Raw genomic sequence first — 112,723 nt, 5'->3', positions numbered from 1 at the left:
GGCAAGCCGGGCGACGGCGACGAGTACCGGCAGTTCATGGACACCGACGCCGCGATGGACGAGATCGGCTACCGGCAGCCGTGGATCGTCGGCGAGGTCTGGTACGACGACCCGGAGGCCGCGGCCGGGATCCGGCGGGCGATGCGGGACGCAGACCGGGAGGTGCTGTTCCTGACGCAGTGGCCGCTGAGCCGGGGCGCGCCCTGCCAGGCGGATGTGGCACCGCCGGAGTCGTTCGCGGCGTATGCGGCGGAGGGCTTCTGAAGAACCGGGGGGTTCCGGAGCCGGGGGTTTCGGGACGGAGACTCCGGGGCCGGGGTCTCCGAGCCGGAGGCGCCCGGCCGGGAGACCCCGAGGTGCGGGGGTGGGTACGGGAAGCCCGCCCCCGCTCAGCCGCACGAGCGCCGGTACTCCTGGTCCGGGAAGTGCTCGGCCCACTCCGCCCGGCCGAAGCCCGGCCCGTCCAGTGCGCAGATACGGCGGACCACGGCCGCCACGTCATGGCTCCAGAACCGGACCGTGCCCTCCGTCCCCGCCGTCACCAGCGTCCGGCCGTCCGGGCTGAACACCGCGCCGGTCACCGGGCCCCCGTGGCCCGGCAGGGCCGTCAGCACCACCGGGCGCCGGACGTCGGCCAGGCTCCACAACTGGGCGGTCCGGTCGTCGCTGGTGGTCACCAGCGTCCCGCCGTCCGGCGAGAACGCCACCTCCCGGGACGCCTCCCGGTGCCCGACGAGCACCGCGACCGGCCGGGTCACCGGCGCCGGAGACCCGGCGCCGAGCCTGGCCAGGTCCCAGAGCCGGACCCGCCGGTCGTCGTTGGTCGTCGCCAGAAACCGTCCGCCGGGCGCCAGCGCGGCCCGGTTGACCTGGTTCGGATGCGGCAGCGTGGCCCGCAGCACCGGCCGCCGCGGATCGCGCAGATCCCACACCCGCGCCTGGTAGTCGCCGCCCGCGGTGACCAGGGTCCGGTCACCGGGGCCGCCCAGCGCCACCCCGTTGATCCGGTCGCTGTGCCGGGTCAGCGACTTCAGCAGGACCGGGCGGCGCGGATCGGAGACGTCCCACACCCGGGCCCGCCGGTCCTCGCCCGCCGTCACCAGCAGCCGCCCGTCCTCGCTGAGCGCCACCGCGTACACCATGTCGCGGTGCCGGTCGATCCGGGCGAGTTCCACCGGGCGGCGCGGGTCGCGCAGATCCCAGAGGCGGGCCGTCCCGTCGTCCCCGCCGGTCGCCAGCAGTCGCCCCGACGCGTCGGTGTCCAGACCGGTGACCGCGCCGGTGTGGCCGCGCAGTACCCCCACCGGGGTTTCGCTGTCCGGCCCCCAGACGCCCGTCCGCCACAGCGGGACGGACCCGTCGCCGCCGGTCGCCGCCAGCAGCCGCCCGCCCGGCAGGGCATGGACCGCGGGCAGCCCGCCCGGCGGCCCGAGGAGCACCGGCGGCGGCAGATGCCAGAGCAGCCTGCGCCCCTCGTCGTCGCCGGTCGCCAGGATCCGTCCGCCGGGTCCGTACGCCACCGAGCGCACCGGGTTCGGCTGCGGCAGCGTCAGGGTGGCCCGGCCCGACGCGACGTCCCACAGCCGGGTCGTCTGGTCGTCCGCGGCGCTGGCGAGCTGCCGGCCGTCGCCGCGGAACGCCACGCTGTTCACCAGGCCCTGATGGCCCTTCAGCTCGCGGCCCCAGCCCGGATCCCCGGGGTCGGAGACCAGGGTGAGCCGTACCGTACGGTCGAAACTGCCGCTGGCCAGCAGTCTTCCATCGGGTGAGAAGGCGACGGTACGGACCTGGGCGCGATGTCCTTCGAGTACGGCGGCCGGGCGGGGCGCTCCGGAGCCGGGTGCCGTACGCCAGAGCTGGACCGTGCAGTCGTCGCTCGCCGAGGCGAGGACGGCACCGTCCGGCCGGTACGCGAGCGCGGTCACGGCCGCCGCGTGGGAGCGGTCCGCCCGTGCGGCCGCGCCGGTCCGGGCGCCGTCGAGCAGCCAGGTCCGTACGGACCCGTCCTTGCCGCCCGCCGCCAGCCGCCGTCCGTCCGGGCTGAACGCGAGGGCGGTCACCGGGGCTCCGGCGGGCAGGGAGACCACGAGGGCCCGCCCCGCCCGCAGATCACGGATCCGGACGGTGGCGTCGTCGCCGCCGCTGGCGAGCAGCCGTCCGTCCGGGGTGACGGCGGAACGGGTACCCGGGTGCGGCTCGCGGACCACGGCGGTCCGCAGCGGACGGGCCGGATCGCGGACGTCGGTCAGATGGACCGTGCCCTCCTCGCCCGAGCTGACGAGCAGCTCGCCGCTGCCCGGCGCCCCGGCCGGGCGATCCGTGAAGGCGAGCCGGTTGACCGACCACTGGTGGCCCCCGGCCGGGGTCGAGAACACGCTGCCGGAGGAGGCGAGCAGCGCGCCGCGGGTGGCCGGGGTGCGCACCAGCCGGTACGCGGCCAGGCTCAGCCGCATCGCCTGCGCCGGGTCGACCTGGCGCATCCGCTCCGCGTGGTCGACCGCCACCTGGGCCGCCGACACATCGCGCTCGGCGAGCGCGGCGGCCCGCTGGAACAGGGCGAACGCGGTGGCCGCGCCGGTGAGGAGGGAGAGCGCGGAGAGCGCGGAGACGAGCTGCCGGAGTCTGCGGGTCCGCCGCCGTACCGCGGCGGCCTCGGCCTCCCGGTGCGCCAGGGAGGCGTCGAGGAAGCGGCGCTCGGGGGTGGTGGGGGCGGACGAGGCGGGAGAGGGGGTGGTGGGGGCGGGCGAGGCGGGAGAGGGGGAGGCGTGGGCGGACGAGGCGCCGGGGGCGGGGGCAGGGTGCTGTCCGGGGCCTTTCGTTGTGCCGGGGCCCGGGGGCGGCACGGGGCTTTCCGCCGTGCCGGGGCCCGGATCCTGCCCGGGGTCCTGCACATGCCCGGACCCCGGATACCCCCCGGGCCCGTCCGGCAGCTCCCCGGGCCGCCGCGCGTCGTCCTCCCACCGGCGGGCGTCCAGCCAGTCCGCGGCCAGCTCCAACTGCGCGCCCCGGTAGAGGAGTGCCGGATCACGGCCCGCCTTCTCCCAGGCCTCCGCCGCCTCCACCAGCCGCTGTCGGCCGCGCAGCCCCGCCCGGTCGGCGTCGATCCACCGCCGCAGCCGCGGCCAGGCGTGCAGCAGCGCCTCATGGGTGATCTCCACCCCCTCGGCGCCCAGCGACAGCAGCCGGGCACCGGCGAAGGCCGCGAGGACTCCGTCGGCACGCTCCGGATCGGGCAGCAGGGCGCGCAGCCGCTCGTGGCCGACCCGGCGGCGGGTGTCGTGGTGCCCGCCGTCGCCGCCCGTCTCCGGCTCCCGGACCGCGTCCCCGACCTGCACCAGACAGAGCAGCAGTTGGCGGGCGGTCGCCCGGCCGGGGGCGTCGAGGTGCCCGTACACCCGCTCCGCACTGGCCGCGACGGCACCCCGGATACCGCCGGTGCGCCGGTAGGCGGCCACGGTCATCCGGTCGTCCTCGCGCTGCTGCCAGGTGGTGAGCAGGGCGTGTGCCATCAGAGGCAGGGCATGGGCGCCGCCGGGCCGGGGGCTGTCGTCGTCGACGCCCGCGTCCCGCAGGAGGACGTCCACCAGACCGGGTTCCAGGGTGAGGGAGGTGCGTTCGGCGGGCCCGGTGATGGCGGTGCGGAGTTCGGCGGGCGTCATCGGCCCCAGGGGCAGCTGGGACCGGCGGAGGGCGGTGACCAGCTCGGGGTGTTCCAGACAGCGGCCGTAGAAGTCGGCGCGGACGCCGAGTACGACGAGGGCGGGGCGGGACAGCGCGCAGAGCGCCGTGATGAAACCGCGGCGTTCGGCGGGGTCCGGGCAGAGGGTGAAGACCTCCTCGAACTGGTCGGCGACGACCAGCATCCCGGTGGGCGCGGCGGCCCGTACCGCCTCGGGGAACGTGCCGTCGAGGAGGGCGAGGAACAGGGCGTCCGGGGTGGGGCCGGGCGGGCGGCCCCGGCCGCCCGGACCGCCCGCGGCGGCACCGGCCGTGACGGCCCGGGCGACGGCGTGGGCGAGCGCCAGGAGGGGGTGGGCGGTGGGGGTGAGGACGGCGACCGGCCACTCCGCGGAGCCCGGTACGGGCAGGGCGCCCCGGGCGAGGGCGGGCAGCAGCCCGGCGTGGAGCAGCGACGACTTCCCGGCACCGGAGGGGCCGACGACCACGAGGGGCCCGTCGTCGGGGCCCGGTGCGGTTCCTGGTCCGGCGCCCGGTCCGGTGCCCGTCGCGGCCCCGGTCTCCCGTGCGATTCCGGTGGGTGTCCCGGTGCCGGTCTCCGGCCGGGTTTCCGGTGCGGGGCCGGGGACGGTCCAGCGGCCGGTGGATACCGCCCCGGCGGGCCCGCGCGCCTTCTCGGCGAGCCGGGCGACCAGTTCGGCGGTGACCGGCTCCCGGCCGAAGAACCAGTCGGCCTCCTCCGTACGGAACGCGGCGAGCCCCGGGTAGGGACAGGGCGCCGGCCCGCCCTTCCCGCCGTTCCCGGGCGCCAGCGCGATCAGCAGCCCGTCCGCCTCCAGGGCGTCGTCGCAGCAGACCGCGAAACCGTAGGTGACGGGCTTCCGTCCGTTCTCGACCTTGCTGATGTACCCGCGGCTGTAGTGCGCCCGGCGGGAGAGTTCGGCGAGGGAGAGCCCGCGCTCGGCCCGCAGACGCCGTAGCCGCGCCCCGAAAACCTCCTCTCCCGCGCGTTGTTGCCGAGGGAGACCTTGCAGGTCGGCCGGTGTTTCCCGGTTGCCTTCGGACAAGGCGACAGTCACCTCCTTCACCACCCGCGCCCCGGGCCGAAACCCTGAGTGGACGCCGCGCTCCGTGCTTCGACGCTACGGAACGGATGCGGCGGACGGGGCGGCTGCGGCCGCGCCCAACCCCAAGGAGTGACGGAGCCCTTGACGGGGGATCCGGGCCGGACGGCGGCGTACGGGAGACGCCCGGGGCCGGCGTGCGACAGGCGCCGGACGACGGCGTGCGACAGACCGCCGGGCGGCGTACGAGAGGCGCCGGACGACGGCGTACGACAGACCGCCGGACGACGGCGTACCAGAGGCGAAGGAGCGGCGCAGTGCCACCCACCACCCCGGACTTCGGTCCCGAGATCGACGAGTACGCGGCCTACGACGGGCAGCGGGAGTGCGACCCGACGGCGAAGCCGGGCGTCGCGGAGTTCAAGGACCTGGTCCTCGCCGCGTATCCCGGCACCACGAACCTGGGCATCGGCCGCGAGTGCGGCAGCGGCGGCCGGAGCGAGCACAAGGAGGGGCGGGCCTGGGACTGGGGCGTCAGCGTGCACGGCCAGGCCCATCTCGCGGACGAGCTGATCGGCTGGCTGCTCGCCACCGACCGGCACGGCAACCTGCATGCGCTGGCCCGGCGCCTGGGGATCATGTACATCGTCTGGAACCGCCGGATCTGGGAGGCGTACCGCGCCGACCGGGGGTGGACCGCCTACACCGGGCCCAACCCCCATACCGACCACGTCCACTTCAGCTTCGGCCGGGCGGGCGCGCGGCGGGAGACGACATGGTGGACCCGGCGGGGAGCGGACCGCCCGGTGCCGCGGGTCGGTTCCGGCCTGCCGACCGTCGTCGACCACGGCTCGGGCATGGTCGTCGTCGCGACCGAGCCCACCGGGGCCGTCACCCACCGCTGGCAGAACGCGCCCGGCGGACCGTGGTTCGCGTGGACCGGGCTGGGCCGTCCGGCACCGGGCGCCTACGGCAGGCCGTATGTCCTGGTCGGCCGGTACGGCAGGCTCGCGGCCTTCGTCCGCGGCGGGGACGGCGCGCTCTGGCACACCTGGCAGTCGGAATCGGGCGCCTGGGCGCCGGAGTGGGTGCCGATGGGCGGCAGGCTGGCGAGCGACCCGGCGGTGGTGCTGAGCCCGAACGGGGCGTTGTCGGTGTTCGCGCGGGATCCGGGCGGGCGGATCACTCATACCTGGCAGGGGGGTTCGGAGCAGGGGTACGTCTGGCACGGGTCGTGGGTGGACATGGAGGGCGCGGTGGTGGGGCGTCCGGTGGCGCTGGTGGGGCGGGACGGGGGGATGGTGCTGTTCGCCCGGGGTACGGACGGGGGACTGCACCACCGCCGGCAGACGGGGACCGGCGGCCCCTGGTCGGGGTGGGGTCCGCTCGGTGGCAGCCCGGCCGGTGACCCTGCGGTCCTCCTGAGCCCGAACGGGGCGTTGTCGGTGTTCGCGCGGGATCCGGGCGGGCGGATCACTCATACCTGGCAGGGGGGTTCGGAGCAGGGGTACGCCTGGCACGGGTCGTGGGTGGACATGGGCGGCGCGGTGGTGGGGCGTCCGGTGGCGCTGGTGGGGCGGGACGGGGGGATGGTGCTGTTCGCCCGGGGTACGGACGGGGCGCTGCACCACCGCTGGCAGATCGGGACGGGCGGCCCCTGGTCGGGCTGGGTGTCGCTCGGCGGCCGGCTGAGCGCCGATCCGTCGGTGGTGCTGAGCCCGGGCGGCGACCTGTCGGTGTTCGGACGCGATCCGGAGGGCCGGGCCACCCACACCTGGCAGACGGGCCCGCGGTACGGCCACGCCTGGCATCCGTCGTGGGTGGACATGGGCGGCGCCCTGGCCCAGGACCCGGACCCGGGCCTCGGGGCGGGCACGGCGGGGCGCCTGCGGGCGGCGTGACGGGGAGCCGGTCCCGGGGGCGGGGTCCGCTCCGGAGCCGTATCCGGAACCCCGCCCGGTAGTTCGCCGCGGCTGCTACGCCCCGGGTCCGCCCGCCGCAGGGGAGCGGGCGGGCCCGGAGCCGGCCGGGCGCCGGGGCCGGGCGGCGCGGGCGCCCGCGCGCAGCAACCGGACGTACGGACTCCATCGCGCGGGCCGCTCGACGGCGCCCGTGCCCGCCCGTTCGGCACGGTCGAGCGCGTCCTCGATGAGAGCGTCGTGGAGGGGGCGGAAGAAGAACGGCCAGGAGATCCGGGCCACCCCCTGCGGGACGAGAAGCAGGGTGTGGCGCAGCAGCGTCGTACCGCCGTCCGCCGGAAGGACGGCCAGTTCGTGGTGGCCGTCGAAACCGCGCGGGCCGGTGAAACGGAACCGCACCAGCCGCCCCGGTTCATGGACGACCACCGTGTACCGGACCGGGCCGTGTCCACCCGCGGCACCGACGGTGAGGGGGCGACTGTCCGGGCCGCCCTCCGGACCGCTGTCCGCGGCGGACTCCGGGCCGGTCACCGAGTCGGTCTCCGGGTCGGTCTCCGGGGCGGGTTCGGGGTCGGTCTCCGGGGCGGTGCTTTCCACCTTGGTGGAGGCTCCGCCCTTCAGCCGCATCCGTGGCCAGTCCGCGACGGGCCAGAGCGGATCGTCGTCCGACGCGAGCCGGTCCAGCAGTGCGCCGATCCGCTCGGGCGCCGCCGCGATACGGCGTTCGTGGACGTTCCGTACGGCCATCGGTCCCGCCCCTCTCCGGGGCCCGGCCGGACCGGGCCCGCTCCGGTGCAGGCTACGCCGCCGGTCGTGCCGTGCCGTGCCATGCCATGGCATGCCATAAGAACTCCGGCACCCCGGACGGGAATCCGGGCCTTCCGGTTGTGCGCCCGGAGGACGAGAAACCGGGGCCTTGTCATCGCCGGGAACGATGCGTCGAATCGGTCTCCAGGTGCCTTCAGTCGTAGCCCCCCACGCGGTTACCGTTCAGTACATCGCGCGATGACCACTCCCCGCGCCGCCGTCCGCCGGGACGTACGCCCGCGGCCGGTACCCGAGCCGGGGAACTCGTACGCACTCGTACGTCACCTTGCGAAAGGCACACCAGTGACCACAGCACGACCGGCCCGCCCGCGCCGAACCGCGCGCCGGGCCGCCACCGTCGCCGTGACCGCCGCGACCGTCACCGCGCTCGCGGCAACCCTCACCGCCTGCACGGATTCGGACGCCACCGCGGAAGGGCGTTCGGGATCCGCCGCCGCCTCCGCTCCCGCTTCCAATCCCGCCTCCGCCTCCGCTTCCACTACCGCCTCCGCGCCCGGGGCCGGCGCGGTGCGCCCCGCGCCCGGCAGCGGCAAGCTGCTCAAGGCGGTCGACCTGCCGGTCGCGGCCCGGCCGCACGGCGGCCCCGGGAAGGTCGTCGAGTACACCTCCACCGGCGCGAACGGCGGCAAGGTCACCGTCTCCGGGCTGCTCTTCGCCCCGGCCGGGAAGCCCCCGAAGGGCGGCTGGCCGATGATCTCCCTCGCCCATGGCACCGTGGGCAACGCGGACCGGTGCGCCCCCAGCCGCGAACCGGTGAACTACCTCGACGATATGGGGGTACGGGGGTGGCTCGACCGGGGAGTCGCCATCGTGGCCACCGACTTCGAGGGCCTCGGCACGCCCGGCCCGCACCCCTATCTCCATGCCCGCAGCGCCGCCTACGGGGCCGTCGACATCGTGCACGCCGCCCGGCAGGCGAAGCTCGGCCTCTCCCGGACCTGGGTGGTGATGGGGCAGTCCCAGGGTGGTCACGCCGCGATCAGTACGGCGGTCTACGCCACCCGCTACGCCCCCGGACTGGACTTCCGCGGTGCCGTGGCCACCGCGCCGCCGACGACGATGTCCCGTCTGGTGTCCGACCGTTCGGACTCCCCGTCGGATGAGCGGGTCGCCCGGACCGCCCTCTACCCCCTGGTCATGGACGGGGTGCTGGCGATCGACCCGAAGCTGGACTTCACCCACCTCTACTCGGACCGGGCGCGGCAGCTGATCCCGACCGCCCGTACCGGTTGCGGTGAGGATCTCTACGTACAGGTCAAGCAGTTGGGTCTGACCGACCGCACGATGTGGAAGAAGCGCCCCGAGACCGAACCGGCGCTGCTGAAGGCCCTCCGCGACCATGTGGACATCCCGGTAGCCGCGTTGGACCGTCCGCTCTTCATCGGCCAGGGCGCCAAGGACGACATCGTGCAGGCGCATGTCGTCTCGGCCTATGCGAAGCAGCTGATACGGAAGCCGGGGGCGGAGGTGACCTACCGGGAGTACCCGGACGCGGACCATATGACGATCGTCGGCCGGGCGGAGGCGGACACCACGGCCTGGATAGTCCGGCAGCTCGGGCTGAAGAAGTCCTGATTCCCGAACAGCGCCGAGCGGTGCCGAGCAGTCCCTGAACAGTTCTTGAACAGTGCTGAGCGGTGCTGAAGCAGCCCTGAGGCCATCCGAGCCGGATGGCCTCAGGCTCCGGTTCACCGGCACCCGTCACTTCACGGCGCCCGTGGACCGGATACCGGGGTACACCCGGGAGAGGCGGGTGCCCGGCCGGCTGTTCAGACGGCGGCCGTGCCCCGCGGCTCGCGCCACATCGCCCACAGCTTCGGCCCGCCGCCCGGCAGTTCGATCTCATGGCGGACGGCGAAGCCGAAGTGCTCGTAGACCGGGAGGTTCTCCGGCTTCGAGGACTCCAGATACGCGGGCAGGCCCGCCGCGTCGGCCTTCGCGAGGCCCGAGCGCATCAGCGCGCCGCCCTGGCCCGTGCCCTGGGCGGCCGGGTCGGCACCGATCAGCGCCAGATACCAGTGCGGCTCCGCGGGGGTGAGCGCGGAGACCGCGCCGACCGCCTCGCCGAACGCCTCGGCGCGGTCGCCCAGCAGCTCCTGGAGCCGGCCGATGGTCTCGCCGTCCGGCACGGCCTTGTCCTTGGCCTCCGGCGGCACCCAGAAGGCGGCCGCGTCGGCGGTCCGCTCGCAGACCGCGTGGGCCGCGTACTGCCGGGTGAAGATGGTGCTGAAGTAGCTGCCGAGCGTCTCGGTGCGGGAGGCGTCGTCGGGGAAGAACCAGCGGATCATCGGATCGGTGTCGAAGGCGCGGGCCAGCGAACCACTGATCGCGGCTGCGTCGTCGGCGGTGGCCGGCTGCGGTATGTGCTTGATAGCCATGATCGCATTCTGCATTCGACGATTTCCGCAGTTCGGACCGGGTTCCGATAAGGCCGGGTGCCCTCAAGAACCCCTGGGGCGGCGGTGGATGGCGGCCTCACACGGGCCCGGTCCGCCCCGGTCTGCCCCGCGCGGCCCGGCACGACCCCGGTCTGCCCCGGGCGGCCGGTCCAGGGCGAGGAGACGCCCGTCACATCCGGCAGATGTCACAGCGCGGCGTACGGCAGCCGTCCTATGGGCACAACGCCGATCCCATGACGGAGGAACAGCAATGAACGCTCGCGTGGACATGGCCGACAGCCCGGTCGCCCGGCAGCTGCGAAAGGCTTTCGGCGGGGTCGACAAGGCGGTCGCGGCCTCGGGAGTGCCGCGCACGGTACAGGAGTTGATGCTGATCCGGGCCAGCCAGATCAACGGCTGCGGATTCTGCGTCGACATGCACACCAAGGACGCGGCCGAGGAGGGGGAGACGGTCCAGCGCCTCCACCTGGTCGCGGTGTGGCGGGAGGCGACGGTCTTCACGGACGCCGAGCGCGCCGCCCTGGAGCTGACCGAGCAGGGCACCCGGATCGCCGACGCCGCGGGCGGCGTCCCGGACGAGGTCTGGGCGAACGCCGCCAAGTACTACGACGAGGAGCAGCTCATCGGCCTGGTCGCCCTGATCGCGATCATCAATGCCGCGAACCGCACCATGGTGATCACCCAGCAGCCCGCGGGCGGCTATGTACCGGGCCAGTTCGGCTGACCCAGGCCCGGGCCGGTTCGGCTGACCCAGGGCCGGGCCGGTTCGGCTGACCGGCGCGGGCCCGGGGCGGTCGGCGCCCCGGCGGGCTACGGCAGCAGCCGGCGTTCCTTCGCCACCGCCACCGCGCCCGCCCGGGTGTCGACGCCCAGCTTGGCGTAGATCCGGCCCAGATGGGTTTTCACCGTCGCCTCGCTGATGAACAGCGCGCGGGCGATGTCCCGGTTGCCCAGGCCCCGGGCCAACTGGCCCAGGATGTCGGTCTCCCGGTCCGTGAGGGCCGGGCGGCCCGTGCCGCGCAGATGGTCCATGACCCGGGTGGCGACCGGCGCGGAGAGTGCCGTACGGCCCTGGGCGGCCGAGTGGATCGCGGTGAACAGCTCCTCCGGGCGCTCCGCCTTCAGCAGATAGCCCGTCGCGCCCGCCTCGATGGCGCGGGTGATGTCGGCGTCCGTGTCGTACGTCGTCAGCACCAGGACGTGCACCTCGGGCGAGGCGATCCGCCGGGTCGCCTCGACCCCGTCGATACCGGGCCCGAGCTGGAGGTCCATCAGGACGACGTCCGGCAGCAGCTTCGCCGCCATCGCGACGGCCTCCTCGCCGCTGCCCGCCTCCCCGACGACCTCGATGTCCGGGGTGCTGCCGAGGAGGGCCAGCAGTCCGGCGCGGACCACGGCGTGGTCGTCGCAGAGCAGGATCCGTACGGGGGTCACTTCCGCTCCAGGGAGGGGTCGGGGGAATGGTCCGCGGGACCGGCCGGGGGACGGGCCCCGCCGCGGTCCTCGTTCTGGTCTCCGCAGTGTTCTCCGGAGTGTTCTCCGCCGTCGTCTTCGCTGCGGTTCACGGGCGGGCCCACCGGCCGGTCCAGGGGGATCGCGGCCGAGACGACCGTGCCCTCGCCGGGCGTGGACTCGACGGTCAGTACGCCACCGAGCCCGCCGACCCGTGCGCGCATCGCGGCGATGCCGTGGCCGCGCATTCCGGGCGCCGTGCCGCTGGAACCGCCGCCCCGCACCGGCTCTGCCGGGCCCGCGGCCGCGGGCAGGTCACCCGCGGCCACCCCCGCAGCGGGCAGCTCACCCGCCGGGAAGCCGCGGCCGTCGTCCGCGACGTCCAGCAGGACCTGGTCGCCGAGATGGGTCAGGGTGATCGTGGCGAGGGATGCGGCCGCGTGCTCGCGGACGTTCGCCAGCGCGCCCTGGGCGATCCGCAGCAGCGCCGACTGGACCCGGACCGGCAGCGGGGCGTCCGGCGCCCCGTCGACCAGCACCCGCACCCGCAGCGCCCCGTCGGACTCGCGCCCGGCCAGCGCCCGCAGGGCCTGTGCGAGCCCGCCGCCCGCCGCCAGGTCCGCCGGGGCCAGGTCGTGGACGAAGCGGCGGGCCTCGGCGAGGCTCCGCTCGGCGATGGACTCGGCGGTACGGACATGGCCGCGCGCGGTCCCCGGATCGCTGTCCCAGGTCCGCTCCGCCGCCTGGAGCAGCATCTGCTGGCTGGACAGGCCCTGGGCGAGGGTGTCGTGGATCTCCATGGAGAGCCGCTGGCGCTCCGCGAGGGTGCCCTCCCGCCGCTCGGTCGCGGCCAGCTCGCGCCGGGTCCTGATCAGATCGTCGACCAGGGCGCGCAGCCGGTCCGCCTGGCGGCGCATATGGAGGAACACCCCGGTCGCCAGCGCCGCCACGGTCGGCGGCAGCAGGAACAGGTTGGGGTCGAGTCCGGTCCGCAGCTGCCACTCGGCGTAGACGACCAGGGCGCTCAGTACGGCGACGAGCGCGAGCGCGGCCCGCTCGGGCAGGGACCGCAGCGCGGTGTAGATCAGCGGTACGGCGCACCAGGCGAAGCTGGGCGCGAGCAGGACGACCACCACCCAGCAGCCGACGGTCAGCCCGAACCGCAGCAGCTCGGCCCGGCGCGGCGGGACCCGGCCGAGCAGGGGGGTGAGCCGGGGGCCGGCGAGCTGGAGGACGGCGAGCGCGGCGCTGAGTCCGATCACCCAGGGCAGCCGGGGGCTGTCGGAGTGGTTGAGCACATAGCGGAGCAGCGCACCGCCGAGAAGGGTGAGGAAGGCGATGTTCATCAGGGCGTCGAGCCACCGGTCGTCCCACCGCGCGCCCCGCTCGGCCCCGGCCCTGCTCCCGGCCGCCGGGTCGCCCGGGGCTGTCGTACCGGCCCTGCTCCCTGCCGTCGGCTCACCCCCCTGCCCGGCCGCACCGGTGGCCGCGGGCCCGCCCGCGCCCCCCTGCGGGGAGCCCGAGGGGGCGTCCGGCCGGGCCGGGTCCCCGGCGGCGTTGCGCTCCATGCTGATCGGCGTTCCTTCGTACGTGCCGGGGTGAACCGGTCTCTTTCCCCGCATCTTCCCCGCATCGTGACCCGCGCGGACCGCCCCCGCATCAGCCGATCGGCCGACCCTCCCGTCCTCCATCATGCACGCGGTGACGAGCCGGTACGCCGACGGTAGCGGGCCGTGACCGGCACCAGGATCGAAGGCAGACGGGTCGACCGACCCGGGAACCGCAGGAACCCACCGCAGCCAGGAGCTACGACCATGAAGAAGATGTCGATCCGCGCCCGTGTCGTCGCCGGTACCGTCGCCGCCGTCGCGATCAGCGCGGGTACGTTCGGCGCGGTGTCCGCGAACGCCTCCGCCCCCGCCGCCGAGTCCCGCGCCGCGGTCAAGGCCGACACCCACAACCGCAACCTCCAGCAGACCACCCATCTGACGATCGACGCCGCGACGAAGGCCGCCCAGGCCACGCTGGACGCCGCCGAGCGCGCCGGGCAGCGGGTCACCGTCGCCGTCGTCGACCGCAACGGCAACACCGTCGTCACGCTCCGCGGCGACGGCGCGGGCCCGCAGTCCTACGAGTCGGCGCAGAAGAAGGCGTTCACCGCCGTCTCCTGGAACGCCCCCACCTCCGAGCTGGTCAAGCGCCTGGAGAGCACTCCCAACCTGAAGGACATCCCCGGCACCCTCTTCCTCGGCGGCGGCGCGCCGGTCCAGGCGAAGGGCGCCCCCATCGCGGGCATCGGCGTCGCGGGCGCCCCGAGCGGCGCCCAGGACGAGGAGTTCGCCAAGGCGGGCGTCGCGGCCCTGGGCCGCTGACCCCGCACCCCGGCTGCGGGGGCGGGCCGGCCTCCGGCCCGCCCCGCAGTGGCCCCCCGCCTCCAATGTTGGTGATGTGTTTTTCTTCGTGCATAGCCAATAAGGGATGCGGGGTGAGCATCATGGCGGTGACCCGGATCGACATCGACGACGAAGTCCTGGCGCGCGTGATGGTCCTGGCGAAGGTCAGGACCAAGAAGGAAGCGGTCAATCTGGCCCTGGCCTTCTACGCCGAGCAGCAGGAGCGCGCGGCCCGTCTCAGCCTGCACTTCGAGCGGGCCGGGGAGTGGGGCGCGGTGGAGGACGCCGAGCGGCTCCACGAGGCGGAGAAGCGCGGCTGGTGATCTACCTTCTCGACACCTCCGGCTTGGTCCGCCTTCTCTGCCGCCCGGCTCCGGACAACTACCGGGAGCAGCTCCTAGGATCGGCCCATGCCCCGGTCACCCCGGTACCCACCCGCCGAACCGGCACCGTCCGCAGTGCCCGTGTCGCCTGCCGAACCGGCCCTTCCCGCCCCGCGTGGCCTGTCACGCTCCCTGGTGGCCTGCGCCCTCGCGGGCGCGCTGCTCCTCAGCGGCTGTACCGGCGGCCGGGACGGTGACGGCGGCGCCGGGGCCGCCGGGGTCGGGGACGCGCTGTTTCCGCGGCTCGGCAACGGCGGCTACGACGTACGGCACTACACCCTCACCCTCGACTACGAGCCCGCCGCCGGGCGGCTCTCCGGGACCGCGGAGATCCTCGCCCGTGCCGGGCAGGACCTGAGCGCCTTCAATCTCGACCTGCACGGGCTCGACGTCGCCGAGGTGACCGTGGACGGGAAGCGGGCCGTGGCCGAGCGGAGCGGGGACGAGCTGACCGTCCGGCCGCCCGCCGGGATCCGCCGGGACGCTCTCTTCCGTACCGCCGTCCGCTACTCCGGCTCACCGCGTACCGTCACCGACGCCGACGGCTCGGAGGAGGGCTGGCTGCGCAACCCCGGCGGGGCGCTCGCCCTGGGGGAACCCGCGGGCTCGGCCGCCTGGTTCCCGGGCAACCACCACCCCTCCGACAAGGCCACCTACGAGCTCGCGATCACCGTCCCCCGGGGGCTGACCGCCGTATCCAACGGCGAGCTCGCCCGGCGGAGCGCCGGCGCCCGCGGCGCCACGACCTTCGTCTGGCGGTCGGCCGAGCCGATGGCCTCCTATCTGGCGACCGTCGCGATCGGGCCGTACGAACTGCGCAGCTCCCGTACCCCCGGCGGGCTGCCCGTCGTCTCCGCCGCCGATCCGGCCGTCGCGGGCGCCACCCGGGGCGTCACCGACCGGATCCCCGAACTCCTGAGCTGGGCGGCGGGCCGGTTCGGCCCGTACCCCTTCTCCTCCGCCGGGGCGATCGCCGTACGGGACGGGGACGCGGGCTACGCCCTGGAGACCCAGAGCCGCCCGGTGGTGCCTGCCGGGATGTACGACGTGCCGACGCTCGTCCATGAGCTGGCCCACCAGTGGTACGGCAACTCGGTCTCCCCGGCGGCCTGGCGGGACATGTGGCTCAACGAGGGCTTCGCCACCTATGCGGAGTGGCTGTGGGCGGAGGACCGGGAGAAGGTCCCGGCGCAGCGGCCCTTCCTGGCGGCGTACGCCGATGACGCCAACTGGGCCTTCCCGCCCGCCGATCCGCCGTCCCCGGCGCGGATCTCGGACCCGCCGGTGTACGGGCGGGGCGCGATGGTGCTCCACAAGGTCCGGCAGGCGGCCGGCGACCGGGCGTTCTTCGCGCTGCTGCGCGGCTGGCCCGAGGCGCACCGGCACGGCAATGCCTCGACCGCCGAATTCACCGCCTACGCGGAGCAGGTGTCGGGCCGGGACCTGAGCGCGGTGTGGGACGTCTGGCTGTACGGAGACGGCCGCCCGGCCCGGCCCTGACGAGGGGCCGGACCGGGCGGCCCGGGTCCGGTCGGGTCAGAGGTTGACGCCGAAGTCGCGGGCGATGCCCTCCAGGCCCGCGGCATAGCCCTGGCCCACCGCGCGGAACTTCCACTCCGCGCCGTTGCGGTACAGCTCGCCGAAGACCATGGCGGTCTCGACGGCGGCGTCCTCGCTCAGGTCGTAGCGGGCTATCTCGGCGCCGCCCGCCTGGTTCACGATCCGGATGTACGCGTTGCGCACCTGGCCGAAGTTCTGGCTGCGGGTGACGGCGTCGTAGATGGAGACCGGGAAGACGATCTTGTCGACGTCGAGGGGCAGGCCCGCGAGGTTGACGTTGATCTGCTCGTCGTCGCCGCCGCCCTCGCCGGTCCGGTTGTCGCCGGTGTGGACGATGGTCTGGTCCGGCGTGGCGCGGTTGTTGAAGAAGACGAAGTGCGCGTCGGACGCGACCTTGCCCGCGGCGTTGACCCCGATCGCGGAGGCGTCGAGGTCGAAGTCCGTGCCGGTGGTCGTACGGACGTCCCAGCCGAGGCCGACGGTGACCGCGGTCAGGCCGGGCGCCTCCTTGGTGAGCGAGACGTTGCCGCCCTTGGTCAGGCTTACTGCCATTGGGACATCCCCTTTGTTTCGCGTCGTTGCCGAGTCTCCGGTCCGGACCACCCGGTCCGGACCGTTATGGACGAGAGCCTCGTGCCCGAAGCTACCCCCAACCCCCATAACGCCGGGAGAGCGGTGACGGGTTCCACAACCGCTTGCCGTGTTTCCTGCGGTGCTCCTGGGGTGTTTCCTGCGGCGCTCTCGCCGGGCAGCGGGCCGGTTCCGTGGACCGGGGCGGAAACCGGGGTGACGGGGACGGCCCGTCCGGGGGACCATGGGGGCATGTCCGGGCCCTATGTCATCCGCGGTTCGGTCTCCCTGCCGGAGGCCGAGCTGATGTGGCGTTTCTCCAGGTCGTCGGGGCCGGGCGGACAACACGTCAACACCAGCGACTCCCAGGTCGAGCTGCGCTTCGACCTGGCGGCCACGGACGCGCTGCCGCAGGTCTGGAAGGACCGGGCGCTGGAGCGGCTGGCGGGGCGGCTGACCGGCGGGGTGATCGCCGTCCGCGCCTCGGAGCACCGCTCGCAGTGGCGCAACCGCGAGACGGCCGCCGTCCGGCTGGCATCGCTGCTGGCGGAGGCGACCGCCCCGCCGCCGAAGGCGCGCCGGGCCACCCGTATTCCGCGGGGCATCAACGAGCGGCGGCTGCGGGAGAAGAAGCAGCGCGCGGAGACCAAGCGCGGCCGCACGGGCCGGGACTGGTCCTGATGCCTGATGCCTGACGTCCGGTATCCGGAGCCCGGCGCCCGGCATCCCGTGCCCCGTGCCCGGCCGGGTGGCACCTCGGCCCGTCAGCCCAGCTGCCGGTAACGGCCCCGGAAGTACAGCAGCGGGCCGCCCTCCGCGCTCGGCAGGCCCGCCTCCAGGACCCGGCCGATCACCAGGGTGTGGTCCCCGGCGACGACCCGCTGCTCGGTCCGGCACTCCAGGGTCGCCAGGGCGCCGCCGACCAGCGGGGCGCCGCTGACCGTGCCGCGGCGGTACGGGATGTCCTCGAAGAGCAGCCGGTCGCTGAGCCGGCCCTTCATGGCGAACCGGCCCGCGATATGGCGCTGGCTCTCGGCGAGCACCGAGACGGCCCAGTGGGGCTGTTCGGCGAGCAGGTCGTCCATCCGGGAGCCGTTGCGCAGGCTCACCATCACCAGCGGCGGGTCCAGTGATACCGACATGAACGCGGTGGCCGTCATTCCGGCGTCCTCGCCGTGCGGCCCGGCGTCCTCGTCGAACGCGGTCACCAGGACCACGCCCGCGGCCAGTTTCGACAGGGCGGCGCGGAACTCGTCGTTGCTCACCCCCTCAGCATGCGGGACACCGGGGTCGTGGACAGGCCCGGCAGCGGACCCGGGGGCGGGAGCCGCGGCAGCCGCGGGATTTGTCTGCAACACACACGGAACGCTAACCGGCCACCGCGGCGGCCGCATCGGGCCCCGGGCGCTGCCTTGGTCCTAGGACCAAGGTCCCGCCGCAGCTCAGGCTCGGATCATGGGCCCCGGGTGTCCCGTGCGGCCCGCTCGCCCCAGCCGTACTCCGGCCTGATCCGGACCCCGTCCAGTCCGGAAGCGCCCCCGGAAGCGACCCCGGGCGCCACCGGCGGCCAGGCCTCCGGACCGGCTCCGCACCGGCTCCGCACCGGCTCCGCACCGCCCGTACGCCCTGGTTCGCGCGCCCCCGCCGCGCCCCCGGGCACGCTCCCGTACCCCCTGATCACCCTCCGTACTGTTGGCTGATTTGCGTTCTGAAAACGCTGGTAAGGGCCAAAAGCACATCCCCGCACAAGCCGGATACTCTCAACCGACAATGTGACTTGAGTCACAGAGGGCGGTATTTGTTGACCCTGTGTACCGAGTGGACAGCTCGCTGTGATTCAGTGGCCGGGAAACCGCGCTCCGGACCGGGCGCGGACGACCGTACGAGGACCGCTGTACGAAGGCCGAAGAGATACCTGGAGTCTGCTGTCGAGGTCTCGGGGAGAGCGAGCATGGAGACCGAGTCGGAGCCCTACGTCCGCCTTGCGACCTTGCGGCAGTTGCACAAGGTGGTGGCCGACCTCAACGGAGCCGGCAGCCTTGCCGACACGCTCCAGAACGTCGCCGACGGCGTCGTGTCCGGCCTCAACTACGAACTCGCCTGCGTCAACCTCGTCCGCTCCGACGGTGACCTCGTCGTCGCCGCCTTCGCGGGCAGCGCGGCCGCCGAGGCCCTCATCACGGGCCGGGTGGGCCCCCGGGCCTCCTGGGAGCGCCGGCTGTCCATGGGGGAGGCCTGGGGCGAGCTGAGGTTCATCCCGCACACCGAGGGCTGGGTGCTCATCGAGGACGACGTGCCGCAGTGGCACACCGAGGGCCCCGAACCGCGCTTCGAGGACGAGTGGCACCCCCGCGACCGCCTCTACGCGCCGATGTACGGCTCCGGCGGCGGGCGCGAACTGCTCGGCGTGATCTCCGTCGACCGCCCCCGCAACGGCCGCCGCCCCGGACCCTGGGGCCAGGAGGCCCTCCAGATGTACGCGTCGCAGGCGGCCATCGCGATCAGCAACGCCCGGCTCCGAGCAAACATGCAAAGGGCGCTGGTGCGGCTGGAGCGCGAACAGCAGGCGCTGCGCTCCAGCGAGGAGTCGTTCCGCCAGGCCTTCGAGTACGCGCCCAGCGGGATGGCCATCGCCGAGATGGGCGGCGACCAGCACGGCCGGCTGCTCCGTACCAACGACGCGCTCTGCCGGCTCCTCGGCCGCCCCGCCTCGGTGCTCCGCCGCTACTCCTTCGCGGACCTGGTCCACCCCGAGGACGTCGGCACGCTGCTGCGCACCTCCGCCGAGGGCGGCCGGGCCGAGATACGCCTGGGGCGGCGCGACGCCTCGTACGTCTGGGTCTCCCTCCGCAACTCCGTCGTCGCCGACACCGCCGACGGCCCGCGCTTCCTCCTCACCCATGTCGAGGACATCGAGGACCGCAAGCGCCATGAGATCGCCCTTGCCCACCGCGCCTCCCACGACGCCCTCACCGGCCTGCCGAACAGCGCCGAGCTGCGCTCCCGGCTGAGCGCCAAGCTCTGCGAGCGGCCGGGGACGGTCCGGGTCCCGTCGGCCGGGCCCGTACCGCAGGGCCCGGGCCCCGGCCCGTACGACTACGAGTTCGACGGCTCCTACGAATACGAGTACGACTACGAAGCCGACACCGAGTCGATCTTCAACCCCGAGGGCTACTCCTTCGGCCACTCCGGCAACCCCTACGACCACCATGTGCACGTCGTGGCCCCGGAGAGCGACGACGACGGCACCAAGGGGCTCGCGGTCCTCTTCTGCGATCTCGACGGCTTCAAGTCGATCAACGACCGGTTCGGACACCAGGCGGGCGACGAGGTGCTCATCGAGGTCGCCCGCCGGCTCACCACCGGTGTCCGCGAAGGGGACACCGTGGCCCGGCTCGGCGGTGACGAATTCGTGGTCCTCGCGGACGGCCTCGGTGTCGCGGACGCCGCCGACCTCGCCGTACGCCTGCGGAACGCGATCGTCCTGCCGATCAGGGCGGGCGGCCGGGCGGTCCGGGTCGGCGCCAGCTTCGGCATCGGCTGGGCAAGCTGCGGAATGACCGTCGACGAGGTGCTGACCTCGGCCGACGAGCGGATGTACGTCGAGAAGCGGTCCCGCTCCAAGGTGCACCGGCGTGCGGGCTGACCTGCGCCGGGACCTCAGCCGGGACCTCAGCCGGGATCAGGATCGGGACCGGGACCGGCGGCGGGCCGGGCGGTGGACCCGGCGGCGGTCCGGCGGCACGGTCCCGCGGCGCGGCGCGGCGCGGTGCGGGGGCGGACAGGGCGGACGGCAGGGGCGCATCCCGTGCTTCCCGTACGCCACTTGTGCCGCACTCTGTATCACTCCTGTGCCCAACCCCTCATTGACCCGGTATCCAACAGCCGTACGCTCTGAGGGAGAAGCGGGGGCAGGGGCGCCCGGCCGGGGCGCAGTCCCATCCGTACGATCACGGTCAACACCGACGGATCGGTTCATTCGAACCGGGTAGGCTCGCCCGCGTCGGCGTACTGCCGGCGACATGGTGAGGAGTGACAGGGATGACGGCCGCGAACAACGGCGGAGGCGCGCCGAACGGCAGCACGCCCGAGGACGACGACCCGTTCGGCTACCTGTACGAGGACGGACAGGCAGCGGGCGCGACCCGGCCCGGCGGTGGCCAGGGGCGCGGCGGCTACGGCTACCCGGGACCGGCTCAGCCGGGTGTCCCGAGAACGTCGTACAACCAGGTGCGCGCGGTCGGGGAGCGTCAGTACGGCCACCACCAGGGCGCCCCGCACCAGGGCCAGCAGCAGTACGCCCAGCCCTACGCCCAGCCGAACCCGCAGTACGCGGCGCCGGAGACCTACCCGGGCGGCGGCGGCCCCGGCTACCACGGCGGCGGCCCCGACACCGTCGCCTCGGGCTCCGGCCGCGGCGGCGGCCGGGGGCGCGGCCCCAACACCCGAGGACTGCTGATCGGCGCCATTGCGGTGGTCGCGGTCGTGGTGGTGGGCATCACCGTCGCCATCATCACCAACGAGAACGACAAAAAGGTCAACACGAACAACGCGCAGAAGGACGGCACCGCGGGCCCGAGCCCCTCGGCGGACCAGCCGGACGACAAGGCGACCGAGCCCAAGGAGGGCGAGGACGACGACGACTCCGGCAAGCTCCCGAAGCAGGACGCCGTCACCCTGAAGCTGGGCGGCGCGGCCGAGTCCGGCACCGGGATCAAGGGCGCGGAGGGCACCGGCGGTGCCTATGTCACCAACTTCAACCAGGTCGGTGCCTCGGTGACCTGGAAGGCGGAGATCAAGAACGCGGGGACGTACAAGCTGTACATCCGCTACACGATCCCCATGAAGAACGCCGAGGCCACCCTCTCGATCAACGGGAAGCCGAACTCCAACGCCATCCGGCTGCACAACTTCCGCAACTCGACGGATCCGGCGCTGGAGAACAACTGGCAGACGACCTGGACGCAGATGAACCTGCAGAAGGGCATGAACGAAATCAAGATCTCCTGCGAGACCGGCAACCTGTGCGATGTGACGCTGGACTGGCTGGAAGTCCGGCAGAGCTGATTTCCGGGCTCGGTTCGCCTCCGGGGCGCTGAAGTCGAGTTCTTCAGGCGATCGTGCTCGATCGCTCGTTCCTCGCGAACTCCGCGCGTTCGCCTTCCAGAACTCGACGCGCCCCTTCGGCTCACTCGCCTCAGGTCCCTCAGGGAGGCCGCCGGAAGGTCACACCCCCGGCAGCAGCCCCAGGAAGTCCGCCACCGTCCCGGCCATCGCATCGCGGGCCGGGGCGAGGTGTTTCCGGGGGTCGACGGTGCCGGGGCGGGCCGCCAGGGACTCCCGTACCGCCGCCGTGAACGCCGTGTTCAGCGCCGTACCGACGTTGATCTTGACCATGCCGGCGGCGATCGCGGCCCGGATCTCGTCGTCCGGGACCCCCGACGAGCCGTGCAGCACCAGCGGCACCGGGACCGCCTCGCGCAGCCGCCGGATCAGCCCGTGGTCCAGCGCCGCGGTGCGCTCGGTCATCGCGTGCGAGGAGCCGACCGCCACCGCCAGCGCGTCCACCCCGGTCTTCGCGACATACGCGGTGGCCTCGTCCGGATCGGTCCGTACGCCGGGGGTGTGGGCGTCCAGCGCGGGCTCGCCGTCCTTGCCGCCGACCCGGCCCAGCTCGGCCTCCACCCAGATCCCGTGCCGGTGCCCGTAGGCGGCCATCTTGGCGGTGACGGCCACGTTCTCGTCGTACGGCAGCACCGACGCGTCGAACATCACCGAGCCGAAGCCCTCGCCGGGCGCGGCCTCCAGCAGCTCCGGGGTGACCACATGGTCGAGATGGAGCCCGAGCGGGGCGGCGGAGGCACGGGCGACGGCGGCGGTCGCGGCGGCGATGGGGGAGAGCCGGCCGCCGTGGAACCGTACGGCGTTCTCGGAGATCTGGAGGATCGCGGGGCGGCCCGCGCGTTCGGCGCCCTCGGCGACGGCCTCGGCGTGCTCCAGCGTGATCACATTGAACGCGGCGACCGCGGTCCCGGCCCCGAAGGCCGCCCCGACGAGTTCCCGCGTATGGACGATCGGCATGAATCCCCCTGAGCTTCTCTGTGCAGGTGGTGCGCTAGTGCTCCGTACGTTCGGTGACGGAGACGTCGGGGAGGATCCGCTCGTACGCGCCCCGGTCGAACTCGCCCGCCGCCGGTGCCAGCACGGTCGCCGCGGACAGGGCGACGGCGCGGGCCAGCCGCTGGGGCCACGACAGGCCCTCGGCCGCCCCCGCGAGCAGCGCGGCGACCACGGAGTCGCCGGCGCCGGTGGGATTGCCGCGGACCGGTACGGGCGGGGCGGCCTGCCAGAGGCCCTCGGGGGTGGCGGCGAGCAGCCCGGCGGGCCCGAAGGAGGCGGCCACCGCACGGGCGCCGCGGCGGCGGGCCCCGAGGACGGCGCGTACCGGGTCGAGGGCGCCCGTCAGCCGGGCGAGTTCGTCGGCGTTGGGTTTGACGAGATCGGGGCGGGCAGCGATACCGCGGCGCAGGGGTTCGCCGTCGCTGTCCAGCAGGACGGGGACGGCGGCGGCCCGGGCCCGGCGGACCAGCTCGGCATAGGCGCCGACATGGATGCCGGGCGGCAGGCTGCCGCAGAGCGCGACCGCGCGGGCGTCCTTGAGCAGGGCGTCGTACGCGTCGAGGAAGCGGGCCCACTCGGCGGGGGAGACGGCCGGTCCGGGCTCGTTGAACTGGGTGGTGTCGCCGGTGGCGGAGTCCACGACGGCGATCGTCCGGCGGGTGGCGCCGTCGACGGGCACCAGGGCGTCGTGCGGTGCGAGCGGGGCGAGCAGCTCGCGCAGGACCGTTCCGGCGGGCCCGCCGGCGAAGCCGGTGACGACGGTCTCGTGTCCGAGGGCGGCCAGTACGCGGGCGACGTTGACGCCCTTGCCGCCGGGGCGCTCACGTACCTCGGAGACGCGGTGCGTGGTGTGCGGGGCGAGGGCGGGGACGCGGTAGGTGATGTCGAGGGCGGCGTTGAGGGTGACGGTCAGCATCACCATCGCGGCACCACCCCTTCGGCCTCGGTCGTCGTCCGGGTACGGTCCTGATCATGCCAAAAGGTGGGCGGTTGGCCCAGCCCCCGGACCAACCGCCTTGCTCTGTTCGGGCCGGAATACTCCCTGTTCGGACCCGGTTCGTACGCCCGGTCCCGCCCTGGTTCCGGCCCGGCCGGGCGTTGCTTCCGGCCCCCGTTCCGGCCGGCCGCCGGTGCGCCTGCGGGTGGCCGGACCTGCCTTCGGCTACTTCGACTGCTTCGACTACTTCGGCTCGATGATCCACTCGCCGTGGCGCATCACGCCCTTGAGCGTGAACTCGGCGTCCAGGACCACCAGGTCCGCGTACTTCCCCGGCTCCAGCGACCCGATCCGGTCGTACAGCCCCAGCAGCTTCGCCGGGTTCGCCGAGATGGCCTGGACGATGTCCTCGACGGGCAGCAGGTCCACGGTCGCGGCCCGCCGGAAGGCGGTGTCCAGGGTGAGGGTCGAACCGGCGATGCTGCCGCCGTCGACGAGCCGGGCGACACCGTCGATGACATCGACCGCGAGGGAGCCGAGCTGGTAGGTGCCGTCACCGAAGCCCGCCGCGTCCATCGCGTCGGTGATGAACGCCACCCGGCCCGCGCCCGCGCGGTGGAAGGCCAGCTCCAGGGCCGCGGGGTGGAGATGCGTACCGTCGTTGATCAGCTCGACGGTGATCCGCTCGTCCTCCAGCAGCGCCGCGATCGGGCCGGGGGCGCGGTGGCCCAGCGGCGGCATGGCGTTGAAGAGGTGGGTGGCCACGGTGGCGCCCGCGTCGATGGCCTCGACTGTCTGCTCGTACGTGGCGTCGGTGTGGCCGATCGCGGCGATCACACCGTGGTCGGCGAGCAGCCGTACGGAGTCCAGGCCGCCGGGCAGTTCGGTGGCGAGGGTCATCATCTTCGCCGTACCGCGGGCGGCGTCGATGAGCTTGCGGACCTCGGCCGGGTCGGGGTCGCGCAGCAGGTCCTCGTTGTGGGCGCCCTTGCGGCAGGGCGAGATGAACGGGCCTTCGAAGTGGACGCCCGCGAGGTCGCCCTGCTCCACGAGATCGGCCAGCTCGGCGGCGCGCCGGGCGAGGAACCCGGTGTCGCCGGTGACGAGGGAGGCGATGACGGTGGTGGTGCCGTGCTCACGGTGGGTGCGGACCCCGGTGAGCACCTCGTCGGCGGTGCCGCCGACGAAGGACGCGCCCCCGCCGCCGTGGTTGTGGATGTCGACGAAGCCGGGGACGATCCAGTGCCCGGTGAGATCGTGGACGGGTACGCCGGCGGGCGCCGGGCCCGCCCCGGCCGAGGTGATCTTCGTGCCCTCGACGGTGACGGTCCCGTTCTGGACGGTCCCCGTCGGCAGGACGACCCGGGCTCCGGTGAGGATCGTGCTGTCGGCGCGAGCGGCGCCCGCTGCGCTGTGGGCGAGTGCGGCGCGTGCGGCCATTAGGCGGTTACCTCCGAGTCGGTGGCGATCAGATCCCAGGCGAGCAGCCCGGCACCCAGGCACGCTGCGGTGTCCCCGAGGGCGGCCGGGACGATGGCGGGCAGCTTCTGGAACGTGACGCGCTCCTCGACGGCCGCCCGCAGCGGTGTGAACAACGTTTCCCCGGCCTCGGCGAGCCCGCCACCGATGATCAGGGTGCGAGGGTCCAGCAGGGTGAGCGCGGTGACGAGACCCGCGGCGAGGGCGTCCACCGCGTCCTGCCAGACGGCGGTCGCCCGCGGGTCGCCGGACTCGACGGCCTTGGCGCAGTCGGCGGCGTCGGCGTACCGGTCGCCGCTGGCCTCCGCCCAGGCACGTGTCACCGCGGAGGCGGAGGCGAGGGTCTCCAGACACCCGCGCTGACCGCATCCGCAGTCGGGTCCGTCGGGGCGGACCACGACATGTCCGATCTCGCCCGCGTAGCCGTGGGCGCCGGCCTCGATGGTGCCGCCGATGCCGATGGCGCCCGCGATGCCGGTGCCGAGCGGGATGAAGAGGAACCGGTCGATGCCGCGCCCGGCACCGATCCGTCCCTCGGCGAACCCGCCGGTGCGGACATCGTGGCCGAGGGCGACCGGGATGCCGCGCAGTCTGCGGCTGAGCAGGTCGCGCATGGGCACGTCACGCCAGCCGAGGTTGGCGGCATAGACCGCCACCCCGCGCGCGGAGTCGACGATTCCGGGTACCGCGACCCCGGCGGACAGGGCGCTCTGGCCGAACTGGGCCACCCCGTAGTCCAGGAGCTCCTCCGCGAAGTCGAGGATCGACTGAACGACGGCATCGGCTCCGCGCTCGCGCCCCGTCGCCCGCCGGTCCTCGTAAAGGAGCGTGCCGTCCACCCCGACGAGGGCGGCTTTCATGCCGGTGCCGCCCACATCGAGGGCGATGACGTGTCTCACGCCCACAGTTTGGCGGGTTACCCGGGGACAGGTCTAGTCCACTACACCTAATTGTTGCGCAGTCATACAAATTAGAGGGGGGTGGTTGGCCGGGATATATACCGCTACGCCGGGGCGATTCGCCTCCCCGCTCTTCGATGAGAGTGCACCCCGCACCCTCCGGATCCGGCCAGTGGCCGAAGAGATCCAGCAAGCGCTTTCCCCCTCCGGGGCGGCGGGCGGGGACGGCTCCCCGGGGCCGGGGGACCCGACCGGGCACGGCATCCCGGGGCCCGGCCCTGACCGGGGCGCGCGGCACCCCGGGGGGTGGGCGGGCCCGCCGGGGCCTCCGGTCCGGGGGCGCCCGGGTACCGGGCAGTGCGGGCCCAGCGCGGGTTGCTCTCGGGTGGCCCGGCGGCCCGGGGCAGGCCCATCCCCACCCACCCCGCCCGGACCGGCCCGGGGCAGGTCCGTCCCCACCCACCCCGCCCGGAACAGGGTGGCCCGCGCTCTCCCCTTCCTGCTTCGATGCGGGTATGCGTCTGAAGCCGAGCCTCCCCAGGGGCTACGAGATATCCGACTCCCCCGACCGCCTGGACCGCGCCCTGGTCCACGAGTGGCTCGCCACGGACAGCTACTGGGCCTCCGCCCGGCCCCGCGAGGTGCACGACGCGGCCGTCGACGGCTCGCTGAACTTCGGGGTGTACGAGGAGGAGACCGGCGCCCAGGTCGCCTATGCCCGCGTGGTGACCGACCGGGCCACCTTCGCCTGGCTGTGCGACGTCTACGTCGACCCGTCCCTGCGCGGCCGGGGCGTGGGCGCCGCGATGATCGCCGCGATCCGCGACGAGGTCGCCGCCCTGGGCGTCTACCGGATCATGCTGGCCACGGCGGACGCGCACGCGTTCTACGCCAAGGCGGGCTTCGGGCCGCTGGAGGACACCGGGAAGTGGATGATCCTGGGGCGGTCGTGAACCGTCACCTCGTGGCGACGGCGAGCAGATGCGATGCCGCGGCCAGCAGCTCGGGATGCGGATCGGCCAGCCGGGCGGCCTCCAGTGCGGCCAGGAACAGGGGGCTGTCGGGCGGCAGCGGGGTGCCGGTGTGCTGCTCGGCGGCCTTCAGGGCCGCCCAGGCCGGGCCCTCCACCCCGTACACGCCGACCGTCCCGAGCCCGGCTGCCGCCAGCTCTTCCGCCAGCCCGGCCGCGGTGTGGAAGTACGCCGAGGTGAAACCCTTCCTGCCGGGCGCGTGGACGCCGGTGGTCAAGATGTCCGCGACCGCGTCCCGTACGCGCTCCCTGGTGCCGAGCCAGGTGGTGGCGGTGTGCTCGAACAGCGACGCGTAACGCCCGATGGCCGCGGCGATCACGAGCCCGCCGGGCCGGACCACTCTCCGGGCCTCGGCCAGCGCCCGTAGCCGTTCGTCCCGCCGGAGCAGGTGGTAGAGCGGGCCCAGGAGGAGTACGACGTCGTAGCTCGCGTCGCCCGCGGTCAGTGCGCGGGCATCACCGAGTTCGGCGGTGGCACCGGTCCTCCGGGCCTGCTCAATGTGGCGGGGCACGGGATCCACCAAATGAACGGTGTACCCGTCGCCCACCAGCCACGCGGCATGAGCGCCTGGCCCACCGCCGACATCGAGCACCCGGGCCGGGGGACCGGGCAGGTGGCCGTGGAGGAGTTCCCGGGTGCGGACCATCTCCAGGACGCCGTCGGCCGTCGCGGTGAGACGTACGGATTCGTCGATGGTCTCGCTGTAGAAGGCGAGGATCTCCGGCGCGATGACCGGTGTGGAGCCAGTCGGTGCGGTCATGAGGGAAGTCTGGCGGCCGGTCGGAGGTGATCGCCGGATCCGGAGCGTCCCATCACCCTTAAGCCTGAACGCCGTCCGGGAAGGTCATACGTGCCCCGCTCCGGGACCTCCGGGACCTCCGGGACCTCCGGGACCTCCGGGACCTCCGGCACCGGAGCCGGTCCCGTGCAGGGCGAGCACCAGTACGTCGTGCGGCGCGGCCCCGTCCCACGGATGTGCTTCGCCCACCTTCCGGTACCCCCATGAGGCGTATGCGGCCTGCGCGGGGGCGGCGTCCGGGCGGGCGTTGAGCAGGGCGCGTTGTTCCGGGGCATCCCGGAGTACGGCTTCGTGCAGTCGCCGCGCGACCCCGAGTCGCCGCCACGGTGCGCGGACGGCCAGCTCGATGAGGCCGAAGGTGCGGCTGCCGTCCTCATACCGGAGGGCGGGCGGGACGGGCGTGGTCAGCCGCCCCCACCAGCCGGTTTCGGGACCGAGGGGGTATCCGTAGGCGATTCCGACGGGTTCCCCGTCCCCGGTCCGGGCGAGGGCTGCCCGGAAGGTGGACTTCCGGACCTGTGAGCGGAACCGGCGGGCATGTGCCTCGACCTCGGCCGCTGTCTTCCGGTACGGGGGCTCCGCGAAAGCCTCCCCGTAGACCAGGGTGAAGGACGCCTCCTCCCGCGCCGCTCCCGTTCCGTCGAGAGGCTCGACCACGATCCCGGTCATGCGGCGGTTGCCTCCTTGATACGGTCGGCGACTTCCCCGGCCGAGTGGTGGCCGGACTTCCGGGCGGCGGTTCCGAAGGACCGGAGCCGCGCCGAAAGCCGGGTGGACGCGACGGAGCCGCAGTTGTCGAGGACCCCGGACACCTCGTGACACGCCTCGTCGACCTCACCGCTGTCCAGCAGTGTCCGGGCCAGCCGGGTGCGATACCAGGCGGTGTTCCGCAGATAGCCCCCTCCGAGACCGGACACGGCGGCCTTGAGGAACGGGATAGCCCGTTGCGGGCTGCCCTCGGCCGCGTAGTAGGAGGCGGTGGCGTAGTCGACCTCGACCGGGCCGGCGAACCGTGCCCAGTGCGGCACATCGTCATCCGCGCCGGCCCGTGCGAGGAACGACACGCTGCGGTGCAGGGCCCGCCGCGCGCCCGCGAGATCTCCGGACGAGGTGGCCGCGCTGGACTCGCGCAGCGAGATCACGAGGTGGACGGTCGGCCCGGCCCCGGCGTGGCGGGCGAGTTCATAGGCGTTCTCCACCGCGGAGACCGCTTCCCAGCTCCGGCCGGTGTCGGCGGCCAGCAGTGCCATGGTGTTCAGCGCCCGGACCTGGAGCAGCGGGTTTCCGACGAGCTGCGCGGCGGCCAGGGCCTCCAGGCAGGCGGTACGTGCCGGAGCGGCCTGCGAAGGGCCCCCGTCGTATCCGAACCAAGCCCGATGGCAGGCCACTTCGCAGAGAAGCGTCTGAAGGTCCCGGCCGACGCGGGCCGTATAGACGTCCTTGTTCAGGATCTCCGTGATGTGCGCTTCCAGTTGTCCGGCCCGGGCCTGGGCGGGAATGCCTCCTGCCGAATGGTCCACGGTGTAAAGCGTCCCCAGACGGCGGCGCAGGGCTGATACCGCCTCGGTCCCGACGCGGGAACCCCGCTGCTCCGGGAGGACCGCGGCAGCCACGACCGCACCGGTACCCGATACGAACGTACGGCGTTTCACTTCTCCATCGTCACCGATGGAGTCGTGAACCGTCGTCCTGCGCGGCGGCACGTCGAAACCCATCTCGGACAGCGGACGCCCGAACAGCACTTCGAGAACCCTTTGCTGGGCAGGGTGCGGGAGCGGCGGCGGCCTGTCCCGCTCCCAGCGCCGCACCTGCCGCACGTTCACAGCCGCCTTGATGCCGAGCCGGGACGCTTCGGCGTGCAGGGCCTCCACCAGGCCTGCCTGGGTGTAGCCCGCGGCCCTGCGCAGTCCGGCGAAGGCGTCGGATTCGCTCTGCTGCATGCCCATTCCCGTCTGACGAGGACCGGTACGAATTCACCGTAGGCGGCAGGTCCGGATGTTCGTGGAAAAGTCCGCCGAAAGGTCCGCCCGGAGGACCCGCCCGCGTGCCGGATCGGCGCTGAACTGTTCCGGTAAGCGAAGCCGAGGGCTGAGGGGAACTCCGTGGCCGAGGCACTTCCGGAGCGGGACACGGTCCCGGACATGCTCGCCATCACCATGGGCCGCTCGACGGATCCCGGTCACCCGCTGGGCATACGGGATCGTCTGAGCGTCCGGTACGCGCGGCGGACGGGCCGGAGAACGGCGCTCGGGTGGGGCCTGGCGGAGGCGTACGGCGACACCCTGGAGCTGTTGATCGGCGAACTCGTCGCCAATGCCTTCGAGCACGGGAGAGGGAACGTCACCCTCCGCTTGCGCCGGGAGGCCCGTCATGTACGGGTCGATGTCACGGACGGCCTCGCCAAGGCCCGGCTCACCACATCCGCGGACGGAGCGCTGGCCGAGAGCGGCCGAGGACTGTTCCTGGTCGATTCGCTGGCGGAGTCGTGGGGCGTCACGCCCGACGGCTTCGGAGTCTGGTGTCTGGTCGCCGTCGCCGGGCCAGGGGACACGCGCCACGATGCCCTTCACATCCGGGAGTTGAACCATGACCGATGAACCCCGTACCGACCCCTGTATCCGCTGCGGACACCCCGTCGAGGCGACCGAAGAGACCGAGGTCTTTGACGGCTTCTCCGCGTCCGGGGCGCGCCCGTCCCTGTACGCGCACCCCGACTGCGGGCCCGCGAAGAGTCCCGCGCCCGTGAAGCGCCGCTGACTCCGGATGACTCCGGAGAGCCTGCTCGCCGACGGGCCGCCCCCGTGTCTGAGCGCCCGGTGCTGTGTCTGCGGCCGGGAGACCACCGCGCCCGTGGAGGTCCGGCATATCCCGCCCGCGACCACGCTCTACGTCTGCCCCCGCCACGCCACCGCGCTCACGCCGGGGCCCGTCGCCGACGAAGAGCGTGCGCTCCGGGCGCTGGGGGCGGGGGTGTGCACCCGGTCGGGGGGTGAGGGCCGGAAAGCGCCCTGACGGGGGCGGCGCCCAGGTCACAGACTGCGGACACGGACGGACAACGGCGAGCGGAAGGCGGCAGGGCATGGGGAAGCACGGAGACGGCAAGGGCGGGGCCGAAGGCGATCAGCAGCAGCCGCCGAGGGAGGCCGACGGGCAGTGGGACCGGCCGATTCCTCCCGCGGACGACGAGGAGTGAGGTGAGCACACCCGGACGACTGGTCGAGATCCTGACCGGCAAGGGAGCGATTCCCCCCGGCTGGGAGGAGACCGTCGCGGCCGTCCGGCGGGAGCTGTTCCTGCCGGACCGCTTCGAGACCGGCGGCCGGACCGTCGACCGCCGGAGTGAGCCGGAGCGCTGGCTGCGCTGCGTCTACGGCGACTTGGCGCTGATCACCCAGGTCGACGACGGGCGTGACGCTCCCGCGGGGGCGTACCGGCTGCCCACCTCTTCCAGCTCGATGCCGTCGGTCATGCTGGAGATGCTCGCGCTGCTCCGGGTGGCGGCAGGGCACCGGGTGCTGGAGGCCGGGGCGGGGACCGGGTACAACGCGGCCTGGCTGGCGCACCGGCTCGGGGGCGGGAGCGTCGTCTCCGTCGATATCGACCCGGTACTGGCCGGGCAGGCCGCCGGGAACGCCGCCGCGGCCGGCACGAGCCCGCGGATCGTCTGCGGCGACGCGGACCTGGGGTGGCCGCCGGACGCCCCGTACGACCGGCTCATCGCCACCTACACCGTGCCCCGGATCCCGTACGCGTGGATCGAGCAGACCCCCGGCGGCCGGATCGTCGCGCCCTGGGGCGGCAGCTTCTTCCATGCGAGCTTCGCCGTGCTGGACGTAGCGGACGGCGTCGGGCGCGGCCGGTTCCACGGCCGCCCGTCGTTCATGCGGACCCGCAACGGCCGTCCGTACCGCGGTCGCCTCCGGGACTTCCTCCACCACACCACCGACGCCGACCCGGCCCGTACGGCCCTGGACCCGCACCGCCTGCTGCGGGACACGGACGCGCTGTTCGCCGTCGGACTGGCGCTGCCGCGCGCCTGGTACCACCTCGTCCGGGCCGACGACGGCAGCGGTGAGACGACCCTCTGGATCCTCGCCGACGACCGCGCTTCCTGGGCATCCGTCGACCATGCGCCCGGCAGGCGGGATTACCCGGTGGAGCAGTACGGCCCCGAGCGGCTCTGGGACACGGCCGAAGCGGCCTTCCGGGAGTGGGAACGGTGGGGCCGCCCGGGGCGCGACCGGTTCGGGATCACCGTCGCGGCGGACGGCGAGCGGGTGTGGCTGGACAGCGAGGAGAGGGTGGTGCGTTGATGCCCGGATCGCCGTTGTGGGCGCCCGCATGTTCGCCACCCTTGTCACCGTCGACGGAGACCACCTGGACTGGCGACAGGACTACGGAAGGGTCTCTTTCGCCCCTGTCGACGTGCCCGCCGGAATCCGGTCCGGTCTGAGCACTCTGATGGCCTCGCTGGGCCTGGTCTTCGGGGCCTTCGACTTCGGGCTCGACCGGGACGGCCGTTGGTGGATGTACGAGTGCAACCCCAACGGGCAGTGGGCCTTCGTCGATACGCCGACCGTTACCGCCATCGCCGCCGCACTCGCCGACCTACTGGAAAAGGGATGCCCATGACGGACTCTTCCCCCGCAGTCTCCGACGGGCTTGCGGGCCTGCTCCGGAAGCGTCTGGCCGACCGGCTGGCGGACGGCGGTGCGCTGCGTTCGGATGCCTGGCGGTCGGCAGTCGCCGAGGTGCCGCGGGAGGTCTTCGTTCCCGCGTTCTTCCGCCGGACCGACGGCCCCCGGGGCACTGTCTGGACCCCCGTCACACCCGCCTCCGAGGGCGCGGACGCGTGGCTGGCGGGGATCTACACGGACGAGACGCTGGTAACCCAGCTCGACGGCGGCGTACACCCCGGCGAGGTGGACGGTCCGCTGGGCGGCGATCCCACGTCCTCGTCCACCCTGCCGAGTCTCGTCGTCCGCATGCTGGAGGACCTGAATCCGCAGGAGGGGCAGCGGGTACTGGAAGTGGGCACCGGGACCGGATACTCCACCGCGCTGATGTGCCACCGCCTCGGCAGCGACCATGTCACCTCGGTGGAGTACGACCCGGCTGTCGCGTCCCGTGCCCGGAGCGCGCTCGCCACGGCCGGGTACGAGCCCCGGTTGATCCATGGCGACGGACTGCTCGGGGACGGACGGCTCGGGCAGCACGGCGCCGGTTCGTACGATCACCTGATCGCCACCTGCTCGGTGCGTACCGTCCCCGGCGCCTGGTTGAACCAGGTCAAGGCCGGAGGCACCATCCTCACTACGGTCTCCGGCCGGCTCCACGGCTCCGGTCTGGTGCGGTTGACCGTCGAGGACGGCCGGCGGGCACACGGCCGCTTTCTGCCCGGAACCGTGTCCTTCATGACCGCCCGCCCGCACGCTGCCCCCGTACTCACCGATGCCGGAGTCCTCCTTCGCCGGCCGGCCCGGGAACGCCGGGCGCGATACGGCCCGGACGTACTGAGCGACTGGATGCCGCAGTTCCTCGCACAGCTCGCCGCGCCCGGTGCCCAGTACCTCGGCACCGGCATCGACGGCGGGCCCGTGCTGGACCATGTCATCGACCCGCGTGACGGATCCTTTGCCACCCTGGTGCCCGACCGGGACGACGGGGCCTTCCGGGTACGCCAAGGCGGCCCCACCCGCCTCTGGGATCGCATCGAAGCCGCCATCAGCACCTGGAGCCGCGCCGGATCCCCGCCCCAGACCGCCTTCACGCTCACCATCACCCCCACCGGACAGCGCGTTCAGCTGGAAACCCCGGACGGCCGCCGATGGTGGTGTCTGCCCGGGTGACGGATCATCCGTCCGCCGGATGACCGACCTCCGGAAGCACCTGGACATCCCCGGGGTACACATCCGGGCATGACGGGACAGAACAACGACGCCGCGAGCCTCGCTCGCTCCCTCCTCGGCTCCGTCGGCGGCGCCGCGAACGTGCGGGACATCGCGCACTGCATGACCCGCCTCCGGCTGCGGCTCGCCGACCGCGGGGCCGTGCGGCACGAGGAAGTGGCCGGGCATCCGGCGGTGCTCGGGGTGGTCGAGGACGGGGACTCGTATCAGATCGTCCTCGGGCCCGGGGTGGTCAACCGGGTTGCCGCGGAGTTCGAGGCGCTGGTGGGGGCGGGCGGGGCGGGCGGGGAGGCGGTGCCGGGACGGGGTGGGGTGAAGGGGGTGCTGCGGCGCGTCGCCAACGTTTTCGTGCCCCTGATTCCCGCCCTCATCGGCTGCGGCGTCGTCGCCGGGTTCGCGGGCCTCCTCGCCAATCTGCGGATCGCCCCCGGGATCACGCCCGCCCTCCTCGCCGTCGCGGGCGGCTTCATGGCCCTGATCGCCGTCTTCGTCGGCTACAACACCGCCCGCGAGTTCGGCGGCACACCCGTCCTCGGGGGCGCCGTCGCCGCCGTTGTCGTGTTTCCCGGGGTGGAGCGGGTCGAGGTCTTCGGCGAGCGGCTCTCACCGGGGCAGGGCGGTGTTCTGGGCGCGCTGGCCGCCGCGCTCGTCGCCGTGTACACCGAGCGGTGGGTACGGGGCCGGCTGCCCGCGGCGCTCGATGTCCTCGTCACCCCCGCCGTCACCGTCCTCGTCGCCGGACTCGTCACCCTGTACGGGCTGATGTACGCCGCCGGGGAGGTCGCCGCCGCCATCGGCACCGCCGTCGGCCATCTGCTGGAGTACGGCGGCGCGGGCGCCGGGTTCCTGCTCGGCGGGCTGTTCCTGCCGCTGGTCATGCTGGGGCTGCACCAGGCCCTCATCCCCATCCACGCCACTCTCATCGAGCAGCAGGGCGCGACCGTACTGCTGCCGATGCTCGCCATGGCGGGCGCGGGCCAGGTCGGCGCGGCGATGGCCGTCTACGCCCGGCTGCCGCGCAATCCGGCGATCCGGACGACCGTGCGCTCCGCACTCCCGGCAGGCCTGCTGGGCGTCGGCGAACCCCTCATCTACGGCGTATCGCTGCCCCTGGGAAGGCCGTTCGTCACCGCCTGCGTCGGGGGCGCGTTCGGCGGCGGCTTCGTCGGGCTCTTCGCCATGCTCGGCGACCGGTTCGGCGCCACCGCCATCGGGCCCTCCGGCTGGGCCCTGTTCCCGCTGCTCCAGGGCGACCGGGGGCTGGGCACCGCCGCCGCCGTCTATGCGGGCGGGCTGCTCACGGGGTACGCGGCCGGGTTCGCCGCCACCTACTGGTTCGGCTTCACCCCGGCCATGCTCGCCGAACACGACTGCGGGGAGGGGGAGAAGAAGGAGGAAGGGAAAGAGGGAGGGGAAGGGGGGAAGGGGGCGGAACCGGGGATGGCGCGGGCCGTCTGAACGGTATCCGCGGAGTGTGGGGGGTGGGGCACGGAATTCACCGGATCCGAGCAGGCCGCCGGGATCACACCCACCCCCCATAGCCGCGAGTCCCTCACGATCTCCGTCCGGCCGTTGAAGCGGACACCAACGTACTGCGGGCCACTGACAACGAGCCCGGCGCGGAGTTTGGTACGACCCCGAGCGGCGCGACAGGAGCGGCGCGGGCCGCCGTTGAGCGCCCGCGCCGCCCGCCGGACACGGCCTACAGGCTGATCACACCCGTCCTCGTATCCGTCATATCCAGAAGCGTCCACTTGCCGCCGATCCGGCCCCAGCCCGTGCCCCGCCCGCCCGCGCCCCCGAACGGCATATTGATGTCCCACCAGTTGTTGGACTCGTTCACCATCACCTGGCCGACCTGGAGCTGCTCCATGAAGCGGAACGCCGACGTCATGCTCCGGGTGAAGACCGCGCCCTGGAGGCCGAGCGCGTCGTCGTTGGCGATCCGCAGCAGGTCGTCCTCGTCGCGCCCGGTGATCACCGGGACCACCGGGCCGAAGGACTCCTCCTTCGCCAGCAGGCTGTCCTCGGGCACCCCGTCCACCACCGTGAACTCGTAGTACAGGTCCGTCGGCATCCCCGGCCGCCGCCGGCCGCCCCGCAGGACCCGGGCGCCCCGCTCCCGCGCGTCCGCGATATGCCGGTCCATCTTGGCCGCCACGCCCTCGTTGTTCACCGGGCCCAGCAGGGTCTTCTCGTCGAAGGGGTCGCCGAGCACCACCCGCTCCGACTCGCGCAGCACGGCCGCCACCAAGGCCTCCCGGACGTCCTCGTGGACCACCACCCGCTCCGTGGCGCAGCAGACCTGGCCCGCGCAGGGGTACGCGCCGTCCACCGCGGCCCGGGCCGCCGCCTCGATGTCCGCGTCGGCCAGGACCACCAGCGGGCCGTTGCCGGAGCACTCCATCAGCGAGCGCTTCAGCCCCGCCGCCGCGGTGATCTTCGCGCCGGTCGCGGAGGAGCCGATGAACCCGACGGCATGGATGCCCCGGTGGCGTACGAGCGCGTCCCCGAACTCCCCGTCCCCGGGCAGCACACTGACGAGCCCCTCGGGCAGCCCGGCCGCCACCAGCGCCTCCATCGCACGCAGCACGGTGAGCGGTGTGTTCTCCGGGGGTTTCACGACCAGGGCGTTACCGGTCGCCAGACCGGGCGCGGCGAACTCCGCGAACATCAGCAGCGGAAAGTTCCAGGGCGTGATGATCCCCCAGGTGCCCACCGGGCGATGAAACGTGAACATCCGCTTGCTGCTGTCGCGGGAGAGCAGCGTCTCCCCGTTGAGTCGTACGGCGTCCTCCGCGTGCAGCCGGAAGAGCTGCGCGGCCTCCGTGACATCGGCGACCGACTCGGCCAGCGGCTTCCCCTGCTCCAGGGTCTGGAGCCGGGCCAGTCCGTCGCGGCGCGCGTCGAGTTCGTCCGCGATCCGGTGGCAGAGCGCCGCGCGCTCCCACACATTGACCTCCGCCCAGTCGCGCTGGGCCGTGTGGGCGGCGGCGACGGCGGTGTCGAGATCGGCGGCGGCCGGCAGCGGGAAGGAGCCGACGGGCTCGCCGGTGGCGGGGGAGACGACCTCCGCCCGGGCGGTGCCGGAGCCGTTCGTGTAGCTCCCGGCGATGAACAACTGCTGCTCTGCGGTGGTCATGAGGGTGCGCTCCTCGGTGTCCGGTCCGTCCCTGGCCGATCGGTCCCGATCATCCAGGGCGGTCCGGCCCCCGTCGAGAGCCCGGACACGCCGTCCGGACCGCGCGTGCCGCCACCGGTGCCGGGGTGCGCCCGCCGGGGCCCGCCCCCCGCGCGGGCCCCGGCGGCCTTCCTCCGGTTCCGGTGTGCCGGGCCGGTCCCGTACCGGAGGCACCGCCGTGGTGAGAGCGGCGTCTCCGGTACGGGGAGCGGTCAGCGGACCGGGCACACCGACGGGACCGCCCGCACCAGCGCCTTCGAGTGCAGCTTGTCGAGCTGCTTCTCCTGGCGCACCTGGACGGCGGTGATGGCCAGCACCCCCCGGCAGGACCAGGTCGAACGGGCCCGGTCCGAGCCCGCGATGGCCCGCACCAGCGCGGCGTTGATGCGGTTGATCTCCTTGCGGACCTCCGCCAGGTCGGGGCGCTCGGCCGGTGCCTTCGACGGGTCCTCGGTCCACAGGGCGTGCAGTCCGCGCTGGACGAGTTTGTTGGCCTCGATCTGGTCGCGGAAGATCGCGACGGTCTGCTCCGGGTCGGCGCCCGCCTCCACCGCCTGCTGCCGCACCGTGTCGAGAACCACCTGCTCGCGCGCCGGATCGTCGATCGGGCTGCCGGTGCCCCACTTCGCCGCCGCGACGAGGTCCGCGGTGGCGAGCCGCTCGGCGGAGAGGGTGGTGACCGGAAGGAGCTGGGAGTACGAGGACGGGACACCGGCCGGGGCCGCCCCGGGCCCGCCGTGCGCACTCGCCGGGGCCGCTCCGGCGGCCAGCACCCCGGTGACGGCGGCGGCGGTCAGCGCCAGCCGCGCGCCCCCGCGGCGGCCGCCCGTGGTCCGGGCGGTACGGGAGGCGGCGGCGGAGCTGTTCTTGGTGGTCTCGCTGGACACGGTTCGTCCCCTTCGGCGGTGGTGTTCACCCGGCAGTGGTCGGCTGCCGGGAGTCCGCGCCCCGGATGTGCCGGATCAGGCGACCGGCGCGCGTTCCGTCCTGCAGGAGGGCTTCCACCAGGGGGCCGGTTCCGTCGTCCTGCCGTACGCCGTCGAGGAGTTCGGCCGCGGGCCGCGGGTCGGCGCCCAGTTCCGGGGCGGTCGCCAGGGCCTTCCGTACGGTCGCGTAGCCGAGGCCCATCGCGGCCAGCCGGTCACCGCCCCGGTAGCGGTTGCCCGCGCCGGAGGCGCCCTCCCGGGCCAGATGCGGGTGGGCGCGGGCCACCTCGTGGGTGGCGAGCACCGCCAGCAGGACGTGCTCGGTGCCGATCCGCCGGTGTCCCAGCACCCGGGCCTGTTCGTATGTCTCCCGGAGCACCCAGGCGGTCGGGGAGGCGGCCCAGTTGACCCCGGAGACCAGCCAGCGCCTCCAGAACACCATCGGATAGCCGCGGCGGCCGAGCAGCAGGTCGCGGGTGGGCCGGAGCAGCGGGTCGAGGCCGTCCGCCGGGGGCTCGGGCGGCTCCTCGCCGTCCAGCCGGGCCAGCACCGCCGCGGCCGTCGTCCCGCAGAGCGCCAGCACCTCGGCGCAGCGGTCGTCACCGTCCCGGAGCAGTCCGCGCAGCAGATGCTCCGGCAGCAGCTTGCCGATGCCGGTGGGCTCCCGGCGGGCGTCGGCCGTCCCCAGCTCCAGGGCGGTTTCGAGGGCCAGCCGCGCCCGCTCGCTGAGCTTCCGCCGCTCCTCGCCGTCCGGGCCGAGGACGTCCCGGCAGGAGACGGGGGCCGCATCGCCGTCACCGGCGGTCCAGGGCACGGCGCCCGGGGTGCCCTGCCGGTCGCGCAGGATCGCCAGTACGGCGGTCCTGGTCACGCCCTCGGCGGCGAGCGCGTCCCGGGCCGGGCCCTTGGAGTCGGTGATTCCGGCCAGCAGGTGTTCGGTCCCGATGATGTCGGTGTCGGTGGCTCCCCATGCGGCGCCGAGGATGCCCGTCACCCGCCAGCCGATGTCGAGCTGTGTGTCCACCATCAGGCCCTCCCGCTTTCCCTGTCGCCCATCGCCCATCGCCCATCGCCCGTCGATGGTCGCCGGTCGTCCATTGCCGGTCGCCGGTCGCCGGTCGCCGGTCGACCGTCGCCCGTCGCCGGTTCGTCGTCCGGGGTACAGACTGCCGGGCGGGGGCGGGGCGCCGCGTCCGCCGTTCGTCGACACCGCGAACGACGAAGGTCGCCGGGCGGCGGGCGCCTCAGGACCCGGGCGCGTCAGGACCCGGGTGGCTCAGGACTCGGGCGCCTCAGGCCGGGAGCGACGCCGTCAGGTCGACCTCGACCAGCTGGCCCGGGTAGCCGAGCTGGGCCACGCCGATCAGGGTGCTGGCGGTGGAGAAGGCGGGCGCGATGACGGATTCGTTGAGCCGGTCCCACGCCGCGGCCAGCACCTTCTCGTCGGAGCTGACCACATGGATCAGGGAGCGGACGACATGCTCGGGTCCGGCGCCCACGGCCCGCAGGGCGGTCAGGGCGTTTGCCGCGACCTGGTCGATCTGGGCGTCGAGATCGCCCTTGCCGACGACCTCGCCGGAGAGGTCCAGGGGGCACTGCCCGGAGAGATAGGCGGTACGGCCCGCCTCGACGACGGTGATGTGGTGGTAGCCGGGGGTGGCGTGGAGCCCTTCGGGGTTGATGCGGTCGATGTGCTGGGGGGTACGGGGGTTCTGAGGGGTGTTGTCCGTCATGTGGCCGAGTCTGCGGCGCACCGGTGAATCACGCACTCCGTTTTCCGGCCGCCGACGGTGTGCCGCGGGCCCGGGGCGGCGCCCGGAGAGGCCCGCTGGGAACGGATCCGGGGAGAACGGAGGAGCGCCCTCCCGCACGGGGTGTGCGGGAGGGCGCTCCGGCCGGGCCCGCACTCAGCGGCGGCGCCCCGGCATCAGGTCCGTACTCAGTCCGTTCTCAGTCCCTGTTCAGGTCCGTACACAGTCCCTGTTCAGCACCGCACTCAGAACCGGTCCGGGATCACCCGCGGCGTACGCTCGCCGCCCTGCGCGTTCTCCGGGCTCCCGGCGCTCGCCTTCGCCGAACCGGCCGGCCGCGGGTCCGCCGCACAGCTCACGTTCTTCGCCGGGAGCTTCCCGGTCACCAGGTAGTCGGTCGCGACCCCGTCGGCACAGGCGCTGATCCCGTACCGGTAGACACCGTGGGCCTCGCCCTCCTCGACCGTCACCATCCGGGAGCCCTTCATCGCCCGGTTCAGGCCCTGCGCGGTGAACAGCGGGGTCTGGGAGTCCCACTCCGCCTGGAGGATCAGCGACGGCACCCGGTTGTTCACGTTCGTCGCGGGCTCCGCGGGCCGGTCCCAGAAGGCGCAGGGGGTGATGTTGGAGGCGTGGTCGCCGAAGATCGGGGACCAGACGGAGTCCATGGCCGCGTCGGACGCGTACTTCTGCGGGTTCCGCGGCCAGTTGCCGGTGTCGCCGCAGGCGACCGCGTTGAACAGGGATATGTCGTTGTCGCCGGGGTACCACCTCGGGAAGTCCGGCACGGGCTTGCCCGCCGCCGCGTCCTTGAACACGCCGAGGATGTAAGCGCCCTCCGCGCGGTAGAAGAACAGCGGGCGCATCACCGAGCGGAGCGCGGCGCCGTCGTAGTGGGTGTCCCCTATTTTGATGGGCTTTCGGTCGGCCTCGCGGACGAGCTTCCAGAAGCCCTCCGCGACCGCCTGCGGGGTGGCGCCGAGGCCGTACTGGCCGTTCCGCTCGGCGGCCCACTCCGCGAACCGCCAGAACGCGGGCTGCGCCGCCGTCGCCCAGGACTGGAGCATGCCGCGCCAGGCCAGCTTCGGGTCGACGGCGCTGTCCAGGATCATCCGGTCGGAGCGCTGCGGGAACATCTGGGTGTAGACCGCGCCCAGATAGGTGCCGTACGACACCCCGATGTAGTTGAACTTCTTCTCGCCGAGGGCGGCCCGGATGCCGTCCATATCGCGGGCGGTGTTCCGGGTGGTGTAGTGCTTCAGGTCCGCGCCGTACTTCTTCCGGCACTTGTCGGCTATGCCCTTGGCCCAGGCCACGTCCGAGGCGAAGGTCTCCGACGTGAACCGACGCAGGATGGCCCGCTCGTCCGGGGCGGTGGTGCCGCACTCGACGGCGTTGCTGCGGGCCACGCCGCGCGGGTCGAAGCCGATCAGGTCGTAGCGGTCCAGTACGGACTGCGGCAGCCGGCCGCCCCAGTCCAGCGGGTCGCCGAGGCCGGGGCCGCCGGGGCCGCCGGGGTTGAAGAGAAGCACCCCGCGCCGCTTCTCCGGGTCGGCCGCCCGGATCCGGGACACCGCGATGTCTATCTTCTTGCCGCCCGGGTTCCGGTAGTCCAGCGGCACCTTCAGGGTGGTGCACTCGTAGGCGGCGGGCTCGGTGGGGCTGCACCGCTGCCACGAAAGGCGCTGCTGCTGCCCGTCAGGATCGGTGGGGGCCGCCGAGGCCGGGGCGGCGACGGAGACGAGCGGCAACAGGGTTGCCAGCGCGCTGACCGCTGCCACGGGGACATAGCGTCGTGCCTGCACTGAACGGGTCCTCTCGGATGATCGTCGGAACGGTCGGTTCGGGGAGGTACGCGGGTCAGCCAACCCCGTGCACCGGCCCGCGCGCCAGAGGTGCGATCAGCGGCGCCTGGCTCCGCTTCTTCTGCTGTTCCGCCGTCACCGGGTCCGGGGTGCAGCGGACATCCTTGCGGGGCAACTCCCCTGTCACCAGGTAGGTGTTGGCCAGCTTGTTGGCGCAGGAGCTGGCGAGCGTGTGGTAGACGCCGTGGCCCTCACCGCCCTCCACCAGGGCGAGCCGGGAGCCCTTCATGGCCTTGCGCAGCCCGATCCCGTCGGGGAGGGGGGTCTGCGAGTCCCACTCGTTGTGGAGGATCAGCGCGCCGACCCTGTTGTCGACGACGGTGGTGGGCTCGGCGATCCGGTCCCAGTAGGCGCACGGGTTGATGTGCGAGGCATGGTCCCCGTAGACCGGATAGCGGACCTTGTCGCTGGCGGCCTGCCGGGCGTAGACCTGCGGATCCTGCGGCCAGTTCTCGTCGCCGCAGGTCACGGCCCACATACTGCTGACGAAGCCCTCGTCGAAGTCGTAGACGGGCAGGGCGGGTACGGGCTTCCCCTCCGCCGCCGCCTTCAGATCGGCGGCGTATCCGCTGGCGAGCGCCGTGGTGAAGAACGCGGGCCGCATCGCGGCGCGGATCCTGGCTCCGTCGAAGAGCTGCTCGCCCATCCGGATCGGCTTCCGGTCGGCCTGGGCGACGATCTTCCAGAAGGTGCGGGAGACGGCCTCCGGGGTGGTGCCGAGGCCGTACTGCGCGTTCCGCGCCGCGGCCCACTCCGCCCACCGGTCGAACGCCTTCTCCGCCTCCGTGGCCCAGAGCCGGAAGTCCTTCCGCCAGACCAGGGCCGGGTCGACCCCGCTGTCCAGCACGAACCGGTCGGAGCGGTGCGGGAAGAGCTGGGTGTAGACCGCGCCGAGGTACGTGCCGTAGGAGATCCCGAAGTAGTTGACCTTCTTCTCGCCGAGGGCGGCCCGGAGGGAGTCGATGTCCCGGGCGGTGTTGCGGGTGTTGAAGTGCTTGATGTCGCTGCCGTACGCGGCCCGGCACTTCTCCGCGAAGGACCGCGACACCGCGGCGTCCCGGGCGAACGTCTCCTTCTTGTAGGGGCGTTCGATGGCGATCTCCGCGGGTGACAGTCCGCACCGCAGGGGCGTGCTCTGTCCGACCCCGCGCGGGTCGAAGCCGACCAGGTCGTAACGGTCCTGGACCTCGGCGGGCAGCAGAGAGCGCAGCATTCCGGGGAGATTGAGTCCGGAGCCGCCGGGGCCGCCGGGATTGATGACGAGAATTCCGCGCCGCTTCTGCGGATCGGCCGCCTGGAGTCGGGAGATCTCCATATCGATTTTCTTGCCGCCCGGATTCCGGTAGTCCAGCGGCACTTTCAGCGTGGCGCACCGCAGTTCCGGCGACTCCGGCGTCGGACAGTCGCGCCATACGGGGCTCTGCACGGCCGAAGCCGTGCCGGTGGGGGAGGCAGCGGCTGCCGGGGCACCGGCGAGCGCGGGGGAGAGGGTCGCCAGCACGCTCAGCGCGAGCAGCGGCACCATACGTCTTCTTCCTGCCTGCACGGGGGTCGTTCCTTCCGTTCGTCGGACACGCCGGTGGTCGGCCGGCGCGGGCGGGGACGGGGGTTCGGCCGGGGTTATCGCCCGGTGATGGGGGTGGGGTTCACCGGCTGGTGTGGTACGGGGAGGAGCGGGGTACGGGGAGGGCGGTACGGGCTACGGGCCGGGGAACTGCTTCCGGACCGGGCCCGGCGGGATCCGGCAGGAACGGCCTACGCGCCCGCCCCGAATGGTCCTCGCGGCGCGGGCGGCGGCGACACCGCGGCCTTCCGTTCCCCCGGAGCGGGCGCCCGGCAGGTCACATCCTTCACCGGCAGCCGTCCGCTCGTCAGGTACTCGGTGGCCACATCGTTCGCACACGCCCCGCCGTACAGGTAGACCCCGTGGCCCTCGCCCTCGTCGACGGTCACCATCCGGGAGCCCTTCAGGGCCCGGTGCATGCCCTGGGCCGTGCTCAGCGGGGTCTGCGAGTCCCACTCGTTCTGAAGGATCAGTGACGGCACCCGGTTGTCCACCTTCGTCGCGGGCTCGGCGGGCCGGTCCCAGAAGGCGCAGGGGGTGATGTTGGAGGCGAAGTCGCCGTAGAGCGGATACCGCTTTCCGTCGCGTACGGAGTCCTTGGCGTACGTCCCCGGGCTGCGCGGCCAGGCCGCGTCCCCGCAGAGGATCGCGAACTGGCTGGACGCCTCGTTGTCGGAGGGCGCGGGCTCCTCCGGCAGGGCGGGCACCGGCTTCCCGGCCGCCGCCTTCTTCAGCATCACGACCGTCTCGGCGGCCCCTTCGACACCGAAGAACAGGCCGCGCATCTCGTCGCGTATCGCATCGCCGCCGACGAGGTCGGCACCGATCCGGATCGGCTTCCGCTCGGCCTGGCGGACGATGCCCCAGAAGGTGCGGGAGACGGCCCGCGGGGTGGCGCCGAGTCCGTACTGCCCGTGCCGGGCGGCCGTCCACCGGGTCCACCGGTCGAACGCGGGGCCCACCTCGGCACCCCAATTGCGGAAGGTCTCCCGCCAGGCCAGCTCCGGGTCGACCGCGCTGTCCAGCACGAACCGGTCGGCGCGGCCCGGGAACATCTGGAGGTACACGGCGCCCAGATAGGTGCCGTACGAGTAGCCCAGATAGGAGATCTTCCGCTCGCCGAGGGCGGCCCGGACGGCGTCCAGGTCACGGGCGGTGTTCCGGGTGGTGAAGTGCTTCAGGTCGGCGCCGTACTTGCTCCGGCACTTCTCGGCGGTGCCGCGCGTGCGCGCCGTGTCCGCGGCGAACGTCCCCGCGTCGTACGGGCGGGGCCAGTGCGTCTCCTCGTCGGCCAGACCGCAGGTGACGGGGGCGCTCCGCCCGATGCCCCGCGGGTCGAAGCCGACCAGGTCGTAGGAGTCGAGGACGGACCGCGGCAGCGCCCGCTGGAACTCCACGGGCATCGACAGGCCCTCGCCGCCGGGGCCGCCGGGGTTGAACAGGAGCACACCGCGCCGCTTCGCCGGGTCCGCGGCCCGGATCCGGGAGACCGCGACTCCGATCTTCTTTCCGGCGGGCTTCCGGTAGTCGAGCGGCACCCGTACGGTGGCGCACTCGAAACCGGCGGGGGTGTCCGGGCCGCAGCGCTGCCACGACACCGGGGAGGAGGGGGATATCGGCGTCCGGGCGGGGCCCGGGCCGGACGGTGCGGCGACCGCCACCGCCGGGGCCAGGGCCACCAGCGCACTCACCGCCGCCACGACGGGAGCCAGACGTCTTGCCTTCACGGAATAGGTTCCTTCCGCTGGGATTCGGGACAGGAACGACCCTGCCCGACCCGGTGATTGCGGCGAATCATCCGTGAAGGCGGCAACGCCTCTGCCTGGGGTCCCATGGCCCGGCTCCGGTGTCATTCTCCGGATGCAGCGGATTCCAGCCAGCCTCAGGGGACGATTACCGGTCTTAAAGGCTGGCTTTCTCCCCACCCCACCCGGTAGAACACATGCAGCACACCGCTATCGTGCTTTCGAGCGATCCGCCGCACTCTCGCGCGATCGCCCCGCGGCCGGCCCCCGACGGCCCGCCGCCTCTTGCTGACCTGTGGGGGGTCCCTTTGACGCGTTCTGCGCGCAAACTGCCTCGTGCTCTTGTACGTACGGCAGCCATTTTCGCTCTCTCGGCGGGCGTTACCGTCCCCGTCGTGATCACGGCACCGGCCGCGCACGCGGCGGTGTCCTCCGTCACCACCACCTTCGACGGCAAGCTCGCCGTCGGCCTGCCGTCCAACGCGGTCTGGGTGAAGGTCTCCGTCCTCGCCTCGACCCAGCCCGACGCCGCCGTCCTCCTGGAGGACGAGCAGCTCACCAGCGACGGCCGCAACACCTGGACCACCGACCGGGTGCTCAAGCTCGCCGACGGCACCGCCTTCGGCCGCTACCCGGTCCGGGTGGACTACCGCCTGCCCGGCGGCACCGTCCAGCAGCAGACCACCGGCACCTTCGCCTACTTCAAGCGCGCCAAGGTCGCCGAGGTCTCCTTCGACCGTGCCACCACGGACCTCGACAACCCGACGACGGTCCTGACCGGCACGCTCACCACGCACAACCCGGCCACCGGCCTCACCGAGCCCTCCAAGGAGGGCACCGTCGTGCAGGTGCACGTCAGGGTGGAGCGGGAGTGGCCGAACTCGGCCGTGACCATGGGCTACGCCCGGCAGGTCGACGCCGAGGGCAAGTTCTCCATCAATGTCACGCCCGAGGGCCGGATCACCGGCGGCCAGGCGTACGCGGAGTCGATCGAATCCGACACCGCGACCCACCCCGCCACCACCCTGCCGACCGTCCCGGCCGAGAAGGGCCAGGTGCGGATCCAGGCCGACACCGACAAGCTGCGGGTCCACAAGGGCCAGCCGTTCACGGTCAAGGGCCGGGTCGAGAAGCTCACCGGCGAGGGCTGGAAGCCGTACGCCAACGCCAATGTCATCTCGTCGCTCTCGGCACCCTGGCACTGGGACGCGTACACCAAGACGCCGCTGGGCAGCGGCCGGTCCGCCGCCGACGGCTCCTTCACGTACACCGGCAAGGCCACCGTGGCGGGCACCGTGTACACGCACGTCAAGCCCTCGGCGCTGGTCCCGGACAATGCCACCGACTCCAGCGCGATCGCCGTACCCGAGAAGTTCAGCTTCGGCTCGCCCGCCTACAGCATGGACGAGTTCGGCACGGTCACCGCGAGCGCCCGGGTCTACGGCACCGACTGCTACGACGAGCTGGTCGGCTTCCAGTACTCGCCCGACGGCCGTACCTGGTACAACCTCAAGGGCATCAAGACCGGCTACTACAGCACCAACGAGTGCCGGGTGAACGTCCAGACGGACGGCTATGTCCGCGGCTACTACCGGTTCTTCCACGGCGAGTCCAACCGCTTCGTCGCGGCCGCCGCCACGCCGAAGTTCCTCAGCCGCTACCTCACGCGGTTCTCGGGCCACAAGTACTCGAACACCAAGCCCAAGAACAACAGCACCATCACGGTCTCGGGCACGCTCCAGCGCCAGGTGAACGGCAAGTGGGTCGCGCACCCCAACGCCAAGGTCACCGTGGCCGTCAAGCCCAAGGGCGGCAGCCAGTGGTACTGGGCGGTCAAGGGCAAGACGAACAGCAAGGGCGTCTACAGCCTCAAGACCAAGGTCTACGGGGACGCGCACTGGGCCGCGTACACCGAGCCCATGAACGGCTACTTCTACTCCGAGACGAAGGCGACCTACCTCGATGCGCGCTGATGCGATCACGCGCCGCCCCATGGCGCTCTCCCTCGTCGCCTCCGCCGCCGCGCTCGCCCTGGCGGCGGGCGTCTCCCCGGCCGTGGCCGCCCCGGCGGCCGGCGGGATCGGTATCGGCGGCGCCGTGACGGACCCGCAGGAGCGCGGCTCCTTCACGGTCGGCGCCTGGACGGACACTCCCGGCGCCACCGTCACCAAGGTGTCGGCGGTCGTCCGCGACGGGAACACCGTCGTCGCCGAGATCCCCGAGCTGACCCAGACGGCGCCCGGTTCCGGCCGCTACCAGCTCCCCGCCGCGCTGAAGCTCACCGAGGACGGCGGAAGCATTCCGCAGCTCGGCAAGTACGCCATCGACATCACGGTCCGCGAGAGCGGCGGCGCCGAGGCGGTCCGGGCGAACGCGGGCACCCTCGACTTCACCATGCGGCTCCACGCCGCCGGGCTGAAGAGCGAGCAGCCCAACTGGGAGACCCGCGGCACCACGGTCAAGGGCACCCTCGTCGGCGTCCAGCCGGGCTCCGGCGACCAGGTCCCGCTCCCGAGCCGGACCATCGCCCTGGCGCTGCTGGACTACACCACCGATGCCACCCCGGACCCGGCGGGCACCGTCACCACCGGCGCCGACGGCACCTTCAGCACCCTCCTCCCGATCGCCCGGTACAACCGGGTCGTCGCGCTGAAGCACACCATGCGGGAGAACGGTGTCGAGGACACCCTCTCCGCGCAGAGCACCTTCAACGGCCCGGACGCCCGCCAGATCAGCATCACGGCGACCGCGGACAAGAAGCGGGTCCTGCCCGGGGAGAAGGTCACCGTCACCGGCCGGGCCACCTACCAGGGCGCGGCCGTGGCCGGTGTCGAGCTGCACGCGTACGCCACCGGCAAGCGCACCGTCGTCACCACGGACGCCACCGGTGCCTTCACCGCCGTCATGACCCCGGCGGCGGGCGCCCAGTACAACCCGTCCTGGTCGGTCAACGGCGACGGGGTGTACGAGAACGGCTACGCCCAGGGCTCCCTGGAGGTACCGCGCGAGACCACCGTCCGGCCGAGCATCACCCTGGCGAGCAACAGCCGGGTGAACGTCACCGGCACGCTGCGCGCCACCTACAACACCGGGGTGTACGACTCCGGTACGCAGCTCCTGCGGCTGGAGTACTCCGGCGACAAGCGGACCTGGAAGACGCTCGCCACCGTTCAGGCAGGCGTGGACACGGCCAACTGGAACACCTTCCGCTTCAGCTCGGGCGGCGGCAACGGCTACTACCGGGTCGTCACCTCGACCGAGGCGGGCTTCGCCGGTACGGCCTCCGCGCCGGTGGCGCTCTCCCGGATCGCGACCCGGGTCAACACGGCCGACGCCACGCCGGAGCCGGTGAAGAAGGGCAAGACCCTCGCCGTCACCACCACGCTGACCGAGCGCAACGGCAGCACCTGGCGGGCGCTGCCGAAGCAGTGGGTGACCCTGTCCTTCCTCCCGAAGGGCAGTACTAAGTGGTCCGTCCGCGGCTACGCCTACACGGACGCCAAGGGCAAGGCCACGCTGAAGGTCGCCGCGGCGGCCGACGGCTACTGGCGCTACACCTACACCGCTGACGCGCGGCACTACGACAGCGCGGGCGGCTCGGACTTCGTCGACGTCCGCTGACCCCGCACCGGGCGGGCCGTGCCGATCCGGCACGGCCCGCCCGGCTTTCTCCGGCCGGGTCCGGCTGTCTCCGGCTGTCTCCGGCCGGGTCCGGAACAACACGGAACAACACGGAACAACACGAAGGCCGGAACAACACGAAGGGCGGTACCCCCTGGAGAGGGGGTACCGCCCTTCGGCGATCCGGCCTTGCCGATCCTGGGCGAACCCGGGATCAGAAGTCCATGTCACCGCCCGGCATGCCGCCCGGAGCGGCCGCGGCGGCCTTCTCCGGCTTGTCGGCGATGACGGCCTCGGTGGTCAGGAACAGCGCGGCGATCGACGCGGCGTTCTGCAGCGCGGAACGGGTGACCTTCGCCGGGTCGAGAATGCCCTCGGCGATCATGTCCACGTACTCGCCGGACGCGGCGTTCAGGCCGTGGCCGGGGGTCAGGTTGCGCACCTTCTCCACGACGACACCGCCCTCCAGGCCGGCGTTGACGGCGATCTGCTTCAGCGGGGCCTCCAGCGCGAGCTTCACGGCGTTGGCACCGGTCGCCTCGTCGCCCTCGAGCTCCAGCTTGTCGAAGACCGAAGAGGCCTGCAGCAGGGCCACGCCACCACCGGCGACGATGCCCTCCTCGACGGCCGCCTTCGCGTTGCGAACGGCGTCCTCGATGCGGTGCTTGCGCTCCTTCAGCTCGACCTCGGTCGCGGCACCGGCCTTGATGACGGCCACGCCGCCGGCCAGCTTCGCCAGACGCTCCTGGAGCTTCTCGCGGTCGTAGTCCGAGTCGGAGTTCTCGATCTCGGCACGGATCTGGTTGACCCGGCCGGCCACCTGGTCGCTGTCACCGGCGCCGTCGACGATGGTGGTCTCGTCCTTGGTGATGACCACCTTGCGGGCGCGGCCCAGCAGGTCGAGGCCCGCGTTCTCCAGCTTGAGGCCGACCTCCTCGGAGATGACCGTGCCGCCGGTGAGGATGGCGATGTCGTTCAGCATCGCCTTGCGGCGGTCGCCGAAGCCCGGGGCCTTGACGGCGACGGACTTGAAGGTGCCGCGGATCTTGTTGACGATCAGCGTCGACAGGGCCTCGGCCTCGACGTCCTCGGCGATGATCAGCAGCGCCTTGCCGGACTGCATGACCTTCTCCAGCAGCGGCAGGAGGTCCTTGACCGAGGAGATCTTGGAGTTGACGACCAGGATGTACGGGTCGTCGAGGACGGCCTCCATACGCTCCATGTCGGTGGCGAAGTACGCCGAGATGTAGCCCTTGTCGAAGCGCATACCCTCGGTGAGCTCCAGCTCCAGACCGAAGGTCTGGGACTCCTCGACGGTGATGACGCCTTCCTTGCCGACCTTGTCCATGGCCTCGGCGATCAGCTCGCCGATCTGGGTGTCGCCGGCGGAGATGGAGGCGGTGGAGGCGATCTGCTCCTTGGTCTCCACATCCTTCGCCTGCTCGAGGAGGGCACCGGAGACGGCCTCGACGGCCTTCTCGATACCGCGCTTCAGGCTCATCGGGTTGGCACCGGCGGCGACGTTGCGCAGACCCTCGCGGACCAGCGCCTGGGCCAGCACCGTGGCCGTGGTCGTACCGTCACCGGCGACGTCGTCCGTCTTCTTGGCGACTTCCTTGACCAGCTCGGCGCCGATCTTCTCGTACGGGTCCTCGAGCTCGATCTCCTTGGCGATGGAAACACCATCGTTGGTGATCGTGGGGGCGCCCCACTTCTTCTCGAGGACGACGTTACGGCCCTTGGGGCCAAGGGTGACCTTGACGGCGTCGGCGAGCTGGTTCATCCCGCGCTCGAGACCGCGCCGTGCCTCCTCGTCGAACGCGATGATCTTTGCCATGTGAGGTGTCCTCCACGGACTGGTGTGGGAAGCTCTCGGACCGCGCCTGCGCCCGCGACGGACGGCCTGCTGCACCGGGCGGCTCCATGCACCGCGCGGCGAGCGGGCCTCGCCGACCCGGCCCTTCAGTTATCACTCTCACTGGGAGAGTGCTAACGCCAATGATTAGCACTCGGCACCCGAGAGTGCAAGGCCGTACGCCCGGAGCCGGGGCGGGGCACGGGCCGGAAGGCCGGTGTGAGCAGGGCCCCGCGGAGGGTTCCGCCGGTGGAGAAACACCCGGTGGGGGAGGGGTGCGGCGGGGAAACACAAGGGGCCCGCACCCCGCGCGAGCGGGATGCGGACCCCTGAGTGCGTCTGCGTGCGTGCGTCTGCGTGCGTCAGAACGCGAGCGCGCCGAGGACGGGTCGGGTCAGGCCGCCGAGAGCTTGACCATGTCGGCCTGCGGGCCCTTCTGGCCCTGCGAGATTTCGAACTCGACCCGCTGCCCTTCTTCCAGGGTGCGGTAGCCGTCCATCTGAATCGCGCTGTAGTGGACGAAAACATCCGCACCACCGTCGACCGCGATGAAGCCGTACCCCTTCTCCGCGTTGAACCACTTGACGGTGCCCTGAGCCATGCCTAACTCCCCTATTACTGGCCCTTGCACAGGACCGCACCTCGCGGACCCTGGGTCAGACCTCTACCCGACCTCACAGGTGTGCGCCGGAACGCGTCGACCGCGGCTGAATGTATCTGCACAACTGCCCTCTGCAACAGGTCAATCGGACGAGAAATCCCGGAGGCTACTATCGGGTAATTGTCCTGAATTCAGGAAATTCCGGGCCAAATCCGGCCGGACAAAAGGAACCTATGCGACAGGTTGCGCCTGCATATTGGCTGCTTCTTATCGAGCCCGGGCGCATTCTCGTACCTGGCCATCGGTGGGCGATCACCGGGCGTTCCCCAACTCTAGCGTGTTCAACCATGCAGAATGGCCCCCTCCGTTTGTCTTACGGAGGGGGCCATTCCCATTACCCAGGGTCAGTGCCGCCGGATGCGCGGCCCGTTGCCGCGGCGGGGCGTGCGCCCGCGTACGGCCGGACGGCGCGAGGCGGTGCCGGACGCGCGCGGGGCGGTCAGCCGCCGGCGACGGCCGGGATGATCGAGATTCCGGCGCCGTCGGGGGTGGCGGTCTCCAGCCCCTGCTCGAAGCGGACGTCGTCGTCGTTGACGTACACATTGACGAAGCGGCGCAGCTTGCCCTGGTCGTCCAGGACCCGGGCGGCGATCCCCGCGTGGTTCTTCTCCAGGTCGGCGATGACCTCGGCGAGGTTCGCGCCCTCGGCGGCCACCTCGGCCTGTCCGCCGGTGTAGGTGCGCAGGATGGTCGGGATGCGGACGTTGACGCTCATGGGTGGTGCCTTCCTCGGGCGGCTGCCCGGGCTCGGTGGACGGCGGCGTACGGCTGCGGCGGCGGTGCGGTGCCCCCGGCGGACCGGGGGCGGACCGGCGGGGTCAGTGTGCGAGGCCCGCGGCGCGGAACGCGTCCAGGCTCGGCCGGATGGTGGCGGTGGGGCCGCTGGTCGCGGCGACCGCGTCCAGGGTCTTGAGGCCGTCGCCCGTGTTGATGACGACGGTGGTCGCGGCCGGGTCCAGGACGCCCGCCTCCAGCAGCTTCTTCGCCACGCCGACCGTCACACCGCCCGCGGTCTCCGCGAAGATGCCCTCGGTCCTGGCGAGCAGCTTGATGCCCTCGACGACCTGCTCGTCCGTGACGTCCTCCACCGCGCCGCCGGTGCGCCGGGCGATGTCGAGGACGTACGGCCCGTCCGCCGGGTTGCCGATGGCGAGCGACTTGACGATGGTGTCCGGCTTCACCGGGCGGACCACGTCGTGGCCCGCCTTGTACGCGGCGGAGACCGGGGAGCAGCCCTCGGCCTGCGCGGCGATGATCCGGTACGGCTTCTCCTCGACCAGGCCGACCTTGATCAGTTCCTGGAGACCCTTGTCGATCTTGGTGAGCTGGGAGCCGGAGGCCACCGGGATGACGATCTGGTCCGGGATCCGCCAGCCGAGCTGCTCGCAGATCTCGTACGCCAGGGTCTTGGAGCCCTCCGCGTAGTACGGGCGGAGATTGACATTGGTGAAGCCCCAGCCCTCGCCGATCGGGTCGCCGATCAGTTCGGAGCAGAAACGGTTCACGTCGTCATAGGTGCCCTCGATGGCGACCACCTCGCCGCCGTAGACGGCGGCCATGACGACCTTGCCCTGCTCCAGGTCGTGCGGGATGAACACGCAGGACCGCAGGCCCGCGCGGGCGGCGGCGGCACCGACGGCACCGGCCAGGTTGCCGGTGGAGGAGCAGGAGAGGGTGGTGAAGCCGAAGGCGCGGGCGGCCTCGACGGCGATGGCGACGACACGGTCCTTGAAGGAGTGCGTCGGGTTGCCGGAGTCGTCCTTGACGTACAGCTCGCCGGTGACGCCGAGTTCGGCGGCGAGGCGGTCGGCCTTCACCAGGCGGGTGAAGCCGGGGTTGAGATTGGGCTTGGTGGCCACGTCGGCGGGGACGGGCAGCAGGGGCGCGTACCGCCAGATGCTCTCCGGGCCGGCCTCGATGGCCTTGCGCAGCGCCTCCGGGTCACCGGTGGGCAGCTCGTAGGCGGCTTCCAGGGGACCGAAACAGGAGGCACAGGCGAAGCTCGGACTGAGCGGGGTGCGCTCGCCGCACTCGCGACAGGAGAGGGCGACGGCGGGGCCGAGGTCCACTGCGGGGGCGGTGGCGGGGGTGGTGGATTCTGCGGTGCTTGCGACGGTCTGCGCAGCCATGGAGGCGAGGCCCTTTCTCCTCATCTTCCTCATGGCGCATCTCGCCATGAGACGGATTTGGCACCTTCCCTAGCCGGGAGCCTCGCGGCGCCGACACGCGCTGTCCGCTGCTGCGGATCGCACTGTCGCGACGGAGACCGGCTGGAGGGTTGCCGGGGCTTCAACGGGCCGTTTCCCTCTGCCCCTCTGGATGAGCGGTATTCGATTGTTGATCAGGTTGAACGCGGGACCCCGACATGCGACGGTCATCCGCGTTGTTCAAGACTGTAACCGAAGGTCCGGACGGTTGAGATAGTCGTCCGTACCGCGAGATGGATCACACGGGCGCCTCCGGGTGCCCGCGGACCGGCATCCGGCCCTCCCGTCATGCCCGAAATGCACGGGAGGCGCCCCCACGGCTGAGGAGTGGAGCGCGTGCTCGAAGAGGTAGAGCGCTGGCTGGCGACGCGTACCTGGTCGGCGGCGGACCGCCCGCTTCCGGCGCTGCTCGCGGCCAAGCGGTCGGCCGCGCCCCCGCCCACCGTGAGCGTGGTGCTGCCCGCGCTCGACGAGGAGGCGACGGTCGGCGATATCGTCACGGTGATCCGCCGGGAGCTGATGGAGAAGGTTCCGCTGGTCGACGAGCTGGTGGTGATCGACTCGGGCTCGACCGACCGGACCGCGGAGGTCGCGGCGGCGGCGGGCGCCCGGGTGGTCCACCGGGACGCGATCCTGCCGCGGATACCGGCCCTCCCGGGCAAGGGGGAGGTGCTGTGGCGTTCCCTGATGGTCACCCGCGGTGACATCGTCTGTTTTGTCGACGCCGATCTGCGGGACTTCTCGGCCGATTTCGTCTCAGGCATCGTCGGTCCGCTGCTGACCGATCCCGAGGTCCAGTTCGTCAAGGCGATGTACGACCGCCCGCTGGGCGAAGCCGCAGGTCAGGGCGGTCGTGTCACCGAGCTGGTGGCTCGTCCGCTGCTCAATCTCCACTGGCCGCAGCTGGCCGGGGTGGTCCAGCCGCTGGGCGGCGAGTACGCGGCCCGGCGCTCCCTGCTGGAGCGGCTGCCCTTCCCGGTCGGGTACGGGGTGGAGCTGGCGCTGCTGGTCGACGCGCTGCACACGGTGGGCCTGGACGCGCTGGCCCAGGTGGACGTGGGCTCCCGCAAGCACCGCCACCAGGACGGCCGGGCGCTGGGCCGGATGGCGGCGGCCATCTACCGTACGGCGCAACTGCGGCTTTCGCGGGGCCATTTGGTGCGGCCGGTGCTGACGCAGTTCGAGCGGGGCGAGGACGGGTTCGTACCGCGGACGCACGCCGTGGACACGGAGGAACGGCCGCCGATGCGCGAGATCGGTGAGTACGCGGCGCGCCGCGCGGCGTAAATCCCGGTTTCCCGCCGGGCGGGGCTGACTATCTTATGTATGGTTTATGTCCGATCGCTCCGTTCTGTCCGTTCCATCGGCTCTGTCCGTTCCGTCGGTTCCGCGGGGTCCACCGGTTCCGCGCGGCCCATCGGTTCCGCACGTTCCGCGCCTATTGCCCGGCCACGCCGTCACCCGGCCGCCGCGGGGCCCGCCGGGTCCGCCGGACCCGCTTCGGTACGTCCGCACATCCCACGCGGCCGCGCCCCCTCCCGCAGACCGCCCGCCCGCCGGGGCCGCCCCCGGCGGGGCCGCGCGGTGAAGCTCGCCGGACTGCTGGCGCTGCTGGTCCTGGTCCTGGCCGCGGCCCCGTTCGCCCGCGCGGAAGCGGTCCCGGCCGTCCGGACGACCGGGGCGGCGCAGGGGGCCGCGGCGTCTGCCGCCGGGCCCGCCGCACCGCCCGTCGGCGCGGCCGGGTCCGCCGGAACGGCCGGGTCCGCCGATGCCGCCGGGCCCGTGCTCGGGCCGACCCTCGCGCCCACCGGCCGGGGGCGGGACGGGGAGCGGCTCTGGCTGCTCGGCGGGCTCGGTGCCGCCCTCGCCGCCGCCGGGGCGGTCGCCGTCGCCGCGGCGCGCGGACGGCGTGAACCGCGCCACGACGGGCGAACGGACGTTTGAGCCGCGGCCCGGGAGGCTAGGTGTTGCCACATGGTCCCCGAGCCCCCCGCCGCCCAGGCCGACGACGCCCGCGACCGTCCCCCCGCCTCCGGCGCCCCGGCCCCAGCCCGGGTCCTGGTGGCGTCCAACCGGGGCCCCGTCTCGTACACCCTCCGTGACGACGGCGGGCTCGACGAGAAACGCGGCGGCGGAGGCGTCGTCTCCGGCCTCTCCGCCATCGGGGCCCGGGACGACTCCCTCTGGGTCTGCTGCGCCCTCGGCGACGGCGACCGCGAGGCCGTCCGGCGCGGTGCCGGCCGCGGCGAGGACGGCGTCCTGATGCTCGACATCGACGCGGACATCCACTCCGACGCGTACAACGGCATCGCCAACTCGGTGCTCTGGTTCGTCCACCACATGCTGTACCAGACCCCGCTGGAGCCCGTCTTCGACGAGGAGTTCCGGCGCCGGTGGCAGGCGTACGAGACGTACAACCGCGCCTTCGCCGAAGCGCTCGCCGAGCGCGCGGCCGACGGCGCGGCCGTCCTCGTCCAGGACTACCACCTCGCCCTGGTGCCCGGGATGCTCCGCGAACTCCGCCCCGACCTGCGGATCGGCCACTTCACCCACACCCCGTGGGCCCCGCCGGACTACTTCCGGCTGCTCCCCGACGATATCGCCGGACAGCTCCTCCGCGGCCTTCTCGGCGCCGACCGCACCTGCTTCCTGACCCGCCGCTGGGCCGATGCCTTCACCGCCTGCTGTACGGAGGTACTGGGCCCCGAGGCGCTCAAGGACACCCGGATCGGGGTTCACGGCCTCGGCGCCGACGCCGACTTCCTCCGGGACCGGGCGCACCGCCCCGATGTCGCCGAACGGACGGCCGCCCTGCGCGAGCAGATCGGCGGCACCGACCGGAAGACGATCGTCCGGGTGGATCGTACGGAGCTGTCGAAGAACATCGTCCGCGGCCTGCTGGCCTACCGGCACCTGCTGGCGACCCGTCCCGAGTGGCGCGAGCGGGTCGTCCATATCGCCTTCGCCTATCCCTCCCGCCAGGACCTGGCCGTCTACCGCGACTACACGGCGGAGGTGGCGCGGGTCGCCGACGCGATCAACGACGAGTACGGCACACCGGGCTGGACTCCGGTCGTCCTGCATGTGAAGGACGACTTCGCCCGCTCGCTGGCCGCGTACCGTCTCGCGGACGTCGCCCTGGTCAACCCGATCCGCGACGGTATGAACCTGGTCGCCAAGGAGATCCCGGTCGTCTCGGACGAGGGCTGCGCGCTGGTGCTGTCCCGGGAGGCCGGGGCGTACGAGGAGCTGGGCGCCGATGCCTTTGTGGTGAACCCGTACGACGTGATCGCGACGGCGGAGGCGCTGCACGAGGCCCTGACCCTGCCGCCGGACGTCCGCGCGGAGCGCTCGGCCCGCCTCGCCGCGGCGGCGACGGCCCTGCCGCCGCAGAAATGGTTCCTGGACCAACTGGAGGCGCTGGCAACGGAGTCGTAGGGGCGTGGGTGTGGGGCCCGCGGGTTCTGGAAGGACCGCGAGGCCGTCGGCCCCCGATTACGGCCCCGGGCCCCGTGGGCCTGCGGGGGCGCGCGGACCTGCGGGCCCGTGCGCCCGCGGGCCCCGGAGCCGCAAGGCGTACGGCTCAGGCCGCGCCCGGCCCCGCCTCCAGCGCGTCCGCGAGCGCGGCGAGGAAGGAGACGACCGCGGCGGGCCCCGCGACCAGCAGGTCGGCCCGTTCGGCCAGCTCGCTGACCTCCGTACTGCCGCTGCACACCAGCACGCCCGCCAGACCGTCCGAGCGGAGCTTCTCGACCGCCGCGTACGCGGGCAGGTCGCCCAGGTCGTCGCCCGCGTACAGCACGCACTCCGCGCCGACCTCGCGCACGTACTCGGCGAGCGCGACGCCCTTGTCCATCCCGGGCGGGCGGAGTTCGAGGACCATCCGGCCCGGTTCGAGCACGAGACCGTGCCGGGCCGCGAGGGTCGCCAGCGGCTCCCGCAGGGCCTCGAACGCGGCGGAGGGGTCCTCGGCCCGCCGGGTGTGGACCGCGACGGCCTGCCCCTTCTCCTCGATCCACGTCCCGTGCCAGGCCCCGAACCGGTCCAGATAGCCCGGCAGTTCGGCGCGGACCGCCGCCACACCCGGATGCGGGGCCGGGGTGTTGACCGTGCCGGTGACGGCGTCCCAGCGCTCGGAGCCGTAATGCCCGAGGACCACGAGATGGGCCAGCCCGCCGACCCCGGCGAAGCCGCCGTACCGCACCGCGACCCCCGCCGGGCGCCCGGTCACCACGGCGACATGGCCGACCCGGGGCGCCAGCCGGGCGAGCGCGGGCACCGCCCCCGGATGGGCCCGGGCCTGCTCCGGGTCGGGGACGATCTCGGCGAGGGTGCCGTCGAAGTCGAGGGCGACCACGGCCTTCTCGGGCCGGGCCAGCAGTGCGGCGAGCCCGTCCCGTCCGGCGGGCGTCGTGGGCCGGGGAAGCCCGTGGCCGGGCGACGGTGAAGCATCCGGGAAGTGCGGAGAGCTACCCATGCCACAGACCCTATCGGCGCGCGCGTTTCTCGTCTCTGACGCGTCGGAGCCGGTTGACGGTCACCGGGTCGTCCGCCAGCGCCCGGGGATCGTCGAGGAGGGCGTTGAGCAACTGGTAGTAGCGGACGGGCGACATCCCCAGCTCCTCCCGCACCGCCCGCTCCTTCGCCCCGGGCCCGCTCCAGGAGCGCCGCTCCAGCGCGAGCACGGCGCGGTCGCGGGCCGGGAGCGGGCCCGGGGTGCCGCGGCCGGCCGCACCGGCAGCGGTCCCGGCACCGGCACCGGCAGCGGTCCCGGCACCGGCGTCGTCCGGTGCTCCGGCGCCCGTACCGGAATCGGCACCGGCACCGGCACCGGCACCTGAATCAGCGGCGGCACCGGCACCGGAATCGGCACCGGCACCGGAATCGGCACCGGCACCGGAATCGGCACCGGCGTCCGGAAGAGGAGCGGCGGGATCGGTCATACGATCCAACATAAGCCCGGCCCCCGGGGTGCCGCGACGCACGCCGCGCCCGCCGCCCCACCCCGTACCGCCCGGACCTGCCACTCCCCGCTCCCGTCGCGTCCGCCCCGCCTACACCTCGCGCCTGCGCCTCGCGCCTGCCCCCGCTCCTCCTACTCGCCGCTGTCCGCCTCCGCCTGCTCCGCGACCCGGTCGATGCCGTCCAGTACCGCCTTGGGGCTGCCGCCCGGAGCGACGGCCTTTCCGACGGACTTCTTGATCTCGGCGCTGACCGCCGCCCAGGACACCTTGCCGACCGGCGGCAGATTGGAGTTCGGCAGCAGCTCCAGGAAGCCCTTCAGCTCCGCGTATCTGGTGTCCTTCTTCATGGCGCTGGAGGCCGAGACCGTCACCGGCAGCAGATTGTTCTGCCCGGCGAAGGCGATCACGTTCTCGTCGCTGAAGAGGAAGTCGAGGAACTTCCCCGCCTCGGCGCGGTTGCCGCCCTCCTTGAAGGCCATGATCCAGTCGGCGACGCCCATCGCGCTGTGCGGAGTGCCCTCGGGCCCCGGTATCGCCACCGTCCCCAGCTCGATGCCCGCCTTCCTGGCGGTCCGCAGCAGCGACGGATGACCGTTCAGCATCCCCACCTCGCCCCGGGCGAACGCCGCGAACGCCGCCTTGCGGTTGAGCTGGGCGGGCGCGACGGGCCCGGTCAGCCCGCGGTCGACGAGCTTCTCCTTCACCCAGGTGAGGGTTTTGATGTTCTGCAGCGAGTTGATGTCGTAGCTGCCGCCGGTGACGGTGTACGAATCACCCGCGCTCAGCAGCCAGTTCAGCACCTCCGCCTGCGCCTCCTCCGGCCCGAGCGGCAGGGCGAACGGGTACTTGGCGTCCGTCTCCTCGTCCAGCTTCACCGCGGCCTTGCGGAGTTGCTCCCAGGTGGTCGGGGCCTTCTCGATCCCGGCCTCCTCGAACAGCTTCTTGTTGTAGAAGAGCAGCCGGGTGGAGGCGACGAACGGCATCCCGTACCGGGTGCGCCGGTGCTCGCCCGCCTGCACGAGCGGCGGCAGGAAGTTCGCCGCGGTCTCCAGCGAGAGCAACTGGTCGACGGGGTAGAGCTTGTCCGCGGCCGCGTAGTCCGCGTACGCGCCGATCTGGGCGATGTCGGGGGCTTTCCCGGCCTTCACCATGTCCTGCACCGCGCGGTCCACGTTCGTCCAGGGCTCGACCCGCACCCTGACGTCGATATGGGAGTTCGCCGCCTCGAACCGGGTCGTCAGAGTGTCCCAGTACTCCTTGCTGCTCTGTCCGCCGTCCACGTCGTAGTCCGCGACGACGACATCGAGGGTCACATTGGACGGTTCGTCGGAGCTACAGCCCGTGAGGCCGGCGGTGAGCCCCAGCACTACGGCCGCCGCGCTCGGCCGTCCGTACCGGAATCCACGCTGCCGCCCGTTTCGGAAGAGGTGCTGTCGCACAGAGGGTGCCCCATCTGTTGGCCGGATCCCGCCGGGGATACGGCCGGCGGGTCGGGGAGAGATATGCCGATCACGCGGTTCCCGCGCGCAGCTTCCGGCATGTCACCGGGCCTCACGGGGCCCTCAACGGCCCCTCCGGCCCTGCCGGAATGACGTGCGATTGTTCACCAAGACCGTTCAGAGGTCTACGCCAAGGGGTCTCCTTTCGGCAACGCGTTGGTCACCTCTCCGCTGACCGGTCCAGACCAATCCGGTTTCCTCCGGCGCCATGCGGCGGGACCTGCGCCGGACCCGCCGCAACACCGTTGCCGACCGGGGTGACCTGCTGCTAAGCACGAGGTGCCGAGTGGTCATCTATGCGCAAGGAGCCCGACGCATGTCCCGTACGACCCCGCCGTCCGCCGCCCCCTCCCGCACCTCCGCCGAGATAGCTACCCAGCCCGCGTCGTGGCGGCGCGCCGCCGAGGCCGCCGGGGGCTTCGCCGGACTGCCCGAGCCGGGGGAGCGGGTCGCGGTCACCGGCTGCGGCACGTCCTGGTTCATGGCCATCGCGTACGCCGCGCTGCGCGAGGCCGCGGGCCTCGGCGAGACCGACGCCTTCGCCTCCTCCGAGTTCCCGGCCGGCCGCGGCTACGACCGGGTCGTCGCCATCACCCGATCCGGCACCACCACGGAGGTGCTGGAGCTGCTGACCGCGCTGAAGGGCCGGGTGCCGACGCTGGCGCTGACCGCCGACCCCGCGACCCCCGTCATGGACGCGGCCGACACCGTCGCCGTACTGGACTGGGCGGACGAGGAGTCCGTGGTCCAGACCCGGTTCGCCACCACCGCCCTGGCCTTCCTCCGCGCCGGGCTCGGCGAACTCCCCGCCGGGCTGGGCGTGAAGTCGGTCGCGGACGCCGCCGTCGACGCCGAACTCGCCCTCACCGAACCGCTGCCGGAGGCGGTCGTCGCCGCCGAGCAGTGGACTTTCCTGGGCCGCGGCTGGACCTACGGTCTGGCCCTGGAGGCGGCGCTGAAGATGCGGGAGGCGGCGGGCGCGTGGACCGAGGCGTACCCGTCGATGGAGTACCGCCACGGCCCCATCGCCATCACCGCCCCCGGCCGCGTCACCTGGGCCTTCGGCCCGCTCCCCGAGGGCCTGGCGGGAGACGTCTCGGCCGTCGGCGGCACCCTGGTGGCCAATGCCCCGTGCGACCCCCTCGCCGACCTGATCCGCGCCCAGCGCCTCGCGGTCGCCCTGGCTGAGGCGAAGGGCTACGACCCGGACCGGCCGAAGAACCTGACGCGGAGCGTGATCCTGGGCTGAGCGCGCGGGGGCGGGTTCCTGGAGGGGGTCAGGGGCGGCGGTCGGGGTTGCAGGGCGAGTCCAGGTAGGTCTCGTCCTTGAGGACCGGCTTGACGGCGTCGACCGCCGCCGCCCCCATTCCCCGGGCGGCCTTGTCCCTGGTCTCGGTGTGGCGGAACGACATCAGCCAGTTCCCGGCGGTGGTGAACCGCCAGGGCGCCCTCTTGTCGGCCAGCCTCATCAGCAGGTCCTCCTCGCGCTCGGCGACGGTTCCGTAGCGGATGAGGGTGGCGTCGTAGTCGTCCTTGGGGTCGGCGCACTTGAAGCCGGGCTTCCAGGCCTTCGTACGACACCGCAGCATCCCGGCCGACTCCTTGCGCTCCGTGCAGCCCACGGCCCGGTCCAGCGCATCGGCGAGACCCTTGAGATCGGCGTAGCGAGGCTTCTCCGGGATCTCCGGAAGGTCCTGGAACGGGGGCAGGAGGGCGCCGCGAAGGGCCGTGGCGACCTTCTGCGCGGGGCGTGTGGTGTCGCCGCCGATGACCCGGACGAACCAGTTCCCCCCGGCGGCGAGGGTCTGCCCGAACGGGGGGTCGCGGCGTGAGGCGAGGGCGTCCCCGATGTCGTCCTCACCGATGACCTCGGTGTTGTACACGGAGATCTCGTTCTCGATGGACCTGCCGTCGCTCTCGAACGTGCAGCGGGCCGTACTGCCGCCGTTCCGCGGCAGCTCCGCGCTATGGGCGACCTTGCAGTCCAGGCCCGCGGCGCCCAGGGCCGTCACCACGTCCGCCGCGGAGGCGAACCGGACATCCCTGGGCACGTTCGACGGAATCGGGACGGGCGGCTTCTCGGCTGGACCGTTGCCGAGACCGCAGGCGGTGAGCACGGACACGAGCAGAAGGCCGACCGCGGGGCGCGCGGTCCTCCTCATGGATCAGCCTCTCTAGCGGGGGGTGGGCGAAGGGCCGGGACTGGGCTCCGGCACGGGCGGGCAGGGGTCCTGGTAGATCTGGTCCTTGGTGGGCGGCGGGGGCATCAGCCCCGGTTCGTAGACGACCGGCTCGCGCGGGCCGGTGCCCTTGCCGTCGGCGCTGTCCGGGCGGATCACCGAGTCCACGGAGACATCGGTGCCCGCGGGTGCCTGCGATCTCACCTGCTCGAACGCCTGCGCCCGCTGCTCCGGCGTCAGGTCGTTCCACGCCATCGCGTCGTCGAGATGCGGTTCGATTCGGTCCCAGTTGTTGGCCCGGGGCCTGATGGCGCCGCCGCGCGGGCCGGACTCGTCGCCGTACTGCTCGTTGCTCTCCCGCATCTGCGGGGTGTCCGCCGCGTAGAGCAGGAAGAGGTGCTTGTCGGTGGCCGACCCGTGCTGGTTCGCCTGGAGCGCCGCCAGATGGTGGGCGGCGAGCCGGACGCTGAGATCGGGGTCGTTCTCGATGAGTACGGCCAGCTCTTCGTTGGAGAGGTCCTTGACGTCCCGGCCGTCGGTCAGCATGAACTTGCCCGCGTTGTCGGCGGCGACCTTGCGGGCGGATTCCGGCTTGATGTGCACGATCCCCAGGGACTTGTCCGGCACCTGACCGCTGGCTATCGCCGCCCAGTTGGCGAACCGCCCGAACGACGCCCAGATACCGCTGCCGCTCGGATTGAAGTTCTGGTACCACTGCTGTTCCTGCCAGAGGATCGCCAGCAGCAGCTTGCGGCTCATCCCGGTCTCCCGGGCCGCCCGGTCGACGGCGGCCAGTACGGTCGGCGGGACATTGATGGGATGGACACCGTCCAGCCCGCCGGACAGCCGCAGGGCGATCGCCAGCGGACTGTTCGGGTTCAGCGCCTCCCGCGCCAGGTTCGGATCCCCGAGCTTGGTGATTCCCTCGACGGTCCGCATCTCGCGGGCCGAGTTCCGGTCGACCAGGCTCGCCAGGGCCAGCGCGGCACCTATGACATCGGCCGCGTGGGTCACCTTGTCCGTCTTGTCGACGGCCGGATCCTGCGCCTGGTCCGGAGCGACCCTGACTCGGCCACTCTCGTCCACGGTCAGGCCATGGGTCCGCGCGTACTCCACCCCGCTGCGGAGGTCCCGCTGCGCGTTCGTGATCGTCTCGGCCAGCCCGTCGTACGTCTTCGCCAGCGCCCGCAGCGCGACCGCCGCCGCCTCGTAGTCACCGGCGTTCTTGTGGAAGGCGTCCCGGGCGCCGCGGGCCGCGTCCCCCGACCAGCATTTGCTCAGCGTCTGGCCGATCTCGTCCCGGGCGAACGCGCCCAGCGCCTCGCACTGCTGGGCGGCCCGGATCACATCGGCGGCCGCGTCACGCCACTTCTGCGGCTGCGCGGTGTCCAATTCCTGTACGGAGACCATCAGGAACTCTCCAGCAGGTCGGCGTTGATCCGGATCCGCTCGGCGATCGAGACGTCGTCACCGATCTGCTGGTCCATGGCGGCGGTCACCGCGTTGGCCGCGCCCTCCGCCATCCGCGCCAGCTCCCTGAGCCGCTTCTGCCAGGCCTCGACACAGACGTTGCTCGCACCGCCGGCCTCCCAGCCGGAGTGCACCCGGCCGACCGCGACCGCGTCGTCGAGCTGCGACTTTCCCTGCGCCTCCGCCTGGACCGTGGTGAGCTGCGAGGTCTTGGCGCGGATCGGCCCGTCCTGAAGCCCCAGATCCCCGGCGGCCGGCCCCGGACCGGGCGGTCCGGTGGAGTTGAGCCGCATCCCGGCGGCCTCCCGCCTCCGCAGCGCGTCCTCCTTGAGCTGCGACCACTCTTCCTCGAATGACATGCGTCCCCCCTGACGGCACGTGCATTGCGCGAATTCGGCGACCGACCCTATCCGGCCGGACCGGCCGCCAAGAGTGCTTTTCCCGACAAGCCTGTGAGCCAAGCGTCAGGGGGCAGGTGTCAGGGGGACGGCGCGGCGGCGACCTCGCCGGGCAGCGGCCCGGGCGCGATCTCCGGGGCACACCCGGGGCAGGCGTACACCGTGTGCCCCGGCCCGCTGCCCTGCTCGATATGGCGTACGGGCACGGGCGCGTACGTCGGCCGCCCGCAGTCGCAGCAGATCGCGTTCCGCGCGGGCGGCGGGACCTCGGTCAGCCCCTCCCGGGTCATGGCCGGACCTCCTCGCCCTCCGCCCGCCGCCGCTGGACACCCTGCTCTATGACGGCGGCCAGGGCGAGCGCGACCGCGGGCATGCAGCGCCCGAGTTCGATCAGCGGGAGGGGATCGTCTGCGCCGTACGCACAGGCATCCACCCCCAGCGAAGGCAGCCGCACCCCGGCCCGCGCGAGCGCCTCCCCGAGGATGTCGCACGCCTCCTCCGCCTGCCTGATCTTCACTGCCGCGGCGCTTCGCTGCCGGTCACCGTCGTTCGCCATACGTGGTCGCTCCAATCCTGATATTTCGCCTGTTTGCCTGTATGTCGTACGGGAGTTGGGCTACGGTGCGTATCCCGAGCGTCACTGAGCTTGGGCCCGGACCTTGCGCGCGAACAACGTAGACAGATGCTCCTTCCACTTCGTCCGGGGTTACTTCCACACCCGTTGGAAGGGGGCGTCATGCCACCGAGGAAAGCGACCACCGGCCGGAGCCAGTCACCGAGGCAGCGGTTTGCCGAGGAGCTGCGGGCACTGCGAGTCGAGTCGGGCGAGAGCCTGCGCAGGCTGGCCGACCGGATGGGCTGGGACTGGTCCCTGTTCGGCAAGATGGAGAAGGGCGAGACGATCGGCGGCCCGGAGGTCGCGCTGGCGCTGGACCAGCATTACGGGATGCGGGGTGGGCTGCTGGCGTTGTGGGAGCTGGCGCTGGGGGACCCGACGCAGTTCAAGGAGCAGTACCGCCGCTATATGACGCTGGAGGCGGAGGCGGTGGACCTCTGGCACTACGCGGTGAGCGTGCTGCCGGGCCTGCTCCAGACCAGGGGCTATGCGACGGAGCTGCTCTCGACGGGCGGCCTCAAGGGTGAGGCACTGTCCCGGCAAGTCGATGCGCGAATGGGCCGGTCGGCGCTGCTGACGGATGACGACGCCCCTCGCTTTCGCTCCATCCTGTCCGAGGCAGTGCTCCGCACGGAGCTGGCCGATGCGTCCGAGTGGCGACGGCAGTTGGAGCATCTGGTCGCCATCAGTGAACGGTCCGCGGTCACTGTCCAGGTGATACGGATGGCGGCCGGGATCCATGGTCTGACGAATGCCGACACCATGTTCCTGCGTACCTCCGATCGGCAGACGGTTGCCTGGGTGGAAACCGGCTACTCCGGCTACCTGGTTGAGTCGGATGCCGACGTCGAACGGCTCCAGCGCGCATACGATTCCGTACGCGACCTGGCGCTGTCCCCGGCCGAGTCGCGGACGTTCATCCTGCGGATGTTGGAGGAAGTGCCATGCGACGCCCCATCATCGACCTGAGTGCCGTCACCTGGCGCAAGAGCAGTTACAGCAACCAGGACGGCGGCCAGTGCCTGGAGGTCTCCGACGATCTCCTCAGCTCCGCCGCGTGGTTCAAGAGCAGTTACAGCAACCAGGACGGCGGCGCCTGCGTCGAGATCGCCGCGAACCTCCCCGCCCTCGTCCCCGTCCGTGACAGCAAGACCCCCGACGGCCCGGTCCTGGTCTTCCCGGCCGCCGACTGGTCCGCCTTCGTCACGGCGGTCAGGAAGGGCAGCCTGCCCTCCTGACCACAGCTCCTGACCCACGGCGCATCCGTCCGGGCCCGGCGACCGCTCGCCGGGCCCGGACGTACGTCAGATGCCCGTCGAGAGGCAGAACGGATGCCCGGCCGGGTCCAGCAGTACCCGGCGCCCCTCCTCCGAATGCGGCTGGTCCGGGGGCTCCACCGCACCCAGGGCCAGCATCCGCGCGTACGCGGCCTCCAGGTCGTCGACGCCCAGCTCCATATGCGCCTGCTTCCCCTGCACGGGGTCCGGCCAGGTCGGCGGGCGGTAGTCGGCGATCCGGATGAACCCCAGTCCCGGGGCGCCGTCCCGGCCGAGGAGGACGAAGTCGTCGGCGGCGTAGACGACGGGCAGGCCGAGGGCCTCGGCGTAGAAACGGGACAGGACGGCGGGGTCCGGGCAGTCGAAGTCGACGGACAGCAGCCGGATCGCCGGTGCGGCGGCGGTGCTGGTCGTGGTTCCAGTGCTCATGGGACGGGACCCTAGGACGGGACCAGGACAGGGCCGGTCCTGGTCATGGGGAACACTGCGGGACGTGATCAGCACTTCCTCCCGCCTGCTGCGACTGGTCGCCCTGCTGCCCACCCGGCCGTCCTGGACCTGCGGCGAACTGGCCGAGCGGCTGGCGGTCACCGGGCGCACCGTGCGGCGGGACATCGCGCGGCTGCGGGAACTCGGCTACGGCATCGAGTCGGATCCTGGCCCGTGGGGCGGCTACCGCCTGGTCGGCGGAGCCCGGGTGCCGCCGCTGGTCCTCGACGACGAGGAGGCGTTCGCCGTGGCCGTCGCCCTGCGCGAGGCCGCGTTCAGCGGCATCCTCGGCGACGACCAGGCCGCTCTCTCGGCGCTGCTGAAACTGCGGCAGGTGCTGCCGCCCCGGATCGCGGACCGGCTGGGCGAGATGGACGCCACCGTCGTACGGACTCCCAGCCCGGGGGAGCCCCGGATCTCGCCCGGCATGCTGCGGGAGCTCGCCGCCGCCTGCCGCCGTGGCGTACGCGCCCGGCTGTCGTACCGCGACCATGCGGGAAGGGCGAGCGTCCGGGAGGTCGACCCGTACCGGCTGGTGTACACGGGGCTGCGCTGGTACTTCGTGGCCCGGGACGTCGCGCGGGACCAGTGGCGGACGTTCCGGGCCGACCGGGTCGTACGGCTGGAACCGACCGGGGTACCGGCCGAGATCGTGGACCCGCCGGACGCGGCGGCCCTGGTCTCCCGGGGCATCGACGGTGTTGTTTATCCGCTCTACGTGACGATCAGGCTCCCGCACCCCATGGAACGGGCCCTGCGGCTGGTCCCGCCGACGATCGGCACTCACCACCCGGACGGGCCGGACGCGACCGTCGTCGAGGTCGGCGCGAACGACGCGGAGCAGCTCGCCGAGTACCTGCTGGGCCTGGGCACGCCGCTGAGGGTGCTCTCCCCGGACAGCGTGCGGGAGGCGCTGCTGCGGCGTATCCGGGGACTGTCCGAGGAGAACGAGGTGCCGTACGAGTCCGGTTCGCGGGACTGATGACGTCCTGCTGGCCGGGGTTCCGCATCACTGTGGCAGCCGAGAAGGTACCGGGGACGCCGCGGCCGGCCTCGGCGCTGAGCCGGCCGTAGTGGTGCCAGAGGTCAAGGCGGGGCGCTGTCACCCGGCCCATCCTGGCGGTAGCCGCCCGCGCGACGGACGGCTTCGGTGAAACTCCACCGCTGCTGTAAGCCGAGCCTGCCCCTCTTTATGCAACAACGCGCATAAAGGGGGGAATTCGCCGCAGTCTGCGGAACCATCGGAATGCCCGGAGCGGCCCACATCCGATGGGAGACGATCGTGACGACCATGGTGGAGAGTTCAGCTGCCTTACGGCGAGGACGAGACCTCGTCGGCCCCGGCCTGTTCGAGCGGCTGGCCGCCTTCTGTGCCGAGGAGTACGGCATGGAGCGGGTGGTGGCCGATGCGGTGATGGACCAGGCGATGGCGTTCGTCTACGTCGTCGGTAGTGAGCGGGCCTACGATCTGGCGCCGAGCCGACTGGTGGACCCCGGCTGGCATGCCTTCATGCTGCACACCCAGGAGTATGCGGACTGGTGCCGTAACCGCTTCGGCTTCTTCGTCCATCACGAGCCGAACTCCACAGTGCGTACGCCGGACCTGATGGTCTCGGTGGCCGGGCGGATCCGCGCCGCCGGATTCGAGGTGGACGAACGGCTCTGGGGGACGACCGCGGAGTGCAACCCCCCGGCCTGCTGCGGCGATGGACCCTGTTGCTGAGGCCGGAGGGCTGACGGTCCGGACGTCCGCGGGCCTCCGAACCGCCTCCGGGGCAGAGGATGCCGTACCGGGAAGCCCTCTGCCGATTGCCCGGAGCGGAACGCCGGCCGGCCGCGGCCGCGTCACGGTCTTCCACATGTTCGGTGTGGTCTTCGGCTATGCCACCCACCACCTGGATCACCGGCAGCTCGGTGACATCGGGGTAGTCGGCCCGCTGACACCGGGAGTCGGCTGGCACCGTCTGTGGCAGGTGGCGGCAGCCATGAATACCGGCGATTCGTCACGCGACAAGCTGGGGCGCTGGATTCTTGTCCAGGCCACCCGGGCGTTCGTCTGTGGCAGCGACCGGATCGCGCACTTCGACGACCGGGGCTGGCGGCTCGAACAGGATGGCTACCGGATCCGGTTCGCCGATGCGTACTGCAACAGATACGGCCTGTGGACCGGCGACCTGAGCGTCGAAGGGATGACCGCCGACCAGGTGGCGATGCGTCCCACCGAGTACCGGACCTGACATCGAGCGGAGGATCGTGCGGCGGGCAATCCATGCGAGAACGTGACTGGTGGGTCTGCACTGTGAGGGCAGCGGGAAACCACCATCCGTGGAGTTCGGAAACCCAGAGGGGGGAGGCTCCCATGGAGCTGACACAGATTGCCGGAGGGCCGTGCAGCCCCGGCGACGACGACTGCGGTAACGGCGACTGCCCGACCGTTTACGCTACGCCGGACCCCGCACTGCTGGCTGTGCAGGGCTTCGACGTGGTTCATCCGGTGCCGGACGGCGAGTCGGTCGTTCTGATCCCGGAGAGCGTTCTGAAGGAGGCCGCACGTGCCCGTGGATGGCTCTAGTCCGGTGCTGCTGGACGGCGAGGAATGGCAGTCGTACTTCCGCGACTTCCGGGACTCCGCCTTCCGGCTGGAGGTCCATCAGACCTACACGATGCCTGCCGAGGCCGAATCGCTGCGGAGTTTCCTGGACGGCGACCCCCTGCCCGAGGGGTTCAACGCGTCGTGGCATCGGACGATCAGGGGCCATGTCGCGTCCGGGCGGACCATGACGCGCGCCAAGGTCGTGCGCAAGCCCCTGACGGACTACAGCCGCTATCTCTTCGCGTGGTGCATCCCGGGGAATGTCGCGGCCGGCGAGGACTACCGGATCGTCGATCTCACCGGCCGGCCGGACACGATCCTGCCCGAGCAGGACTTCTGGCTCTTCGACGACGCGGTCGTCGTCCATCTGAACTACCGTGCCGACGGGACCCAGATCAACAGGGAACGCATCGTGGATCCGGACCTCGACACCTACCGTCGCTGGCGAGACTCGGCGCTGAAGGACGCAGTCCCCTTTGGTGAATATAGAGGCTGATCATCAGGGCAGGGACCGGAAGGGCCTGGCGGACGCTCTGCGGAGTCTCCGCCTGGCCGCCGGTCTCAGCGGCGAGCGGCTCGCCGTGCGCTGCAACATGAGCCAAACCAAGATCAGCCGCATCGAGACCGGCCGCGCTCTTCCCACGGTCCTCGACGTGGAATGCATCCTGGCCGCGCTGGAGGTGCCGAGGGAAGTCGCCGACGAACTGCTGAGACTGGCCCGCCGGGCCAACGTCGACTACGCGTCCTGGCGGGCCTACGCCCGGGTCGGTCTGCACCGCAAGCAGGTCGAACTCCGGGCGCTGGAACAGTCCTCGCACGTGATGCGGCACTTCCTGCCGGCCGTTCCCACCGGGCTTCTGCACATCCGGGAGTACGCGGAACAGACGCTCTCGCGCACGGTCGCGGGCGACCCGGCCAGGGATGTGCGGCGGGCCGTGGATGCGCGGATGGAACGCCGGACGATTCTGGACGATCCCTCGCGCTCCTTCACCTTCCTGCTCACGGAGCAGGCCGTGACATGGCGCCGGGCCCCCGCCCGGGTGATGGCGGCGCAGTGCTCCCATATGGCGTCGGTGGCGGAGAAGGGGAATGTGGAGATCGCGATCGTGCCCCGGTCCGCCGAGGTGCCCGCGATCCCCATGAACATCTTCGTCGTCTACGACGAGCGGCTGGTGACGGTCGAATTGTTCTCGGGGGAGGTCGTCCTGCGCGACCCCCGGGACGTGGCTCACCATCTCGAACTGTTCGCGGTCTTCATGGAGCATGCGCTCGTCGGCGCCGACGCCAGGTCCTTTCTGCGCGCTGCCGCGGACGGGTTCCTGCGACGGGACCCGTAGCGCGCGCCCGGTCCGGCAGCGGAGGCGGTGGACTGCCGTTCCCGGTCCGGCAACGGCAGCCGGTGGCGTATCCGGAACGACGTGGCTCCCGCTCCCGGGGAACGGCCGCCCCGCCCGGAACCCCCGGACGCCCCCGCTGCGTCAAGGTTGTTGAATAATTCGACTGCGCACCGGGCCCGAGTGGATCTCTCCCGCCGCGGGCGCACCGGTCATGACGTGCTCCGCTACCGCGGAACCTCCATACACTGTCGCGCGCCTCACGGGGCGTTATCACGGGATGCCCCTGCACTTCTCAGCGATCCGCTGCATCCTGCAAAGGGGCCGGAACCCTTCGGCCCGTTGGCTGAACCGGAGTGTCAGTGGTGGTGCCTACAGTCGGAAGGGCCGGTAACCGAGCAGAGCGTGATGTCGGGGAGGCGAGCGGTATGGGCGACGGAATCCAGTGGCTGGTGGGCGCGGCGTCCTGGCTGATGGCCGGGCTGGTCTTCGCCCGGGGCATCGGCGCGGAGGAGTTGGCCGTCCGGATGGGCGGCAAGGCCGGCGAGGGCAGTGAACCGCTCACCGCGGCCCGGGTCTCCGAACTGCCCCTGGAGTTCTACCGGCCCGCCTCCCGGGGCGACGGCGTGGTGCGGGTCGGCGAGCACGCCGGATGGTCGTTCGCCATCGAGTACGGGGACTCCACCGGGCGGGACCGGCTGGAGGAGATCTCCCGGTCCGGCGTGGAGGCCGTCCACTACGACCCGTCCGTGGAGCACCCGCCCGCGTACCTCTTCTACGCACGCGACGGCCGCGTCCTCTGCGGCTTCGGGCTCTGCGAGGAGGCGGTCCGCTACGGGGCCGAGCCCGATCTGTTCCTCCCCGACCTCGTCGCCGCCGGGATCCTCCACACGGACGGGGTGACCTACGGCGACCCGGAGCCGGAGGACTTCGACGCCTGCCGCCGCCGTACGCTCGCGGTCGTCGAGTCCCGCTTCGGCCTGTCGCTGCCCCGCTCCGTCCTGACCACCGCCCCCCTCCCGGCCTACGCGGTCAGCGGCAGCCCGAACCTGGGCCCGGGGCCCCGGGCGTAGCCGGGGCGGGGCCGTGCCCCCGGGGCCCGGTGGGCCGAATGCCGCCTGGCGTTGCGGGGTGGTCCGGCCGGTTCGACGGTGAGGCTGGAGCGGGCGTTTTCCGGCGCCGCGCTCCCGGCCCACCCATGTCAGGAGTACCGTCGTGCCGCTCTCGCCATCTGCCCGGAGACCGGGTGCCCGCCTGTCCGTCACCGCCGTCGCGGTCACCGTCGCGGCTGCCGTCGTCCAGTTGCCGCTGGGCGGTGTCGCGTACGCCGCCGTACCCGCGGGGTGCACGGTCGCGTCCGACGGCGGCAACAACACCATCACCTGCTCCGACGGGATTCCGGCGGGGGAGGTGCTGGACGCCGGTCCGGGGAACGACACGGTGGTCGTCAGCGGCCCGGTGCTCGGCACGGTCAACGGCCAGGAGGGTGACGACACCATCACCGTCCAGGGGGTGAATGTGCCGCAGACCAACCTCCGGGGACGCTCCGGCGGTCCTGGTGTGGGGGCCGGAGGAACCGTTGACGCCGGGCCCGGGGCCGACCGGGTCACCATCACCGGAGGAGAAGGCGGCGGGAGTCCCTACGGGGTCACCGCGCCGGAGGGCGGGGCCGGTTCCCTCGGCACTGTCCTCGGCGGTGCGGGGACCGACATCCTGCGGATCACCGGCGGCCGGAGCGGATTCCGTTCCGCGACCGCGGGCACCGGAGGGCCGGGTGCCGGGCCGGGTGCCGTGGTCGACGGAGGTGACGACAGCGACACCGTCGAGATGACGGGGGGCAACACCTCGGTCCGGGACATCGGGGATCTGCTCTTCCCCCGAAGCGGGGGCGTCGGAGGCGCGGGAGTCGCCGAGGACGCCATGGTGACCGGGGCCGCGGGCGACGACGTTCTCACGGCCACCGGTGGCTGGGCGGTGGGACAGGGGGGCTCGGGTGTCCGGGGCACCCTCGGCGGCGGCGCAGGCGCCGACCGCATCACCGCCACCTCAGCCGTCTTCCGGCTCTCGCCGGAGGACGACCCGGCGCGCTCCAGCCAGGGCGGGCCGGGTGTCGGCTCCGGCGGTCTGGTGGACGGTGGTGAGGACGGCGACACCATCACCGCACTCGGTGCCCGGGGCGGCCGTGTTGCCGGGGGAGTCTTCCAGGGCGGTGGGGGCACGGGAAACGCCGGGACGGTCCGCGGTGGCGGCGGTCCCGACACCATCACCGCCACGGGGCGCGACGGAAGGCCGGGCAACACCGGAACCATCGAAGGCCAGGACGGCGGGGACACCATCGATGCCGTCAACAACGACGAAGCCCCTCTGCAAGGGCCCACGCAGAACGGGCTTGACGGCACCGTCGGCAATACCGGGATCGTGGACGGGGGCGAAGGCGACGACACGCTGACCGCCCAGGGCTCCCCGGGCGGCGACGGAAGGACCGGAAACACCGTGAGCAACCTCATCACCACCGTCATCACCGGCACACCCGGCCGTCCCGGTGGCGCGGGCGGCCGCGGGAGCACCGGAACCATCAGGGGCGGCGCCGGGGACGACAACCTCGCGGCCACCGGGGCCGAGGGCGGCACCGGAGGCCGCGGCGGCTACTTCAATACCGGCGGGGCCGGTGGCGCGGGCGGAGCCGCGAACACCGGAACTCTCGACGGCGAGGGCGGCAACGACACCGTCACCGCCACCGGCGGCACCGGCGGGACCGGCGGGCCGGGCGGGCGGGCGCCGGGACGGCAGCGAGCCGGTGACGGTGGCGCGGGCGGAGCCGGAGGAGCGGGCAACGCGGCCGCCGCGCGGCTCGACGGCGGTACGGGGGACGACCGGCTCACCGCTGCCGGAGGACCTGGTGGCCCGGGCGGACCCGGTGGACCGTCCGGGCCGGGCGGTACCGACGGCGACACCGGCAGTACCGGGGCGACCGGGATCGCCAACGCCGGAAGCCTCGACGGCGGCGCAGACACCGACATCTGTGTTCCGCTGCCCGGCTCCGTCGGCTGCGAGAGCTGATACGGGGGCGAGCGCGCCACGCCCTGCGCCCGCGGGAGCCGGCCCTCCCGGTCGCCTCGGCCCGCTCCGGTGCCGCCCCGGCCGGTACCGGGCCCGGTCAGCCGCCGCCCCGGCCCGTATCAGGCCCTCAGTGGCCGCCCCGGCCCGCCGCCGCGTCCAGCGCCGCCCGCAGATGGCCGTCCGACTCCGCCAGCAGCCGGGCCGCCGTCTTCGCGTCCACATCCGCCAGCAGCATCAGAATCGCGGGCTTCACCTCGCCGCCCGTCGCCGACAGGGCCGACTCGACGTCCTCGTCCGCCGCGCCCGTCGCATGGGAGACGATCCGGCGGGAGCGGGCGCGCAGTTTGTCGTTGGAGGCACGCAGGTCCACCATCAGGTTCCCGTACGTCTTGCCGAGGCGGATCATCGTGATCGTCGAGATCATGTTGAGGACCAGCTTCTGGGCCGTGCCCGCCTTCAGCCGGGTCGAGCCACTGAGCAGTTCGGGGCCCACGACCACCTCGATACCGTGGTCGGCGGCCGCCGCCAGGGGGCTGTCCGCGTTGCAGGACAGCCCGATCGTCAGGGCGCCGAGGCCGCGGGCGTACTCCACCGCGCCGACCGCGTAGGGCGTACGGCCGGAGGCGGAGATCCCGACCACGGTGTCGTCCGGGCCCAGGGCGATGTCCGCCAGGTCCTTCGCCGCCAGGTCCGCACGGTCCTCCGCGCCCTCCACCGCGGTCACGAAGGCCGCCGGGCCGCCGGCGATCAGGCCGACCACCCGCGACGGATCCGTGTTGAAGGTCGGCGGGCACTCGCTGGCGTCCATGGTGCCCATCCGGCCCGCCGTGCCCGCCCCGGCGTAGATCAGCCGGCCGCCGCGCGCCATCCGCTCCGCCACCGCGTCCACGGCCGCCGCGATCACGGGCAACTGCCCGGCCACCGCCTCCGGGACCGTCCGGTCCTCGGCGTTCATCAGCCCGGCGATCTCGGCTGTCGGCAGCCGGTCGATCCCGGCGAGATCGGGCCGGAACGCCTCGGTCGTCAGGGTCGCCAGTTGTGCACGCAGCTCACGGTATGCGGGGGAGGGGGGCGTCATAGGTGTCCTCATCGATGGGTGTGCCGGGGGGAGTGCCGGTGCGCGAGGGCCTCGTAGGAGGCGGCGAGAGCGGGCGCCGCGGTCTCGTAGGTCCGCTGCGCCACGCCTATGAACAGGCAGTCCACGACCAGGAGCTGACCCGTACGGGAGGACATCGCGGCTGGCCGCAGTTCGCTCTCCCGCGCGGTCGACGTCGTCAGTACGTGATCGGCGTACTGGGCCACCGGCGCGTCGGCACGGCCGGTGATGGCGATGGTGGTCGCCCCGCGTTCGAAGGCGGTACGGAGCGGCTCGATGACATCGCCGGTGGAGCCGGAGTGCGTGATGGCGACGGCCAGGTCGCCCGGGTGCAGCTGTACGGCGTTGGTCACGGCGAGATGCGGATCGGCATGGGCATGGGCGATCAGTCCGATGCGCAGCAGCTTCTGCGCCAGGTCCATTCCGACGAGGGAGGACGCCCCCACCCCGTAGATGTCGATCCGGCGCGCGGTCGCGGCGGCGGCGACGGCGGCCGACAACTGGGAGATGTCGAGCCCGGCCGCGGTGTCCGCGAGGGTCTGCTGCTCGTCGTGGGCCAGTTTGGAGACGACATCGGCGAGCGGGTCGTCGACGGCGATGTCGGCGGTCACGGTGGGCGCCCGGCCGGACTCCTGGTGGGCGGCGAGACCGGCGAGGGCGAGCCGCAGATCGCGGTAGCCGGGGTAGCCGAGCAGCCGGGCGGTGCGGACGACGGTCGCCTCGCTGGTGCCCGTACGGGTGGCGAGTCCGGTGACCGTGAGCGCGGCACAGCCCGCGGGGTCCTCGGCGACGGCTTCGGCGACCCGCTGCATCGACCGGGTCATGGACGGGGTGAGCGTACGGACCTTCGCGGCGAGGGCGGCCGGGGCGGGCGGTGTGTCGCTGGCGGCGGCCCCCTTGTTGAAAATTTCCTTCACTGGGTTACCCATGGTATGAAAGCTATTTTCACATCATGGGGCCGGTCAAGACCCTCGTTGGTATCCCGTCGGTTTCCCCTTGGTATAGCCCCGGCAAGGAAACAGCAGCTCGCGGGCGTATGGGCGATCGGTGAACGGATGTTCGGGGCCGGGCGGGCAGGGGACCGGCGGGCCCGGCCCGCGATACGGGACAATGGCCTCATGGACCACGCCGACCCGCTGGAGCAGGCCCTGCACACGGCCCGCGCCCTGATCCTTGCCGATCTCGCCGCGCGCGAGGTGGCCGACGCCGATGTGGTCTCGCTGGTCGAGGACTCCGTCACCCACCGCCGCTGGTGGGTCGAGCAGTGGCCGGAAGGCGTCGCCTACGTCACCGGACTGGTCGCCCAGGACGTCCAGGACGCCCTGCTGGAACGGCACGGCCGCTGGCCCCTCTGCCCCGTCTGCGACGCGGGCGACCCGCATGCCCTCGGCGTCGAACCCGAACTGGGCGCGGATCCGCACTGGGTCTGCGAGAAGGCGGGCGTCGTGGTGGCCCGGGTGGGCGCGCTGGGCGGCGGTACGGCGGCCGGGGACGAGCCCGGCGGTACGCGCTGGGGCGGTACGGGCGGCGGAATCTGGGGCGGGACCGGGGCGCCGGACGCCTGATGGCCATCTATATCGACCCGCCGACCTGGCCGGGCCACGGCCGTAAGTGGTCCCATCTGATCAGCGACGTCTCCTACGGCGAACTCCACGCCTTCGCCGCGTCGATCGGCTGCCCGCCGCGTGCCTTCGACCGCGACCACTACGACGTCCCCTCCCACCGCTACGCCGACGCGGTCGCGGCGGGCGCGGTTGAGGTCCCGAGCCGGGAGATCGTCCGCCTGCTCATCGGGGCGGGGCTGCGGCGCAGGAAGAGCGGGCCCGCGTAGTCCGGCGGGCGGCGGGGTGGGTCAGACCGGGAAGTCGGAGGTGTCGAGCTTGACGTCGAACGGCTCGGGCAGGTGCACGGCCTCGCCGAACGGCACGCGCTGAGTGTTCGTGTAAACACCGCCTTCGGGCAGGGTGAAGACCGTACAGGCGGGGCCGTCGGGGTCGAAACGGTCGACGAGAACATACGTCGGGATCAGCGCCTGAGCGTAAGCGCGGTGCTTCCTGACCCGGTCGATGTTGGCATTCCCCTTCGACGTCACCTCGACGACGAGAAGCGCCTCGGCGGCGTCCACGGGATCATTGGTGTCCCCGGTCCCCGACGAGGTCAGTTCGCGGGGCAGGACCACCAGGTCCGGGATGTAGAGCCGTTGAAGGACCGCGATCTGGACGCCCAGGGTCTGATAGATGCCCAGGTCCTGGGGCAGGCCCCCGTAGAGGGCACGCTGGACACCCTCGGTGATGTGATTGTGGTGGCGGTGCGGTGGCGGAACCACGCTGATCTGATCCTCGTCGATCTCCGCGTGCCATCCTTCGGGCACGTCGAGCCCGCGCCATGTCTCCAGGAGCAACTCCCACGGCCCGTCGTGCGACATCTGGACCCTCTCGGCCATCGCAGCGGTCATCGCGACTCCCCTCCCCACGGCCTGACGAGGCGAGCGTAGGCAGATGGCGCTGCGGCTATCGTTCCCTTGTGCCAGCATCCCACGATCGGATGAACGCACAGGGAAGGTTGACGGGGTGCGTCGTCATGCGCGTTCCGCGACCGCCGGGGACGGCACCCGGGCGGCCCCGTCCGCGGCCGCGGTCACCGCCGAGCCCGTCACCACCTTCGACCGCCCCTGCGCCCGCATCGAGAGCGCGACCACGGCCAGCGCCACGACCAGCATCGCCGCACCCGCCCAGGCGGTGGACTGGTAGCCGAAGTCCGCGTCGATGACCTTGCCGCCGAGCCAGGGGCCCGCGGTGTTGCCCAGATTGAACGCGGCGGTCACGGTGGCCGCGGCCAGGGTCGGGGCCGCTCCGGCGACATTGAAGATCCGGGCGTTCAGTGCGGGGGCGGTGTAGAAGGCGGAGACGCCCAGCAGGAACGCCAGCGTGATCACCACCGCGGGCACGGTTGCGAAGACCGCGAGCGCCGCCAGGAACACCGTGGAGGCCGCGATACCGCTGAGCAGTACGCCGAACATGTGCGCGTCCGCGATCCGGCCGCCCAGCGTCGTACCGATCAGTGCGCCGATGCCGAAGAGCGCGAGGACCGTCGACACCCAGCCCTCGCCGATACCGGCGACATCCGTCAGCAGCGGGGCGAGATACGAGAAGGCGCAGAAGACACCGCCGCCCGCGAGTGCCGTGGAGACCACCGCGAGCCACACCTGACGGTCGCGGTAGATCGTCAGCTCCCGCTTGAGCTGCGGCTTCTCGGCGGGCACCGGAATCCTCGGGATCCGGGTCAGCACCCCGACCAGGGCCACCGCCGAAGCCGCGGCCACCGCCCAGAAGGCCGCACGCCAGCCGAAGTGCTCACCCAGGAAGGCACCCGCCGGAACCCCCAGCACATTGGCGATCGACAGCCCGCCGATCATCACGGCCATCGCCCGGGCCCGCGCGTTCACCGGCACCATCGCGACCGCCACGGCCGCGCCCAGCGCCCAGAAACCGGCGCAGGCGAGAGCGCTGACCACCCGGGAGGCGAAGAGGATCTCGTACGTCGGGGCGAGCGCGCCCGCCACCTGCCCGAGGCCGAAGACGGAGATCAGGGCGGTCAGGGTGGCCTTGCGGGGGAGCTTGAGGGTGGCGACCGCGAGCAGCGGGGCACCCACCACCATGCCGACCGCGAAGGCGGATATCAGCAGGCCCGCCTGCGGAATCGACACGTCCATATCGTCCGCGATGGGCGGCAGCAGGCCGGAGAGCATGAATTCGCTGGTGCCGAGCGCGAAGACCGAGAGCCCGAGGATGTACACCGCGAGCGGCATCCGGGTGCGGGCCGCCGTGGTGGAAGGGGAGGGGGAGGTGTCCGGGGACGGTGTGGGAGCGGAGGCAGGCATGACAAGGGCAACCGCACGCCCGGCGGAAGGCATTCCCGGCACGCGGGAATCACGGCAATCCGACACAGATCCGCAACATCGGCGCCCGGCAACATCGGCGCCCGGCCGGGCCGAGGCCGGGACGCGTGATCGTGCTGCCGAGCTGCCGAGCTGCCGAGCTGCCGAGCCGCCGAGCCGCGGAGCCGCTGTGCCGCCGAGCCGCCGTGCGCGGGGCCACCGGCGCCCGGGCTCAGCCGCTCGGCCGGCCCGGCTCCTGGACGGGCACCGCGGTCAGTGACCCCTCTCCGGAGGCCGCTGCCGACCAGGTCCGCCAGACATGACGCGTATTCGGCACCTCGGGGCGGTCCAGGAGCCGGAGAACGTATCCGGCATGGCGCTGTGCCCATGGATTGTCCGAACGGGAGGCCGCTTCCAGCCTGCCGCGCAGGTCGTCACCGTCCACGGCCCGGGCCACGCGCACATACTCCCGGTCCTTGCAGCGGTAAGGCCGCTGAACGACGGTCTCCACCAGCTCCACCAGTCTGGTTCTGACCGTCTCGTCGTGGTGGGCGACAGCCATGCGCCGGATGAGGTTCTCCTTCGTGCCCCAAGCCTTGGCGTGCCGTGTCCACTCCTGTGGATACTTCACCTCCCACTCCAGGAAGAGGAGTGCGTAGGGAAGACCCGGCCAGGTGCCGAACTCCGGACCGGCCGGTGGGTACCACAATCCACTGGGCAGCGAATGCGTCAAGGTCTCCATGTACCTTTTGCGCGCTATCTGCCCGCCCCGCCCATCTTGGCGCAGTGCCCGGTTGTACCGGTCCAGAGCGTCGTGGATGTTCCGCTCGGCATCGGCCAGCCGGACATGCGCCGCGGCGCGTTCAGCCGGATCGTCCGCTGTCAGCCCGAACGCCCACCCCAGCCGCTTGCGCCACACCAGGGCACCAACGATGCCCACACCGTTGCCGGCTTCCCTTTTCACCCGGTAGATCATGCGCTACCCCGGCCGGGACTTCCTTCCATTTACCCCGGTCGCGGCAGTAGCGGTCCGGCCGCGCCGCGATCGCGCCCGCCCGCAGGTCCCTCGTCACCGGATCGTCCCCGCTTTCGGGGCGCCCCCGGCCGGTCCCTCCTCAGAGCAGCCGCGCCAGCTCCGCCGCCATGTTCGCCCGGGCCGCCGCCTCCCACTCGCGGGCGCCGTACGGCGTGTGGAACAGCCCCGGCAGCTCCAGCAACTGGCGCAGCACCGCCGCCCGGCCCGCCCGGAAGGCGTCGTCGGGGACGAAGGCGTACTCCTCGCGCACCGCCCGCGCATAGGCGCGGTACCCCTCCGGGGGCGATGCCAGGACCGCCAGGTCGGCGTCGCACAGCACCGCGCCGTTGGAGTCGCCGGGCCCGGGAGCATGGGTCACGGTCAGCCGTACCAGCCGGGCGACCTCGGCGGTGGCCGCCGCGCCCAGACCGGCCTCCGGCAGCGCCCGCTCCGCCAGGGCGGCCGACCGCTCCTCGTTCTCGGACCGGTCGGGGCGGTAGACCGCGTCGTGGAACCAGGCGGCGAGGCGTACCAGGTCGGGGTCGGCGGCCTCGTCCGCCAGCAGGTCGACACGGTCCAGCACGGCGATCAGATGGCCGGTGGTGTGGTACCTGCGCTGCGGCTCCGACCAGCGCGCGAGCAGATTCTCGGCGTACGGGAGCGGATCCGGGCCGGGGCCACCGGCGGCCCGCGCCCCCGTCAGCGCCCGCGCCCAGCGCTCGCGCAGCTCCTGCGGGTCCGGGGCGGTGGCGGGATCGGCGCCCGGGGTTCCCGGGCCGTACGGCGAGTCGTCGGCTGCGGTCATGCGCCGACTGTAGACCCGCCCCGGAACCCGCTTCGGAGCGAGTGGGCACCGCCCGCGCCCTACCCCGCCCGTATCCGGCGCACCCTGGCCCCCACGCGTCCCGTGCGCTTGGGTGGAGGCATGGACACCGACTCCGTACGCGATGCCGAATTGCCCGGACTCCTTCTCCGTACCGAACGGGACGCGCTGATCCCCCTGCTCCGCGCCCGCCCCGACGCCGATTTCGCGCTGCCCACCTGCTGCCCCGGGTGGACCGTCCGCCATATCGTCGCGCACTGCGCCGCCGTGCTGACCAGGGTCGTGGAGAGCCGGTTCGAGGAGGGCGTCTTCTCGCCCGAGGGCAACGAACGCGATATCGCCGCCCTCGCCGACCGCTCCGCCCAGGAGCTGGTGGACGCCCTGGAACGCGGCCTCACCGACGCCGGGCCCGTGATCGCGGCCGCCCGGCACGGAAAGCTGGACGCGATCGCGTTCGGCGAGTGGGTGCACGCCGGAGACCTGCGGGAGGCCTTCGGCGAGCCCGGGGCGTACGAGGGCGAGGGGCAGCCCCACGCCCTCGCGCTGCTCGCCGCCTACAGCCGGGCCCGGCGGACCGTACCGCTGCTGGCGGAGCTGGACGGGCACGGCGCGCCGCTGGTGCTGGGCGCCGACAGCCCCGAACCCGCCGTGTACAGGGGTCCGGCGGAGACGCTGATCAGGCTGGTCACCGGGCGTTCGACGGACGGGCGGCAGTACGGGCTGACCGGGGCGAAGGAAACGGAGCTGGCCTTCTTCACGTGACCGGCACCCTTCACGTGACCGGCACCGCCGCCCGGCTCCGACCTGCGGCGACACCGTTCCCGTATGGCGGAATCCGCCGGTGGGGCGACACTGGAAGGCGAGACAGACACACCCCCGGACCGGACCCCGGGTCCGGCCTCCCGGACCGGAGGCCCCGGAGCGGAGGGCCCCGGACCGTACCGGGGCGTCACGTCCTACGGAGGCCCCCATGGCCGGTTTGATCATTTTTGGACTCGTACTCGTCGGCATCCTCTGCGCCGCGATGTGGTGGGACGGACGCCGCCGGGCGGCCCTGGTCCCGCCGCGCCCCGACGAGCAGCCGAAGCAGCCCGAGCAGCGTGAGCATGTGGAGGAGGTCCGCGAGGCGGACGGCCCGGACTCCTTCCCCCACGACGGCGGCCGGCTGCTCCCCTACAACCTGCGGACCCACAGCAGTCACAGCACGGGCAAGGGGCGGGAGGACCGGCCGAAGCACGGGCCGAACGCCCACAGCGGATCCTTCGGCAGCGGCGGCCTCGGCGGCTGAACTCTCACCTGGACCTACACCTACACCTGCACCTATCCGGATACGGGGAGGGCCCGGACGCCTTGTCGGCGCCCGGGCCCTCCCCGTATCCCCTCTCCTGCCTCTCCTGTCTTTCCTGCCCGCTCAGGCCGCGGCCTTGAAGCCCCTCAGCCGCAGGCTGTTCCCGACCACGAAGACCGACGAGAACGCCATCGCCGCACCGGCGATCATCGGGCTCAGCAGCCCCATCGCGGCCAGCGGCAGCGCCGCCACGTTGTAGGCGAAGGCCCAGAAGAGGTTGGTGCGGATGGTGCCCAGCGTCCGGCGGGCCAGCCGGATCGCGTCGGCCGCCGCCCGCAGGTCGCCGCGGACCAGGGTCAGGTCGCTGGCCTCGATCGCCGCGTCCGTCCCCGTGCCCATCGCCAGCCCCAGATCGGCCTGGGCCAGCGCGGCGGCGTCGTTGACACCGTCGCCGACCATCGCCACGCTCCGGCCCTCGGCCTGGAGCCGCTTGACCACGTCGACCTTGTCCTCCGGCATGACCTCGGCGATCACCTCGTCGATGCCGACCTCGGCCGCCACCGCCTTCGCGACGGCCTCGTTGTCGCCGGTGAGCAGGATCGGGGTGAGCCCCAGGGCCCGCAGCTTGGTGATCGCTTCGGCGCTGGTCTCCTTCACCGCGTCGGCGACCTCCAGTACGGCCCGCGCCTCGCCGTCCCAGGCGACCGCGATGGCCGTCCGGCCCGACGTCTCCGCGGCGTCCTTCGCCCGCTTCAGCTCCTCGGGCAGCCGGATCTCCCACTCGGCCAGCAGCTTCTCGCGGCCGACCAGCACGGCGTGTCCGTCGACGATGCCCTGGACGCCGAGTCCGGGGATGTTGGCGAAGTCCTCCAGCGCCGGGAGCGTACCGACCTTCTCGACCGCGCCGACGGCGACGGCCTGGGCGATCGGGTGCTCCGAGGCGTTCTCCAGGGCGCCCGCCAGCTTCAGTACCTCGGTCTCGTCGGTCGAGTCCGCGGTGTGCACGGCCAGCAGGGTCATCTTGCCGGTGGTGACGGTTCCGGTCTTGTCCAGGACGACGGTGTCGACCTTGCGGGTGGTCTCCAGGACCTCGGGACCCTTGATCAGGATGCCGAGCTGGGCGCCGCGGCCCGTACCGACCATCAGCGCGGTCGGCGTGGCCAGGCCCAGGGCGCAGGGGCAGGCGATGATCAGTACGGCCACGGCCGCGGTGAACGCCGCCGCCCAGCCCTCGCCCAGCGCCAGCCAGGTGATCAGGGTGCCGATGGCCAGCAGGATCACGATCGGTACGAAGACCCCGGAGATCCGGTCGGCGAGCCGCTGGGCCGCGGCCTTGCCGGTCTGCGCGTCCTCGACCAGCTTGGCCATCCGGGCGAGCTGGGTGTCGGAACCGATCCGGGTGGCCTCGACGACCAGCCGGCCGCCCGCGTTCAGGGTGGCGCCGGTGACACCGTCGCCGGGGGCGACCTCGACGGGTACGGACTCACCGGTCAGCATGGACGCGTCCACGGCGGACGAACCCTCGATCACGATGCCGTCGGTGGCGATCTTCTCGCCGGGGCGGACCAGGAAGTGGTCCCCGACCTTCAGCTCGGCGGTCGGTACCCGGACCTCCTCGCCGTCCCGCAGGACGGTGACCTCCTTCGCGCCCAGCTCCATCAGGGCCCGCAGCGCGGCACCCGCCTTGCGCTTGGAACGGGCCTCGAAGTACCGGCCGGCCAGGATGAACGCGGTGACGCCCGCGGCGGCTTCCAGATAGATGTTGGAGGAGCCGTCACTGCGCTCGATGGTCAGTTCGAAGGGGTGGGTCATCCCCGGCATTCCGGCGTGGCCCCAGAAGAGCGCGTAGACGGACCAGAGGAAGGCGGCGATGGTGCCGACCGAGATCAGGGTGTCCATGGTGGCGGCGCCGTGGCGGGCGTTCTTCCAGGCGGCCCGGTGGAAGGGCCAGCCCGCGTAGACCACGACGGGGGCGGCGAGGGTGAGGGAGAGCCACTGCCAGTACTGGAACTGGAGCGCCGGGATCATCGCCATCGCGATCACCGGCACGGCGAGTACGACGGCCGTGATCAGCCGCTCGCGCAGCGTCTTCAGCTCCGGGTCGTCCTCCTCGCCGTCACCGTCGGCCGCGCCCTCCGCGGAACCGCCGGCGGGCGCCGCTTCCCGCTTCGGCTTCGGCGGGGCGGCGGTGTATCCGGTCGCCTCGACCGTGCCGATCAGATCCTGGACGGAGACCTCGTCGCTGAAGGTGACCTTCGCCTTCTCGGTGGCGTAGTTGACGGTCGCTTCCACGCCGTCCATGCGGTTGAGCTTCTTCTCGATCCGCGCCGCGCAGGAGGCGCACGTCATACCGCCGATCGCGAGTTCCACCTCTTGGGGGTGGGTGGCCGTGTGCGCCATGGTTCCTCTCCCTGTCCGGCACCTCGATACCCCTACAGGGTATCCCTTCTGGGTCTATGTATACCCCCCCTGGGTATCGAAACGCAAGTCTTGCGGGCCTGACCCGGTCTTTCTTCGGCCCTCGTCCGGTCTTCGTCCGGCCCTCGCACGGCCCTCGTCCGGTCTTCGCCCGGCTTCCTTGTCCTGGCCCGACCCGGCTTTTGTCCCGGACGGTGGCCGCCCGTCCCGCCCCCGCACCGCCTCCGGCCCCTGACAGCGGCCTCACCGCCCCCTGCCGGGCGGCTTTCGGTGCGCTGTCCGGATCGGCACACCTCACATCGTTCTCTCATCCGCCCGCTGATGCGCCCCGCCGGGCCGCGGACTAGGCTGAGGCATTGGACTAGACCTGTTATGGGTCCAGCTTTCACCGCCGTCACCAGGAGGATTGGGTCACATGAGCAACCGTGCGCTTCTGGAGGTGATCGCTCTGGACGCCGCGGACGCGGTCGCGGCCCAGTCCGGCGGAGCGGACCGGCTCGAACTGGTCACCGACATGGCGGCGGACGGGCTCACCCCGCCCCGGGAGACCTTCGCCCGGATCCGGGCCGCCGTCGATATCCCGCTACGGGTGATGCTCCGGCACGCCGACGGGTTCTCGGGCGGTACGCCGGAGGACGTGGACGCCCTGGTCGCGGCCGCCGCAGGGCTGCGCGAGGAGGGCGCCGACGAGTTCGTCCTCGGCTTCCTCGACAGTGAGGGCCGCCCGGACCTGGTCACCGTGGAACGGCTGCTCGCCGTGATCTCCGGCTGCTCCTGGACCTTCCACCGGGCGATCGACCGGGCTGCCGACCGGGACGCGCTGCGCAAGCAGCTCGCCGACCTGCCCGGCCTGGACACCTATCTCACCGCGGGGTCCGCGGCGGGTGTCGACGCCGGGCTCGACACTCTGGTCGCCGAGGCCGGCCGCCGGACCGAGCCGGGCTACGAACAGCGCCTCCTGGTCGGCGGCGGTCTCCGCCTCGACCACCTTCCGGCGCTGCGGGCCGCCGGACTCGACGGCTTCCACATCGGTGGCGCGGCCCGCCCCCACGGCTGGACGGGCCCGGTCAGCGCGGACGCGGTACGGGAGTGGCGTACGGCCGTGGACGCCTGACGCCGTTCGGCGGGCGCGGGTGCGGGTGCGGGTGCCGTCGGGCTCCCGGGCCCGGGCCCGCTTCCGCGCCCCCGCCCGCGGCGGCGCCCCGTACGGAACCCGGCCGTGCGATCGGCCGTGCGATCGGCCGTCGGCGGATACCGACGGCCGTCAGCGGCCGTCAGTGGACATCGACGGCTGTCAGCGGACGTCGACGAAGTCGCCGTACGTGGTGACGGGCGCGGACGTGGTGTCGCCGAGGTACCGCCAGCGCCAGTAGCCGTCCCCGGCCGCCTTCACCTTGGCGGTCACATTGCCGTAGCCGTCCGTGGGCACCCGCTTGACCAGCTGGTACGTGGTCGAGTTCGTCGCCCGGAACTCCAGCCGGACCTGCTTGCCCTTGATGCCCGCATAGCGGCCGCGGTCCCAGTCGGCGATCCGCAGCCCGCCCTTGACGGTGATCGTGTGCCCCTTGCGGACCGGCTCCGGGGTGGCGTTGACGGTGAGTGTCGCATTCCGGAAGAGGGCGAACCGGGCGGCCTGCGGGACCACCGTGGGCGTCTCCGGGTGGCTGTAGTTCCCGGCCGTGAGGGCCAGGTTCCACATGCCCGCGTGCTTGTTCTTCACCTGCTTGAAGTGGAGGGTCAGCGAGGTGACGCAGTCCTCCACCGGACCCCGGCAGCCCGGCATCTCCCCGGAGGGGAAGGAGATCTCGGGGCGGTCGAGCGACGGGCCGCGCCAGATCCGAGCGTGTACGCCGTTCGCTCCGACGGGCGCGTAGAGGACGAACGTCGTCCGGACCGCGGCTCTGCCGAGGCCGAGGACCACCGGCCGCTCCTGGTTCACCACGACATTGTCGAAGGAGGGAGCCGGAAGATGGTCGGCCTGCGCACTGGGCGCGGCGAGAGGGGACAGAAGGAGCGCGGCGGCGAGGGCGGCCGACGCCGGGGCCGAAGTGCGGATGCGCATGAGTGCCCGCTTCCCTGGGCGACCCCGGCTCTCCGGGGTCGGATTGCCGTTTCAGACAAGGGAGTTGGCGGAAAGGTTGCGCTCTCCGCTCCGGTGCGCGAACGGCCGCTCCCCGGCGGTACGAGCCCGGGAAGCGGCCGTGGTCGGCGCGGGTCAGCGCACGTCGACGAAGTCCGCCGCGGAGGTCTTGCCGGCGATCACCGGGGAGACGCCCGGGTAGACGTAGCGCCAGTAACCGTCGGTCGTGGCCTTGATGGTCGTCTTGACGTTGCCGGCCTTGTCGGTCTTCAGCGTCTTGACGCGGGTGTACTTGGTGGCGCCCTTCTTCATGAACTCCAGGTGCACGGTGTGGTTGCCGTAGCCGCTGTAGGTCCAGGCGTTCCAGTTGACGATCCGCAGGCTGCCGCTGACCGTCAGGATCTTGTTCTTCTTGACCGGCTCGGGCGTCGCGTTGGTGGTCAGCCGCGACTCACGGAGCAGGTTCACGCTGCCGGCCTTGACGTTCTCCGCGGTGGACTCCAGGTCACCGGCGAGCACGCCGACCGCGAGGTTCCACTTGCCCGCGCGGTTGTTCAGCATGTCGATGCTCGGCATGACCAGGAAGTCGGCGGTGCAGGTGGCCGTGGTCCCGGTGCAGTTCAGGATGCTGTCCGGCGGCACGAAGGGAGTGTTCTCGGTGTAGGTGGTGCCGTGCCACAGCTCCGAGTACGAGTCGAAGATGCCGGTGGGCGACGTCACCTTGTACGTCGCGCGCACCGCCTTGTTGCCGAGGCCGACGACGACCGGCTTGCCCCCGTTGACCACGACACTGCTGATGACCGGAATGTTCGACTTCGCGGAGCGGGCGGAGGTGCCGGTCTTGCCCGTGGTGTCGAACTTCTCGCCGAAGCGCGGCGCCGTGTCCCGGCGCGGGCTCTCGTCGGCCACGGCCGTCGGCGCGATGAGGCCGCCGATGGCCAGCGCGCCGGTGACGGCGGCGATGGTTGCACGTGTGCGCATGAATTCCCCAGTTTCGTTTCAGGGCGCGGGGCGGAGCGGGCGCGTCGCCGCGCACACGGCTCCGCCCACGGAGCCTGATGCTGTGTTCCGAGAGTAGGGACCCCCGAGTGATGTAGATGGTTGCAGCCAACCGAGCATCTGTGAACAGGTTTTACAGAGGAATTTGAAGCGAGTCGCCTTCACTGCGGTGGCGGTTCGCCGGCCGCCGGGGTATTTGCCCAGGTCGGAGCGGTCGGGCCGGGCTATCTACCCGGCCAACTGCCGTGGCAGCGGGCGCCGGTGAACAACGGACAGCCCCGATACGGCCCGGGTCAGCACCACGTACAGCCGCCGCAGACCGGTCCGCTCGTCCGGTTCCCCGTCGACGACCTCCGCCGGTTCGCCGAGGACCACGTAGTCGTACTCCAGTCCCTTCGCCAGCGAGGCGGGCGCCAGCGTGAGCCGGGACTCCGCCGTGGTCTCCTGCCCGGGCTCCAGATACGGCAGTCCGCCCGCGGTCAGCGCCGCCGCCAGCGCCGGGATCCGGCCGTCCGCGGCGATCAGGCCGACCGACCCCTCCCGCAGCAGCGCCGTACGGCAGGCGGCGACCACTGCCGCGTCCAGCCGGTCCAGCCGGTCCGGTCCACCCGCGCCCGCGGGGGCTTCCGGAACCTCCGCGCCCTCCGTAACCGCCGCGCCCTCCACTTCCCCTGCTTCCGCCGGGACCTCGTGGATGTCCAGCGACCCCGGCGACTCGCGCACCGACTCCACCTCCGCAAGCCCGGGGGACATATGGGGCAGCAGCCGGGAGGCGTACGCGATCACCTCGCGCGGCACCCGGAATCCCGCCGTCAGCTCCTCCACCAGCGCGTCCGGCTTCCCCAGATGCTCCAGCGCCTCCCGCCAGCTCCCCGTCGCCCACGGCGTCGTCCCCTGCGCCAGATCGCCCAGCACCGTCGCCGACCCGGTCGAACAGCGCCGCCCCACCGCCCGGTACTGCATCGGCGAGAGGTCCTGCGCCTCGTCGAGGACGACATGGCCGAGGGACGGCGTACGCTGCACCAGATCGGCCGCCTCGTCGATCAGTACGGCGTCCGCCGCCGACCACTTCGCCGACTTCACGCCCCGGGCGGGCTTCGCCCACAGCACCGCCCGCTGCTCCTCCGCACCGAGCAGCCCCTCCGCGTGGGCGGCGAGGAACTCCGGCTCCGAAAGCAGTCGCAGCACCAGCTTCGCCGGGTCTACCCGCGGCCAGATCGCCTTCACCGCGGCCTTGACCGCGGGATGGCGGGCCACCGCGTCCTGCACCCGGTCGTCGGGGGCCTCGCCCGACTCCTCCATCCGCACCAGCACCGCATGGGCGATCCGCTGCGGGAGGGCCTCGCCCGCCGCCCCGTAACGGATATCGCGCTCCTGGAGCTCGGTGACGATCTCCGCCAGTTCGTACGCCGGGATCCGCCAGCGCCGCGAACCGCGCTCGACGACGACGGGTTCGGCGGGCGGGGTGACATACGACCGCAGGGCCCGCCGCAGCACCCCGGCCATCCGGGCGTCGCCCTTCACCAGCGCCGCGGCCGGGGAGTCCATCGCCCGCACCTCGACCCGCGCGACCAGGTCGGCCACCGTCGCCTGGGCCACCTCCAGCTCACCGAGGGCGGGCAGCACCTGCTCGATGTAATGCAGGAAGGAGCGGTTGGGGCCGATCACCAGGGTGCCGGTCCTGGCCAGCCGCTCCCGGTGCGCGTACAGCAGATACGCCACCCGGTGCAGACCGACGGCCGTCTTCCCGGTCCCCGGGCCGCCCTGGACACAGACCGTGCCGCCCAGCCCGGAGCGGACGATCTCGTCCTGCTCGGGCTGGATGGTCGCGACGATGTCCCGCATCGGGCCCACGCGCGGCCGCTCGATCTCCGCCTGGAGCAGCCTGCTGGTGCGCGGCGCGGCGCCGGGAGCGTCCGCACTCCCCGCCGGGCCGTCGAGCCGCTCGTCCTCGTACGCCGTCAGCTCACCGCCCGTATAGCCGAAGCGGCGGCGCAGCCCGACCCCCAGCGGGGTGGTCCGGGACGCCTGGTAGAAGGGCTGCGACACCGGCGCCCGCCAGTCCAGCACCATCGGCTCGCCCGCCCCGTCGTGGACATGGCGGCGGCCGATATAGAAGTGGTGGCCCCCGTGCTCGCCGCCGGAGTAGTCCAGCCGCCCGAAGAAGAGCGGGGTGTGCGCCAGATCGGCCAGCTCCCTGATCCGCACCTCGGTCCGGGCCTCCAGCGCCTGCTTGTTCACCCAGTTCGCGGTCACGTCCGCGATGTCCAGCGCCTCCACCTCCTCCCGCATCGTCCTCAGGGCCGACCGCGAGGCGGCGAGATGCGCCCGCTCACGGGCGAGGGCGTCGTCACCGGACGGGGCGGGTGACCCCGAGGCGTACCCCGGCCCCGGAGGGGACACGGAATCCGGTACGGACGGGGGAACGGGCGCGGGCACGGCTGACCTCCGGAGGGCTGCGGCGGGCACGGCGGGAACGCCGCGTACGGACTGCTCTGCGGGCGTACGGCACCGGGACACGGGCGGAAGACGCCTGGTCGGGCCGGGTACGCAAGGAGCCGGCCGGTTTCCGTCCGGGCGGCGGCACTCCAAGGGCGGAGGCGGGCAGACGCGGCAGTCTAGTGCGCGCCCCGGCGGACGGCGAACCCTTTCCCCGGGGCCCGTCCCGCCCCGCCGCGAGGGCCCGGGCCCCGGAGGGCCGGTCGGGGGCGGATGCCCTTCAGGAGGATGAGGTTGAGCGACTGAAGTATGACGCCGGGCGGGCGGTTCTCCTCCCGAAGTGCCGGGCGCCCGGGAGAACCCTTATATCTGGAGTCGTAGTCGGAAGCGGTCCGGGTTCCAACGTGCGGCCGATGCGCTGACCTGCGCCGGAACCACATCATTGAACACATGACGACGACGACTCTCACCCCCACGGTCCAGCTCCCCGGCGCCCGCCGCGCCACGGCCGCCCCGGGCGCCGCGCACGCCGCGCACCGCACGGGTGGCGCGCTGCACGCGGTGAAGGTGTTCGCCGCCGCGCTCTTCAGCGTGACGGTCACGGGCGACTACGACGCGGAGGCGGCGGGCGTCCGCCGCCGCCGCTGACGGCCTGCCGCCGGGGCACCCGGCCAACCGCGAGCACACCCGGACGCGATCCCGTCCCCTGCCGCCCCGAACCCGGCCCCGAACCGACACCGAACCGGGTCCCGCCCCCCGAACTCGAACGCGGTCCCGACACCGCCCCCCGACCTGAGTACGCGTACCCAGATACCCAGGCCGTACCGGACGGACCCGTACTGAGCATCCCGGCGGAGGCGCACAGCCGCCCCGCCGCCTTGAATGACCGTATGACGACGACCCCGGACGGCACCGCGCACACCTGGCCCCCGCAGGGCCCGCCGCCGCCCCAGCAGGCGGAGGCCGGCGCGGGCGCGCTGCGGGTGATCGCGGGCATCGGACTCTTCCTGGCCCTCGGCGCCCTGGCGTTCTCGGGCCTGCTGGCCCTGATCGACGCCTACGAGACCGACGGCCGCGCCGGAGGCCTGGTCGGCGCCGGGCTGCTGGTCCTGCTCCCGGCGGGCCTCTCCGGACTCTTTGCCGCGGCCGTACCGCGCGACGGTATGACGAACCGCGCCCGCGGCCGGCTCGTGGCGCTCCAGTACGCGCTGATCCTTCTGTCACCGGTCCTGGTCGCGGCCGACGGCTGACCCGGCGCGCCCGCCGGACCACCCCCCGCGGCGGCCCGGCCCGTACGCGCCGGGACCCTGGGCGCCCGGCCCGTACGCACCCGGCGCGCCCTGCCGTCGCGCGCCGCCGCCCACCCCGCTCCGAGGCCGGCCCGCCCCTCTGTCAGCCCGCCCCACCGCCGCTCAGCAGTTCGTCCGCGTCCACGATGCGGTACGCGTACCCCTGCTCGGCCAGGAAGCGCTGGCGGTGCGCCGCGAAGTCCTGGTCGATGGTGTCGCGGGCGACGACCGAGTAGAACCGGGCCTCGTGACCGTCGGCCTTGGGCCGCAGCACCCGGCCCAGCCGCTGGGCCTCCTCCTGGCGCGAGCCGAAGGTGCCCGACACCTGGATGGCGACCGTGGCCTCCGGCAGGTCGATGGAGAAGTTCGCCACCTTCGACACCACCAGCACCGAGATCTCGCCCTGCCGGAAGGCGTCGAAGAGCTTCTCCCGCTGGGCGTTCGACGTCTCGCCCTTGATGACCGGGGCGTCCAGATGCTCACCCAGCTCGTCCAGCTGGTCGATGTACTGCCCGATGACCAGGGTCTGCTCCCCGCGGTGCTTGGCGACCAGCGCCTCCGTCACCTTCCGTTTGGTCGCGGTGGTGGCACAGAAGCGGTACTTCTCCTCCGTCTCGGCGGTGGCGTAGGCAAGCCGCTCCGAGTCCGTCAGATTGACCCGTACCTCGACACAGTCCGCCGGGGCGATATAGCCCTGGGCCTCGATCTCCTTCCACGGCGCGTCGAACCGCTTCGGCCCGATCAGCGAGAAGACGTCGGACTCGCGGCCGTCCTCCCGGACCAGGGTCGCCGTCAGCCCGAGCCGCCGCCGGGCCTGGAGGTCGGCGGTGAACTTGAAGACGGGCGCGGGCAGCAGATGCACCTCGTCGTAGAGGATCAGGCCCCAGTCCCGGGAGTCGAACAGCTCCAGATGGGGGTAGATGCCCTTCCGCTTGGTCGTCAGCACCTGGTAGGTGGCGATGGTGACCGGGCGGATCTCCTTCCTCGTCCCGCTGTACTCGCCGATCTCGTCCTCGGTGAGAGAGGTCCGCTTCACCAGCTCGTGCTTCCACTGCCGGGCGGAGACGGTGTTGGTGACCAGGATCAGCGTGGTCGCCTTCGCCCGGGCCATCGCCCCGGCGCCCACCAGCGTCTTGCCCGCGCCGCACGGCAGCACCACGACACCCGAACCGCCGTGCCAGAACCCCTCGACGGCCTGCTGCTGGTACGGCCGCAGCGCCCAGCCCGTCTCGTCCAGTTCGATCGGATGCGCCTCGCCGTCCACATACCCGGCGAGGTCCTCGGCCGGCCAGCCCAGCTTCAGCAGCGTCTGCTTGATCTGACCGCGCTCCGACGGGTGCACCGCGACCGTGTCGGCGTCGATCCGGGCACCCACCAGCGGCTGCACCTTCTTCGACCGCAGGATCTCCTCCAGCACCGGCCGGTCGGTGCTGGTCAGCACCAGCCCGTGCACCGGATGCTTGCTGAGGGTGAGCCGCCCGTAGCGGGCCATGGTCTCGGCCACATCCACCAGCAGCGCGTGCGGCACCGGATACCGGCTGTACTCGACGAGCGCGTCGACGACCTGCTCGGCGTCGTGCCCGGCGGCCCGGGCGTTCCACAGCCCGAGCGGGGTGATGCGATAGGTATGGATGTGCTCCGGCGCGCGCTCCAGCTCGGCGAAGGGCGCTATGGCACGACGGCAGGCGTCGGCCCGCTCGTGGTCGACCTCCAGCAGGAGGGTCTTGTCGCTCTGGACGATGAGTGGGCCATTCACCTGGGGTGCGTTCCTTCCGGCAGACGGCATCCGAGACCCGGGCAGCCAAACTTCCAGTCTGCCGTATCCGCGGGCGGGCGATGTGGTGTCCGGCCCGGGCGCGTGCAGTGGCTGGAAGTGTACGGAGAGTGCCACCCGGTCAGGTGAAGACGCTAGCCGTTGCGGCTACACGCTTGTATCGTCGATTTTCGGCGAGGAGAGCCGTCAAACAGCATGTGTGAACGCTTAAGGAGGTTGCCATGTTGTTGCGGTTCCAGGTGACCAATCATGCGTCGCTCCGCGACGAGCAGGAGCTTTCGCTGATCGCGTCCGACCGCCACCCGGACCGGGCCGAGTGCGCCCTCGCCCGGGGCGACCACCACGTGGTCCCCGTCGCGGCGATCTACGGGACGAACGCGTCCGGCAAATCCAATGTGATCGACGCCGTCCGGTGGATGCGCAGGGCGGTGCTCTCGTCGTTCCGGCACTGGGATCCCGGTGGCGGCATTCCCCGGCGGCCTTTCGCGCTGCGGCCGGACGCGACGGCCTGGCCGACGTCCTTCACCATGGACTTCGCCCTGGACGGCGTACGGCACGAGTACGGCTTCTCCGTCGACGACGACCGGGTGACCGAGGAGTGGCTCAACTACTACCCGGAGCGCAAGGCGAACCGGCTCTTCGAGCGGAAGGGCGAGGACTTCGTCTTCGGCCGTTCCCTCACGGGTGAGAAGAAGATCATTGCCAAGCTCATCCGCCCCAACAGCCTCTATCTCTCCGTGGCCGCGGCCCAGGGGCACCCTCAGCTCGGCGAGGTGTACCAGTGGTTCCGGTCGGGGCTGCGGCTCGCCACCGACGGGAACTTCCGGAGCCGACTCGACCACACCTTCCAGCTCCTGCTCCGCGACCGGGAGCAGCCCGAGCCGGGGCCGGTCGCCCAGCTCCTGTCCGTCGCCGATCTCGGGGTTTCGGGACTGGAAGTTCTGGAACCGGACGAGAGCTTCGTGGAGGAGCACCGGCGTATCACCGAGGCGATGCGGGGTGTGCTCGGCGAGCGCGTACGGGTGGAGGCTCCGCCCCGCCCGGTGAGTGTCGAGCACCGCACCGACGAAGGGGTGTTCCCGCTCGACCTCCTGGACGAGTCCAGCGGCACCCGTACGTGGATCGGGATGATGGGGCCCGTGATCACCTCACTGGCCCAGGGCGCGGTGCTGTGCGTGGACGAACTCGACGCCCGTCTCCACCCGTACCTCGTGGACACCCTCGTGGGAATGTTCCAGTCGCCCGAGGTCAACCGGAAGGGCGCCCAACTGATCTTCAGTACCCATGAGGCGTCGCTCCTGGGCAGGAACGCGCGTACCGAGCTTCGCCGGGACCAGGTCTGGTTCACGGAGAAGGACCCCGTCACCCTGGCCACCCGGCTCTTCCCGCTGACGGAGTTCCATGTGCGCGAGACCGGGGAGAACACCGAGAAGCGGTATCTGGCCGGGCGGTACGGAGCGGTTCCGTACCTCGACGACGATGCGATCCGCGAGATTGCCGGGGCAGTCGGGGGGACTTAGATGGGGCGCCGGGGGAAGCCGTTACAGCGGCCCGCCAGCTGGCGGGAGGAACAGCGCAGATTCCTGATCTACTGCGAAGGCGAATGCACCGAGGTCCAGTACTTCAAGGGCCTGCGGCAGGAGCTGAAGTCGCTGCCGGTGACCATCTGCATCGGGGGCGACCACGGGGAACCGAAATCCCTGGTCCGGTCGGCGATCAGACACAAGGACAGGGCCCCCGGGTCGGCGGCCGACAGGAGAACTCCGTACGACGAAGTGTGGTGCGTCGTGGACGTCGAGGCTCCGCGTCCGCACCCGTCGTTCGACGAGGCCGTCTCACTCGCCCGGAAGGCCGATGTGAAGCTGGCCGTATCCAACCCCTGCTTCGAACTCTGGCTGCTTCTGCACCTCAAGGACGTCTCGGGACACCACACGTCGGCCGGTGCCCAGGCAGCGCTGGAGAAGGCCGCCGACTGGGGCTACACGACCGGGCGGAAACATCTGGACTACCCGCAGCTCTGCGGTCCGGACAGGGCCCGGTACGACCGGGCCAAGCAGCGGGCCGAGGCCATGCGCAGCAGAAGCTCCCCGGGCCACCGGACCAACCCGTGGACGGATGTGGACATACTCGTGGAGCTGCTGCGAAAGGGCCGGATCCGCCCGTGAGCGGCTGGCGCGGGCGTCAGTCGTCCGCCAGCTCCGCCACGCCCGTGATCCGGTGGAGCGGATAGGTGCGGACCTCGTCGGCCGTGTGGTCGAAGCCGGTGACGAAGCCGCCCTCGACCCGGACCGGGGCGATCACCCGCTGGCTGGCCGTGCCCTCCGCGTTGACATAGCCGATCCACACGGCGGAGCCCGTCATCACGGCGGCCTGCACGGTGGCCAGGGTTTCGGCGGCGGTGGTACGCGGCGGCTCGCCGGCCGTGCCCGGGGCGCGGGTGCCGGACGCGGACGCCGGTGGCCGGGTGGCGACCGTCGCGGCCAGATCACCCGCCCGGATCGCCCGTACCGCGGCGCCCAGCAGGGTGGCGTCCGGGACCGGCGGGCCCTCGGGCTGGGGGGCCGGGGGAGTGCGCGGCGGGGTGCGGCGGGCGTGGGCGCGGGCGATCAGTACGTCGCCTTCGGCGGACTCCGCGGCCGGGGCGTAGCCCATCGACCGCAGCCCGGCCAGCAGGGGCGTCGGGTCGGCGAGCGAGGCGACGACGGTCGGTGCCAGCCGGCGCAGCTTCAGCCCGGCGGACCGCTTGTCGGCCAGGATCTCGTCGAGGACCGATTCGTCGTCGCAGCGGAGGTACGAGGACGCCGCGCCGACCCGCAGGTGGCCATGGCGGCGCGCGACATCGTCGACGAGATAGCTCAGCGGCTGCGGGACCGGGGTCCTGGAGTGCGTGGCCAGGAAGGTGTGCAGCTCGGAGGCGGTCCGCCCGGCGTCCAGGGCCCGCCGTACCGATCCGGGGGTGAAGCGGTAGACGGTCGCGCCGCCCTTCGACTCGACGTCGGCGAGTACGGCGAGGGTCTCGGCGAGCGGCCGCCGCAGGGGGCCGGGGGCGACGGCGGTGAGATCCGCCTGGAGGAGGACGTGGTCGAGGGGCTCGGGCAGCAGTGGGGCGAGCGCGTCGGCGGCTTCCCGCAGCCGCCGCTCCGCTCCCGCGCACCCGTTCGGGCGGGCGTCGGCGCCGGTGCCGGTGCCGTGCGTGCTGGTGCCGTGCGTGCCGGTGGCGTCGGCGCCGGTGGGGCGCGGTGTGCCGGACCGGGTGGACCGGGTGGACCGGGTGGACCCCGGGCCCGTACCGCCGGACACGTCCGCCGCCGTTCGGGTGGACCCCGGGCCCGTACCGCCGGATACCTCCTCCGCCGGACCGCCCGCCGGGCTCGTCCCGCCGGGGCCCAGCAGCGCGCGGCCGTGGGTGGAGAGGGCGCCGCGGCCGGTGATGCCGAGGTACTCCGCCTCGGCGAGGGTCCAGACCGCGATCCTGCTCCGCAGGTCGGTCGCGGGGGCCTCGGGCGCACCACCCGCCCCACCGGTCGCGGGGGTGGCTCCGTACGAGGCGCCCTCGGGCCCCCGCAGCGGCCGCTCCCAGCGCAGCCGGGCCAGCAGGCTCTCCGGGGTGGGCGCCGTCGCGGGCGGCAGTTCGCCGATGAGCGTGAGCACCCGGCGGCGTACCTCCGGCGCGGCGGACCGGTCGAGACCCGGCCCCAGGGCGGAGAGCGCCCGCCCCTTGCCGTCGAGGGAGCCGACGAGCCCGGCGGTCCGGGTCGCCGTCAGCCAGGCGCCCGCCAGCCGTGCCCAGCGTTCGGGGGCGGGCAGCTCCAGCCAGGTGTCGTAGGCGGGGGTGGGGGCGTACGCCTCGTCCGCCTCGCCGTCCGAGGCCAGCAGGCCCGCCGTGTACGCCAGCTCCACCCAGAACGCGGCCGTCGGCTCGTCGGTGTCCAGCGCGACCGCCGCACGCTTGAGGTCGCGTACGGAGAGCCCGCCCGCGCGCAGCACCTGCGGTCCGCCCTCGTGCCAGTCCTGGAGCAGGTCCTCGACGGTCGACAGCGCGGTGAGCGCCTGCCCGGCCGCGGCGCCGTCCACAACCTGTGGACGGGCGGCGAGCACCGACGCCGCGGCCACCGGAAGCGGCGGCCGCGGTTCCGGTACGCGATGGGCCCGGCCCGCCCGCAGGTGCAGCGCGGCCTCCCGCGGCAGGACGACCGTGCGCGGTGAGGCGGGAAGCAGCAGTCCGCGGTCCCGCAGCCAGCGCACCGGCGGCGCGGGGTCGGCGGTGACCTCCCCGTAGGGCGGCCCCCAGACCAGCCGGTCCAGTACGGCGGATGCCTCCGGCGGCGCCGTGTCCAGCAGCGCGGACATCCGCCGCCGGTCGGTGAAGAGCCCCGTCAGTGCTGCCACGGCCGACACCGGGTCGTGCGTGGACGGCAGCCCCACGGCCGCCACGATCTCCTGGATCCGGCCGGGCGACATTCCGGCCGTGGCCTCCGCCACCGTCGGGCCGAGGCCGGTCGGGGAGGGCCGGGCGGGTGACGGCGCCAGCAGTTCGCGCGCCGTACGGACCAGCCGCAGCCGGTCGTCGTCGCCCCACACCAGGGCCCGGGTCCGCAGCGCGGCCAGCGCCCCCGGCAGGGCCGCCGCGACGTCCGACCGGGTGCCGCCCCCGCCACCGCCGTCCCCGCCGCCGTGGCTGTCGTCGTCGATGCCGTCGTCGCCGGTCAGCAGGGCCAGCAGGGTGTCGTACGGGGCCGGATCCGGGGCCACCGCCAGTGCCTCCGCGGTCTGGAGGGTGAACCGGTCCAGCCGCTCCAGCGCCCGGACGACGGACGCCCGGGTACCCGCGCGGGTGGCGAGCTGCGTCAGATCGCCCGGCACCGGGTTCAGCAGGTCGGGGCGGGCCCGCAGCAGCGCGGCCAGCAGGTCGTCACCCCCGGCGCGCAGCGATTCGGCCAGCGTACGCGGCCCGCCGCGCGCCGGTTCGTCCCGTGCCGCGCCGCGCGACACGGGGTGGCTCGGTCCGTCCTGGTGCGCGCCGCGCGGTTCTTCGGGCTTCGTCCCCATCCGCCCCACGGTAGTCGCTGACGTCCCCGCGCCGCGCTACCGTCGGTGCGGGGATCGGGGCCGGGGTCGAGCCGAACCGGTCCGGGTCCGGGGAGCGTGCGAGGGGAACCGTCCGTGGGGATCGAGAGCGAACAGCTCGTCTACGACTATCTGAGCCGGGTCGGCGACCTCGCGCAGCAGCGGCAACTGCCGTCCGGGGAGCGGATGCGGCTGGTCTCGTCGCTGCGGGGCGAGATCGAACGGCAGCGGGCGAAGGCGCCTTCGGACAGTCCGGCCGCGGTACGGCGGATCCTCGGGAAGCTGGGCACGCCGGACGAACTGGTCGACAGGGCCGGCCGGGCGGGTCCCGCGGACGAACCCCCGTACGGCGCCCCGGCGCCGTCCCCGCACCCGGCACCGTCCGCCTCCCCGGCTCCGGCCTCCTTCCCGTCCCCGGGCGGGTCCGGCGCGGCGGACTCCCGGGCGGACTCCGCCGGGAAGCTGCCGGTCCCCGCCCAGCGGATGCGGAAGCTCATCCCGCGCCCCCGCAAGGACCGCGCGGCCCCCGCCGTCCCCCCGCCGCCGTCCCCGCCCGGCCTGCCGCCCCACCTCGCGGGCCTGGACGAACTGGGCCCCTCCCGGGGCGCGGGCCCCGACCTCGACGGAATCGGCGGCGACGGCGACTGGTGGAGCGTGCAGCCCAGGCCGTACGGGGCGGGGGAACAGGTCGGCGGGTTCACCGGCGGGGTCGAGGTCCCCGAGATACTGCATCCGCCGCGCGCCGACGACGACGGCGACGACGAGACCGGCACCGACGAGGAGTCCGGCGACGGCGGAGAGCAGGAAGAGGCCGCCCCGCCGCCCGGTCTGCTGCCGCGGCTGCTCGCCCGCCGTGCGAAGGACCCCGGGAAGGCGGCCGCCACCGCCACCGCGGCCGGCCTCGGCAGCCCGCTGCTCCTGCTTGCCGCGCTGCTGCTGATCGGGGGCGCGGTCTTCGGCACCTGGTTCGCCTTCGCGGCGGGCTGGCTGATCGCGTACGCCTCCCGCCGGCTCGGCCCGTTCGAGACGAAGGTCGCGGTCTTCGGCCTCCCCGGGGCGGCCGTCGCGGCGGGCGCCGTCTGGCTCTGGGGCCGCTCCACGAACCGCTGGGGCGCCCCCCTCCCGGAGGACGCGATGCGCGACGCCTTCCTGGAGACCGGCCCCTGGGTCCTGCGCGCCGCGGCGGTCGCCTCGGCGCTCTATCTGATCTGGCGTGCGCGGAAGGTGTGAGGCGCGACCATGGCGCTCTGCTTCGAACTCGTCGTGAACTTCGGCGACAAGACCACCGCGGCCCGGGCAGCCGCCCAGGCCGTCCCCGCCACCACCGTGCTGCGCGCCGGGAAGTACCGGATCCCCCTCCACCCGCCCCTGCTCGGCACCGACGCCACCGGTGACACCGTGCTGTCCCTTCTGCCGGTCGCCGTCGGCTACGGCGTCGCCGTCGACGGCAGCCTGCCGCGGTTCCCGCTCACCCCGGCCGAACTCACCGAGATCGGACATCAGCTCTACGGTCTGCTGGCGGAGTTCGACGGGTATCTCGTCGCGCGGGTCGGCTGGGACCCGGAACACTGGCTCGACCCGGCCGATCTCAGGAACGACTGGCTGGAGGAGCTGGTGGAGGGGAGCATCGACGGGCTCGTCCTCCACGAGAGCCTGCACGCGGAGCTGGGGCTGGGGGATGCCTACGAGGTGTTCCGCCCCGGATACCGGTGGATTCCCTACTGGGGCGAGTGACGGCCGCCCGGGTCCTGGCCGGGTCCTGGCCGGGCCATGAGCCGGGTCATGAGCCGGGTCATGAGCCGGGGCGGGATCCGCGCCGGCCGTCACGGACGGGCGGAGAGGCGACCGTGCGGCGGCGGTGGGCAGAATGTCGGCATGGACGTGCCAGCAGCCACCGCCGGGGAATCCCGGACCCCGCCCGCCTTCACCGTCGGCTTCGACCTCGATATGACGCTGATCGACTCGCGTCCCGGTATCCACGCCACGTTCGTCCGGCTCTCCCGGGAGACCGGTGTGCGGATCGACGCGGATCTCGCCGTCAGCCGGCTCGGGCCGCCGCTGGAGCAGGAGCTGGCCCACTGGTTTCCCGATGACCGAATTCAGGCCATGGGCGACCGGTACCGCGAGATCTATCCGGAGTACGCGATCGAGCCCACCCGCGCGATGCCCGGCGCGCACGACGCGGTACGGGCCGTCCGGGAGTGCGGCGGGCGGGCGATCGTCGTCACCGCCAAGCACGAGCCCAATGCCGAACTCCACCTCGACCACCTGGGTATCGCCCCGGACGCGGTGATCGGCTGGCTGTGGGCCGAGGGGAAGGCGGAGGCGCTGCGCGAGTACGGCGCGGGGGCGTACGTCGGCGATCACACCGGTGATGTGCGCGGGGCGCACACCGCCGGGGCGCTGGCCGTGAGCGTGCCCACCGGGCCGTGCGACGCCGCGGAGCTGCGGGCCGCCGGGGCGGATGTGGTGCTGGACGACCTCACCGCGTTCCCCGACTGGCTGCGACGGACGGCACCCGCCCTGGCCGCGGGCCGCTGAGCCCGCCCGCTGCCGGGGCCGCGCGCTGCCCAGGAGGCGGGCCCGCTCCGGCGGTGGGACCCGCGCTCTGCCTACGCGGCAGACCCGCTCCGGCCGCGGGACCCCGGCGGGCCGGGATTCCGGCCCGCGCCGTCGTTATTGCGTCACCGATTTGGCCGTCCGCCGCTGGGCCGCGATCGAGCGGAACACGCCCGCACCGGCGATCATGAAACCGACGCCCATCAGCATGCACACCGCGTAAGCGACCGGCGGGAACGGATCCGTCCCCAGGAACAGCGGAGCCATCGTGACGAGCGTGGCCATCGCGCCCACGATGAAGACGATCGCGCCGGCCCGGACCAGTCCGTCTCCCGGCGCGGAAGGAGTAGCAGTCATCCGGCCAGGGTAGTTCCCCACGAGGACGAACCGTTCGGCGACGTCTTGTCACCGGCCCCTGGACCATTAGCCTTGGGTGTGGTGCGGGTCGATGGACCCGCCCCACTGCTATTCGGATGCTTTTCAGATCGTTTCGATGATTTCCTGCTGCTTCCACCGGACCGTTCCGGTGCGAGAGCGCCCGACGAATCGCCCCGACGAGTACAAGGACGAGGACAGACGTGCCTACCGGCAAGGTCAAATGGTTCAACAGCGAGAAGGGCTTCGGCTTTCTCTCCCGCGACGACGGCGGCGACGTCTTCGTTCACTCGTCAGTGCTGCCCGACGGTGTCGATGCGCTTAAGCCCGGACAGCGGGTGGAGTTCGGTGTTGTCGCGGGCCAGCGCGGTGACCAGGCGCTTTCCGTCGTCATTCTCGACCCGACGCCCTCGGTGGCCGCGGCCCAGCGCCGTAAGCCCGATGAGCTGGCGTCGATCGTCCAGGACCTCACCACCCTGCTGGAGAACGTCACCCAGCAGCTGGAGCGCGGCCGCTACCCCGACAAGGCGCAGGGCTCCAAGATCGCGGGCATGCTGCGGGCGGTGGCGGACCAGCTCGACGTCTGAGCCGTACCGCGTCTGAGCCGTACGGCGGCGCGCGGCGGCGCGGGACGGCATCCCGCCGGACGGCGCGCGGCGCTCGCCCGATCGGATGAGCCCGGCGCATCGGGGCCGAGAGGCGGTACACAGCCTCTCGGCCTTTTCGCGCCCTTCTGCCTCCCCGTACGCCCCCGCCCCGCGCGCTCCGGCCGTCGCCGGACCGGTCTCAGGTCTCAGGTCTGAGGTCTGAGGTCTCAGGTCTCAGGGGAAGTCCAGCGCCCCCGGCGCGAGCGGGGGCACCAGGCCCTCGGCCGCCGCGCGGGTCAGCAGGCCGCGTACCGCCGCATAGCCGTCCGGGCCCAGACCGGCCGTGAACTCGTTGACGTACAGCCCGATATGCCGGTCCGCGACGGACGGGTCCATCTCCTGGGCGTGCTCCCGGACATACGGCCGGGAAGCCTCCGGGTCGTCCCAGGCCAGCCGGACCGAGGCCCGCGCCGACTCCGCGAGCAGCTCCAGCGTCTCCGCGCCCAGGGACCGCTTGGCGATGATCGCGCCCAGCGGGATCGGCAGCCCGGTCGTCTCCTCCCAGTGCTCACCCATATCGGCCAGCTTCACCAGGCCGTACTCCTGGTAGGTGAACCGCGCCTCGTGGATCACCAGACCCGCGTCCACCACCCCGTCCCGGACCGCGGGCATGATCTCGTGGAACGGCATCACGACGACCTCGCCCACTCCGCCGGGCACCCGTTCCGCCGCCCAGAGCCGGAACAGCAGATAGGCCGTCGACCGCTCGGACGGCACCGCGACCGTACGCCCCGCCAGGTCCGCGCCGGTCGCGCCCGTCCCGCCCGACCCGTCGGGGGTGTCGCGGGTGAGCACCAGCGGGCCGCAGCCCCGGCCCAGCGCCCCGCCGCAGGGCAGCAGCGCGTACTCGTCCAGCACCCAGGGGAGCACCGCGTACGACACCTTCAGCACCGAGCCCTCGCCGCGCTCCGCCATGCCGTTGGTGATGTCGATGTCCGCGAAGGTGACGTCCAGCGGCGGAGCGCCCGGCACCCGGCCGTGCGCCCAGGCGTCGAAGACGAAGGTGTCGTTCGGGCAGGGGGAGTACGCGATGTCCATCTCAGCTCTCCTTCCGCGGGGTCCCCGGCGGGGGACCTGCCTCCAGGGCCGCCTCCGGAACCGGGGCCGGGTCCGGGGCCTTCTCCGGGGCCTTCTCCGGGTCCGGCAGGGGCGCGGGGCCCTCGAACAGGGGGCGCAGCCTGCGGAAGCCCTCCGTCAGCGCGGTCAGTGCGTCTTTGATCCGCCAGGCGTCCCGGTCGCGCGGGCCCACCGCGTTGGAGACCGCCCGGATCTCCAGGACCGGCAGCCCGTGCAGCGCCGCCGCCTCCGCGACCCCGAACCCCTCCATCGCCTCGGCACCCGCCCCCGGATGACGTCCGGTCAGCTCGGCGGCCCGGGCGGCGGAGCCCGTCACCGTGGAGACCGTCAGCACCGGCGCGTACAGCGCGCCCGCCAGTCCGGCCGCCGCCCGGGACAGCTCCGCGGGGGGACGGTGCCGGGTACGGCCGAAGCCCAGCTCGTCGACGGGCAGCCAGCCGCCGTCCGGCGTACCGGCCCCGAGATCGGCGGCCACGATCGTCTCGGCGACAACCAGGGAACCCACCGGGGCGTGCGGGGCGAAGCCACCGCCGATACCCGCGGAGACGACCAGGTCGTACGGGAGCACGTGCGGGAGGTCATGGGCCGCCGGGCCGCCGGTGCGGTGTACGGCGGCGGCCAGCGCCGTGGCCGTACGCGCGGCGGCCGCGGCGGGACCCACCCCGCCGACCAGCACCTCCGCGCCGCAGTCCGCCGCGCCGACGGCTTCCGCCTCCGGCGCGACCGCGGTCACGACCAGTACCCGCACCTCACCGGCCTCCGGTTCCGGTTCCGGCCGCCGTCACCGTACGCCGACCGGGCCTCAGCCCGTCTTCTTCAGCTGGAACTGCCAGACGCCGACGGGCTGCTGGTCCTTCACCTCGACGATCTGGAGGCGCAGCTTGTCCTGGCCGCCCGGCGGGAAGAAGGCGCGGCTGTTGACCGACTGGTACGTCTTCTTGGACTCCTCCGCCTCGTTGGAGAGCGAGCCCTCGACGCCCAGCACCCAGCCGTTCTCGGCGATCGCCGGGTCCACGCCGATGCGCAGCGGCAGATCCGGGTCGACCTCCAGGGTCTTGCCGGTCTTCTTCATGCACTCGTCGTACACGTCCTTGGCCAGCGGCTTGCCGTCGTTGTAGCAGGCGGCCTCGGTGTTCACCGACTCCGACCCGATCGTCAGGGTCGCGACCGGGGTCGGCTTTTCGCAGGCGGTGAGGGACAGGAGCCCGGCGCCGACGATGGCGACGGCGGCGGTGGCCCGGCGGCGGGTCCCGGACAAGAACGCAACGGTCATGCCCGAAGGCTATCTGTCCCCGCCTTCCCGTCCACGCGCGGGCCCCTCCGGGTGGGTCGTGCCCCGCCGTCCGCGGGCTGCCGGAGCCCGCCTTCCCGCCTCCCGGCGCGGGGCCCGGACCTGTCCCGGGGGTCCCGCGGGCCGGACTCTCCGGCGGCTCACCGCCGTCGCGGCTCGGGCCCGGTTCACGCCACCCGTGGTCGTCGGCCCGGGCGCGGCCCGTGGCGGCCGGCCGCCAGCAGGCCCCGTACCGACGCCACCGCGCCCGTCGACACGATCGCCGCCGCCACCGACATGCCCAGCACCCCGTTCAGCGGCAGCACGATCCCGATCGCACCGCCCACCACCCAGGCCATCTGGAGCATCGTCTCCGAGCGGGCGAAGGCCGAGGTCCGCACCTCCTCCGGGACGTCCCGCTGGATCAGCGCGTCCAGCGACAGCTTCGCCAGCGCCTGGCAGAAGCCCGCCGTGGCGCCGAGCACCGCGACCATGCCCGCGCCGAAGAAGACCGCCGCCAGCACCGCCGCCGTGATCACCAGGCCCAGCACCGTCGCGATGATCACCTCCGGGCCGCGGGCCTTCAGCCAGGCCCCGACCCCGGTACCGATCGCATTGCCCGCGCCCGCCGCCACCCCCACTATCCCCAGCGAGACCGCCGCGCTCTGGCCCGCCAGCGGATGCTCCCGCAGCAGAAACGCCAGGAAGAAGATCAGAAAACCCGAGAGGCAGCGGAGCGCCGCGTTCGCCTGGAGCCCGTGGATAACCGCCGGGCCGACCGTCCGCAGACTGGGCCGCTTCCCGCCGTGAGTGAGCACCCGGACATTCGTCTCACCCTTCGCCGAGTCCACCTTGGGCGGCAGCCGCAGCGCCCAGAACGTCCCCAGCAGAAAGAGCGCACACGCCCCGTACAGCGTCCACGCCGGACCGATCCGGTGCAGCCCGGCGCCGATCGGCGCGGCGATCCCGGTCGCCAGCAGCCCCGCGAGCGTCACCCGTGAATTCGCCTTGACCAGGGAGAACCCCGACGGCAGCAGCCGCGGTACGACCGCGCTGCGGACCACTCCGTACGCCTTCGACGCCACCAGTACGCCCAGCGCCGCCGGATACAGCTCCAGCGAGCCCGTCACCACCGCCGCCGACATCGTGACCGCCAGCACCGCCCGCGTCAGCATCGCCGTCGCCATCGCCGCCCGGCGGCCGTGCGGGATCCGGTCCAGCAGTGGGCCGATCACCGGCGCCAGCAGCGCGAACGGTGCCAGCGTGATCGCCAGATAGAGGGTCACCCGGCCCCGGGCCTCGTCCGTCGGCACCGAGAAGAACACCGTCGACGCCAGCGCCACTGTGATCATCACATCGCCCGCGCCGTTGACCGCGTGCAGCTCGATCAGCCTTCCGAGGCCCGACTCGCCCGCGCCGTGCGCGTGTGTCGCGCGCCGGATCGACCGCGCCGTACCCGTGAACGGCAGGTGCAGCGCACGGGCCACCGCCCGGCACGCCCGGCCCAGCGCCCCGAGTGCCCTGCGCGCTGCGGAACCGTCGTCCGACGAACTGGCTGCGGCCACCACGCCATACTGCCTGAAGGCGGCTCGCGACGGCGGGTGATGCGCGGTTGTTAGCTCCCGTTGGGGCGCGCAGGTGGGCGGGCGGCGGCGGAAGAGGTAGCGTGCGTAGCGCGCCACCGGCGAATGTTCTCGGCCGCGCGCCTCTTCGGCATCCCGCAGAATGGATGCCGGAAGGTGTGCCCGTGACGGACCGGTCCGGGCGCGGACGTCGATGCGGCCCTCAGGTCCGCTCCGCCCGCCGCTCGTGTCCGCCCCGCGCAACGGCCGGCGCACCCCGTGAGACGGCGTAGGAGAGAACGAGACCTGTGAGTGCTGCGACGACGAGAAGCCGTACCCCCGACCGTCTGTGCGCCGAGGCGGTGGAGCTCGCGAGAGCGGCCGCCGAGGAGACCGCCGCGCCCGGAGTGGTCGGCGAACACGTCGCCCTCGTCTCCGAGGGGGACCGCGTCGTCACGCACTTCTTCGAGTGCAAGGAGCCCGGCTACCGGGGCTGGCGCTGGGCGGTAACCGTCGCCCGGGCCTCCCGCGCCAAGGTCGTCACCCTCGACGAGAGCGTTCTGCTGCCCGGCCCCGACGCCCTCCTGGCACCCGAATGGGTGCCCTGGAGCGAGCGGCTCCGGCCCGGCGACCTCGGGCCCGGCGATCTCCTGCCCACCAGCGCGGACGACCTCCGTCTCGAGCCGGGCTACTCCGGCGAGGACGCGCCCCCGCCGAACTCCGTCCTCACCGAGACCTCCCACGACCTCGCCGAGCGGGTCGAGCAGGAGGACGCCGAGCTGACCGACCGGCGCCCCGCCGACAGCGTCCCCAACAGCCGCGGCGAGATCGCCTCCCTCGCGGAGGAGCTGGGCATGCGGCGGGCCCGGGTCCTGTCGCGCTACGGTCTCCACACCGCGGCCGACCGCTGGGACGAGTCCTTCGGCGCGAAGACCCCGATGGCCCAGGCGGCTCCCGCGGCCTGTGTCTCCTGCGGATTCCTGGTGCCGATCACGGGCTCGCTGTCCCAGGCGTTCGGCATCTGCGCGAACGAGTTCTCCCCGGCGGACGGGCGCATCGTCTCCCTGTCGTACGGCTGCGGGGGCCACTCCGAGGCCGCGGTCATGCCGAAGCCGCCGCAGCCGGCGCCGCCGGTCCTGGACTCCCTGGCCCCCGACGCCTTCCCCCTCCACGACGAACCGACCCCTTCGGACGCCGACCTGGGCCACGCGTAGTCGCCTCCCGCTGAGGGGCCTGTGGTCCAGGGGGCCCCTGGGGGGTGCCGCACCTGCGTGGTGCGTGCGCGTTGGGCCTCGGGCCCCGGAGCTGTGGGTGGCCGTTTCCGCGTGTCCGGCTGCGGGTGGTAGGTGGCTTGTCGCGCAGTTCCTCGCGCCCCTGGGTACCTGTGCCTGCTGTCCCTGCCGGGTGCGGGTTCTTCAACGGTGGTCGAGTCCCGCTCTCCGTGGGGTCGTCACCCGGTCCTGTCTGGTTCGGGCAGGTCGGTGGCCTCCGGGCTCACCTCCTCGCGGACTGCGATGCACCGCCACTGAAGCGCGTCCCTGCTTGTCGCAGCCCGCTGCGGGGGCGACCCTGCACCCCCCTCCCCACGGACCCGTTGCATGGATGCCCACGGGCCCGAAGATGCCGACAGGGTCCCGCGCCAAACAATGGACGCATATCCCCAGGGCGGGCCCGCACCCCGAGAACGGGGGCGAGTAGTAGAGGGGCAGCGGTTGACGCTGAGATTGATCATGGCGTGAGGCCGTAGCCCAGCAGGGATCTTCCGTGCAGGCGTTCGGCCGATCACTCGCCGGTCCGGAGTTGTCCCGGCTACCGTCCGCTCCGTGCCGGTTGAGTTTTTGAGTGATGATCAGGCCGCGTCGTACGGGACCTTCAAAAGGAGGTCCCCACCCGGCCCGAGTTGGAGCGGTTCTTCTTCCTGGACGACGCCGACCGGGACCTGATCGCGCTGAGACGTACCGACAGCCACCGGCTGGGCATCGCGTTGCAGATCTGCACGGTGCGGTACATCGGCCGGTTCCTGGCGGACGACCCGTTGGACGTGCCGTGGCCCGTGGTGGACTCCTCCGGCCGGACCGGAGAGCGATCCGGCGGGCGGCGAAGTCGGTCACCTCCGCGAGCGCGCCGGTGCCGTACGAGGACGGGTAGAGCGCGAGGGCCCGCCGGAGACGTCAGGCGTTCAGGGGGTGCTTCGAAGTCATGCCGAGCCTCCTGCGGAACGGGTCCGGGGTGCCGCCAGGCGGCGGTCCGCCCGCCCGGCGGCACCCTTCCGTCCTGGCTGTGATTCACGTCACTGCCGGCGGCTCGGTGCAGCACTCGGCCCCGTTCCGCCGTCATGGGGGCAGTGATCGGGACGGGATGAGGAGAGGAGGTCGGCGGGTGAGGTTTCGCAGGAGCGGTCCGGGCATCGGATTCACGGAGTTCGCCGCACAGCGGTCGGGAGCGTTGTTCCGCACCGCGTATGCGCTGACCGGTGACGTGCACGTGGCCGAGGATCTGGTGCAGGAGGCGCTGGAGCGGGCGTGCCGGCAGTGGCGGAAGGTCGCGGTGGCGGACTCGCCGGAGGCGTACGTGCGCAAAGTGCTGGTCAACCTGGCCAACGACCGCTGGCGGCGGCTGTCGCGCCGGGGCGAGCGCCCCGGGCTGTCGGGGGTGCCCGAGACGGCCGACCCCCGGGACCGGTTCGGGCAGGTGGATCTGCGCGCGGAACTGATCGAGGCACTGCTCGGGCTGCCGATGGGCATGCGCAGCGTGGTGGTCCTGTACTACCTGCACGATCTGGACGCCCGGCAGGTCGCCGACGTCCTGGACATCTCTCCGAGTGCGGTGAGGTCCCAGCTCGCCCGCGGCCTGGCCAAGCTGCGCGATTCCGTATCGGGCGCCCAGGCGCCGCACACGCCGTCGGCCGCTTTCGGAGGTACGAAGTGAGGAACACGTCGTCCGGACCGGCCCCGCTCGAGCCGGGCCTCGAAGCCGAGCTGCGTGCCGCGGTGGCCTCCTTCGCCGACGGGCCGACGGCGCCGGTCGTCGACGCGGCCGCGATCGAGCGAGCCGTCAGCCGCAGCCGCACCCGCCGGGCGCTCCTCGGCAGCGCCGCGGCGTGCTGCGTGCTGGCGTTCGCCACGGTGGGGTTCTTCGCGCTGAAGCCCGTGCCGCCCGCGCCCGGCGCCTCCCCGTCCCTGTCCCCACCGGCGAACGGGGCGTGCACCCCGCTCGCCACCGGCACCCCCAAGAGCGGAAGCGCCGATGCGACTCCGGCACAGGAGCAGGAGCAGACCGCGGGAGCGGGCATCGCGCTGCCGGACCTGGCCGGCATGCCGGTCGAACAGGCCGGAAGCCTGCTGCGCGGACTCGGACTGAGCTGCACGATCATGCGGCACACGGACTGGAACGCTCCCGCCGGGCAGGTGATCAGCAGTCAGCCCCGGGGCGGCGCAGAACCGGTGGCACCGGGCTCGTCCGTCCTCCTGCTGGTCTCGACGGGCAAACCCGGCGGAACCTGAGCGACCGGGCCCTTCGGCCCGCGCACCGGCCGAGTGAACCCAGGGGCCGGTGCCGGGCAGTCCGTCGACCGCGGCGCACCGGCCGGACGCCCGCCCCTCCGGGCCGCTGCTGGACTCACAGCGCGATTCTTTCGCCGCAGACACAACTCGCTCGACGATCACGCTAGCCAGTCGGCCCGCTCCCTCACCGGCGAACGCCTGAACCCCTTGGTGCCAACGGCTGTACCGCCGCTACCCGCGACTGTGGAGCCTCGCCGCCGGCCACCCGCACCAACGGCCGGAGGGGTCCCTGCGCGGGTCTCCTCCGGCCACGCCGGACGAGGCCAAGCGGCCCGCCACTACAAGATCAATCTCAGCGTTAACCGCTGCCCCTCTACTACTCGCCCCCGGAGAAGGACACACTTTCCGGGCACGGTGACCGCAAGGCGTGCCCTGCCCGGAGTCGTGTGACAGCCCCGGGGTGTGCCTGCACCCCGAGTGGGGCGCACTCTCCGTCCCGGGTGACCGCAAGACATCTCTCCCCCCGGTGACGGCGATACCACCAGGGGCTTTGCGGTGCTGCTCAAGTCGGGATCACGTGGGAGTGGGGTGCAGGGTCGCCCCCGCAGCGGACTGCGACAAGCAAGGCTGCCCCCGGGGGCGGTGCATCGCAGGCCGCGAGGAGGTGAGCCCGGAGGCCCACGACCCACCCGAACCCAGACAAGGCGGGTCACGACCCCACGAAGCAACGGTCACAAAGCTTTTCAGCCCCGCCGGCGTTTGAGGCGCAGAAGCCGCCCGCACCCCACGGGCAAGGCACACCCCCGGGGCCCCGGAGCAAGGCCCCAGCGGGAGGCCGCCGGCCCCGGGCGCAAGAGCCCCGGGAAGGGACCGCCCCGGAGGGGACACGGTACCTTCGGCGCATGAGCGAAGCGCCCGGTACTCCCGACCCCTTCGGCACCGCCCGTCTCCGCCGCGGCGTCCTCGACGCCTGGGCAGCCGTGCCCGCGCGCTTCCGGGAGGACGCGAACGCGGAGGAGGACCTGGTCCTCGGGGGGTACCGCGACCGCCTGATCGTCGAGCTGGCGCAGAACGCCGCCGACGCGGCGGCCCGCGCCGGTACCCCCGGCCGCCTGCGGCTGACGCTCCGTGAGAACACGCTGGCCGCTGCGAACACGGGCGCACCGCTCGACGCGGCCGGGGTCGAGTCCCTGAGCACCCTGCGCGCCTCGGCGAAGCGGGACGAGAGCAGCGGCACGGTGGGCCGGTTCGGTGTCGGGTTCGCCGCCGTGCTGGCGGTCAGCGACGAGCCCGCCGTCCTCGGGCGGCACGGCGGCGTCCGCTGGTCGCTGGCCGAGGCACGGGCCCTCGCGGAGGCCGCCGCGGCCGAAGCCCCCGACAGCCCCGGCGCCCCCGCCGGCCCCGCCGGCCTCGCCGAAGAGCTGAAGCGCCGCGACGGCCATGTCCCGACGCTCCGGCTGCCGCTGCCCGCCGAGGGCACCGCTCCCGACGGCTACGACACGGTCGTGGTGCTCCCGCTGCGCGACGGCGCGGCCGCCGACCTGGCGGCCAGGCTGCTGCGCTCCGTCGACGACGCGCTGCTGCTCACCCTCACCGGCCTGTCGGAGATCGTGATCGACACGCCGGACGGGGTGCGGACCCTGACCCGGGCCGCCGAAGGCCCGTATGTCCGGATCGAGGACTCCGGAACCGCGCCCGGCACGGGGAACGGCACCGGAACCGCCCCCCGCGAGGGGACCCGCTGGCGTACCGTCAGCCGCCACGGGGCCACCGCCCCCGCGCTGCTGAAGGACCGTCCGGTCGAGGAGAAGCTGCGCCCCCACTGGTCGGTGACCTGGGCCGTGCCGGTGGACGGTGAGGGTGCGCCCGTGCGCCCGGCGACCGAGCCCGTGGTGCATGCCCCGACGCCGACGGACGAGCCCCTCGGCGTACCCGCGCTGCTGATCGCCTCGCTGCCGCTGGACACGACCCGCCGCCATCCGGCGCCCGGCCCGCTGACGGATTTCCTCGTGGAGCAGGCCGCGCAGGCCTACGCCGAACTGCTGGGCGCCTGGGAGCCGGTCTCGACGGCCACCATCGACCTGGTGCCGGGCCCGCTCGGCAAGGGCGCGCTCGACGGGTCGCTGCGCGCGGAGATCCTGAAGCTGCTGCCGCGCACCGCGTTCCTGGAGCCGGCCGCGCCCCGCCCCGAAGCGGCCGGGACCACCGAGTTCGAGGAGACCGGGCTGCCGGAGACGGACCGGCCGGGTGCGCTGCGGCCGGTGGAGGCGGAGGTCCTGGAGGGTGCGGGCGCCGACACCGTGCGCGTACTGGCCGATGTCCTGCCCACCCTGCTGCCCGCCGGTCTGGAGCGGCGGGCCGAGCTGCGGACCGTCGGAGTGGCCCGGGTGCCGCTGACCGAGGCGGTCGACCGGCTCGCGGGCCTGGAGCGGGAGCCGGGCTGGTGGTGGCGGCTGTACGACAGCCTCGCGGGCGTCGACCCGGACCGGCTGACGGGTCTCCCGGTGCCGCTGGCCGACGGCCGTACCGTCATCGGCCCCCGGCAGGTCCTGCTGCCGCTGCCGGACTCCGACGCCGAGGCGCAGCGCAGGCTGGCCCGTCTCGGGCTGAAGGTCTGTCACGAGGATGCCGCGCACCCGCTGCTGGAGAAGCTGGGCGCGCTGCCCGCGACGCCCCGGGCCGTGCTGACGACCCCGCAGGTGCGGGCCGCTGTCGCCGGGTCGCTGGAGGCGGGCGACGTCTGGTACGGCGACGAGGACGCGGACGGCGCCCTGGACGCCGACGAACTGGCCGATACGGTCCTGGCCCTGGTCCGGGACGCGGAGCTGGAGCCCGGTGACGAGCCGTGGCTCGGCGCCCTCGCGCTGCCCGACGAGGACGGGGAGACCGCTCCGGCGGGGGAGCTGGTGCTGCCCGGCAGCGCCTTCGCGGCGGTGATGCGGGAGGACGCGCTCGCGTTTGTCGACGCGGAGCTGGCCGCGCGGTGGGGCGAGCAGCCGCTGGCCGCCTGCGGGGTGCTGGCGAACTTCACCCTGGTCCGGGCCACCGATATCGTCCTGGACCCGGACGAACTGGAGCCGCGCGACGGCGACTGGGCCGAGCCGGACGACGCCGGGCTGCTCGACGCGGTCGACGTGTGGTGCGAGGACGTGCTGGACCGGCTGCCGGAGACGCCGGTGCCGCCGGTGGCGACGGAGCTGGTGGCCGTACGGGATCTGGACCTGGTCGACGACGACTGCTGGCCGCAGGCGCTGGCCCTGCTGGCCCGGCCGCCGCTGCGGGACGCGCTGACGCAGCCCGTGCGGGTGCTGCTGCCGGACGGCACGACCGACACCGTACGGCCGTATACGGCGTGGTGGCTGCGCGACCATCCGGTGCTGGACGGCCGGCGCCCGGCGGGTCTGCGGGCCGCGGGCGGCGATCCGCTGCTGGCGGGGCTGTACGAGGCGGTGGACGCGACCGGCTTCGACGACGCCCAGGTGCTGCGGGCACTGGGGGTACGGACCACGGTCGCCGCGCTGCTCGACGAGCCGGGCGGCGGCGCGGAGCTGCTGGGCCGGCTGGCCGACCCTGAGCTGCCGGTGGGCGCGGCGCAGTTGCACGGCCTGTACTCGGCGCTGGCCGAGCTGGATCCGGAGCAGGTGACGCTCCCGGACGAGCTGCGGGCGGTCGTCGACGGCGAGGTGCGGGTGGTGGACGCGGCGGACGCGGTCGTCGCGGACGTACCGGATCTGATTCCGCTGGCGGGCGGGCTGCCGCTGCTGCCGGTGGGCCCGGAACGGGCGGCGGACCTGGCGGAGCTGTTCCAGGTACGGAAGCTGAGCGAGTCGGTCTCCGCCGAGGTGGGGACGGAGGGGGAGGAGCACGACGTACCGGAGTCGGTACGGGTGCTGCTGGGCCCCGCGGTACCGGAGACGTACGTCGAGCACGAGGAGCTGGTCGCCGGGGGCGTGGAGCTGGACTGGCGGCGCACGCCCGACGGGGTGGTCCACGCGGCGACGGTGGAGGGTGTGGCGGCGGGGCTGGCCTGGGCGGCGGGGCAGTGGCCGCGGCGCTTCGAGGTCGCGGCGCTGCTGGAGGACCCGTCCCGTACCGCCGAACTCGCCCGCGACCGCTGGTTCGACGGGGCCGCCTCCCGCTGAGGGGCCTGTGGTCCAGGGGGCCCCTGGGGGTGCCGCACCTGCGTGGTGCGTGCGCGTTGGGCCCGGGGCCCGGGGCGCCGTGGGTGCCGTTTCCGCGTGTCCGGCTGCGGGTCGTTGGTGGCTGGTCGCGCAGTTCCTCGCGCCCCTGGGTACTCGTGCCTGCGGCCCTTGCCCGGTGCGGGTTCTTCAACGGTGGTCGAGTCCCGTTCTCCGTGGGGTCGTCACCCGGTCCTGTCTGGTTCGGGCAGGTCGGTGGCCTCCGGGCTCACCTCCTCGCAGGCTGCGATGCACCGCCACTGAAGCGCGTCCCTGCTTGTCGCAGCCTGCTGCGGGGGCGACCCTGCACCCCCCTCCCCACGGACCCGTTGCATGGATGCCCCGGACCCCAAGCCGCCGACAGGTAAGCCCGTACTCCGGGGTGAACACATCCCCGGGGGTGGGTGACCGCACCCCGAGTGGGGCGCACCCTCCGGGGGTGGGTGACCGCAAGATTTGTCCTCCCCCGGTGACGGCGACACCACCAGGGACATTGACCGGCTGCTCAAGTCGGGATCACGTGGGAGTGGGGTGCAGGGTCGCCCCCGCAGCCACGGGCGACATGACCGATGCGCTTCAGGGCGGTGCATCGCACGTGGCGAGGAGGTGAGCCCGGAGGCCCACGACCCACCCGAGCCCAGACAAGGCGGGTCACGACCCCACGTAGCAACGGTCACAAGCTTTTCAGCCCCGCCGGCGTTTGAGGCGCAG

At 72.8% G+C, this 112,723-nt stretch carries 102 protein-coding genes, 1 pseudogene and 1 riboswitch (1 of these 104 cut by a window edge); of the genes and pseudogenes, 52 read left to right on the top strand and 51 right to left on the bottom strand.

Annotated features, from left to right (window positions below; all coding sequences use genetic code 11):
- On the top strand, positions 1–264 hold the final stretch of the coding sequence (locus tag ACWDR0_RS06400) for a hypothetical protein (RefSeq protein ID WP_456350485.1). Its footprint begins 849 nt before the window's first position; the window shows 264 of its 1,113 coding nt (coding positions 850–1,113); its start codon lies beyond the left edge, outside the window; it ends in the stop codon at positions 262–264.
- Between the two features lie 125 nt (positions 265–389).
- On the opposite strand, the gene ACWDR0_RS06395 is transcribed toward ACWDR0_RS06400, so the two are convergent.
- Complete coding sequence (locus ACWDR0_RS06395) at positions 390–4,745, bottom strand: nSTAND1 domain-containing NTPase (protein ID WP_456350484.1); 4,356 nt, start codon at positions 4,743–4,745, stop codon at positions 390–392.
- A gap of 314 nt (positions 4,746–5,059) precedes the next feature.
- On the opposite strand from ACWDR0_RS06395, the gene ACWDR0_RS06390 reads away from it, so the two are divergent.
- Complete coding sequence (locus ACWDR0_RS06390) at positions 5,060–6,643, top strand: hypothetical protein (RefSeq protein ID WP_456350483.1); 1,584 nt, start codon at positions 5,060–5,062, stop codon at positions 6,641–6,643.
- A gap of 75 nt (positions 6,644–6,718) precedes the next feature.
- Here the strand turns inward: ACWDR0_RS06390 and ACWDR0_RS06385 are convergent, their stop codons facing one another.
- Positions 6,719–7,408 (bottom strand): SRPBCC family protein, encoded by a 690-nt coding sequence (locus tag ACWDR0_RS06385; protein ID WP_456350482.1) that lies wholly within the window; start codon positions 7,406–7,408, stop codon positions 6,719–6,721.
- A 363-nt stretch (positions 7,409–7,771) separates the two neighbouring features.
- On the opposite strand from ACWDR0_RS06385, the gene ACWDR0_RS06380 reads away from it, so the two are divergent.
- On the top strand, positions 7,772–9,064 hold the full coding sequence (locus ACWDR0_RS06380) for an alpha/beta hydrolase family protein (protein ID WP_456350481.1): 1,293 nt from the start codon (positions 7,772–7,774) through the stop codon (positions 9,062–9,064).
- Positions 9,065–9,258: 194 nt separating this feature from the next.
- On the opposite strand, the gene ACWDR0_RS06375 is transcribed toward ACWDR0_RS06380, so the two are convergent.
- The gene (locus ACWDR0_RS06375; RefSeq protein WP_456350480.1) at positions 9,259–9,867 is read right to left on the bottom strand and encodes a GNAT family N-acetyltransferase; all 609 of its coding nucleotides are present in this window, start codon (positions 9,865–9,867) and stop codon (positions 9,259–9,261) included.
- A gap of 271 nt (positions 9,868–10,138) precedes the next feature.
- Between ACWDR0_RS06375 and ACWDR0_RS06370 the strand changes: the two genes are divergently transcribed.
- Positions 10,139–10,612, top strand: coding sequence for a carboxymuconolactone decarboxylase family protein (locus ACWDR0_RS06370; protein ID WP_456350479.1), 474 nt, complete (start codon positions 10,139–10,141; stop codon positions 10,610–10,612).
- Positions 10,613–10,698: 86 nt separating this feature from the next.
- Here the strand turns inward: ACWDR0_RS06370 and ACWDR0_RS06365 are convergent, their stop codons facing one another.
- Together ACWDR0_RS06365 and ACWDR0_RS06360 are read right to left on the bottom strand one after the other, a co-directional pair.
- Positions 10,699–11,322: a response regulator gene (locus ACWDR0_RS06365; RefSeq protein WP_456350478.1), complete on the bottom strand. Its 624-nt coding sequence runs from the start codon at positions 11,320–11,322 to the stop codon at positions 10,699–10,701.
- Positions 11,319–12,908 carry a sensor histidine kinase gene (locus ACWDR0_RS06360; RefSeq protein ID WP_456350477.1) on the bottom strand — a complete coding sequence of 530 codons (1,590 nt, stop codon included), beginning with the start codon at positions 12,906–12,908 and terminating at the stop codon, positions 11,319–11,321. Before ACWDR0_RS06360 ends, ACWDR0_RS06365 begins: the two co-directional genes overlap by 4 nt.
- A 246-nt stretch (positions 12,909–13,154) precedes the next feature.
- On the opposite strand from ACWDR0_RS06360, the gene ACWDR0_RS06355 reads away from it, so the two are divergent.
- The 3 genes from ACWDR0_RS06355 (at position 13,155) to ACWDR0_RS06345 (ending at position 15,616) form a co-directional block, all read left to right on the top strand.
- Positions 13,155–13,712 carry a GlcG/HbpS family heme-binding protein gene (locus ACWDR0_RS06355; protein WP_456350476.1) on the top strand — a complete coding sequence of 186 codons (558 nt, stop codon included), beginning with the start codon at positions 13,155–13,157 and terminating at the stop codon, positions 13,710–13,712.
- A gap of 122 nt (positions 13,713–13,834) precedes the next feature.
- On the top strand, positions 13,835–14,056 hold the full coding sequence (locus ACWDR0_RS06350) for a type II toxin-antitoxin system VapB family antitoxin (RefSeq protein WP_456350525.1): 222 nt from the start codon (positions 13,835–13,837) through the stop codon (positions 14,054–14,056).
- 87 nt (positions 14,057–14,143) lie between these two features.
- On the top strand, positions 14,144–15,616 hold the full coding sequence (locus ACWDR0_RS06345; RefSeq protein WP_456350475.1) for a M1 family metallopeptidase: 1,473 nt from the start codon (positions 14,144–14,146) through the stop codon (positions 15,614–15,616).
- A gap of 36 nt (positions 15,617–15,652) precedes the next feature.
- Here the strand turns inward: ACWDR0_RS06345 and ACWDR0_RS06340 are convergent, their stop codons facing one another.
- On the bottom strand, positions 15,653–16,228 hold the full coding sequence (locus ACWDR0_RS06340; RefSeq protein ID WP_456350474.1) for a TerD family protein: 576 nt from the start codon (positions 16,226–16,228) through the stop codon (positions 15,653–15,655).
- 270 nt (positions 16,229–16,498) lie between these two features.
- Here ACWDR0_RS06340 and arfB point away from each other — a divergent pair, with 270 nt between their 5' ends.
- Positions 16,499–16,927: an alternative ribosome rescue aminoacyl-tRNA hydrolase ArfB gene (gene arfB / locus ACWDR0_RS06335; RefSeq protein ID WP_456350473.1), complete on the top strand. Its 429-nt coding sequence runs from the start codon at positions 16,499–16,501 to the stop codon at positions 16,925–16,927.
- Between the two features lie 83 nt (positions 16,928–17,010).
- On the opposite strand, the gene ACWDR0_RS06330 is transcribed toward arfB, so the two are convergent.
- Positions 17,011–17,640: a flavin reductase family protein gene (locus tag ACWDR0_RS06330; protein WP_456350472.1), complete on the bottom strand. Its 630-nt coding sequence runs from the start codon at positions 17,638–17,640 to the stop codon at positions 17,011–17,013.
- Positions 17,641–18,197: 557 nt separating this feature from the next.
- Here ACWDR0_RS06330 and cdgB point away from each other — a divergent pair.
- Together cdgB and ACWDR0_RS06320 are read left to right on the top strand one after the other, a co-directional pair.
- Positions 18,198–19,892, top strand: a complete 1,695-nt coding sequence (gene cdgB / locus ACWDR0_RS06325; RefSeq protein ID WP_456350471.1) for a diguanylate cyclase CdgB — start codon at positions 18,198–18,200, stop codon at positions 19,890–19,892.
- Between the two features lie 395 nt (positions 19,893–20,287).
- Complete coding sequence (locus ACWDR0_RS06320) at positions 20,288–21,313, top strand: CBM35 domain-containing protein (RefSeq protein ID WP_456350470.1); 1,026 nt, start codon at positions 20,288–20,290, stop codon at positions 21,311–21,313.
- Positions 21,314–21,472: 159 nt separating this feature from the next.
- Here the strand turns inward: ACWDR0_RS06320 and ACWDR0_RS06315 are convergent, their stop codons facing one another.
- From ACWDR0_RS06315 to ACWDR0_RS06300, 4 genes are all read right to left on the bottom strand, one after another.
- Positions 21,473–22,327 (bottom strand): class II fructose-bisphosphate aldolase, encoded by an 855-nt coding sequence (locus tag ACWDR0_RS06315; RefSeq protein ID WP_456350469.1) that lies wholly within the window; start codon positions 22,325–22,327, stop codon positions 21,473–21,475.
- A 34-nt stretch (positions 22,328–22,361) separates the two neighbouring features.
- A complete protein-coding gene (locus ACWDR0_RS06310) occupies positions 22,362–23,285 on the bottom strand; it encodes a 1-phosphofructokinase family hexose kinase (RefSeq protein ID WP_456350524.1) in 924 nt (307 codons plus the stop codon).
- Positions 23,286–23,546: 261 nt separating this feature from the next.
- Positions 23,547–24,743, bottom strand: coding sequence for an N-acetylglucosamine-6-phosphate deacetylase (gene nagA / locus ACWDR0_RS06305; RefSeq protein ID WP_456350468.1), 1,197 nt, complete (start codon positions 24,741–24,743; stop codon positions 23,547–23,549).
- Positions 24,743–25,681, bottom strand: a complete 939-nt coding sequence (locus tag ACWDR0_RS06300) for an ROK family protein (RefSeq protein ID WP_456350467.1) — start codon at positions 25,679–25,681, stop codon at positions 24,743–24,745. The genes nagA and ACWDR0_RS06300 overlap by 1 nt, the downstream gene beginning before the upstream one ends.
- Before the next feature lie 515 nt (positions 25,682–26,196).
- Here ACWDR0_RS06300 and ACWDR0_RS06295 point away from each other — a divergent pair.
- The gene (locus ACWDR0_RS06295; RefSeq protein WP_456350466.1) at positions 26,197–26,634 is read left to right on the top strand and encodes a GNAT family N-acetyltransferase; all 438 of its coding nucleotides are present in this window, start codon (positions 26,197–26,199) and stop codon (positions 26,632–26,634) included.
- 4 nt (positions 26,635–26,638) lie between these two features.
- On the opposite strand, the gene ACWDR0_RS06290 is transcribed toward ACWDR0_RS06295, so the two are convergent.
- The 3 genes from ACWDR0_RS06290 to ACWDR0_RS06280 form a co-directional block, all read right to left on the bottom strand.
- Positions 26,639–27,472, bottom strand: coding sequence for a class I SAM-dependent methyltransferase (locus ACWDR0_RS06290; RefSeq protein WP_456350465.1), 834 nt, complete (start codon positions 27,470–27,472; stop codon positions 26,639–26,641).
- An 84-nt stretch (positions 27,473–27,556) separates the two neighbouring features.
- Positions 27,557–28,180: a GNAT family N-acetyltransferase gene (locus ACWDR0_RS06285; RefSeq protein WP_456350464.1), complete on the bottom strand. Its 624-nt coding sequence runs from the start codon at positions 28,178–28,180 to the stop codon at positions 27,557–27,559.
- Entirely contained in the window at positions 28,177–29,451 is a 1,275-nt protein-coding gene (locus tag ACWDR0_RS06280) for a hypothetical protein (protein ID WP_456350463.1), read from the bottom strand. The genes ACWDR0_RS06285 and ACWDR0_RS06280 overlap by 4 nt, the downstream gene beginning before the upstream one ends.
- Positions 29,452–29,613: 162 nt before the next feature.
- Here ACWDR0_RS06280 and ACWDR0_RS06275 point away from each other — a divergent pair, with 162 nt between their 5' ends.
- The 7 genes from ACWDR0_RS06275 (at position 29,614) to ACWDR0_RS06245 (ending at position 34,878) form a co-directional block, all read left to right on the top strand.
- On the top strand, positions 29,614–30,108 hold the full coding sequence (locus tag ACWDR0_RS06275; protein WP_456350462.1) for an ATP-binding protein: 495 nt from the start codon (positions 29,614–29,616) through the stop codon (positions 30,106–30,108).
- On the top strand, positions 30,098–30,268 hold the full coding sequence (locus ACWDR0_RS06270) for a hypothetical protein (RefSeq protein WP_456350461.1): 171 nt from the start codon (positions 30,098–30,100) through the stop codon (positions 30,266–30,268). Before ACWDR0_RS06275 ends, ACWDR0_RS06270 begins: the two co-directional genes overlap by 11 nt.
- A 6-nt stretch (positions 30,269–30,274) precedes the next feature.
- On the top strand, positions 30,275–30,523 hold the full coding sequence (locus ACWDR0_RS06265; RefSeq protein ID WP_456350460.1) for a hypothetical protein: 249 nt from the start codon (positions 30,275–30,277) through the stop codon (positions 30,521–30,523).
- A 182-nt stretch (positions 30,524–30,705) separates the two neighbouring features.
- Positions 30,706–31,824, top strand: a complete 1,119-nt coding sequence (locus ACWDR0_RS06260) for a methyltransferase domain-containing protein (RefSeq protein ID WP_456350459.1) — start codon at positions 30,706–30,708, stop codon at positions 31,822–31,824.
- A 28-nt stretch (positions 31,825–31,852) separates the two neighbouring features.
- Positions 31,853–32,143 carry a hypothetical protein gene (locus ACWDR0_RS06255; RefSeq protein WP_456350458.1) on the top strand — a complete coding sequence of 97 codons (291 nt, stop codon included), beginning with the start codon at positions 31,853–31,855 and terminating at the stop codon, positions 32,141–32,143.
- The gene (gene tgmC, locus ACWDR0_RS06250) at positions 32,140–33,360 is read left to right on the top strand and encodes an ATP-grasp peptide maturase system methyltransferase (RefSeq protein WP_456350457.1); all 1,221 of its coding nucleotides are present in this window, start codon (positions 32,140–32,142) and stop codon (positions 33,358–33,360) included. Before ACWDR0_RS06255 ends, tgmC begins: the two co-directional genes overlap by 4 nt.
- Positions 33,361–33,429: 69 nt before the next feature.
- Complete coding sequence (locus tag ACWDR0_RS06245) at positions 33,430–34,878, top strand: PTS transporter subunit EIIC (RefSeq protein ID WP_456350456.1); 1,449 nt, start codon at positions 33,430–33,432, stop codon at positions 34,876–34,878.
- Between the two features lie 244 nt (positions 34,879–35,122).
- Here ACWDR0_RS06245 and ACWDR0_RS06240 read toward each other — a convergent pair whose 3' ends face one another.
- The 7 genes from ACWDR0_RS06240 to ACWDR0_RS06210 all read right to left on the bottom strand — a co-directional run bounded on the left by ACWDR0_RS06240 (position 35,123) and on the right by ACWDR0_RS06210 (position 44,434).
- Positions 35,123–36,562, bottom strand: coding sequence for an aldehyde dehydrogenase family protein (locus ACWDR0_RS06240; protein ID WP_456350455.1), 1,440 nt, complete (start codon positions 36,560–36,562; stop codon positions 35,123–35,125).
- Between the two features lie 251 nt (positions 36,563–36,813).
- Entirely contained in the window at positions 36,814–37,404 is a 591-nt protein-coding gene (locus tag ACWDR0_RS06235) for a chorismate mutase (protein ID WP_456350523.1), read from the bottom strand.
- Between the two features lie 109 nt (positions 37,405–37,513).
- Entirely contained in the window at positions 37,514–38,554 is a 1,041-nt protein-coding gene (locus ACWDR0_RS06230) for a Clp protease N-terminal domain-containing protein (RefSeq protein WP_456350454.1), read from the bottom strand.
- 265 nt (positions 38,555–38,819) lie between these two features.
- Entirely contained in the window at positions 38,820–39,260 is a 441-nt protein-coding gene (locus ACWDR0_RS06225; RefSeq protein WP_456350453.1) for a RidA family protein, read from the bottom strand.
- A 263-nt stretch (positions 39,261–39,523) separates the two neighbouring features.
- Positions 39,524–41,059 (bottom strand): alpha/beta hydrolase, encoded by a 1,536-nt coding sequence (locus tag ACWDR0_RS06220; RefSeq protein ID WP_456350452.1) that lies wholly within the window; start codon positions 41,057–41,059, stop codon positions 39,524–39,526.
- Positions 41,060–41,138: 79 nt separating this feature from the next.
- Positions 41,139–42,668 (bottom strand): alpha/beta fold hydrolase, encoded by a 1,530-nt coding sequence (locus ACWDR0_RS06215; RefSeq protein WP_456350451.1) that lies wholly within the window; start codon positions 42,666–42,668, stop codon positions 41,139–41,141.
- A gap of 230 nt (positions 42,669–42,898) precedes the next feature.
- Positions 42,899–44,434: an alpha/beta hydrolase gene (locus ACWDR0_RS06210; RefSeq protein ID WP_456350450.1), complete on the bottom strand. Its 1,536-nt coding sequence runs from the start codon at positions 44,432–44,434 to the stop codon at positions 42,899–42,901.
- 413 nt (positions 44,435–44,847) lie between these two features.
- On the opposite strand from ACWDR0_RS06210, the gene ACWDR0_RS06205 reads away from it, so the two are divergent.
- Positions 44,848–46,425: a hypothetical protein gene (locus ACWDR0_RS06205; protein WP_456350449.1), complete on the top strand. Its 1,578-nt coding sequence runs from the start codon at positions 44,848–44,850 to the stop codon at positions 46,423–46,425.
- Positions 46,415–48,073 (top strand): hypothetical protein, encoded by a 1,659-nt coding sequence (locus ACWDR0_RS06200; protein ID WP_456350448.1) that lies wholly within the window; start codon positions 46,415–46,417, stop codon positions 48,071–48,073. Before ACWDR0_RS06205 ends, ACWDR0_RS06200 begins: the two co-directional genes overlap by 11 nt.
- Before the next feature lie 214 nt (positions 48,074–48,287).
- On the opposite strand, the gene groL is transcribed toward ACWDR0_RS06200, so the two are convergent.
- The 4 genes from groL to thrC all read right to left on the bottom strand — a co-directional run bounded on the left by groL (position 48,288) and on the right by thrC (position 52,718).
- Positions 48,288–49,910: a chaperonin GroEL gene (gene groL, locus ACWDR0_RS06195; protein ID WP_006348513.1), complete on the bottom strand. Its 1,623-nt coding sequence runs from the start codon at positions 49,908–49,910 to the stop codon at positions 48,288–48,290.
- A 412-nt stretch (positions 49,911–50,322) separates the two neighbouring features.
- Positions 50,323–50,529 carry a cold-shock protein gene (locus ACWDR0_RS06190; protein WP_456350447.1) on the bottom strand — a complete coding sequence of 69 codons (207 nt, stop codon included), beginning with the start codon at positions 50,527–50,529 and terminating at the stop codon, positions 50,323–50,325.
- 499 nt (positions 50,530–51,028) lie between these two features.
- The gene (locus ACWDR0_RS06185) at positions 51,029–51,304 is read right to left on the bottom strand and encodes a MoaD/ThiS family protein (protein ID WP_456350446.1); all 276 of its coding nucleotides are present in this window, start codon (positions 51,302–51,304) and stop codon (positions 51,029–51,031) included.
- A 103-nt stretch (positions 51,305–51,407) separates the two neighbouring features.
- A complete protein-coding gene (gene thrC, locus ACWDR0_RS06180) occupies positions 51,408–52,718 on the bottom strand; it encodes a threonine synthase (RefSeq protein ID WP_456350445.1) in 1,311 nt (436 codons plus the stop codon).
- A 17-nt stretch (positions 52,719–52,735) separates the two neighbouring features.
- Positions 52,736–52,915, bottom strand: a riboswitch (SAM riboswitch).
- Between the two features lie 217 nt (positions 52,916–53,132).
- Between thrC and ACWDR0_RS06175 the strand changes: the two genes are divergently transcribed.
- From ACWDR0_RS06175 to ACWDR0_RS06165, 3 genes are all read left to right on the top strand, one after another.
- Entirely contained in the window at positions 53,133–54,083 is a 951-nt protein-coding gene (locus ACWDR0_RS06175; protein ID WP_456350444.1) for a glucosyl-3-phosphoglycerate synthase, read from the top strand.
- A gap of 297 nt (positions 54,084–54,380) precedes the next feature.
- Positions 54,381–54,740, top strand: coding sequence for a hypothetical protein (locus ACWDR0_RS06170; RefSeq protein ID WP_456350443.1), 360 nt, complete (start codon positions 54,381–54,383; stop codon positions 54,738–54,740).
- A gap of 30 nt (positions 54,741–54,770) precedes the next feature.
- The gene (locus tag ACWDR0_RS06165; RefSeq protein ID WP_456350442.1) at positions 54,771–56,234 is read left to right on the top strand and encodes an alpha,alpha-trehalose-phosphate synthase (UDP-forming); all 1,464 of its coding nucleotides are present in this window, start codon (positions 54,771–54,773) and stop codon (positions 56,232–56,234) included.
- Between the two features lie 145 nt (positions 56,235–56,379).
- On the opposite strand, the gene otsB is transcribed toward ACWDR0_RS06165, so the two are convergent.
- The 3 genes from otsB to ACWDR0_RS06150 all read right to left on the bottom strand — a co-directional run bounded on the left by otsB (position 56,380) and on the right by ACWDR0_RS06150 (position 59,199).
- A complete protein-coding gene (gene otsB, locus ACWDR0_RS06160; protein WP_456350441.1) occupies positions 56,380–57,273 on the bottom strand; it encodes a trehalose-phosphatase in 894 nt (297 codons plus the stop codon).
- A 10-nt stretch (positions 57,274–57,283) separates the two neighbouring features.
- Entirely contained in the window at positions 57,284–57,481 is a 198-nt protein-coding gene (locus ACWDR0_RS06155; RefSeq protein ID WP_456350522.1) for a DUF3263 domain-containing protein, read from the bottom strand.
- A gap of 410 nt (positions 57,482–57,891) precedes the next feature.
- The gene (locus ACWDR0_RS06150) at positions 57,892–59,199 is read right to left on the bottom strand and encodes an extracellular solute-binding protein (RefSeq protein WP_456350440.1); all 1,308 of its coding nucleotides are present in this window, start codon (positions 59,197–59,199) and stop codon (positions 57,892–57,894) included.
- A gap of 376 nt (positions 59,200–59,575) precedes the next feature.
- Here ACWDR0_RS06150 and ACWDR0_RS06145 point away from each other — a divergent pair, with 376 nt between their 5' ends.
- A complete protein-coding gene (locus tag ACWDR0_RS06145; RefSeq protein ID WP_456350439.1) occupies positions 59,576–60,508 on the top strand; it encodes an SIS domain-containing protein in 933 nt (310 codons plus the stop codon).
- Positions 60,509–60,536: 28 nt separating this feature from the next.
- On the opposite strand, the gene ACWDR0_RS06140 is transcribed toward ACWDR0_RS06145, so the two are convergent.
- From ACWDR0_RS06140 to ACWDR0_RS06120, 5 genes are all read right to left on the bottom strand, one after another.
- Positions 60,537–61,421 carry a hypothetical protein gene (locus ACWDR0_RS06140; RefSeq protein ID WP_456350438.1) on the bottom strand — a complete coding sequence of 295 codons (885 nt, stop codon included), beginning with the start codon at positions 61,419–61,421 and terminating at the stop codon, positions 60,537–60,539.
- Positions 61,422–61,433: 12 nt separating this feature from the next.
- Positions 61,434–62,849 (bottom strand): hypothetical protein, encoded by a 1,416-nt coding sequence (locus ACWDR0_RS06135; protein ID WP_456350437.1) that lies wholly within the window; start codon positions 62,847–62,849, stop codon positions 61,434–61,436.
- Complete coding sequence (locus tag ACWDR0_RS06130) at positions 62,849–63,268, bottom strand: hypothetical protein (protein WP_456350436.1); 420 nt, start codon at positions 63,266–63,268, stop codon at positions 62,849–62,851. The genes ACWDR0_RS06135 and ACWDR0_RS06130 overlap by 1 nt, the downstream gene beginning before the upstream one ends.
- A 119-nt stretch (positions 63,269–63,387) precedes the next feature.
- Entirely contained in the window at positions 63,388–63,597 is a 210-nt protein-coding gene (locus ACWDR0_RS06125; RefSeq protein ID WP_456350435.1) for a hypothetical protein, read from the bottom strand.
- Positions 63,594–63,863, bottom strand: coding sequence for a hypothetical protein (locus tag ACWDR0_RS06120; RefSeq protein WP_456350434.1), 270 nt, complete (start codon positions 63,861–63,863; stop codon positions 63,594–63,596). Before ACWDR0_RS06120 ends, ACWDR0_RS06125 begins: the two co-directional genes overlap by 4 nt.
- A gap of 180 nt (positions 63,864–64,043) precedes the next feature.
- Here ACWDR0_RS06120 and ACWDR0_RS06115 point away from each other — a divergent pair, with 180 nt between their 5' ends.
- Together ACWDR0_RS06115 and ACWDR0_RS06110 are read left to right on the top strand one after the other, a co-directional pair.
- The gene (locus tag ACWDR0_RS06115; protein WP_456350433.1) at positions 64,044–64,892 is read left to right on the top strand and encodes a Scr1 family TA system antitoxin-like transcriptional regulator; all 849 of its coding nucleotides are present in this window, start codon (positions 64,044–64,046) and stop codon (positions 64,890–64,892) included.
- A complete protein-coding gene (locus ACWDR0_RS06110) occupies positions 64,868–65,161 on the top strand; it encodes a DUF397 domain-containing protein (protein ID WP_456350432.1) in 294 nt (97 codons plus the stop codon). Before ACWDR0_RS06115 ends, ACWDR0_RS06110 begins: the two co-directional genes overlap by 25 nt.
- 66 nt (positions 65,162–65,227) lie before the next feature.
- On the opposite strand, the gene ACWDR0_RS06105 is transcribed toward ACWDR0_RS06110, so the two are convergent.
- Positions 65,228–65,629: a VOC family protein gene (locus ACWDR0_RS06105; RefSeq protein WP_456350431.1), complete on the bottom strand. Its 402-nt coding sequence runs from the start codon at positions 65,627–65,629 to the stop codon at positions 65,228–65,230.
- 64 nt (positions 65,630–65,693) lie between these two features.
- Between ACWDR0_RS06105 and ACWDR0_RS06100 the strand changes: the two genes are divergently transcribed.
- The 8 genes from ACWDR0_RS06100 (at position 65,694) to ACWDR0_RS06065 (ending at position 72,676) form a co-directional block, all read left to right on the top strand.
- A complete protein-coding gene (locus ACWDR0_RS06100; protein ID WP_456350430.1) occupies positions 65,694–66,671 on the top strand; it encodes a helix-turn-helix transcriptional regulator in 978 nt (325 codons plus the stop codon).
- A 309-nt stretch (positions 66,672–66,980) separates the two neighbouring features.
- Positions 66,981–67,412 (top strand): glycine-rich domain-containing protein, encoded by a 432-nt coding sequence (locus ACWDR0_RS06095; RefSeq protein WP_456350521.1) that lies wholly within the window; start codon positions 66,981–66,983, stop codon positions 67,410–67,412.
- 136 nt (positions 67,413–67,548) lie between these two features.
- Positions 67,549–67,926 (top strand): hypothetical protein, encoded by a 378-nt coding sequence (locus ACWDR0_RS06090; RefSeq protein WP_456350429.1) that lies wholly within the window; start codon positions 67,549–67,551, stop codon positions 67,924–67,926.
- Between the two features lie 122 nt (positions 67,927–68,048).
- Positions 68,049–68,261 carry a hypothetical protein gene (locus tag ACWDR0_RS06085; protein WP_456350428.1) on the top strand — a complete coding sequence of 71 codons (213 nt, stop codon included), beginning with the start codon at positions 68,049–68,051 and terminating at the stop codon, positions 68,259–68,261.
- Entirely contained in the window at positions 68,248–68,778 is a 531-nt protein-coding gene (locus ACWDR0_RS06080; RefSeq protein WP_456350427.1) for a DUF6879 family protein, read from the top strand. The genes ACWDR0_RS06085 and ACWDR0_RS06080 overlap by 14 nt, the downstream gene beginning before the upstream one ends.
- Positions 68,762–69,619, top strand: a complete 858-nt coding sequence (locus tag ACWDR0_RS06075) for a helix-turn-helix domain-containing protein (protein ID WP_456350520.1) — start codon at positions 68,762–68,764, stop codon at positions 69,617–69,619. Before ACWDR0_RS06080 ends, ACWDR0_RS06075 begins: the two co-directional genes overlap by 17 nt.
- Positions 69,620–70,044: 425 nt before the next feature.
- Positions 70,045–70,689 carry a DUF6461 domain-containing protein gene (locus tag ACWDR0_RS06070; RefSeq protein ID WP_456350426.1) on the top strand — a complete coding sequence of 215 codons (645 nt, stop codon included), beginning with the start codon at positions 70,045–70,047 and terminating at the stop codon, positions 70,687–70,689.
- Positions 70,690–70,831: 142 nt separating this feature from the next.
- Positions 70,832–72,676: a hypothetical protein gene (locus tag ACWDR0_RS06065; protein ID WP_456350425.1), complete on the top strand. Its 1,845-nt coding sequence runs from the start codon at positions 70,832–70,834 to the stop codon at positions 72,674–72,676.
- 127 nt (positions 72,677–72,803) lie between these two features.
- Here the strand turns inward: ACWDR0_RS06065 and murQ are convergent, their stop codons facing one another.
- Both murQ and ACWDR0_RS06055 read right to left on the bottom strand, forming a co-directional pair.
- The gene (gene murQ / locus ACWDR0_RS06060) at positions 72,804–73,754 is read right to left on the bottom strand and encodes an N-acetylmuramic acid 6-phosphate etherase (protein WP_456350424.1); all 951 of its coding nucleotides are present in this window, start codon (positions 73,752–73,754) and stop codon (positions 72,804–72,806) included.
- Positions 73,755–73,762: 8 nt separating this feature from the next.
- A complete protein-coding gene (locus tag ACWDR0_RS06055) occupies positions 73,763–74,701 on the bottom strand; it encodes a MurR/RpiR family transcriptional regulator (RefSeq protein WP_456350423.1) in 939 nt (312 codons plus the stop codon).
- A gap of 189 nt (positions 74,702–74,890) precedes the next feature.
- On the opposite strand from ACWDR0_RS06055, the gene ACWDR0_RS06050 reads away from it, so the two are divergent.
- A complete protein-coding gene (locus ACWDR0_RS06050) occupies positions 74,891–75,337 on the top strand; it encodes a hypothetical protein (RefSeq protein ID WP_456350422.1) in 447 nt (148 codons plus the stop codon).
- Entirely contained in the window at positions 75,337–75,603 is a 267-nt protein-coding gene (locus tag ACWDR0_RS06045; RefSeq protein ID WP_456350421.1) for a DUF4031 domain-containing protein, read from the top strand. Before ACWDR0_RS06050 ends, ACWDR0_RS06045 begins: the two co-directional genes overlap by 1 nt.
- Positions 75,604–75,624: 21 nt before the next feature.
- On the opposite strand, the gene ACWDR0_RS06040 is transcribed toward ACWDR0_RS06045, so the two are convergent.
- From ACWDR0_RS06040 to ACWDR0_RS06025, 4 genes are all read right to left on the bottom strand, one after another.
- Positions 75,625–76,227, bottom strand: a complete 603-nt coding sequence (locus tag ACWDR0_RS06040; RefSeq protein WP_456350420.1) for a Uma2 family endonuclease — start codon at positions 76,225–76,227, stop codon at positions 75,625–75,627.
- A 123-nt stretch (positions 76,228–76,350) separates the two neighbouring features.
- Complete coding sequence (locus tag ACWDR0_RS06035; RefSeq protein ID WP_456350519.1) at positions 76,351–77,580, bottom strand: Cmx/CmrA family chloramphenicol efflux MFS transporter; 1,230 nt, start codon at positions 77,578–77,580, stop codon at positions 76,351–76,353.
- Between the two features lie 301 nt (positions 77,581–77,881).
- Positions 77,882–78,613 carry a hypothetical protein gene (locus tag ACWDR0_RS06030; protein WP_456350419.1) on the bottom strand — a complete coding sequence of 244 codons (732 nt, stop codon included), beginning with the start codon at positions 78,611–78,613 and terminating at the stop codon, positions 77,882–77,884.
- Positions 78,614–78,764: 151 nt separating this feature from the next.
- Positions 78,765–79,469 carry an HD domain-containing protein gene (locus tag ACWDR0_RS06025; protein ID WP_456350418.1) on the bottom strand — a complete coding sequence of 235 codons (705 nt, stop codon included), beginning with the start codon at positions 79,467–79,469 and terminating at the stop codon, positions 78,765–78,767.
- A 120-nt stretch (positions 79,470–79,589) separates the two neighbouring features.
- Between ACWDR0_RS06025 and ACWDR0_RS06020 the strand changes: the two genes are divergently transcribed.
- On the top strand, positions 79,590–80,249 hold the full coding sequence (locus ACWDR0_RS06020; protein WP_456350417.1) for a maleylpyruvate isomerase family mycothiol-dependent enzyme: 660 nt from the start codon (positions 79,590–79,592) through the stop codon (positions 80,247–80,249).
- Positions 80,250–80,457: 208 nt separating this feature from the next.
- The gene (locus ACWDR0_RS06015; protein WP_456350416.1) at positions 80,458–80,775 is read left to right on the top strand and encodes a DUF6479 family protein; all 318 of its coding nucleotides are present in this window, start codon (positions 80,458–80,460) and stop codon (positions 80,773–80,775) included.
- 123 nt (positions 80,776–80,898) lie between these two features.
- Here ACWDR0_RS06015 and ACWDR0_RS06010 read toward each other — a convergent pair whose 3' ends face one another.
- On the bottom strand, positions 80,899–83,175 hold the full coding sequence (locus ACWDR0_RS06010) for a heavy metal translocating P-type ATPase (protein ID WP_456350415.1): 2,277 nt from the start codon (positions 83,173–83,175) through the stop codon (positions 80,899–80,901).
- Positions 83,176–83,608: 433 nt separating this feature from the next.
- Between ACWDR0_RS06010 and ACWDR0_RS06005 the strand changes: the two genes are divergently transcribed.
- Positions 83,609–84,307: a copper homeostasis protein CutC gene (locus ACWDR0_RS06005; RefSeq protein ID WP_456350414.1), complete on the top strand. Its 699-nt coding sequence runs from the start codon at positions 83,609–83,611 to the stop codon at positions 84,305–84,307.
- A 180-nt stretch (positions 84,308–84,487) separates the two neighbouring features.
- Here ACWDR0_RS06005 and ACWDR0_RS06000 read toward each other — a convergent pair whose 3' ends face one another.
- The 3 genes from ACWDR0_RS06000 to ACWDR0_RS05990 form a co-directional block, all read right to left on the bottom strand.
- Positions 84,488–85,255 carry a hypothetical protein gene (locus tag ACWDR0_RS06000; RefSeq protein ID WP_456350413.1) on the bottom strand — a complete coding sequence of 256 codons (768 nt, stop codon included), beginning with the start codon at positions 85,253–85,255 and terminating at the stop codon, positions 84,488–84,490.
- Between the two features lie 153 nt (positions 85,256–85,408).
- Positions 85,409–86,254, bottom strand: coding sequence for a calcium-binding protein (locus ACWDR0_RS05995; RefSeq protein WP_456350412.1), 846 nt, complete (start codon positions 86,252–86,254; stop codon positions 85,409–85,411).
- 246 nt (positions 86,255–86,500) lie between these two features.
- Entirely contained in the window at positions 86,501–88,564 is a 2,064-nt protein-coding gene (locus ACWDR0_RS05990) for a HelD family protein (protein ID WP_456350518.1), read from the bottom strand.
- A 597-nt stretch (positions 88,565–89,161) separates the two neighbouring features.
- On the opposite strand from ACWDR0_RS05990, the gene ACWDR0_RS05985 reads away from it, so the two are divergent.
- Both ACWDR0_RS05985 and ACWDR0_RS05980 read left to right on the top strand, forming a co-directional pair.
- Positions 89,162–89,359 carry a hypothetical protein gene (locus ACWDR0_RS05985; protein ID WP_456350411.1) on the top strand — a complete coding sequence of 66 codons (198 nt, stop codon included), beginning with the start codon at positions 89,162–89,164 and terminating at the stop codon, positions 89,357–89,359.
- Between the two features lie 242 nt (positions 89,360–89,601).
- Complete coding sequence (locus ACWDR0_RS05980) at positions 89,602–89,961, top strand: hypothetical protein (protein WP_456350410.1); 360 nt, start codon at positions 89,602–89,604, stop codon at positions 89,959–89,961.
- Between the two features lie 142 nt (positions 89,962–90,103).
- Here the strand turns inward: ACWDR0_RS05980 and ACWDR0_RS05975 are convergent, their stop codons facing one another.
- The gene (locus ACWDR0_RS05975; RefSeq protein WP_456350409.1) at positions 90,104–91,756 is read right to left on the bottom strand and encodes a DNA repair helicase XPB; all 1,653 of its coding nucleotides are present in this window, start codon (positions 91,754–91,756) and stop codon (positions 90,104–90,106) included.
- Between the two features lie 239 nt (positions 91,757–91,995).
- Here ACWDR0_RS05975 and ACWDR0_RS05970 point away from each other — a divergent pair, with 239 nt between their 5' ends.
- Entirely contained in the window at positions 91,996–93,294 is a 1,299-nt protein-coding gene (locus tag ACWDR0_RS05970) for an AAA family ATPase (RefSeq protein ID WP_456350408.1), read from the top strand.
- A complete protein-coding gene (locus ACWDR0_RS05965; RefSeq protein ID WP_456350407.1) occupies positions 93,295–93,939 on the top strand; it encodes an RloB family protein in 645 nt (214 codons plus the stop codon).
- A gap of 16 nt (positions 93,940–93,955) precedes the next feature.
- On the opposite strand, the gene ACWDR0_RS05960 is transcribed toward ACWDR0_RS05965, so the two are convergent.
- On the bottom strand, positions 93,956–96,823 hold the full coding sequence (locus ACWDR0_RS05960) for a helicase-associated domain-containing protein (RefSeq protein ID WP_456350406.1): 2,868 nt from the start codon (positions 96,821–96,823) through the stop codon (positions 93,956–93,958).
- A gap of 114 nt (positions 96,824–96,937) precedes the next feature.
- Between ACWDR0_RS05960 and ACWDR0_RS05955 the strand changes: the two genes are divergently transcribed.
- The 3 genes from ACWDR0_RS05955 (at position 96,938) to ACWDR0_RS05945 (ending at position 99,382) form a co-directional block, all read left to right on the top strand.
- Complete coding sequence (locus tag ACWDR0_RS05955) at positions 96,938–98,071, top strand: hypothetical protein (protein WP_456350405.1); 1,134 nt, start codon at positions 96,938–96,940, stop codon at positions 98,069–98,071.
- A gap of 9 nt (positions 98,072–98,080) precedes the next feature.
- Complete coding sequence (locus ACWDR0_RS05950; RefSeq protein WP_456350404.1) at positions 98,081–98,575, top strand: hypothetical protein; 495 nt, start codon at positions 98,081–98,083, stop codon at positions 98,573–98,575.
- 141 nt (positions 98,576–98,716) lie between these two features.
- Positions 98,717–99,382 carry an HAD family hydrolase gene (locus tag ACWDR0_RS05945; protein ID WP_456350403.1) on the top strand — a complete coding sequence of 222 codons (666 nt, stop codon included), beginning with the start codon at positions 98,717–98,719 and terminating at the stop codon, positions 99,380–99,382.
- 135 nt (positions 99,383–99,517) lie between these two features.
- Here the strand turns inward: ACWDR0_RS05945 and ACWDR0_RS05940 are convergent, their stop codons facing one another.
- A complete protein-coding gene (locus ACWDR0_RS05940; protein WP_456350402.1) occupies positions 99,518–99,757 on the bottom strand; it encodes a hypothetical protein in 240 nt (79 codons plus the stop codon).
- Between the two features lie 221 nt (positions 99,758–99,978).
- Here ACWDR0_RS05940 and ACWDR0_RS05935 point away from each other — a divergent pair, with 221 nt between their 5' ends.
- Positions 99,979–100,362, top strand: coding sequence for a cold-shock protein (locus tag ACWDR0_RS05935; RefSeq protein ID WP_456350401.1), 384 nt, complete (start codon positions 99,979–99,981; stop codon positions 100,360–100,362).
- A 234-nt stretch (positions 100,363–100,596) separates the two neighbouring features.
- Here the strand turns inward: ACWDR0_RS05935 and ACWDR0_RS05930 are convergent, their stop codons facing one another.
- From ACWDR0_RS05930 to ACWDR0_RS05915, 4 genes are all read right to left on the bottom strand, one after another.
- Complete coding sequence (locus tag ACWDR0_RS05930) at positions 100,597–101,460, bottom strand: 1,4-dihydroxy-6-naphthoate synthase (protein WP_456350400.1); 864 nt, start codon at positions 101,458–101,460, stop codon at positions 100,597–100,599.
- A 1-nt stretch (position 101,461) separates the two neighbouring features.
- Entirely contained in the window at positions 101,462–102,247 is a 786-nt protein-coding gene (locus ACWDR0_RS05925; RefSeq protein WP_456350399.1) for a futalosine hydrolase, read from the bottom strand.
- Positions 102,248–102,301: 54 nt separating this feature from the next.
- On the bottom strand, positions 102,302–102,772 hold the full coding sequence (locus tag ACWDR0_RS05920) for a DUF2771 family protein (RefSeq protein WP_456350398.1): 471 nt from the start codon (positions 102,770–102,772) through the stop codon (positions 102,302–102,304).
- A 185-nt stretch (positions 102,773–102,957) separates the two neighbouring features.
- The gene (locus ACWDR0_RS05915; RefSeq protein WP_456350397.1) at positions 102,958–104,334 is read right to left on the bottom strand and encodes an MFS transporter; all 1,377 of its coding nucleotides are present in this window, start codon (positions 104,332–104,334) and stop codon (positions 102,958–102,960) included.
- Positions 104,335–104,639: 305 nt separating this feature from the next.
- Here ACWDR0_RS05915 and ACWDR0_RS05910 point away from each other — a divergent pair, with 305 nt between their 5' ends.
- The 5 genes and pseudogenes from ACWDR0_RS05910 (at position 104,640) to ACWDR0_RS05890 (ending at position 111,976) form a co-directional block, all read left to right on the top strand.
- Positions 104,640–105,545: a DUF3027 domain-containing protein gene (locus tag ACWDR0_RS05910; RefSeq protein ID WP_456350396.1), complete on the top strand. Its 906-nt coding sequence runs from the start codon at positions 104,640–104,642 to the stop codon at positions 105,543–105,545.
- A 609-nt stretch (positions 105,546–106,154) separates the two neighbouring features.
- Positions 106,155–106,393, top strand: a pseudogene (locus ACWDR0_RS05905) (DUF4158 domain-containing protein); the annotation flags it as partial.
- Positions 106,394–106,737: 344 nt separating this feature from the next.
- Complete coding sequence (locus ACWDR0_RS05900; protein WP_456350517.1) at positions 106,738–107,259, top strand: SigE family RNA polymerase sigma factor; 522 nt, start codon at positions 106,738–106,740, stop codon at positions 107,257–107,259.
- On the top strand, positions 107,256–107,834 hold the full coding sequence (locus ACWDR0_RS05895; RefSeq protein ID WP_456350395.1) for a PASTA domain-containing protein: 579 nt from the start codon (positions 107,256–107,258) through the stop codon (positions 107,832–107,834). Before ACWDR0_RS05900 ends, ACWDR0_RS05895 begins: the two co-directional genes overlap by 4 nt.
- Positions 107,835–108,736: 902 nt before the next feature.
- Positions 108,737–111,976, top strand: coding sequence for a sacsin N-terminal ATP-binding-like domain-containing protein (locus tag ACWDR0_RS05890; RefSeq protein ID WP_456350394.1), 3,240 nt, complete (start codon positions 108,737–108,739; stop codon positions 111,974–111,976).
- Positions 111,977–112,723 lie beyond the last annotated feature (747 nt).

The organism is Streptomyces sp. NPDC003691, from assembly GCF_053981115.1.
Note: the sequence above shows the minus strand (reverse complement) of the source record. Positions and strands in the feature narration are given on the sequence as shown.

Bases quoted from the DNA above. Each gene is read 5' to 3' on its own strand.
- ACWDR0_RS06385 (WP_456350482.1), bottom strand. From the start codon at position 7,408: ATGGCCGTACGGAACGTCCACGAACGCCGTATCGCGGCGGCGCCCGAG.
- ACWDR0_RS06375 (WP_456350480.1), bottom strand. From the start codon at position 9,867: ATGGCTATCAAGCACATACCGCAGCCGGCCACCGCCGACGACGCAGCC.
- ACWDR0_RS06370 (WP_456350479.1), top strand. From the start codon at position 10,139: ATGAACGCTCGCGTGGACATGGCCGACAGCCCGGTCGCCCGGCAGCTG.
- ACWDR0_RS06360 (WP_456350477.1), bottom strand. From the start codon at position 12,908: ATGGAGCGCAACGCCGCCGGGGACCCGGCCCGGCCGGACGCCCCCTCG.
- ACWDR0_RS06355 (WP_456350476.1), top strand. From the start codon at position 13,155: ATGAAGAAGATGTCGATCCGCGCCCGTGTCGTCGCCGGTACCGTCGCC.
- ACWDR0_RS06350 (WP_456350525.1), top strand. From the start codon at position 13,835: ATGGCGGTGACCCGGATCGACATCGACGACGAAGTCCTGGCGCGCGTG.
- ACWDR0_RS06345 (WP_456350475.1), top strand. From the start codon at position 14,144: ATGCCCCGGTCACCCCGGTACCCACCCGCCGAACCGGCACCGTCCGCA.
- ACWDR0_RS06340 (WP_456350474.1), bottom strand. From the start codon at position 16,228: ATGGCAGTAAGCCTGACCAAGGGCGGCAACGTCTCGCTCACCAAGGAG.
- arfB (WP_456350473.1), top strand. From the start codon at position 16,499: ATGTCCGGGCCCTATGTCATCCGCGGTTCGGTCTCCCTGCCGGAGGCC.
- ACWDR0_RS06330 (WP_456350472.1), bottom strand. From the start codon at position 17,640: ATGCGGCCGCCGCGGTGGCCGGTTAGCGTTCCGTGTGTGTTGCAGACA.
- cdgB (WP_456350471.1), top strand. From the start codon at position 18,198: ATGGAGACCGAGTCGGAGCCCTACGTCCGCCTTGCGACCTTGCGGCAG.
- ACWDR0_RS06320 (WP_456350470.1), top strand. From the start codon at position 20,288: ATGACGGCCGCGAACAACGGCGGAGGCGCGCCGAACGGCAGCACGCCC.
- ACWDR0_RS06315 (WP_456350469.1), bottom strand. From the start codon at position 22,327: ATGCCGATCGTCCATACGCGGGAACTCGTCGGGGCGGCCTTCGGGGCC.
- nagA (WP_456350468.1), bottom strand. From the start codon at position 24,743: ATGGCCGCACGCGCCGCACTCGCCCACAGCGCAGCGGGCGCCGCTCGC.
- ACWDR0_RS06295 (WP_456350466.1), top strand. From the start codon at position 26,197: ATGCGTCTGAAGCCGAGCCTCCCCAGGGGCTACGAGATATCCGACTCC.
- ACWDR0_RS06290 (WP_456350465.1), bottom strand. From the start codon at position 27,472: ATGACCGCACCGACTGGCTCCACACCGGTCATCGCGCCGGAGATCCTC.
- ACWDR0_RS06285 (WP_456350464.1), bottom strand. From the start codon at position 28,180: ATGACCGGGATCGTGGTCGAGCCTCTCGACGGAACGGGAGCGGCGCGG.
- ACWDR0_RS06280 (WP_456350463.1), bottom strand. From the start codon at position 29,451: ATGCAGCAGAGCGAATCCGACGCCTTCGCCGGACTGCGCAGGGCCGCG.
- ACWDR0_RS06270 (WP_456350461.1), top strand. From the start codon at position 30,098: ATGACCGATGAACCCCGTACCGACCCCTGTATCCGCTGCGGACACCCC.
- ACWDR0_RS06265 (WP_456350460.1), top strand. From the start codon at position 30,275: ATGACTCCGGAGAGCCTGCTCGCCGACGGGCCGCCCCCGTGTCTGAGC.
- ACWDR0_RS06255 (WP_456350458.1), top strand. From the start codon at position 31,853: ATGTTCGCCACCCTTGTCACCGTCGACGGAGACCACCTGGACTGGCGA.
- tgmC (WP_456350457.1), top strand. From the start codon at position 32,140: ATGACGGACTCTTCCCCCGCAGTCTCCGACGGGCTTGCGGGCCTGCTC.
- ACWDR0_RS06245 (WP_456350456.1), top strand. From the start codon at position 33,430: ATGACGGGACAGAACAACGACGCCGCGAGCCTCGCTCGCTCCCTCCTC.
- ACWDR0_RS06240 (WP_456350455.1), bottom strand. From the start codon at position 36,562: ATGACCACCGCAGAGCAGCAGTTGTTCATCGCCGGGAGCTACACGAAC.
- ACWDR0_RS06230 (WP_456350454.1), bottom strand. From the start codon at position 38,554: ATGGTGGACACACAGCTCGACATCGGCTGGCGGGTGACGGGCATCCTC.
- ACWDR0_RS06225 (WP_456350453.1), bottom strand. From the start codon at position 39,260: ATGACGGACAACACCCCTCAGAACCCCCGTACCCCCCAGCACATCGAC.
- ACWDR0_RS06215 (WP_456350451.1), bottom strand. From the start codon at position 42,668: ATGGTGCCGCTGCTCGCGCTGAGCGTGCTGGCGACCCTCTCCCCCGCG.
- ACWDR0_RS06200 (WP_456350448.1), top strand. From the start codon at position 46,415: ATGCGCGCTGATGCGATCACGCGCCGCCCCATGGCGCTCTCCCTCGTC.
- groL (WP_006348513.1), bottom strand. From the start codon at position 49,910: ATGGCAAAGATCATCGCGTTCGACGAGGAGGCACGGCGCGGTCTCGAG.
- ACWDR0_RS06190 (WP_456350447.1), bottom strand. From the start codon at position 50,529: ATGGCTCAGGGCACCGTCAAGTGGTTCAACGCGGAGAAGGGGTACGGC.
- ACWDR0_RS06185 (WP_456350446.1), bottom strand. From the start codon at position 51,304: ATGAGCGTCAACGTCCGCATCCCGACCATCCTGCGCACCTACACCGGC.
- thrC (WP_456350445.1), bottom strand. From the start codon at position 52,718: ATGGCTGCGCAGACCGTCGCAAGCACCGCAGAATCCACCACCCCCGCC.
- ACWDR0_RS06165 (WP_456350442.1), top strand. From the start codon at position 54,771: ATGGTCCCCGAGCCCCCCGCCGCCCAGGCCGACGACGCCCGCGACCGT.
- otsB (WP_456350441.1), bottom strand. From the start codon at position 57,273: ATGGGTAGCTCTCCGCACTTCCCGGATGCTTCACCGTCGCCCGGCCAC.
- ACWDR0_RS06145 (WP_456350439.1), top strand. From the start codon at position 59,576: ATGTCCCGTACGACCCCGCCGTCCGCCGCCCCCTCCCGCACCTCCGCC.
- ACWDR0_RS06140 (WP_456350438.1), bottom strand. From the start codon at position 61,421: ATGAGGAGGACCGCGCGCCCCGCGGTCGGCCTTCTGCTCGTGTCCGTG.
- ACWDR0_RS06135 (WP_456350437.1), bottom strand. From the start codon at position 62,849: ATGGTCTCCGTACAGGAATTGGACACCGCGCAGCCGCAGAAGTGGCGT.
- ACWDR0_RS06130 (WP_456350436.1), bottom strand. From the start codon at position 63,268: ATGTCATTCGAGGAAGAGTGGTCGCAGCTCAAGGAGGACGCGCTGCGG.
- ACWDR0_RS06125 (WP_456350435.1), bottom strand. From the start codon at position 63,597: ATGACCCGGGAGGGGCTGACCGAGGTCCCGCCGCCCGCGCGGAACGCG.
- ACWDR0_RS06120 (WP_456350434.1), bottom strand. From the start codon at position 63,863: ATGGCGAACGACGGTGACCGGCAGCGAAGCGCCGCGGCAGTGAAGATC.
- ACWDR0_RS06115 (WP_456350433.1), top strand. From the start codon at position 64,044: ATGCCACCGAGGAAAGCGACCACCGGCCGGAGCCAGTCACCGAGGCAG.
- ACWDR0_RS06110 (WP_456350432.1), top strand. From the start codon at position 64,868: ATGCGACGCCCCATCATCGACCTGAGTGCCGTCACCTGGCGCAAGAGC.
- ACWDR0_RS06105 (WP_456350431.1), bottom strand. From the start codon at position 65,629: ATGAGCACTGGAACCACGACCAGCACCGCCGCCGCACCGGCGATCCGG.
- ACWDR0_RS06095 (WP_456350521.1), top strand. From the start codon at position 66,981: ATGGTGGAGAGTTCAGCTGCCTTACGGCGAGGACGAGACCTCGTCGGC.
- ACWDR0_RS06090 (WP_456350429.1), top strand. From the start codon at position 67,549: ATGTTCGGTGTGGTCTTCGGCTATGCCACCCACCACCTGGATCACCGG.
- ACWDR0_RS06085 (WP_456350428.1), top strand. From the start codon at position 68,049: ATGGAGCTGACACAGATTGCCGGAGGGCCGTGCAGCCCCGGCGACGAC.
- ACWDR0_RS06070 (WP_456350426.1), top strand. From the start codon at position 70,045: ATGGGCGACGGAATCCAGTGGCTGGTGGGCGCGGCGTCCTGGCTGATG.
- murQ (WP_456350424.1), bottom strand. From the start codon at position 73,754: ATGACGCCCCCCTCCCCCGCATACCGTGAGCTGCGTGCACAACTGGCG.
- ACWDR0_RS06055 (WP_456350423.1), bottom strand. From the start codon at position 74,701: ATGGGTAACCCAGTGAAGGAAATTTTCAACAAGGGGGCCGCCGCCAGC.
- ACWDR0_RS06050 (WP_456350422.1), top strand. From the start codon at position 74,891: ATGGACCACGCCGACCCGCTGGAGCAGGCCCTGCACACGGCCCGCGCC.
- ACWDR0_RS06045 (WP_456350421.1), top strand. From the start codon at position 75,337: ATGGCCATCTATATCGACCCGCCGACCTGGCCGGGCCACGGCCGTAAG.
- ACWDR0_RS06040 (WP_456350420.1), bottom strand. From the start codon at position 76,227: ATGACCGCTGCGATGGCCGAGAGGGTCCAGATGTCGCACGACGGGCCG.
- ACWDR0_RS06035 (WP_456350519.1), bottom strand. From the start codon at position 77,580: ATGCCGCTCGCGGTGTACATCCTCGGGCTCTCGGTCTTCGCGCTCGGC.
- ACWDR0_RS06025 (WP_456350418.1), bottom strand. From the start codon at position 79,469: ATGACCGCAGCCGACGACTCGCCGTACGGCCCGGGAACCCCGGGCGCC.
- ACWDR0_RS06020 (WP_456350417.1), top strand. From the start codon at position 79,590: ATGGACACCGACTCCGTACGCGATGCCGAATTGCCCGGACTCCTTCTC.
- ACWDR0_RS06015 (WP_456350416.1), top strand. From the start codon at position 80,458: ATGGCCGGTTTGATCATTTTTGGACTCGTACTCGTCGGCATCCTCTGC.
- ACWDR0_RS06010 (WP_456350415.1), bottom strand. From the start codon at position 83,175: ATGGCGCACACGGCCACCCACCCCCAAGAGGTGGAACTCGCGATCGGC.
- ACWDR0_RS06005 (WP_456350414.1), top strand. From the start codon at position 83,609: ATGAGCAACCGTGCGCTTCTGGAGGTGATCGCTCTGGACGCCGCGGAC.
- ACWDR0_RS06000 (WP_456350413.1), bottom strand. From the start codon at position 85,255: ATGCGCATCCGCACTTCGGCCCCGGCGTCGGCCGCCCTCGCCGCCGCG.
- ACWDR0_RS05995 (WP_456350412.1), bottom strand. From the start codon at position 86,254: ATGCGCACACGTGCAACCATCGCCGCCGTCACCGGCGCGCTGGCCATC.
- ACWDR0_RS05990 (WP_456350518.1), bottom strand. From the start codon at position 88,564: ATGCGGGAGGAGGTGGAGGCGCTGGACATCGCGGACGTGACCGCGAAC.
- ACWDR0_RS05985 (WP_456350411.1), top strand. From the start codon at position 89,162: ATGACGACGACGACTCTCACCCCCACGGTCCAGCTCCCCGGCGCCCGC.
- ACWDR0_RS05980 (WP_456350410.1), top strand. From the start codon at position 89,602: ATGACGACGACCCCGGACGGCACCGCGCACACCTGGCCCCCGCAGGGC.
- ACWDR0_RS05970 (WP_456350408.1), top strand. From the start codon at position 91,996: ATGTTGTTGCGGTTCCAGGTGACCAATCATGCGTCGCTCCGCGACGAG.
- ACWDR0_RS05965 (WP_456350407.1), top strand. From the start codon at position 93,295: ATGGGGCGCCGGGGGAAGCCGTTACAGCGGCCCGCCAGCTGGCGGGAG.
- ACWDR0_RS05960 (WP_456350406.1), bottom strand. From the start codon at position 96,823: ATGGGGACGAAGCCCGAAGAACCGCGCGGCGCGCACCAGGACGGACCG.
- ACWDR0_RS05950 (WP_456350404.1), top strand. From the start codon at position 98,081: ATGGCGCTCTGCTTCGAACTCGTCGTGAACTTCGGCGACAAGACCACC.
- ACWDR0_RS05945 (WP_456350403.1), top strand. From the start codon at position 98,717: ATGGACGTGCCAGCAGCCACCGCCGGGGAATCCCGGACCCCGCCCGCC.
- ACWDR0_RS05940 (WP_456350402.1), bottom strand. From the start codon at position 99,757: ATGACTGCTACTCCTTCCGCGCCGGGAGACGGACTGGTCCGGGCCGGC.
- ACWDR0_RS05930 (WP_456350400.1), bottom strand. From the start codon at position 101,460: ATGGACATCGCGTACTCCCCCTGCCCGAACGACACCTTCGTCTTCGAC.
- ACWDR0_RS05920 (WP_456350398.1), bottom strand. From the start codon at position 102,772: ATGACCGTTGCGTTCTTGTCCGGGACCCGCCGCCGGGCCACCGCCGCC.
- ACWDR0_RS05890 (WP_456350394.1), top strand. From the start codon at position 108,737: ATGAGCGAAGCGCCCGGTACTCCCGACCCCTTCGGCACCGCCCGTCTC.